Here is a 113,747-nt window from a genome sequence, read left to right as displayed (position 1 = left end):
CCGCGTGTCGCCGACGCTGCTGCGGTGCCCTTGTTCTGGAGAATCTCGCTGTTCAACTCGGTGGTGCTGATCGCCGCGACCGCGTTGCTGCTGGGACCGGTCACCGTGTCGACGCCCGTCCTGCTCACCGAGGCCGCCATCCTCACCGTGGGGCTGGTGGTGATCCTGGTCGCCAACGTCGTGCTGCTGCGCATCGGTCTCGGTCCGCTGCGGCAGCTCGCCCGCGCCATGACGACGACGGACCTGCTGCGCCCGCGGGTCCGGCCGAAGGTCGACGGCGACGGCGAGATCGCCGAGCTGATCACGACCTTCAACACGATGCTCGACCGGCTGGAGGCCGAACGCGCGCTGAGCGCCGCCCGCACCCTGAGCGCTCAGGAGTCGGAGCGCCACCGCGTGGCCCAGGAGCTGTACGACGAGGTGGGGCAGACCCTCGCCGCCGTGCTGCTGGACCTCAAGCGGGTCGCGGACCAGGCGCCCGACGAGGTGCGCGAGCAGCTCGCGCAGGTGCAGGAGACCACGCGGGCCAGCCTGGACGAGATCCGCCGCATCGCCCGCCGGCTGCTCCCGGGAGTGCTGGAGGAGCTGGGGCTGAGCAGCGCCCTGAGGTCGCTCTCGGACGAGTTCACCGGCCCTTCGCTGACCGTGCGCCACGACATCGCCTCCGGCCTGCCCGCCCTCGGCGACAACGCCGACCTCGTCCTGTACCGGGTCGCCCAGGAGGGCCTGACCAACGCGGCCCGCCACTCCGGGGCCCGCCTGGTGGTGCTCACCCTGCGACGGGCCGGGGACGCCGTCGAGCTCCGGGTGCGCGACGACGGCCGGGGCTTCGACGGCTCCGGCGACACGGCCGAGGGGGCCGGGATCCGCGGCATGCGCGAACGCGCCCTGCTGATCGGCGCGGACCTGGCCGTCGGCCCGGTGCGCGGGGGCGGTACGGAGGTGCGGCTGACCGTGCCCGTGACCGACCGGATCGACCGGGTGGCCGACCGGGTCGGCTGACCGGGTCGGCTGACCGCCGGGACGGGTGCGCCGTCCCCGCCCGCCGGACGGGAGCCCCGTGGGAGCCCTGTCCCCACCCGCCGGCCGTCGCTCGCCCCGGCCGGGCCCGGTCGCGCGTCGCGCCCCCGTCCCCCGGTTTTCACCCTTCCCCCGGCGATCCGTTTGCGGGCGCACCGGTTTCGGGTACGGCGCATACCCCGGCCGGCGATCGGCGGCCGGTCCCCGCAGCGAGGAGACGGATCACTCATGCCGAGCAGGACGGGCCGCACCGTCGCCGTGGTGACCGGTGGCCCCGCCGGAGTGGGCCGGGCCACGGCAGCGGCCTGACCGTGGACGGCGCCACCGCGCGGCCGGAGGGCGACCGGTGAGGCCGCGCCGTCGGGCCGAGGCCGTCGTGGGACGGGTCTCCCGGCTCCTGGGCGGGCCCGCCCGGTCCCGGGTGGTCCTCACCCTGGCCGCCGTCCTCGCCGTGGACGGTGCCGACAAGGGCACGGTGTCCGCGATGGCTCCCCAGCTCAAGACCGCGTTCGGGATCGACAACACCCAGATCGGGCTGCTGGTCACGGTGGTGGCGCTGACCGGTGCGGCCTTCACCGTGCCGGTGGGTCTGCTCACCGACCGGGTCCGGCGCACCCGGCTGCTCGCCGTCAGCATCGTCCTGTGGGCCGTGGCGACGGCCCTGGCCGGTGCCGCCGACTCGTACGGCTGGCTGCTGGTCTCCCGGGCGGCGCTGGGCGCCGTGAGCGCGACGGCCGGACCCACCGTCGCGTCCCTGGTGGGCGACTTCTTCCCCGTCGGGGACCGGGCCCGTCTGTACGGGCTCGTCCTCGCCGGGGAGCTGGTGGGGACCGGTCTCGGCTTCGCCCTGTCGGGCACGATCGGGTCCGCCCTGTCCTGGCGCTTCGCCTTCTGGTGGCTGGTCGTTCCGGCCGCGGTGGTCGTGTGGTTCGTGCGCCGCCTTCCCGAGCCGGAGCGGGGCGGGCAGTCCCGCCGGGAGGCGGTCCGGACCCGGGGCACCGGTGAACCGGCCGAGCGGGCCGTGCGCCACGCGCGGGTCGCCCCGCACGAGAACCTCGTCCTGGACCGCGACCCGCGCCGGAGGTCCACGCTGTGGTCCGTCCGCTACATCCTGCGGGTCCGCACCAATCTCGTGCTGATCCTGGCGTCCGCGCTGGGCTACTTCTACTTCGCCGGACTGCGCTCGTTCGCCACGCTCTACGCCACCCACCGTTTCCACGTGACGACCTCCGTGGCCACCTCCCTGGTCCTCGTCGCGGGCCTCGGCGCCCTGGCGGGGATCCTGGCCGGGGGACGGATCGCCGACCGGCTGCTGCGCGGCGGGCGGGTCAACGCCCGGACCCTGGTGCCGACCGTGTGCATGCTGACGGTGCCGGTCCTGCTCGCCCCCGCCCTGCACGCCACCTCCCTCGCCCTGGCCCTGCCCCTGCTGGTGGCCGGCACGGTGTTCCTCGGCGCGGCGAACCCGCCGCTGGACGCCGCCCGCCTCGACATCCTCCCGCCGTACCTGTGGGGCACGGGCGAAGGCGTACGGACGATGCTGCGGACCCTGTGCGAGGCCGCGGCACCCGTCCTGTTCGGCTACCTGTCGGCGAGCGTCTTCGGCGGCCCCGGCGGGCAGGAGGGCGCCGGCCTGGAGTACACCCTGCTCTTCTTCCTGCTCACCGTGATCGCCGCCGGCCTCCTCGGTCTGGTCGCGATGCGCACCTACCCCCGTGACCTGGCCACCGCCCAGGCGTCCACCGAGCGCATCGCGGCGTCCTCTCCCGGCCCGCCCCGGCGGCCCGCGTGAGGGTCTCGGGGCACCGGGGCGAGCACCGGCGGGGGCCGGGTGTCGCGTCCGGCCCGGCGATCACGCGGACCGTAGCCTGAGGACGACACCCCCGGGGAGAGGCCATGGACGCCGTACGCCGTCTCGACGACTTTCAGCGACGGCACCACTGGGCCGGCAGGCCGCTGGGCGTGGTGTACAAGTTCGCCGACGACCAGGGGCTGTACCTGGCCGCGCTGATCGCGTACTACGGCTTCTTCTCCCTCTTCCCCCTCCTGCTGCTGCTCGTCTCCGCGCTGACGACGCTGCTGCAGAACGACCCGGCCCTGCGGGAGCAGGTGCTCGACTCCGCGCTGCGGAACTTTCCCGTGCTGGGGCACCAGTTGCAGCAGAACATCCACTCCTTCCACAGCAACGGGATCGCCCTGGCCGTCGGTGTGGTCGGCAGCCTCTACGGCGGCCTGGGCGTGGCCCAGGCGATCCAGCACGCGCTGAACAAGGTCTGGGCCGTGCCCCGGCACGCCCGTCCCAACCCGTTGCACTCGCGGGTGCGGGGGTTCTTCTTCATCGGGCTGCTGGCCGTCGGTCTCCTCGCGACCACCGGGCTGTCGGTCCTCGCCTCCTCCACGGACGCGTTCGGCCTGTGGACGGGGCTCGGGCCGCGGTCGGGCGCGATCGCCGCCGTCGTCCTCCTCAACGCCGCGCTGCTGATCCTGGTCGTCCGCATCCTCACCCGCAAACGGGTCGGCACCCGCTGCCTGCTCGTTCCCGCCGTCGGGGCCGCCTGCGCCTGGCACGCGCTCCAGTGGGGCGGGGCGTACTACGTCTCGCACTTCCTGAAAGGGGCCAGTGCGACCTACGGGGTGTTCGGTGTCGTCCTGGGCCTGCTCACCTGGCTCTACCTCGCGGCCCTCATCTTCGTCCTCTCGGTCGAGGCCGCCGCGGTCGGCGCCCACCGGCTGTGGCCCCGGAGCCTGCTCACCCCGTTCACCGACAACGTGAGCCTCACCCACGCCGACCGGCTCGCCTACTGGTCGTACGCCACCGCCGAGAGCTTCAAGGGCTTCGAGAAGATCAGCGTCGCCTTCCACGGCACGCCGTTCACCGGGACCCACCCCAACGACTTCGGCAGCTGGGACGAGCACCGGGGAGACGGCCCCGGCACGGGCACCTGAGCGGTCACCGGCGGTGAGATTAGGGTGGGGAGGACGCGAGGAAGGGAACGAAGCCGTGCATGGCGAATACAAGGTGCCCGGCGGCAAGCTGGTCGTCGTGGACCTGGAGGTCGAGCAAGGGGTCCTGCGCGACGTGACGGTCGCCGGGGACTTCTTCCTGGAGCCCGACGAGGCGCTCGTCTCGATCAACGAGGCCCTGGAGGGCGCCCCCGCCTCCACCGACGCCGCGGGTCTCGCGGCCCGTGTCACGGCGGCGCTGCCGGAGTCGACGGTGATGCTCGGGCTGACCGCGGAGGGCATCGGCGTCGCCGTCCGCAGGGCGCTGGGCCACGCGACCGAATGGAGCGACCACCGGTGGCAGCTGGTCCACATGGAGCCCCAGGCGCCGGCCCTGCACATGGCGCTGGACGAGGTCCTCACCGCCGAGGTGGCCGCCGGGCGGCGGGCACCCACGCTGCGGGTCTGGGAGTGGGCCTCGCCCGCCGTGATCATCGGCAGTTTCCAGTCGCTGCGCAACGAGGTGGACCCCGAGGGCATCGCGAAGCACGGGGTGTCCGTGGTGCGCCGCATCTCCGGCGGCGGAGCCATGTTCGTGGAGCCCATGAGCACCATCACGTACTCCCTGTCCGTGCCGGAGTCCCTGGTCTCGGGCCTCTCCTTCGCCGACAGCTACGCCTACCTCGACGACTGGGTGCTGGGTGCCCTCGGCGACATGGGCATCAAGGCGTGGTACCAGCCCCTCAACGACATCGCCACCGACGCCGGCAAGATCGCCGGTGCCGCCCAGAAGCGGATGGTCGGACCCGACGGCGGTCCCGGGGCCGTCCTGCACCACGTGACCATGTCGTACGACATCGACGCCGACAAGATGCTCGAGGTCCTGCGCATCGGCAAGGAGAAGATGTCCGACAAGGGCACCAGGAGCGCCAAGAAGCGCGTCGATCCGCTCCGCCGCCAGACGGGCCTCGCCCGGGAGCAGGTGATCCAGAACATGATCGCCTCCTTCCGCAACCGCTACGGCCTCGCCGAGGGGCACATCACCCCGCAGGAGATGAGCCGCGCCGAGGAGCTGGCCGCCACGAAGTTCAGCAGCGAGGAGTGGACCGCCCGCGTGCCGTAGCGGGCGGTACGTCTGCGTCACCGCGCGGCCACGCACCGAGTTCGCCCTTCCGCCCCACGGGGACTCGTGTGACACTGGCGTCCCGTCCGCAGTGCGGGCCCCCTCCGCACCGTCCCCCACGAGAAGTGCGCCGTGCGTTCTCTTCCTCTGCCGCTCGCCCTGACCGCCCGTCTGGCGCCGGTCGCCGTCCTCGCCACGGCGGGCTGGGCACTGTCGTCCGGGCCGGACACGTCACCGGCCGCGAAGGAGGGGACGCCGCCGCCCGAGACCACCGGCAAGTCGGCGTCCGCGCCGGCCACCCGGGCGCCGGCGAAGACGTACGCCACCGCACCGGCACCGTGCGACGCCCTGGCCGGCAAGACGGTCACCTCGCTGGTGCCGGGCGCCGAGGCGGCCGGCAAGGAGATCCCGTCCACGGACACCAAGGTGCGCCGCACCTGTTCCTGGAACGCGCTCAAGGGGTACGAGTACCGCTGGCTCGACGTCTCCTTCGAGGTGATGGCGACGGACGAGGCCGCGCAGAAGTCGTACACGGAGCGGGTCGCCGACCGCGACGGCGGCGGTGACGTGCCGGGCCTCGGCGACCGCGCCTACTCCGTCGTGAACCTCACCACCGAGGACAAGCAGCAGACCCGCGAGGGCACCGTCCTGGTCCGCGCCGCCAACGCGCTGGTGGTGATCACGTACAACGGCAGTGACTTCGAGTCGAAAAAGGCCCCCGGCACGGACGAGATCAACAAGGGTGCCATCAAGGCGGCCAAGGAGGCGGTGGCCGCCTTGCAGGGCGGTTAGGGGCGCGCGGCCGGACGGGTCGCGGGCAGCAGCATCAGTGCCAGGTAGAGCACCAGGGACGTGCCCAGGCCCACCGCCCAGCCGTAGTCGGCCAGCGGTTCGAGGAAGGGCACGGGGCGGCCGTCGACCAGGGGGTGGAAGTCCGCGCCGCCGACGGCCAGGACGCCGCCGACGGCGAAGGCGAGCACGGCCCGCCAGTTCCAGCCCCCGCCGTACCAGTAGCGGCCGCCCCTGCGGTACAGGTCGACGAGGTGGAGACGGGCGCGGCGCAGGATCCAGTAGTCGGCGATGAGGATGCCGGCCACCGTGCCGAGCAGGCCGCCGACCAGGCCGAGCCAGGTGAAGATGTAGCCCTGCGGGTCGGAGTACAGCTTCCAGGGGAGGATCAGCACCGCCAGGACGCTGGTGATGAGCGCGCCCGCCCGGAAACTCACCCTGCGCGGAGCGACGTTGGAGAAGTCGAAGGCCGGGGAGACCAGGTTGGCCGCGATGTTCACGGACAGGGTCGCCACCAGGACGGTCACCAGGGCGAAGAGCAGACCCACCGCGTTGTCGGTCTTGGCGGCGAGTTGCACCGGGTCCCAGATCGGTTCGCCGTACACCGCCTGCGAGCCGGAGGTGACCATGACGGACAGGAAGGCGAACAGGGTCATGGTCGTCGGCAGTCCCAGGGCCTGGCCGCGGGTCTGGGCCTTCTGGCTCCTGCCGTAGCGGGTGAAGTCGGGGATGTTGAGGGAGAGGGTGGACCAGAAGCCGATCATGCCCATCAGCGAGGGCCAGAACAGCTTCCAGAAGTCGCCGCCCCAGCCCAGCTTCGAGGGCTGGTCGAAGAGCGGGCCGAGGCCGCCCGCCTTGTCGGCCATCCACCACAGCATCACGAACGCGCCGACGAGGACGAAGGGCGCCGCCCAGTTCTCGAAGCGGCGGATGGTCTCCATGCCCCGGTAGATGATGGCGACCTGGAGCACCCAGAAGAGCGCGAACGACAGCCACATGGTCCAGGCGTGGCCGCCGACGGTCGCGGCGCCGGTCCAGCCGTCGCCGATCAGCTTGCCGGCCAGGAAGTAGATCGCCTCGCCGCCGATCCAGGTCTGGATGCCGAACCAGCCGCACGCGACCAACGCCCGTACGACGGCGGGGAGGTTGGCGCCCCGGATGCCGAAGGAGGCGCGGGCGAACACCGGGAAGGGGATGCCGTACTTGGGACCGGCGTGCCCGGTGAGCAGCATGGGGGCGAGCACGATCAGGTTGGCCAGGGCGATGGTGAGCACCGCCTGCTTCCAGTCCATGCCGACCGCGATGAGACCGGACGCGAGGGTCCAGGAGGCCGTGTTGTGGGCCATGCCGACCCACAGGGCGGAAAAGTTGTACGTGGTCCAGGTGCGCCCCTCGACGGGGACGGGCAGCAGGTCCTCGTTGGCGTAGGGGCCGCTCGGCGGCGGGGAGCCCGGGGCGAGCTCCACGCGCCCGTCGGGGAGGGTGACTTGGGCGGACGGCGGTATGGCCGTGGGCGCGGTGTCGGTCATGGGCAGGCCAATCATGCGGTGGACGGGAGAGGCCGTGCGGGCGGTGCCGAGGGGGGTACGCGGGTGCGCCCTGGGACCCGCCCCGCAGTGCGGGGCGGGCGGAGGAGAGGGTCAGGCGTTGACGGCCGGGATGACCTTCGTGCCGTAGGTGTCGATCACGGCTTCCTGCGCGTCGTGCATGTCGTACAGCGCGAACTGGTCGACGCCGAGGGCGCGCAGGGCCTTGAGTTTCTCGATGTGCTTCTCGGCCGGTCCGATCAGGCAGAACCGGTCGACGATCTCGTCCGGCACGAACTGGGTGTCGGGGTTGCCGCTGCGCCCGTGGTGGGCGTAGTCGTAGCCCTGGCGAGCCTTGATGTAGTCGGTGAGTTCGTCGGGTACGGCGCCGGTGTGGGCGCCGTACTTGGCGACCAGGTCGGCGACGTGGTTGCCGACCATGCCGCCGAACCAGCGGCACTGCTCGCGGGCGTGGGCGAGGGCTTCTGGCGAGTCGTCGGCGGTGACGTAGGCGGGGGCGGCGACGCAGACCGTCACCTCGGACGGGTCGCGCCCGGCGGCCTCGGCGGCGTCCCGGACGGCCCGGACCATGTACTCGGTGAGGTACAGGTCGGCGAGCTGGAGGATGAAGCCGTCGGCCTCCTCGCCGGTCGTCTTCAGGGCCTTGGGACCGTACGCGGCCATCCACACGGGGACCGAGGCGCCGGGCTTGACCCAGGGGAACCGCACGACGGTGCCGCCGCCGAGGTCGGCCTCCTCCCCCCTGCCCAGCGCACGGATGACCTTGATGGCTTCGCTCGTCCGGGCGAGGGTGTTGGGCGTGCGGCCGGCGACGCGCATCGCGGAGTCGCCCCGGCCGATGCCGCAGACGGTGCGGTTGCCGAACATGTCGTTGAGGGTGGCGAAGGTGGAGGCGGTCACCTCCCAGGTGCGGGTGCCCGGGTTGGTGACCATCGGACCGATCTTCAGGGTGCTGGTCTGCGCCAGCACCTGGCTGTAGATCACGAACGGCTCCTGCCACAGCACGGCGGAGTCGAAGGTCCAGCCGTGGCTGAAGCCGTTGTGCTCGGCCCGTTTCATCAGCTCCACGACGCGGGAGGCGGGCGGGTCGGTCTGCAGGACGATTCCGAAGTCCATGGGCACCGCTCCTAGTTCAGGTACTGACAGGTGGCGCGCGGGGTGTAGACGCCGTGGCCCTTGCGTCCGGTGTACTCCCGCTCGGTGACGACGGGTTCGCCGCGCGAGAGCACGGTCTCCACGCGGCCGGTGACGCGCCTGCCCTCGTAGGCGGAGTAGTCGACGTTCATGTGGTGGGTCTCGGCGGACAGGACCTGCTCGGCGTGCGGGTCGTAGACGACGATGTCGGCGTCGGCGCCGGGTGCGATGGTGCCCTTCTTCGGGTACAGGCCGAACATCCGGGCCGGGCCGGCGCAGGCGATCTCGATCCAGCGGCGGCGGCTGATGTGCCCGTCGACGACGGCCTGGTGGAGCAGGTCCATGCGGTTCTCGACGCCCGGCATGCCGTTGGGGATCTTTGAGAAGTCGCCGCGGCCCAGTTCCTTCTGGCCGCTGAAGCAGAACGGGCAGTGGTCGGTGGAGACCACCTGGAGGTCGTTGGTCCTCAGCCCCCGCCACAGGGCCGCCTGGTGCTCCCTGGGCCTGAGCGGCGTGCTGCACACGTACTTGGCGCCTTCGAAGCCGGGCTCGGCGAGGTTGTCGGTGGACAGGAAGAGGTACTGGGGGCAGGTCTCGCCGAAGACGGGCAGGCCCTCGTCGCGGGCCCGGGTCAGCTCGGCGACCGCCTCCGTGGCCGAGACGTGCACGACGTACAGCGGCGCGCCGGCGACCTGGGCGAGCCGGACGGCGCGGTGGGTGGCCTCGGCCTCCAGGAGGGCCTTGCGGACCTCGCCGTGGAAGCGCGGGTCCGTCTCGCCGCGGGCGAGGGCCTGTTCGACGAGGACGTCGATGGCGATGCCGTTCTCGGCGTGCATCATGATCAGGCCGCCGTTCTCGGCGGCGCGCTGCATGGCGCGCAGGATCTGGCCGTCGTCGGAGTAGAAGACTCCGGGGTAGGCCATAAACTGTTTGAAGGAGGTCACCCCCTCCTCCACCAGCAGGTCCATCTCCTTGAGCGTCTCCTGGTTCACGTCGGAGACGATCATGTGGAAGCCGTAGTCGATCGCGCAGTTGCCCTCGGCCTTGGCGTGCCAGGCGTCCAGGCCCTCGCGCAGGGAGTGGCCGACGCTCTGGATGGCGAAGTCGACGATGGTGGTGGTGCCGCCCCAGGCGGCGGCGCGGGTGCCGGTCTCGAAGGTGTCGGCGGCGTAGGTGCCGCCGAAGGGCATCTCCATGTGGGTGTGCCCGTCGACGCCGCCCGGGATCACGTACTTGCCGCTCGCGTCGATCACCCGCTCGGCGCTGAACGCCTCGGCCGCCGGGGTGCCGGTCGCGGCGAGGGCGGCGACGCGGCCGTCCTCGATCAGGACGTCGGCGTGGATCTCGTCGGAGGCGGTGACGACGAGGCCGCCGCGGATGACGGTACGGCTGCTCATGCTGCTGTTCCCTCCTGTCGGGGGCGCCGGCGGATCAGGGCGCGGTCAGCGGGGAGTACGCGCCGGGTGCGCGGTCGCGGTAGAACTGCCAGCGGTCGCGGACCTCGCGCAGCTTGCCCATGTCGAGGTCCCGGACGACGAGTTCGGTCTCCTTGTCGCTCGCGACCTCGCCGACGAACTGGGCCTCGGGGTCGACGAAGTAGGTGGTGCCGTAGAAGTCGTTGTCGCCCAGCTCCTCGACGCCGACGCGGTTGATGGCACCGACGAAGTACTCGTTGGCGACGGCCGCGGCCGGCTGTTCCAGCTGCCACAGGTAGCCGGACAGTCCGCGCGAGGTGGCCGAGGGGTTGAAGACGATCTCGGCGCCTTCGAGGCCCAGCGCCCGCCAGCCCTCGGGGAAGTGCCGGTCGTAGCAGATGTACACGCCGACCCTGCCGACGGCGGTGTCGAAGACCGGCCAGCCGGAGTTGCCGGGACGGAAGTAGAACTTCTCCCAGAACCCGCGCACTTGGGGGATGTGCGTCTTGCGGTACTTGCCGAGGTAGGAGCCGTCGGCGTCGATGACGGCGGCGGTGTTGTAGAGGACGCCGGGCTGCTCCTCCTCGTACATGGGGAGCACCAGGACGATGCCGTGCTCGCGGGCGAGGCGCTGGAAGCGCTCGACGGTCGGGCCGTCCGGGACGCTCTCGGCGTAGGCGTAGAACGCGGGGTCCTGGACCTGGCAGAAGTACGGTCCGTAGAACAGCTCCTGGAAGCACATGACCTGTGCGCCCTGGGCGGCGGCGTCGCGCACCGCCTGCTCGTGGACCTGGATCATCGATTCCTTGTCGCCCGTCCAGGCGCTCTGGAAGAGCGCGGCACGGATCACTCGGCTCATCTTCGGCCTCCACTCGCTCGGTGTGGCGCTCGGTGTGCGGTGAGCCTAGGAACTGCGGACGGCCGCGATGAGTGGCACGGTGTCACGTCTGCGGGGGTCGGGCATTGCACGGTGTCACCCCTGTTGTGCGTCGTGGGCGAGGAGCGCGATGTGGACGGAGGCGGCCTGCTCGAAGTCGTCGAGGTCGACGCCGAGGCGGCTCTGTATGGCCTCCAGCCGGCGGTAGAGGGCGGGCCGGGAGACGTGGTGGAGCTGGGCGGTGCGGGACTTGTTGCGGCCGGTGGCGAGGTAGGTGCGCAGGACGGGCAGGAGGTCCTGGTCGGGGCCGCGCAGCAGTCCGTCCAGCTCGCGTTCGGCGAAGGACTGCACGTGCGGGTCGTCGCGCAGCAGCCGTACCAGCCCGCGCAGGTGGATGTCGCGCAGCCGCACCACGGGCGGCAGGTCGGGGGCGGCGGTCGCGGAGTCGGCGACGGCCTCGGCGACGTGCTGGGCCTCGCGCAGTCCCGCGGGGACGCCGGCCCAGTCGGCGCGGGCGTCGGCCGCCGCGACCACGGCGTGGGGGGAGCCCGGTTCCGCACGCAGCCGGGCCGCGAAGTGGCCGGTGAGCGCCCTGGCGTCCTGGTCGGGCGCGAGACTGAGCAGGACGGCGACGTGGTCGTCGGCGAGCCGGGCGGTGATGCCGGGCAGCCCCAGCCGCCGCAGCACCCGGGCGGGCCGGGCCGGCTCCCGCTCGCGGACGACGAGGGGGACGAAGAGGCGCCGGTTGACGGGCAGTCCCGCGGCGCGCGCCCGGGGCAGCAGGTGCCGCGCCGGTACGGCCCCGGTGACCAGGTCGGTGAGCAGGCTCCGGGCCGACTGCTCCTCCCAGGAGTCCGGGGAGTCCGCCGAGGCGCCCCCCGCGCCTCCGTCGCCGGCCAGCATGCGGTGCAGGACGAGGGCTTCGGCCGCGCGGTCGGCGAGCAGGCGTCCGGCGGCCCGTTCGCCCCGGTAGCCGCACAGCACCAGGCGTCCCCAGCGCTCGCCGCGGCAGCTCAGTTCGGCGCGGATCCAGCCGTCGGCGGAGGCGGCACCGGCCTGGCGGGCGATGCGCTCCCAGTCCCGCAGGACGTCGTCGACGGCCGCCCGCTCCCCCGCCGTGGCGAGGACGCGGTGGGCGAGGTTGGTGACGACGACCGGGCAGCCGGCGTGCCGGGCCACCTCGTCGAGCAGGCGCTGCACCGGGGCGCCCGCGGTGATCAGGCCGGTCAGTTCGGTGCGCACGGCCTCGGAGAGGCTGACGGCGGCGAACTTGCGGCGCAGCAGCCGGGACTGCACCTCCTCGGTGAGTGCGGCGAAGGGGAAGGGCCGGTGCAGCACGACCAGGGGCAGCCCGCAGCGCTCCGCCGCCCGGCGCATCACGGCGGGCGGCGCGGGGAAGGCGCGGCCGAGACCGAGCACGACGGCGGCGGCCTCGGCGCGGTCCAGGGAGCGGATGTACTCGCTCTGCCGGTCCTCGTCCCCGGCCAGCAGCACCCCGGTGGTGAGGACCATCTCGCCGCCGCTGAGCATCACGCCGACGTCGGCGGCCTCGGCGACGTGCACCCAGCGCACCGGCCGGTCGAGCCGGTGGGCGCCGGCCACCACCTCGGGCTGCCCGGCCCGCACCCGTTCGAGGCCGAGGACCTGACGGACCGTCAGTGCGGGCTCCCAGGGTTCCCCGGGTTGCCGGTCCGGGATCTGCGAGGTGGTGGTCATGGCGGCGCCTCCTGGGGCTCGGCCACGCGGCGGTCAGATGCTCCGCAGGGCGCGTTCGAGGATCGCGGCGCCCTCCTCGGCCTCCGCGACGGTGAGGGACATCGGCGGAGCGACGCGCAGCACGCTGGTGTCGTGGCCGCCGCCCTTGCCGACGAGCAGTCCGCCGGCGCGGGCCTCCTCCAGCACGGCGGACGCGGCGTCGGGGGCGGCCTCGTCGGTGCCGGGGCGGGTCAGCTCGACGCCGATCATCAGACCGCGTCCGCGCACCTCGCGTACGTGCGGCACCTGGGCGGCGACGGCGCGCAGCCGTTCGATGAGCAGGCCGCCGACGCGCCGGGCGTTGCCCTGGAGGTCGTGCTCCAGCAGGTAGGAGAGGTTGGCGAGGCCGGCGGCCATGGTGACCTGGGTGCCGCCGAAGGTGGAGATGCTGTTGGCGTCCAGGCAGTTCATGATCTCGGCGCGGGCGACGACGCCGCCGATCGACATGCCGTTGCCGATGCCCTTGGCGAAGGTCACGATGTCGGGCGGGCCGTTCCTCCCGTGCGCCTGCCAGCCCCAGAAGTGCTCGCCGGTGCGGCCCCAGCCGGTCTGCACCTCGTCGGAGATCCACAGGACGCCCCGCTCGTGCAGCACCTCGCGGAAGGCCGCGTACAGGCCGTCCGGCGGGGAGGTGAAGCCTCCGACGCCCTGGACGGGTTCGGCGATCAGGGCGGCGGGGGCGCGGGTGTGGCCGAGCAGGTCCTTCAGGTCGGCGACGCAGGCGTCGACGAACTCCCGGTCGTCCAGGTGGGCGTAGGGGCCGCGGGAGCGGACGCCGCCGTGGACGTAGAGGGTCTGCAGCGGGGACAGGGAGGTCGGGGACCAGCCGCGGTTGCCGGTGATGCCGACGGCGCCGAAGGAACGGCCGTGGTAGCTGTTGCGCATCGCGAGGATCGCGTTGCTGCGCCGGTACGCGGTGGCGAGGAGCAGGGCGGTGTCGTTGGCCTCGGTGCCGGAGGTGGTGAAGAAGACCCGCGCGTCGGGGATGCCGGACAGGTGGGCGACGCGTTCGGCGAGTTCCACCATCGGGCGGTTGAGGTAGAGGGTCGAGGAGTGGATGATGCGCCCGGCCTGTTCGGCGACGGCCTTGGTCACCTCGGGCAGGGCGTGCGCGGTCATCGTGGTGAGGATGCCGCCGAAGAAGTCGAGGTACTTGTTGCCGGCGGCGTCCCAGACGTGGCGGCCCTCGCCGTGGGTGATCTCCAGCGGGTCCTCGTAGTAGAGGGCGAGCCAGTCGGGCAGGACGGCGCGGTGGCGGGCGAAGAGGTCACGGGTCACGGCCGCACCAGCCCCTCGTAGGCGTCGGGGCGGCGGTCGCGGTAGAAGGCCCACTGCTGCCGCACCTCGTCGATGAGGCCGAAGTCCAGGTCGCGGACGACCAGTTCCTCCTCGGTGTCGCTGGCGAGGTCGCCGACGAACCGCCCCCGCGGGTCCACGAAGTAGGAGGTGCCGTAGAAGTCGTTGTCCCCGTACTCCTCGACGCCGACGCGGTTGATGGCGGCGACGAAGTACTCGTTGGCGACGGCCGCGGCGGGCTGTTCGAGCTGCCACAGGTGGGCGGAGAGGCCGCGGTGGGTGGCCGAGGGGTTGTAGACGAGCTGGGCGCCGCCGAGGCCGAGTTGGCGCCAGCCCTCGGGGAAGTGGCGGTCGTAGCAGATGTAGACGCCGACCTTGCCGACGGCGGTGTCGAAGACCGGCCAGCCGAGATTGCCGGGGCGGAAGTAGAACTTCTCCCAGAAGCCCTTGACCTGCGGGATGTGGTGCTTGCGGTAGGTGCCGAGGACGGTGCCGTCGGCGTCGATCACGGCCGCGGTGTTGTAGTAGAAGCCGGACTGCTCGACCTCGAAGACGGGGACGACGACCACCATGCCGGTCTCGCGGGCCAGGGCCTGCATGCGGCGGACGGTGGGCCCGTCGGGCACCGGTTCGGCCCAGCGGTAGTGCTCCGGGTCCTGGACCTGGCAGAAGTAGGGGGCGTTGAAGACCTCCTGGAACCCGATGACCTGCGCGCCCCGCCGGGCGGCCTCGCGGGCGTGCTCCTCGTGCTTCGCCACCATGGACTCGGTGTCGCCGGTCCAGGTGGCCTGGACGAGAGCGGCACGTACGACGTTGGCCATGAGCTGCTCCTTCGACACGACGTCAGAGCCTCTACGCCCGTAGAGCAGGCCGTAGAGGGACGAACGTAAGCCTGGCCGGACGGGCTTGCCAAGACCATCGTCGTCAAGGCGCGGTGTCGATCACGTTTCGCACTCCGGTGGGTGAGTGCGGGCGTCTCAGGCCGGCACGGGCGCGCACCTGCCCACCAGCTCGTCCATGGACAGCCCCAGCGCGCCGGCCAGCGCGGCCACCGTGAAGAACGCCGGAGTGGGGGCCCGGCCGGTCTCGATCTTGCGCAGGGTCTCGGCGGAGATGCCGGCCTCGGCGGCGACCGCCGTCATGCTCCGCTCACCGCGTGCGGCGCGGAGCAGGCGGCCGAGCTGCTCGCCGCGCTCGCGCTCTTCGGGGGTCAGGGGTGTGCGCACCATGCCGGCATTCTAATACCGGCTTCCCGTACCGGACCCGATCTCGCGCAGACCGGAGCGCGGAACGAACCCAATTCAAATACCGGTATAGTAATTGGCATGGTGGAACTGAAGACGGACTCATCGATCGACGCCATGCACGCGGCCGGACAGGTCGTGGCTCGGGCCCTGACCGCCGTACGGCAGGCCGCGGACGTGGGCGTGTCGCTGCTGGAGCTGGACGCGGTGGCGCACGAGGTGCTGCGGGAGGCGGGCGCGGGCTCGCCGTTCCTCGGGTACCGGCCCTCCTTCGCGCCGACCCCCTTCCCGGGCGTCATCTGCGCGTCGGTGAACGACGCGATCGTGCACGGCATCCCGGACGGCTACCGGCTGCGCGACGGGGACCTCGTCTCCGTCGACTGCGGCGCCCTCCTGGACGGCTGGGCCGGGGACTCGGCGCTCAGCTTCGTGGTGGGGACGCCGCGCCCGGCCGACCTGGCGCTGATCGAGACCGCGGAGCGGGCCCTGGAGGCGGGCATCGCGGCCGCCGTCGTCGGCAATCGCATCGGCGACATCGCCCACGCCATCGGCACGGTGTGCCGGTCCGGGGGCTACGGCATCATGGAGGACTTCGGCGGCCACGGCATCGGGCGGCACATGCACGAGGACCCGGGGGTGCCCAACGAGGGCCGCCCGGGACGCGGGCTGCCGCTGCGGCACGGCATGGTCCTCGCCATCGAGCCCATGCTGACCGCGGGCGGCCGGGACGACTACCACACCGCCGCCGACGGCTGGACCCTGCGCACCAACGACGGCTCCAGGGCGGCGCACGTGGAGCACACGGTGGCGATCACGCGGAACGGTCCGCGCGTCCTGACGTCGCGGGAAGGCATGCCGGCCGCCCCGTGAGGCCTCGCCGAGCCGTCCGGGTCCCGGGCTTCCCGGCATGCCCGCCGGAACAGAACGTGTCATGTTGGGCATGACCGCGCCCCGTCCGGGTTACCCGGCCCCGGCACGTCGATCAGCGATGCAGCGGAGGTCGTACACGATGACCAGCGGCTACATGGGCCCGGAGGGCGACCCGTTCGCGGAATTCCTGGCACGTTTCTTCGGCGGGCCCAGGCCGAGGCAGATCGACATCGGCCGGCTGCTCAGCCAGCCCGCCCGGGAGCTGGTGCGCGGGGCCGCCCAGTACGCCGCCGAGCACGGCAGCCGGGACCTGGACACCGAGCACCTGCTGCGGGCCGCGCTCTCCACCGAGCCGACCCGGGGGCTGCTCAGCCGGGCCGGGGCCGATCCCGACTCGCTGGCGTCGCAGATCGACGAGCGGACCGGCCCGGTGCAGCACCCGCCGGGCGAGGTCCCGCCGCCCACGTCCCTCTCGCTCACCCCGGCCGTCAAGCGCGCCCTGCTGGACGCGCACGAGCTGGCCCGCACCACCGGCACCGGTTACATCGGCCCGGAGCACGTGCTCAGCGCCCTGGCCGCCAACCCGGACTCGGCCGCCGGGCACATCCTGAACGCGGCCCGCTTCGCGCCCTCCCACGTGCCCACGGAGGCGCCGGAGGCCGCCAAGGCCCGCACCGAGAGCGCGCGGGCCACGAACACGCCGACCCTCGACAAGTACGGCCGCGACCTCACCGACCTGGCCCAGCAGGGCCGCATCGACCCGGTGATCGGGCGCGAGGAGGAGATCGAGCAGACCGTCGAGGTGCTCTCCCGGCGCGGCAAGAACAACCCCGTGCTCATCGGCGACGCCGGGGTGGGCAAGACCGCCGTGGTGGAGGGACTCGCCCAGCGCATCACCGACGGCGACGTGCCCGACGTGCTGGCCGGGCGCCGGGTGGTCGCCCTCGACCTGACCGGCGTGGTCGCCGGCACCCGCTACCGGGGTGACTTCGAGGAGCGGATGAACAACATCGTGGGCGAGATCCGGGCCCACTCCGACCAGCTCATCATCTTCATCGACGAGCTGCACACCGTCGTCGGCGCCGGCGGTGGCGGCGAGGGCGGGTCGATGGACGCCGGGAACATCCTCAAGCCGGCCCTGGCCCGTGGCGAGCTGCACATCGTGGGCGCGACCACGCTGGAGGAGTACCGCAGGATCGAGAAGGACGCGGCCCTGGCCCGCCGCTTCCAGCCGATCCTGGTGCCGGAGCCCACCGTCCCCGACGCGATCGAGATCCTGCGCGGCCTGCGCGACCGCTACGAGGCCCACCACCAGGTCCGCTACACCGACGAGGCGCTGGTCGCGGCCGTGGAGATGTCCGACCGCTACCTCACCGACCGGCGGCTGCCCGACAAGGCCATCGACCTGATCGACCAGGCGGGCGCCCGCGTCCGGCTCCAGTCGCGCACCAAGGGCACCGACGTACGGGCCCTGGAGCGCGAGGTCGACCAGCTCGTCCGGGACAAGGACCAGGCGGTCGCGGACGAGCAGTACGAGCAGGCGACGCAGCTCCGCGACCGGATCGTGGAGCTGAAGCAGCGGATCACCGAGGCCACGGGCGACGGCGAGGCCGACGAGGGGCTGAACCTGGTGGTCGGCACCGAGTCCGTCGCCGAGGTGGTCTCCCGGCAGACCGGCATCCCGGTCAGCAGCCTCACCCAGGAGGAGAAGGACCGCCTGCTGGGCCTGGAGACCCACCTGCACGAGCGGGTCGTCGGCCAGGACGAGGCGGTCCGGGTCGTCTCCGACGCCGTGCTGCGCTCGCGCGCCGGGCTGTCCAGTCCCGACCGGCCCATCGGCAGCTTCCTCTTCCTCGGACCGACCGGCGTCGGCAAGACCGAACTGGCCCGGGCCCTGGCCGAGGCGCTGTTCGGCAGCGAGGACCGGATGGTGCGCCTGGACATGAGCGAGTACCAGGAGCGGCACACCGTCAGCCGCCTGGTCGGCGCCCCGCCCGGCTACGTCGGGCACGAGGAGGCCGGCCAGCTCACCGAGGTGGTGCGCCGCCACCCCTACTCGCTGCTGCTGCTGGACGAGGTGGAGAAGGCGCACCCGGACGTCTTCAACATCCTGCTCCAGGTCCTGGACGACGGGCGGCTGACCGACTCGCAGGGCCGCACCGTGGACTTCTCCAACACGGTCGTCGTGATGACCAGCAACCTGGGCTCCGACGTGATCACCCGGCGCGGCGCCGGGATCGGCTTCGGCGCGGGCGGCACGGAGGCGGACGAGGAGGCGCGGCGCGAGCAGGTGCTGCGCCCCCTGCGCGAGCACTTCCGGCCCGAGTTCCTCAACCGCGTCGACGAGATCGTGGTCTTCCGCCAGCTCAGCGGGGAGCAGTTGCGGCAGATCACCAGCCTGCTCCTGGAGCAGACGCGGCGCATGGTGCACGCGCAGGGCATCACCGTCGACTTCACCGACGCGGCCGTGGACTGGCTCGCCGAGCGCGGCTACCAGCCCGAGTACGGCGCGCGTCCGCTGCGCCGCACCATCCAGCGCGAGGTGGACAACGAGCTGTCCCGGCTGCTGCTCGACGGCCGGGTCGCCGAGGGCGGCCGGGTGACGGTCGACGTCGAGGACGGGCGGCTGGCGTTCCGCACGCCCGAACGGCCCGTCCCCGAGCTGTGACTACCGCTGCCGCGCCGGCTCGACCACCATCGCCGAGCCACCGCCGCGCCGTACCTTCTCCGCGGCGGCCAGCCACTGGCCGTCGAGCTGTGACTACCGCTGCCGCGCCGGCTCGACCACCATCGCCGAGCCGCCGCCGCGCCGTACCTTCTCCGCGGCGGCCAGCCACTGGCCGTGCGGCAGCCGCTGCACGGCGGTCGCGGCCCCGATCTCCGGGTTGAGCTTGAAGGAGTGCCCGAGAGCCTCCAGCTTCGCCCGCACGGCGCTGTCGTAGAGGCCGGGTTCGAGTTCGGTCTGGGCGGCGTTGCGCTGGCTGGCGCGCGGCGCGGCGATCGCGTCGGCCAGCGGGAGCCCGCGGTCGACGAAGCCGGTGAGGGTCTGGAGCACGGTGGTGATGATGGTGGCGCCGCCGGGCGAGCCGAGGGCGACGACCGGCTGCCGGTGGCGGTCCAGGACGATCGTCGGCGCGATCGAGGAGCGGGGACGCTTGCCGGGACCGGGCAGGTTCGGGTCGTGGGCGGCCGGGTTGGCCGGGGCGAAGGAGAAATCGGTCAGCTCGTTGTTGAGCAGGAATCCCCGGCCGGGCACGGTGATGCCGCTGCCGCCGGTCTGCTCGATGGTGAGCGTGTAGGCGACGACGTTCCCCCACTTGTCGGCGACCGTGAGGTGCGTGGTGCTCTCGCCCTCGTACGTCGTCGGCGCCGCCGTGCCGCCGCCCGCGCAGGAGGCCGGGTGCCTCGGGTCGCCGGGGGCCAGCGGGCTGGTGAGCACCGCGTCGTCCTCGATCAGGCAGGCTCGGGAGTCGGCGTACCGCTGCGACAGCAGTTCCTTCGTCGGTACGTCCTCGAAGACGGGGTCACCGACCCAGCGCCCGCGGTCGGCGAACGCGATGCGGCTGGCCTCGATGTAACGGTGCAGGTACCCGGCCTTGTCCGCGGCGGAGAGGTCGGTGCGCTCCAGGATGTTGAGGGCCTCGCCGACCGTGGTGCCGCCGGACGAGGAGGGCGCCACGGAGTAGACGTCCAGGCCGCGGTACGACGTCTGCGTCGGTGACTGGATCTTGGCCTCGTAGGCGGCGAGGTCCTCGGCGGACAGGTCGCCGGGGCGGGCGTTCCAGCCGGAGTCCGGGTCGACGGGCGGCTTGTTGACGGTGTCGACGACGTCCCGGCCGAGTGCGCCGTGGTAGAGCGCGCCGACACCCTTGCGGCCCAGCTCCTGGTAGGTGCGGGCGAGGTCCGGGTTCTTGAACGTCGAGCCCACGGCCGGGAGTTCGCCGCCCGGCAGGAACAGCTCGGCGGTGTCCGGGAAGAAGCGGAACCGCTGCTCGTTGGAGGCGGTCTGGGAGCGGAAGGTCTCGTCGACGGTGAAGCCGTCGCGGGCGAGCCGTTCGGCGGGCTTCAGGACCGAGGACAGCGTGCGGCTGCCCCACCGGTCGAGGGCGGTCTGCCAGGTGGCCGGGGTGCCCGGGGTGCCGACGGCCAGACCGCTGGTGACGGCGTCGGCGAAGGCGAGCGGCTCGCCGTTCTCCGTGAAGAGGTTCTCGTCGGCGGTGAGCGGCGCGGTCTCGCGGCCGTCGATGGTGCGCACGGTACGGGACTTGGCGTCGTAGTAGACGAAGTACCCGCCGCCCCCGACCCCGGCGGAGTAGGGCTCGGTGACGCCGAGCGCGGCGGCGGTGGCAACGGCGGCGTCGACGGCGTTGCCGCCCTTGCGGAGCACCTCGATGCCGGCGGCGGAGGCGTCCCGGTCGACGCTGGAGACGGCACCGCCGTACCCGACGGCGACCGGGGTCTTCGGCGCGGCGGGTCTGCCGTGGGCCGTGGGCGGCGCGGCCGCTCCCACCGACACCACCACGGCGGCCGAGACCGCCAGGACCGTCAGATTCCGTGCGACAGGGCGACGCATCCGCACCTCCAGGGAAAGGCCGTTCGGGCAGCTTAGTTGATCGTCATGGCCGCGTGAGGTGCACACGCGGGCCGGGTGCGCGGGAGCCGCCGCGCCCCGTCGAACACGGGTACGCGGACGCCCGCTAGCATGCGCGCCCATGACTGACGACGTACGCAACATCGTCCTGGGTGTGCTCGCGGCGGGCATCAGCGCCGCGCTGGGCTGGCTCGCCCGCACCTACTTGTGGAGGCGCAGGCTCCGGCGCAAGCAGGCGTTCTTCGGGCTGCCCGAGGGTTCCGAGTCGCTGCTCGTCGTCAACCGCGATCCCGCCGCCACCGAACCGGCGGTCCACCGTTTCGACGTCTTCGCGCTGCTGGAACTCGCCGCGCTGGTCAAGGACTGCGGCGCGCACATGCAGGTGGTCACCCAGGACATGGTCGGCCAGGGCTTCGGCGAGCGTACGGAATTCTGCGTCGGCGGGCCCGGTTCGAACCGGCGCATGGTCGCCCACATGGCGGCGATGCTGCCCGGGGTGCGGGTGAACGTCGACCCGGAACCCGGTCCGGACCGGGGCGCCTTCCAGATCGGCGGCGAGCGCTACCGCCTGGATCCGGGCGTCACGGAGTACGTGCTGCTGGCCCGTCTCACCGCCGGTGACCGGCGTGAGGCCCGGCCCGCGTTCCTGTTCTGCGGCCAGCGCGCGATCAACAACCAGGCCGCCACCCGTTACCTCGCCCGGCACCACGAGAAGCTGGCCCGCAAGCACGGGACCGACTCCTTCGTCCTGCTGCTCAAGGTGGTCAACTCCCAGGCGTACGGGCCGGACATGGTGGAACTGGTCGGCGATGTCACCCGGGCGGCGACCACCCCCCTGCCGGCCGCGGCCCCGGCCGCTCGCAACTCCCACCGGGCCTGAACGGGCGGCGTGCCCGTGGCGCTCGGCCCGGCGGCCCGCCGGACCGCCGACCGCCGCGTTCCAGAGCTCGGCGCCCACGAAGGGCTCCCCGCTCCGGTGCGCACGCAGCAGTGCCGCGGCCCGGGCGGCGCCGCGCCGTGCCTCCACTCCCGAGCCACCGGGCACGTCCTGCCCACGCGCCAGTCACCCCTCTCCCGTCCCGGGAACTTCCTTGTCCCACAAGGGCGTTGAGGCCGTTGCGGGGCTGAAGAGGAGTGGACATGACACAGGAGCTCGCGCGGGACCCGTGGCGGCTGCTGCTCATCGAGGACGACCGGGAACTGGTCGTCATGCTGTCCGAGGCACTGCGGGACGAGGGCTACGCGGTCGATGTCGCGACCGACGGCCAACGGGGTCTGCACCTCGGACTCACCCGGCGGTACGACGTGTTCGTCGTCGACCGGCGGCTGCCGGTGCTGGACGGCCTCGACCTGCTGGGGCGGCTGCGGACCCGCGCGGTCCGCACGCCGGCACTGATGCTGACCGCGATGGGCACCGTGCACGACCGGGTCGACGGGCTCGACGCCGGTGCCGACGACTATCTGGTGAAACCGTTCGAGCTGGACGAACTCGGTGCCAGACTACGGGCCCTGTGCCGGCGTTCGCTGGAGGGCAACGACGTCCTGCGGATCGGTTCGGGGCGGCTGCACGTCGGTCCGCGCGAGGTCGAGTCGCCGGGCGGTGAGCGGATCGCGCTCGCCGCTCGGGAGTTCGCCCTGCTGTGGGTGCTCGCCTCGCGCCCCGACGCCGTACACACCCGGGCCGAGCTGCGCCGGCTGGTGTTCCAGGAGGCGCCGGCCTCCTCCATCGTCGACACCTACGTCTACTACCTGCGCCGCAAGCTCGGCCGGCAGGTGGTGCGCACGGTGCACGGACTGGGCTACCGCCTGGGGGCGTTGTGAGCGCGTCGGCGGCCGGGGAGCGGGCGGCCGTCCGCCGGGCCCGCCTGCGCATCGCCGTCCTGACCGGCGCGATCATCACCCTGCTGGTCACCGTGGTCGGCGGCGTGGCCGACACCGTCATGACGCGGGCGCAGAGCGACCAGGTGTGGCGGGAGCTGCGCTATGGGGCGGAGCGCGGCGATCTGGACAGTCCGCCGGTGTGCACCTGGCTGTTCGCGCCCGGCGCGATCCCGCTGGCCAACGCCCCGGCGGGCTTCCCCGTCGAGGCCGACCTGCACCGGGTCCGCCGGACCCGCGAGGCGGTGGAGCGCACGGTGCGGCGCGACTCCACGCAGTACCTGGTGCGCACCCAGGTCAGGCCGGACGGGAAGGTCGTGCAGGCCGTGTTCGACCTGCGGTTCCAGTTGGCCGACCGCCGGCACCTGTGGTTCGCGCTCGGCGTCGCCGAGGTGGTGGGTCTGCTGGCGGCGGCGGTCACCGGGGTGGTCCTCGGGCGGCTCGCCGTGTCCCCGCTGGCCGAGGCGCTCACCCGGCAGCGCCGGTTCGTCACGGACGCCAGCCACGAGCTGCGCACGCCGGTCACCCAGGCCTACACGCGGGCGCAGTTGCTGTCGCGGCAGGCGGCGGCGGAGGGCATGCCCGCCCGGCACCGCGAGGGGCTGACCCGGCTGGTCGGCTCGGTCGGCCGGCTCGGCGAGGTGCTGGACGACCTGCTGCTGTCCGCGAGTCTCGCGGCCGGTCCGGGGCGGCCGGCGGACCACCGGCCGGTCGACCTGGTGGCCCTGACCCGTGCGGTGGTCGCGGAGGAGGCGGACCGGGTGCGGGAGGGGCGGCTCACGGTCGTCGTGGAGGGTCCGCCGCACCCCTTGTCCGTCGACGGTGTCGAGTCGGCGCTGCGCCGGGCCGTGGGTGAGCTGCTGTCCAACGCCGTCGGCCACACGCCGCCGGGCGGGCGGATCGAGGTCGCCCTGGCGCGGGCCCGCGGCACGGTCACGCTGACCGTCGCGAACACCGGGAAGGGCTTCGACCCCGCGGAGGCGGAACGGCTCTTCGAGCGGTTCCACCGGGGCGGGGACGCCGGCCGGTACGGGCTGGGGCTCGCGCTGCTGCGGGAGGTCGTCACCCACCACGGCGGTACGGTCGCCGCGACCGGACGTCCCGGGCACGGCGCCCGGTTCACCATCCGGCTCCCCCTGGACCCGAACGGCGTCCCGGCCGCCCCCGTCCCGCCGCCCCGGTGCCGGGTGCCCCGCCTCGTACCGCGTCGGGTCAAGGCCGGCCGTACCTGAGCAGCAGGCGGGCGGCCGCGCGCACGTCCGAGTCCAGCGGGCGGTCCGGGTCCACCGGGGCGATCGCGTCGGCGAGGGCGTCCAGGAGTTCCCCGCACCGGGGTGCGGTGGGGCGGCGGGCCCCCACGTGGGCGGCCTGGCGCAGGCCGAGGGCGAGCGAGCCGCACAGCAGACCGAGCAGCTCGGCCGAGTCGTGGGCGCGCAGAGCCGCCTGCGTGCCGAACGGGACGACGTCCTGGTTGTGCAGGTTCGTCGGCAGGCTCTGCATGCCGGCCGGGGTCGCGGCGCGGCGGATCTCCGCCACGAACGCGGTGGTGGCGAGCTGCACGCCCTGCAGACCGTGCTGCGCTCCGGGGTCGGTGGCGAGCATCGGCGGCAGCCCGCCGTTGCGGGCCGGGTCCACCAGGAGGTCGAGCTGGCGTTCGGCGAGGTTGCCGAGCTGGGCGGTGACGGAGGCGAGCAGGTCGGCGGCGAAGGCGGCGGGCTGCCCGAAGAAGTTCCCGCCGTGCACGGCCTTCCCCTCCCCCACCTCGCCGGTGCCGGGGTCCGGGCCGGGAAAGAACAGCGGGTTGTCGCTGACCCCGCCGAGGTCGGCGGCGACGACACCGTCGACGTGGCGCAGCGCGTCCTCGGCGGCGCCGAGCAGCTGAGGGGCGCAGCGGATGCTGTACGGCTCCTGCAGCGGCCGGGTGCCCGAGGGCGTGCCGCCCACCAGGGTCCGCCGCATCCGGCCGCCGACGTCGACGGCGCCGGGATGACCGTAGGCCCGCAGCAGGTCGGCGTCGAGGAAGCCCGTGTCGCAGCCGAGGAGGTCGGTCAGCAGGCAGGTGAGCGCGGTGAGCGAACGGTGGGCGCCGCGCACGGCGTCGAGGGCCAGGGCGGTGGCCGCGGTGGTGACGGACGTGCCGTTGACCAGGGCGAGAGCGTCGCGTCCGTCCAGGGCGAGGGGGCGCAGCCCGGCGGCGGTCAGCGCCTCGCCGGCCGGCATCCGCTCGCCGTCCAGGTAGGCGTGGCCCCGGCCGCGCAGGGCCTGGGTGGCGTAGGCGAGCGGGATGAGGTCGCCGCTCGCGCCGACGGAGCCGTGGCGGGGGACGGCGGGCGCGAAGGTGGTGGCGAACATCGCGGCGAGCCGGTCGACCACCTCGGCCGACACGCCCGAAAGCCCCTGGGCGAGGGAACGGGCGCGCAGCAGCAGCGCGGCGCGGACGATCCCGGGCGGAAGGTCCGGGCCCTGGCCGGCGCCGAGGTGGGCCAGGGTGTTGTCGCACTGGTCGGCGTCGTCGGTGCGGCCGGCGTAGCCGACGAGGGCGCCGAATCCGGTGTCGGCGCCGTAGATCCGGCGGTCCGCGCCACCGGGTCCGTGCCGCAGCGCGTGGAAGAGACGGCGCCCCCGGGCGACGCGGGCGCGGACCTCCTCGTCCACCGTGACGGTGAGGGGGAGCGCCGCGCGGCGCAGGGCGGCGGCGTCCAGGGGGCCGGAGAGCGGGACGGTGTCCGTGGGTGTGAGCACACCGGGGAACGTAGGCCGCGGATCTCAGAGCGCTCTGAAATCCCGTGGCTACCTTCCGTGGCATGAGCCATGACTGCCATGACTACCTCATCATCGGAGCGGGCCCCGCCGGCCTGCAACTCGCCTCCTTCCTGGAGCGGGACGGCGCGGACTACGTCGTCCTGGAGCGCGGCAGCGTTCCGGGCGCGTTCTTCACGCGCTTCCCCCGGCACCGCTACCTGATCTCGAACAACAAGGTGCACACCGGGTACGACGACCCGGAGCTGCGACTGCGGATGGACTGGAACTCCCTGCTGAGCGACGACCCGGAGCTGCTGTTCACCCGCTACAGTCCCCGCTACTTCCCGCCCGCCGACGACCTGGTGCGCTACCTGGCGGACTTCGCCGACCGGACCGGGGTGCGGGTGCGCTACGACACCGCGGTCCGGCACGTCACCCGCGACGCCGAGGGATTCACCGTCACCGACCAGGACGGGACCCGGTGGCGGGCGAGGCGCCTGGTGGTCGCCACCGGCATGCCCGTGCCGAACCTGCCGTCGGTCCCGGGCGTCGAACTGGCCGAGCGCTACGACACCATCGACACCGACCCGGCGGCCTACACGGACCAGCGGGTGCTGATCATCGGGCGGGGCAACTCGGCGTTCGAGACCGCCGAGAACCTGATGGAGAACGCGGCGGTCATCCACGTGGCCGGCTCGGGTTCGCTGCGCATGGCCTGGCGGACGCACTACGTGGGGCACCTGCGGGCGGTCTACAACAACTTCCTGGACAGCTACCAGCTCAAGTCCCAGAACGCCCTCCTGGACGGCCGGGTGCTGGACATCCGGCGGGACGCGGACGGCTACCGGGTCCAGTTCGCCTTCGAGCGCAACGAGGACGTGGTCAAGGACCTGCGCTACGACCGGGTCATCGTGGCGACCGGGTTCCGCTGCGACGTCTCGCTCTTCGACGAGACCTGCACGCCGGACCTGATGGTCGACGGCCGCTTCCCGGAGCTGACCCCCCTGAGCGAGTCGGTCAACGTGCCCGGCCTGTACTTCGCCGGGACGCTGATGCAGGGCCGGGACTTCCGGAAGGCCACGACCGGCTTCATCCACGGCTTCCGCTACATGGTGCGGGCCCTGTACCGGGGGCTGCGGCAGCGCCACCACCACGAGCCGTGGCCCGCGACGGAGTTGGGGGAGACCACGGAGCGGGCCGTGGACGCCGTGATCGGCCGGGTCAACCGGTCCTCGGCCCTGTGGCAGCAGTTCGCCGTCCTCGGCGACCTGCTGACGCTCGCCCCGGACGGCACCATGCGCTACGCCGAGGAGGTCCCCGTCGCCCACGTGCCGGACGCCGTCGCCGCCGGGGACTTCGGGGACGTCGAGGCGCACGCCGTGGTCACCCTGGAGTACGGCAAGGACCACGACCTCGTCGACCCCTTCGACGTGACCGCGGGCCGCGGGTCCCAGTACGACGTCTCCGGCCTCGACGGCCGCTATCTGCACCCGGTCGTGCGCTGGTACCGGCAGGGCGCGTTCGTCGCCGAGCACCACCTCGCGTCGAACCTGGAGAACGAGTGGGACAGCGAGGAGTACCACCGCGCCCCGCTGCGGGCGTTCCTCGCCGCCCGACGCGACGCGGTGGCCCCGGTGGCGCCGTGACCCTCGGCGACCTGCACGACGCGGCGCGCGCGGCGCTCGACCCCGTCCACTACGACTACGTGGCGGGCGGCGCGGGCGAGGAGCGCGCGCTGGCCGCCAACGGCCGGGCGTTCGACCGGTACGCGCTCCTGCCCCGCGTGCTGCGCGGCGCCGCGCGCCGGGACACCGCCGTGGACCTGCCGGGCGCCCGGCGAACGGCGCCGGTGCTGGTCGCGCCGACCGCGTTCCACCGGCTGCTGCACCCGGACGGGGAGCGGGCCACGGCCCGGGCCGCCGCGGCCGAGGGCGCCGTCCTGGTGACGGGCGTCGCCGCGACGACGGCGGTGCCGGCCGTCGTCGCGGCGGCCCGCGAGGCGGCCCCGGACCCGGCGGTGTGGTTCCTGCTCTACCCGCACCCGCGCCGCGAGGTCACCGGGGCGCTGGTGCGGCGGGCCGAGGAGGCGGGGTGTTCGGCCCTGGTCGTCACCGCCGACTCGCCGCTCCTCGGCCGGCGCACCCGGGACGTGCGCAACGGGTTCGACGACCTGCCGCCCGGATACGCCGCGGAGAACATGCGCGACCTGCCGGGGGCCGCGCCGGGCGCGCTGACCGACATCCCCCTGCATCCGGCGGCGTCCTGGCGGGACTTCGCCGAGACGGTGGACATGACCCCGCTCCCCGTCTGGATCAAGGGGGTGCTCCATCCCGCGGACGCCCGGCTGGCCGTGGAGCACGGCGCGGCGGGCGTGATCGTCTCCAACCACGGGGGCCGCCAGTGCGACACCGCCGCGGCGTCCCTCGACTGCCTGCCGGCGGTCGTCGACGCGGTCGCCGGCGCGGTGCCGGTCCTCCTGGACGGCGGGATACGCCGGGGCGGTGACGTGGCCGTCGCCCTCGCGCTGGGCGCGGCGGCCGTCGGCGTGGGACGCCCCGTGCTGTGGGGGCTGGCGGCCGAGGGCGAGGCGGGCGTCCGCGAGGTGCTGCGGACGCTGCTCGCGGAGTACGACCACACGCTCGCCCTGTGCGGCGGGCGCCGCAACGCCGACCTGAGCGCCGACATGGTCGTCCGCCGGGACCCGACGTGGTGAGCGGCACGCGGCGGCCCGCCTCGTGGTGGCTGCCGCGCGCGGTGGTGGCGTTGCGCGTACGCGTCTTCGAGAAGGTCAACGGCGACCGGGTGGTGACCCTCCCCAACTCCACGCACGGCCCCGAGGTGTTCGAGCGGGTGTACGCCCATCCCGCCGCGAACGGCCGGAGCGCGGGCGCGGGCCTGTCCGACCTGTTCTGGTACTGGCTCGCGCCGGGTCCCGAGGTGCACCAGGAGCACCTGGAGCCCGGTGAACGCTACGACGAGGTCGCCGCGACGACGCGCCGTATCCTCGCCGGCTCCTCCGCCGGACTCGCCGAGGCGGCCGGGCGGGCCGTCGCGGACGTCCTGGCCACCCTGCCCGGCACCCGCGTCAGCCTGGTGCGGCTGCGCGACCTGCTGATGCCCGCGTGGGCCGCCTTCGCCTACGAACTGGTCTTCCGCCGGCCGTGCCCGCCGCACGCCCGGGATCTGATCACCGCGCACGCCGACGACGTGATCAGTGCCCTGAAGTGCACCGGGCTGCGCCATCCGCGGCGAAGGGCACGGCTGACGGCGTACCTCCGTGAGCGCATCGCCGCCGGAGAGGTGCCGCACCGGCTGCCGGCCTCCCTGACGCCCGTCGAGCAGGCGCTGTATCTGCAGGGGACGTTCTTCAACACGGCGGTCGTCCAGCTCTCCGAGGCGACCGCGCACGTCCTGCTCGCCCTGGCCCGCCACCCGGGCGTGCAGCGCCGCCTGTCGGAACACCCCGACGACGACCAGTACCTGGCGCGGGTGATCGACGAGACGCTGCGCCTGTACCCGCTGTTCGGGATCGCCCACCGCATCACGACCGACGAGGTGCCGCTCGACGACACGACGGTGCTGCCGGCCGGGTCCGTGGTGTGCTTCAGCTACCCCGACTACCAGGCCACGGGCCACGAGCGGCCGGAGGAGTTCGATCCGGACCGGTGGTCGGACCCCGCGGTCAGGAAGGCCCGGTACATCCCGTTCGGGGTGGCGGCGAACCGTCCCTGCCCCGCGTGGCGCGTGTCCCCGATCGTCCTGCGCGTCGCGGTGCGCGAGGTGCTGCACCGCTTCCGGCTCGACTCGACGGCCTCGCACACCCGCTCCAACCCGCACCGCGCCCCCTGTCTGCTGATCCCCCTCGGGCTGACCCCCGGCCGGCGCCGGCTGGAGGCCGTGCGCCGGTTCGTCCGGCTGCGCGACGGCGTCGAGGACGTCACCCGGGGCGTGCGGCAGCTCGTGCTCGGCACGGCCATGGTGCTGCACGCCCGGCGGCTGCGCCTGGCGGGCCGGTACTTCGACGAACAGCGCTCCGGACGCTGTCCGGTCGCCCACCACAAGGAGAGCAGGGAGAGCAACGGATGAGCACCACGGAACTGGGCCCCGCCTTCTTCCTCGCGGTCGTCGTGATCCTCGCCGTCTGCCGGATCGTCAGCCGGCTGCTGCAGACGATCGGGCAGCCCCCCGTCGTCGGCGAGATGCTCGCCGGCGTGGTGCTGGGCCCGTCGGTCCTGGGCGCCCTGCTGCCCGGCGTCGAGTCCGCGCTCTTCCCCACCGAACTGCGACCGGTGCTCTACGTGGTGGGGCAGATCGGGCTCGTCGCGTTCATGTTCCACGTCGGCTGGGACTTCCGCGTGGACCGGCTCCGGGGGGTCGCCCGGTCGGCCGGGCTGGTGTCGGCGGCCGGGCTGGTGGTGCCGATGGTGCTCGGGGTGGCGCTCATCGCCGTCGTCGGCGAACGCACCGGCGCGCTCGCCCCGGATGTGTCGCTGACGGTCTCCGGCCTGTTCGTCGGCGTCGCACTGGCGGTGACGGCGTTCCCCATGCTGGCCAGGATCATCAACGAACGGAACCTGGCCGGGACCCGGTTCGGGGCCCTGGCCCTCGGTGCCGGAGCGGTCGACGACGCCGCCGCCTGGGTCCTGCTCGCCGGGGTCTTCGGCATCGCGGGCGGCAGCGCCGGAAAGGTCTCCGTGGCCGTCGCCGGTGGCCTCGGCCTGATCGCGGTGCTGGCCGTGGGCGTGCGGCTGCGCGACCGTACGGCGGTGCTCGCCGAGCGCACGGGCGCCGACCAGCTCCTGCTCGCCCTGGTCGCCGTGCTCTTCCTGATCGCCTGGTACACCGACGTGATCGGGCTGTACGCGGTGTTCGGCGCGTTCAGTCTCGGCGTCGTCTTCCCCCGCTCGTCCCGGCTCGACGACACGGTCCGGACACTGCAGCCGGTGGGAGCCGTCTTCGTGCCGCTGTTCTTCACCTACTCGGGGCTGAACACCGACTTCGCCCTGCTGGGCTCGGGTCCGGTCCTGCTCTTCACCGGGGGGTGCGTGGTGGTCGCGGTCGTCGGCAAGTTCGGCGCCTGCTGGCTGGCGGCACGGGTGGCGGGCGAGCCCGGTCCGGTCGCCCTTCGGGTGGGGGCGCTGATGAACGCGCGCGGACTGATGCAGCTCGTCGCCCTCAACCTGGGTCTGGCGGCGGGCATCGTGACGCAGGCGATGTTCAGCGCCCTGGTGGTCGTCGCCATCACGACGACCGTCATGGCGACACCGCTGCTCGCCCTGCTGGACCGGCGCGACCGGGTGCGCGCCGGTCGTCCGCGGGAGGCCGTCGCGGCGGGCGACCGGTGAAGGGGCCCGTGAACGACGGCCGGTGAACGACGGCCGGCGAACGAGGGCCGGCCCCGCTTGCGGCGTGGGCCGGCCCGGCCGGCTCAGCTCCCCCGCGTCAGCCGCCGCTTGTCCGGCTTCCCGGCCGCGGTGAGCGGCACCTCGTCGACGAGGGTGAGACGCGTCGGCGCGCAGGCCGCACCCAGTCGCGCGGTCACCAGCGCGCGAAGCTCGTCGAGGGCGGGTACGCGACCGGCCGCCGGGACGACGAAGGCGTGCACGGTCTCCCCCGTGGCGTCGTCGGGCGCGGCGACGACGTACGCCTCGCTCACCGCCGGGTGCCGGGCGAGCAGCCGCTCGACGGGGCCGGTGTGGTACACGTTCGCGTCGACGATGACCACGTCCCGGGTCCGTCCCGAGAGCCACAGCCGGCCCTGGGCGTCGAGGCTCCCGAGATCCCGCGTGCGGACCCAGCCGTCCACGAACACCTCGCTGCTGAGCCCGGGTCGGCCCCAGTACCCGGCCCCCTGCGACGGCGTGCGGACGAAGATCTCCCCCTCGGTGCCGGCCGGGACGGGGCGGCCGGACGGACCCCGGACCTCCAAGTCGACCGGGGGCACGCCGAGCGACCCGGGCGGGTCGGCGGGCGTGGCCATGGAGATCATGCCGGTCTCGGTCTGCCCGTACCCGTGGAAGACCACCGGGCCGAGCACCTGGGCGGCCTCCTCTGCCCGGCCCGGTTCCAAGGGCGAGCCGGAGACCATGAGCGCGCGCAGGGCACCGAGGTCGGCGGGCGCGGCCCGCAGGCCCGTCACGAGCCGGTTCAGCCGCCCGACCGTGACGACGCTCGCGGTCGCCCGGTGCCGCACGAGGGCCCCGGGCAGATCCGGCGGGTCGGCAGAGACCAGGACGCCCCCGGCGGCGAGGGCGAGCAGGCCGTACTCGAGCATCACCTGGCTGGCCAGGGTGCCGAAGACCAGGAACCTGTCCAGCCGCCCGGCCAGCTCCCGGACAGCCGGCGGCCAGTCCTCGGGCCGCAGCGTCCAGGCCGCCGTCATCGCCGCGTACGTCTGGACGCACGCCTTGGGGACACCGGTGCTGCCGCTGGTGTGGATGAGCCGGGCGACGTCCTGCGGGCGGGCCGGGACGCGGGGCCGCAGACCGTCGTCCGGCTCCGCCAGCAGTTCGTCGAGCGCAAGGACGAGGCCCGCCGGCCGGACATCCGCTGCACCGGGCCGGTCCGTGACCGCGGCCGTGACCTCGGCGTCGCGCAGGAGGGCCGCACGCTGGTGGTCCGTCATGCCGGGCCGCACCCCTACGACGCGGGCTCCGACCGTGTAGGCCGCGACGACGGCGGCGAACGCCTCGGGACCGACGCCGAGCAGCAGGGCGACGCCATGTCCCGGCCCGAGGCCGCGCTGTCGCAGGCCGCTCGCCACCCGCCGGGTCATGCCGAGCAGTTGCCGTCCGCTCACCTCCCGGCCGTCCTGTTCGAAGACCGTGCGGTCACCCGCCGCGTCGAGGAGGTCGAGAACTGCACCGGGGAACTGCTCCGTCATGGCGCTCCTTCACGAGACCGGCCGACCGCACACCACCGGCCGGACCCTAACCGCGCGGTATCAGAAGGCTCTGAGATGCGGGCCGGTCCGGACCGGCCCACGACGGCGCGGGCCGGCGCACGCAGCTTCCGGTGCGTACGCCGGCCGGTCGTGCTCGCCCGGCCCTGCAAGGCCGGCCGGGAAGGGCGGTGCCGCGGTTCAGCAGGCGCCGAGGTCCTCCCAGACGCCCCATTCGCCGGTGGTGCCGGGCTCCTCGCCCGTCACCCACCACTTGGCACGCCAGTTGTGACCGGCGTGGGAGACGGTCTGACCTCCGGTGTAGACGCTCCCGGCGCTCCAGGCCCCGGCGACGCAGTCGCCCGGCTGCTCGCCGCCGTCACCACCGCCGTTGTCGCCCCCGCCGTTGTCACCTCCGCCGTTGTCGCCTCCACCGTTGTCGCCCCCACCGCCGATGTTGACGTCGATGCAGGCGTAGAAGGCGTTGGCGGTGTCCGCGATGTTCCACACCGCGAGCACCTTCTGCCGCCCGGAGAACCCGCTGAAGTCCAGCTGGTGGCTGACCGAGGCGGGCGGAAGGGCGCCGCGTCCCTCGAACTGGGCGATCTTCCGGTCGCCGATGAAGTACTGCCAGTTGCTCGTGGCGTGCCGCGCCTCGATGGTCCAGGTGAAGGTGTGGCTGGTGCCGATCGGCGTGACCCGCCAGCCCTTGGAGTCGTCGTCCAGGTCGGCCCACCGCGGGTCGCCGCCGCTGCAGTTGCGCAGCCCCTTCGGGCCCTCGACGCTGGCCGGTTCCCACTTGATCTGCCCGCACTGCACCACGCGGTTGGCGCACTGGTCCTGACGGCTCCCCGGCGAGACCACCCAGCCGTGGGCGCTCGCCGTGGGTGCCGGCAGGCTCAGGGCCACGACGGGGGCGACCAGCGCTCCCACGGCGGCGGCCACTCTTCTTTTCATGCGCATGACATTTCCCTTCGGTCCACGTCGAACCAGCCTGCCCCGGCGTATGTACGACGTTGCCGATGAGGCAACACCGCGCCGCAGGTCTAGACCTAGGACATGCAGGTCTAGACCTTAGCGAAGGTGGAGGGCCCGTCAAGGGGGCGCGGCACCCCCAACTGGTGCACGGAAAGGGCCCCTTGTGCCCCCGCCGCCCGGTGTAGTGGGGTGTGCCGCATGAAGAAGAGAAGCATGGCGGCCCTGACCGCGATCCTGGTCGTGGTCCCCCTCGTGGCGGCGGCACCCGGTCAGCGGGTCCGGGCCGCCGAACCCGGACCCGGCGACCCGGCGCGATCCGCCGAGTCGGCACTCGTCCGCGGCGTGGACCTCGACACGGTGACCATCCCCGAACTGCAGGCACGCATGGACCGCGGGTCCCTGTCCTCGCTCCGGCTGACCCTCGCCTACCTGCGGCGGATCAAAGCCGTCGACCCGAAGATCAACGCGGTGCTGCGCACCAGCCCGACGGCCCTGGGCCAGGCCGTCGCCAGCGACCTCAGGCATCGCCTCGGCAAGTCCCGCGGCCCGCTGGACGGCATCCCCGTCCTGCTCAAGGACAACGTGAACACCCGGGACATGCCGACGACCGCCGGGTCCCTGGCGCTGGCCGGACGCCCGCCGGCCGCCGACGCCGACCTGGTGAAGAAGCTGCGGGCGGCCGGGGCGGTGATCCTCGGCAAGGCCAACCTGTCCGAGTGGGCCAACTTCCGTGCGGCGAAGCCGACGTCGGGGTGGTCGGCGGTGGGCGGCCAGACGAACAACCCGTACGTCCTGGACCGCAACCCCTGCGGCTCGTCCTCCGGTTCGGCCGCGGCGCTCGCCGCGTCGCTGGCGCAGGTGGCGATCGGGACGGAGACGGACGGCTCCATCGTCTGCCCCGCCGGGATGAACGGCGTGGTCGGCCTCAAGCCCAGCCTCGGCGTGGTCAGCCAGTCGGGCGTCGTGCCGATCTCCGCCGAGCAGGACACGGCCGGCCCCATGGCGCGCAACGTGACCGACACCGCGCTCACCCTCGCGGTGCTCAGCGGACGTGACACCGTGCGGGAGGGCGACGCGCCGAGCCTCACCGACGCGGCCGGCGGTGCCGGCACGCTGCGCGGCAAGCGGATCGGCCTGTGGCGGCTGCCGTCACTGGGAGCCGAGGTGGACGCCCTGATGACCCGCACCGCCGAGCGGCTCGGGGCGGCGGGGGCCGAGGTCGTCGAGGTGAGCCTGCCGTACCAGGAGCGCCTGGCCGAGCTGGAGTTCCCGGCGCTGCTGAGCGAGTTCCACCGGGACATCGACGCCTACCTCGCCACCCGCGAGGGACCGCGGAACCTGGCCGGGCTGATCGAGTTCAACCGGACGCACCCGCAGGAGCAGAGCTGCTTCGCCGGCCAGGAGCTGTTCGAGCAGGCGCTGGCCGCGCCGCCCACGACCGACCCGGAGTACCGGGCGATGCGCGCGGAGTTGACCGACCTGTCCCGGCGGTCCATCGACGAGGTCATGACCGAGCACGGCCTGGACGCCATCGCCTCCCCGGCCAACCCGCCCGCGTGGACGACCGACTGCGCGCGGGGCGACAACGACGTGATCCCGTCCTCGACCCCCGCCGCCGTCGCCGGGTACCCCTCGCTGTCCGTGCCCGCCGGGTTCGTCGGCGAACTGCCGGTCGGGCTGCTCCTCATGGCCGGCGACCGGCAGGACGCCGAACTGCTCTCCCTGGGCGGGGCGGTGGAGCAGCGCCTGAACGCCTGGCGGGCGCCCGGGTACCTGCCCACGACACCGTCCGGCACCTCCCACTGAGCGGACCGGCGGGCGCCACGTCGTGAAGCGGTACCCCGACGAGGTCGCCCGCCGGTGTGCAACTGACCTTCTCCTCGCCCGCGAGCAGTGATCTGCGGCTGCACCCTGCGTAGGTCCCCCGTGCGTTCGTGTCCGCTCCGACTACCGCAACGTACCGAGACAAACCCGGCATGCGGCGCCGACACGCACCTGCGGGCATTACCCCTATTTAAGGCAGCCTGCCGCGCGGCAGACAGCCCGGGAGCGGGCGGCCACGGAGGCGGGAACGGTGCTCACGCCTCCGCGACTTCGCCGTAGAGCTGGGAGAGTTCGGGTACGCCGTCCTCCGCCCAGGCGTGCCCGTTCGCCACCACGTCGAACTCCCGGCCGCCGGCGAGGCGGACGACCGGCTGGCCGTCGGCCCGGATGGCCCACGCGGCGCCGGCCACGGTGCGCACGATGACGGTGCCGAGGTAGAGACCCGCGTCGTTGCCGAGCCAGGTCAGGTTCTCCTCGTCACCGCGCCAGCGCGGCAGCATCTGGTCCAACTGCTCCAGCGAGAGCGCGGAGTCGTCGAGCCGGACCCCCTCCCGCAGCGCCTGCGCGCGCAGCAGATCGCACTCGGCGAGCAGGTCGCCGATGCCCTCCGCGTCGTGCACCCGGGGGTCTTCGCGCCGCTTGCCCAGGAAGGGGAAGTTCATACCTCCAGACTGTCATTCGTACGGCCATGTGCACCACAGGGCACGCGGAGGTGACGTGCGTGCGGGGAGCAAGGGCCGGTGCGGGGGCGGGTGCGGCTACAGGTCCAGGTCCACCACGACCGGCGCGTGGTCCGAGGCGCCCTTGCCCTTGCGCTCCTCGCGGTCCACGTAGGAGTCGGTGACCGCCTTGGCGAAGGGCTCGTTGCCGTACACCAGGTCGATGCGCATGCCGCGGTTCTTGGGGAAGCAGAGCTGGCGGTAGTCCCAGTACGTGTAGGGGTGGTCGTACTTCAGCGGGCGCGGCACCACGTCGGACAGGCCGGTGCCGCGCAGCGAGGCGAGGGCGGCGCGCTCGGCCGGGGTGACGTGGGTGGCGCCCTCGAAGGCGGCGCGGTCGTAGACGTCGTCGTCGGTCGGCGCGACGTTGTAGTCCCCCATCACGGCGAAGGGGCGGTCGCCGGCCGCGTCGCTCTGGACGGCGGCGCGCAGGGCCTCGAACCACTGGAGCTTGTAGGCGTAGTGCGGGTGCTCCACCTCGCGGCCGTTGGGCACGTACACCGACCAGACCCGGGCGGGGCCGCACGTGGCGGAGATGGCGCGCGGCTCCTGGGCGCCCTCGTAGCCGGGGTCGCCGGGCAGGCCCTTGACCACGTCCTCGATGCCCACGCGGGAGAGGACCGCCACCCCGTTCCACCGGCCGGTGGCGTGGACCGCCGCCTCGTAACCCGCCTCGCGCAGCGCGTCGAAGGGGAACTGCGCCTCGGCGACCTTGGCCTCCTGGAGGCACAGCACGTCGGTGCCGCTGCTCTCCAGCCAGGCCAGCAGCCTCGGCAGGCGGGCGGTGATCGAGTTCACGTTCCAGGTCGCGATGCGCATGTTCCCCAACCTACCGGGCGGCACTGACAACGCGGTCCCGCCCCGGGCGCCGGGGTCTCACAGCCGCGCCGAGTCGCCGGGCGTCAGCCGCAGGTGCTCGGTGCCGCCCAGCTCGCCGATCTGGCGGTCGTAGATCGGGCGGGCCAGGTCGGTCAGGAGCGCGTCGTGGACGTCGTAGGCGCGCTGCGGCCGGACCTCGCGGACGTAGTCGATCACTTCGGAGATCTTGTTCCAGGGGGCCATGACCGGCAGCATCAGCGTCTCGACCGGATGGTCGGGGACGGTGAGGGCGTCGCCGGGGTGGAAGACCTTGCCGCCGTCCACGAGGAAGCCGACGTTGGTGACGCGCGGGATGTCCGGGTGGATCACCGCGTGCAGCTCCCCGTGGACCCGCACGTCGAACCCGGCGGCGGTGAAGGTGTCGCCGTGGCCGACGGTGTGGACGCGGCCCGGGAACGCCGCCGAGATCTTCTCCGCGACCGACCTGAGCGTCCAGATCTCCGCCGCCGGGTTGTCCTCCATCGCGGCCCGCAGCCGCAGCTCGTCGAAGTGGTCCGGGTGCTCGTGGGTGACGAGGATCGCGTCCGCGCCGAGGGCGGCGTCCTCCTCGGTGAACCCGCCGGGGTCCAGGACGAGCGTCCCTCCGTCCTTTTCGAGGCGGACACAGGCGTGCGACTTCTTGATGAGCTTCATGACTCCATCCTGCCGCCGCGCGCCCGCTTCCCGCCCGAGGGGCTCACTCCGGTGGTGTCGTCTCCTCGCGGATGACCTGCTGGGCCACCCGGAACGCCCCGCTCGCGGCCGGTACGCCGCAGTAGACGGCCGCCTGGAGCAGTACCTCCTTGATCTCGGCCGGGGTGAGGCCGTTGCGCAGGGCGGCCCTGAGGTGGGGCGCCAGCTCCTCCAGGTGCCCGCCGGCGACGAGGGCGGTGAGGGTGACGCAGCTCCGCGAACGCCGGTCCAGGCCCGGCCGGTCCCAGATCTCGCCCCACGCGTACCGGGTGAGCAGCTCCTGGAAGTCCCCGGAGAAGTCGTCCGCCCGTGCGAGCTCCTGGTCGACGTGCCCGTCACCGAGGACCTCGCGGCGCACCTTGAGCCCGGCGTCGTACGGGTCGGGCCTGCCCTGCGCCTGCGGCGGCACGACGGGGGCCGGGGCGATCTCGGCGATGGGCGCGGTCTGCGGCGGAGCCGGCACCGGCTGGAGGGGCGCGGCGGCCGGACCGGGGACCGGGGCCGCCGGGGCCGCCGGGACCGGATGGGCGGTGGGGTGGGCCGGTACCGGCACGGGGACCTGGCCGGTGGACGAGGCGTCGTGGGCGGCCTGCCAGGCGCTGGTGAAGTGCCGCACCAGCAGGTCGGTGACGGCCGAGGGCTGCTCGACCGGGACCAGGTGGGAGGCGCCCGGGACGACGGCGAGCCGGGCGTCCGGGATCCCGGCGACCAGGGTGCGGGCCTCGGCGGGGCCGGTGACCTGGTCGTCGGAGCCGACGAGGACCAGCGTCGGGACGCCGACCCGGCCGAGTTCCCCGCGCACGTCGAACGCGGCGAGGGCCTCGCAGGCGGAGATGTAGCAGCCCGGGTCGGTGGTCCGGACCATCTGCACCGCCCACTCGGTGATCGCCGGCTGTGCGGCGGCGTACCCGCCGGTGAACCAGCGCTCGGGGGAACTGCGGGCGATGGGGTCGAGCCCGTTGGTGCGCACGATCACACCGCGCTGGCGGAACTCGTCGGCCGTGCCGAACCGGGGCGAGGCGGCGATCAGCGCGAGGGAGGCGAGCCGCTCGGGGTGGCGCAGCGCCAGCTCGATCCCGACGGCACCGCCGAACGCGCAGCCGGCGTACCCGAAGCGCTGCACGCCGAGCCCGTCGAGGGTGGCCAGCAGCCGCGTGGTGAGTTCCGCGACGGACCCCGCCGGGTGGGCCGGGGCGCCGCCGTGCCCGGGCAGGTCGTAGCGGAAGACCCGCCAGTGCTGCGACAGTTCGGGCACCTGCCGGTCCCACATGTGCCATGTGGTGCCGAGAGACGGCCCCAGGATCAGGACTGGTAGGTGTTCCGGCCCGTCAAAGCGGTATTGCAGCGTCTCGGTCTTGCCTTCGGTCACGGGTTCACACCTTCATCTGTCACGATCTGTCACACGCCCCCTGCGAGACCTCCCCATGCCTCCGCCGCGGGAAGCAGGTCCGCCACGTCCGGCTTCACGTGCCACTTCTTCGTCGTCTTCACGTTCGTGTGCCCGGCCCACCTGGCGAGCAGGTGATCCGGCACCCCGTTGTCGGCGAAGTACGTGAGGCAAGACGCCCGAGCATCGTACAGACGGACCCTGCGGAGGCCGTTTGCGTCCATTGTTCTGCAGGCCCGCGGGGGAGGACGCTGTCCTGCTGGGCGCGGTCGAAGCGGTGGCTCTCGTCGACGCGCAGCCGGTGTCCCGGCCGGTCGGTGGCGAGCGCAGTGAGTTGTGTACAGGGCATGGGCCGGTGTCGGATCAGCCACTGGTGGGCGCGCTGGAGGTGCTCATCGGGGACTCGGGCGGTCGCGTCGTGGCATCCGTTCGACGACCAGGTCGTAGGAGTCCTCGACCACGTCGGTGACGAGGCGCTTGGTGACACCGGGTCCCGGCCCCAGCGTGATCCAGTGGCGTTTGTCGAGGTAGCGGCCGGGCGTGATCGAAGCGTGCGCGTGCACGTGGGCACGGGCGTGCTCGGGTTCGCACTTGACCGTGATGATCTGCTCGTCCGGGTCGTCGGTGACGATGAGGAACACCTTGCCCGCGACCTTGTACACGTCGAGCTGAGGGGTGAAGGGGGCGTGAGCGGCTGACGTCGGGCAGGGCGAGGGCCGCCTCGCGGGCGGTCTCCTGGAGCCGGTCGCCTGCCGCGCTCACCGGGACGCCCGCGTGCCGTCGGCGTAGGGGTGCGGGTCGACCGGCTGCTCGGCCTTGGGCAGGTGAGCGACGACAAGCCGGGAGGACTCGGTGACGAGCTCTCGGACGAGCGATTCGTCCACGCCGTCCCCGTCCTCCAGCGTGATCCAGTGCTTCTTGTCCATGTGGTGGCCCGGGGTGATGTGGCTGTTGTGTTCCCGCAGGGCCAGGGCCTCGCCGGGCTCCGACGTGAGGATCACGACAGGACGCCAGGGGGCCTCGGTCATCAGCATGGACACCTTGCCGCGCACCTTGAGAACCTCCCAGTCGTCCCCGAAGGGATGCCCCGGACGGGCTCCGGGAAGCTCCTGCGCGCAGTCGGTGGCGGTCTCGTGCAACGTCATGGGGAGTTGTCCTCCTTGAAGTGGTAGCGGGCTGCGGCGCCGAAGACCGTGGCGTGCGCGCCCCGCGGTCGCGGCGGCACAGTCCATCCTTGCCCGGAAACCGCCGAGAAGGGGCGAAAGGCTGCGGACGCATAAGGGGCGACAAGCGGCATTCGGGCTCGAATGGCCGACAGGACCGGCCAAGGTCCCTTTGTGTGGTTTGCAGCCCCCGATCGGCACGCCCGTCGGGCTGGAGGTGAGCACCGTGGAGGACTCTTCGCCCAGCACGACGACTGGCCGTGGTGCCGGACTCGTCCAGCGCCGCGTCGAGGCACTGCGGCACAGGAGGGGGCCGAGGTGCAGACCCTCGTCCCGCCAGCTCGATCCGGGCGCAGGGGCGCGGCCGGCCGGGCGGGTCCCGGGTCTCCACGCGTGAGCGCACAACCCGGATCGCACGGGGCCGGACCACGCCTCCCCGGTTGAGTGAACGGCACGAGAAGGGGCAGGTGAGGGAGGATTTTCCTGCCAAGGTCTCCGTATGGGAACCCCCACACTCGAACTCGCCGTCGGAGTAACCTCCGCGTCTCTGGACAGAGGGCTGGAGCAGTTGCACGCCCGTCACAGGGAGCTGCTGCGAGGTGACCACAGCGAGGTCATGTCCGGCGTCCGGTACTCCCTCAAGTGGGACCTTCGGAAACCGCCGAGGATCTCCCTGGGCGCTCCCGACGCCGCTCGCTGGCGGAAGACCTGGAAACAGGGGAGCGCCAGCACGCTGCCCTCCTCCGGAGTGGTCCAGTTGGTGATGCCGGAGTTGTGGCTCCAGTGGGCTGCGGAGGGCGGTTCGTCCCGTGAGCTGAGCTGCAGCGTGGCGGTGCCCGCCGGTCTGCTGGCCGTCGACGGCGGGGTCCGGGTCGATCCGCTCGGGGTGTGGATGGAGACTCCCCCGGCCGACAGCAACGACCGGACGGTCCTCAAGAGAGTCCTCGTCCCCCGACTCCTCGAACGGGGTGGGGACCTGCTGAAGGCGCTCAGACTCCCCGCCCAGCAGTTCCTGGGCCAGTCCGTGGACCTCACGCCCGTCCTGGTGGACGTCACCGACAGGTACCTGGTCGTCGCCACCGGGTCGCGGCCGGACCCCTCCTCGGGCTCCGCGGTCGACTGGCCCACCGGCAAGGAGGTCTTCTGCCTGGTCGCCCCCGCGCTGGTGAAAAGGCTCGTCAACGCGGCCGCGCAGCAGGAGGCGGACAAGCACGAACCCGTCGTCGACGTCGACGAGACGCTCACAGGGGTGCTCCAGGCCACGCTCAAGGCGTATTTCCGCGGGCTCAAGGATCTTCGGGTCGACGCCCGGGATCCCACCCGGCTCACCGCCGGTGTGGACGTCGCCTGGAAGGGCGGCGTCTCCCTCTTCCCCATCGCCCCCGGCGAGGGCTGCGCGCTCGTCGAGGCCACCCAGAACATGTGACGAGGAGCGTGCCCGCGTGACCCGAAGCGATCTCGTGGTGGCCCTGGGACAGGACACACTCAACGACCTCCTGCGCAGCTCGGCGTCCCGTCCCGGAGTGCGCGACGCCCTCATGGCCGGCACGCTCCAGGTGCCCGTCGGTGACCGGAGCGTCCCGCTCGAGTGGTCGCTGGGAGAGCCGCCGGTGCTGTCGCTGCACGACCCCACCGACGACGAGTGGCGGGCGGCGATCGGCCCGCGCGGCGCCTCGCCCCGCCGGGTGGGAGGCGCGTTCACCGTGCTGCTCCCCCGGCTGACCGTCAGCGGCCCGGGCATCAAGCGGGCCACTCGAAGGGTGAAGGTCCTGTGTCTGCTCGCCGCGGGCTCCGGGACGCTCGGCATCACCCCGCTGGGTGCCGAACTGGACCTGCGGCACGTCCCGGACCCCAGCGACCGGGCCGTCTACCGGCACATCGTGGTACCCCGGGCGCTCCAGGCCGCACTGGGTCCGCTGGGCCGTACCGCACTGCCCCGTGTCAGCGTGGCGGGACTCTCCTTCGGCGACTTCGCCCTCACCGCCGGAGCCGGCATGGTGGTCGGCGCCGCGAACACCGACGACCGGCCTCCGGCCCCGGCTCCCGATCCCGTCGCCCTGTTTCCCCGGGCCCCCGCGTTCGAGGTGCTGCTGTCGCGGCCCGCGCTCGAACGCGCGGCCCGCGCCGCCGTGTCCGGCCTGACCGGCCGCTCGCAGAGCGTCGGCGGAAGCTCCGGTTTCGGGATCGGGCGGGCCCAGTACGAGGGCCGGGTCCACGTGAACGCCGCCGACGTCCGCGTCGCCGGCAACCCGCTGGACCTGGACGTCGACATCTCCCTGGCCGTCCACGCCGAAGCCGGGATCGACCTCTTCCAGGACATCGGGGAGGCCCTCAACCACGCCGCGGAGGGCATCGGCCGCGCTCTGTCCAGCTACTGACGGCACACCTGCCCCTCCGCACCCGCCCCCATGGAGTCTCGTGTCCGACATCGGCATCTCCTACAACGCCTCCGTCCTTCCCGAACCGCTGCGCGTACGCGTCCGGCTGCACCTGACCGGCACCACGGTCCGGGCGACGCTGGAAGACGTCCCCGGCTTCGTCACCACCCTGCGCCCGGTCGGCAACGTCGGCGAGCAGATCCTCTCCGGTGTCGCCTGGCCCGTGGCCCAGACCCTCGGGATCCTGCTGCCCCAGGTCGGGAACCGGCTGCTCGCGGGCCAGTCCTTCGACCTGCTGCCGCTCCCCGCGCCACCGCCCCTGCGCCTGAACGGCCAGACCCTCACCCCCGTCCTGGACAACCCGTCCCTGAGCAGTCGCGACGGCATGCTCAGATTCACCGCCTCGCTCCGCCTGGCCTGACCCCCGCTCGCCGAAAGAACAGGACCCGTACATGGCACTCATGGACTTCAAGACCATCACCGTGCCCGACCCCCCGGAGGTCACCGTCCGGGCCGGCACCGCGCCCGACGGGAAGCTGACTCTCAAACTGGTGGACCTGAAACTCTCGGACGTCTCCTTCCTCCCGTTGAGCGTGGCCGCCGTCCCGGTCGGGATCCTGTCCATGCTGCTGTCGAAACCCACCGCCTCGGCCGTCAGGGAATTCTTCACCGACCAGACTCTCGACGTGCCGCTCCCCCAGCCCCTGGGAACGTCGTTCCCCGCCGGTGACACCGAGGTGAAGGTGCGGCTCGACCAGCCGGAGCTGGGCTCCCACAACGGGATGCTCATGATCAGCGGCACCGCGTCCGTCTCCTGACCCATCCCGCACCGCACCCTTCCCAGGAGCCCTCTCCGTATGAACGACCCTCACGTCTCCCCGGACGGCGAGCCCTCCGCCGCCGAGCCCCTCCGCCTTGCCGACACACCGGGCTACCCCCTGGCCCGCGGTGTGGACACGACCGACATCGACACCGTCCCCTACGACACCGGCGCCCTGAGCATCCGCTTCGGCGACCTCGCCCTGCAGCCCCTGGCGGCACCGGCGGCGGTGTCCAGCGAAGTCCTGGGGGAGGTCACCAAGGTCACGTACCGCATCCCGGCCCTGTCGCTGACCGGCCGTTACGCGCTCGACGCGCGGCCGGACGAGATCAGCGCGATCGACGCCGGCGGCAACCCCTTCCAGCCGCTGACCGCAGAGCAGCAGGAGCCGACGTTCCCGGCTGCCCCCGCACCCCATACGCCGCCCGACGAGCAGACCCAGGAACGATGGCACGGGCGGGCCCGCGCGCACCGCGACGCCCTGATGCGGACGGAGAACGGCAGGAAGCTGCTGGTCGAGTACGGGAAGCACAACGACACGTACTGCGAGGTCTTCGCCGGCACCGACAGTGTCAGCAAGGCTCTGAGGAAGACGTGGAGGACCGGCGGCGTCACCCGCCGCATGGCAGAGCACACCTACTCCGTCACCGATCCCGGCACTCCCTCTGGTCAGCAAGAACCGGTCAACGAGTGGACCGACGACGAAAGCGGTGTCTCTTACAACGGCCATGCCTGGAGTCAGCGGACCCTGCTGGTCACGACCCTCATGACGAAGGCCGGCAGCCGCAGGCGCAAGGGCGACGACCACAACGCCGAGCGCTACGAGGCGGCGGCCGAAGCCGCCGAGTCCTTCAGCCTCGAAGTGCAGCAGACCGGCAACGCCGGCGAGGACACGACTCCCCTGACCCAGCAGCAGGTGTACCAGACGGTCGAGGACCACTCGGGGACGGTGTCCCCGCCGTCCGCGGAGGCCATGGCGCGCTACCAGCCGCCCGCCGGTCCGGAGGAGCTCATGGCCCGGGAAGCGCCCGGCGCGACCGCCGGGGCGGAGCCCGACGGCTGGGTGGCACTGGGCGCACAGGACCACGCGGTCATCGAGAACATCCACCGGGCCTTCTACCACCAGGAGGCCGCCGAAGCCGGCCCCGCTGACAACACGCTGCACCTGGGGCGGGTCTCGGCACGGCTCGAGGACGTCCGGATCACCGTGAAGCTCCCGGCCGGGCCGGGCGGTCTTCCCACCGAGCCGGAAGACGTCGAGGTCGTCCTGCCGGAGTTCGATCTCAGCGTGCAGGACGAGCACTGGGAGGGAAACGCCGGGGCGGTGGCCAAGGAGCGCCTCGCCGGCATGTCCTTCCTCCTGGGGCTGCTGCGCGACTCCACGGCCGAGACGCTGCGCCACAGCGTCCTCGCCGGCACGCCCGGGTACACACCGCCCACCGAGGGGGCCTGACCGGTGCTCATCCTCGACAAGGGCACGGCCCCCGAGGACGTGGCCGGGTCCGTCTGGGCGGAGCTGCTGGCGGAAGACCTGGTCCGCTACGAAGCGACTCTGGAAGAGGCGCTGGAACCCCAGCGGGAGTACCTCAGCGAAGCCGAGTACACCGTCTACCGGCGGGGCAAGAGGCTGCGCCCGGCGGTGCTGCTGCTGGCCGCCCGCATGGTGCACGGGCCCACCCCGCTGCCGGCCAAGGTGCTTCAGGGCGCCGTCTCCCTGGAAATGCTCCACGTCGCCACCCTCATCCACGACGACGTGGTGGACGACTCCATGCTGCGCAGGGGAATGCCGTCGGTGAACGCCGCCCGCGGACCGGGCACCGCGGTGATCGTCGGCGATCTGCAGTTCGTCCAGGCGGTGCGGGGCTTCGTGGACGCCATCGACCACGACCGAGACATGGCACTGGTCAAGCTGGTGCTGGACAGCGCGTTCGACACCTGCCGCGGTGAGCTGGACGAGCTGCACACCGACCTCTCCCAGGAGCCGGCCGCCCTGGTGAACCGCTACTGGCAGACCGCGGACCGCAAAACGGCCGTCCTGTTCGGGCTGGCCGCCGAGGCCGGGGTCGTCCTGGCCGACGGGCGCAGCAGTGACGCACGCCGGGCCGGCTTCTACGGACGTGGGTTCGGCCGCGCCTTCCAGGTCATGGACGACTTGTTCGACCTCGCCCGGGCGGAGGCCGCGTCCGGCAAACCGTGCGGGGTGGACCTGCTGCGCGGCCGGGCTTCCCTGCCGTTGATCTACGCCATGGCCGAACTGGGTCCCGGCCACCTCGTGAGCCGGGTCATGCGCGGGGAGCTCGCCGGCCCGTCGGCGCTGGCGCGGGCCGTCGCGCAGGTCCGTGCGGGCGGCGGCTTCGCCCGTGCGTACGCGGATGCCCGCACCCAGGCGCTCGACGCCCTGGAGTTCCTGCGCCCCTTCCCGGACAACCTCTACCGCCGGGCCCTGCACGACCTGGCCCTGCACGTGGTGGACCGGTCCCCCTGAGCCCAGCACCGCCACGCCGCCCGCCCAGCTTCCAGACCTGGCCCGCCGTCTCCGGCAGGACCAGGCATCCCAAGCCCGCGACAGGGAGACACCATGGGAACCGCCCTGGTCAACTTCGTCTACACCACCATGAAGAAGCGGTTGAACAATCCGGGCAGCCGCTACTGGCTGCCGACCCTGCTCAAGGAGGTGAAGGCCCCCGACGGCGGCACCTTGACGCCGCTACGGGCAGCGGAGTGGAAGCTCGGCCCGATCGGGGGCGAGCAGGGCACACTGGTGGGCGACACCATCGCCAAGGCCTGGTGGACGGCCGTCGCAGATGCCTTCGACGACGCCCAGGAGCGCGAGGACGAGTCGAAGGACCTGCCCGAGGACCTGGACGCCTTCACCCCCCGCCGAAGTGAGGCCAACCCCCTTCCCACGCTGTCCTTCTCCTCGGTCGAGATCCACCACCTCCCCAACGCCGCCGTGGGAGAACTCACCGGACTCACCGAGGACTCCGACGGCTACCGGGGGTCCGTCCGCATCACTCTGGGGGCCCACCACTGCGGTGAGTGGAAGGACCGCGACCAGATCAGGATCAAGACCCGCTATCTGCTGTGCCAGGAAGTCGTCGCCGCGGACGACCCCGACGACGACTCGACCGGTCCCCTGCCCCCGACGACAACGGTGGCGCGGGGACTGAAGGGTGTGAGCTGGCCGAAACAGGTGGTGGAGGGCCGCGGAACGCTCGAACTCACCGCCCGGGACCTCGCCTTCGACGTCCAGGTCGCCCTCCACGTCTCGGGCCGGGGCCCCGGCCGGACCCTGGCGGCCCGCGTGGACTCCATCAGCCTCGCGGCCGGTGTCACCCCCACGTTCTGCCTGGACGGGAAGGACCTGACCATCGAGGACGAATGGACCGACCCCAAGTTGATCGAGAGCTGGAAGCGAGCAGCCCTGAAGGCGGTCAACAGTCCGGACGCCGGCAGGGAACTCCGGGCCGCCATGGAGGCCGCCCTGTCGGACCCGGGGCAGCGCGACGAGTTCTCCATGGTGGTGACCCAGCAGCTTGCAGCCGCACTCGACGGGGTGCTGGGCCCGGTGTCCACCGGCGCCCTTCCCGTCGAAGGATCGGACACCCGACCGGGACCGGTGGAGCAGTACCTGTTCGACAGGGTCCGGCACGCGGTGAACTCCCCCACCTCCTCCTTCTATCCGCCGGCCGTCATCCACTCCCTGGACGACCCGGTGCTCGTCCCCTACCGGATCCCGCTCCTCGACCTGGGCCCGCAGTCCGTCAAGGGCATCGAGCTGAGCGCCGTCCGCCTCCACGACGTCACCGTGCACGGCCTGCCCAACCTGCTGATTCCCCCGGAGGACGCGCGGCTGACAGCCGACGGCATCGACCTGACGCTGAGGCTCGGCCGTATCACGGACCGGCCCGACATCCCGGGCACGCAGGGAGCGGACGGCTCGCCGCTCCGCGTGCCCGAGCCCCCCTTGGTCCTCACCGGCCGGTTCGAGGCGGACTTCCCCCCGAGTGGCGAGGACGAGGACGACGTCCTGAGCGGGACGTTCAAGGCATCGCTCACGCGGCCCTCGCTGGCGGCGGGACTTGTTTTCAGCGGGCCCGACGCCGACGCGCTGGAGATCTCCCTGCGCTCGCTCGACCTGGAACTCACCGCCGAGGAAGTGACGGTGGACGTGACCACCGGTGACCTCTTCAGGGAAGTGATCCGCAGTCTGTTCAACTCCACCCAGGTCAAGACGGTCCTCCTCCACGGGATGCGCGAGCGCACGGCCGCGCGGAAGGACGAGATCGCCGCCGGGCTGTCCACCGCCGCACGCGGCATCATCGCCGCCCACCTCACCCAGTAGACCCCGCCCCGGCCGACGTGCGGCTGCGCGCCGCCCCCTTCCGCCCCGCCGCGTCCCGCGGCAGAACCTCCGGGATCCCCATGCACGTACAGGAACTGGACGCCCTCCTCACCCGACGCACCACCGACCGCACCATCAGCCTCAGCAGCGACGACTTCGGCTGCGCCGCCGCGCCCCTGGTGACCGAGTGGCTCGACGGCACCCTCACGGTCACGGGAGTGCGGCGCAGCACCCGGCCCGACGGGACCGTCGTCCTGGACGGAACCACCAGCCTGCTCGGCGTGAAGGACCGGCCGGTCACCGGTATCGAGATCGGCCTCGACCCCGCCGATCAGCGGCCCTCCCTCTACCTTCCCTTCGCGCTCCCCACCACCTGGAACTTCCCCGTCTCCTTCCCGGAGACCAAGGACAGCGGTCTGGCCCGGCTCGGCTTCGCCACGGAACCGGAGTTGCTCCTCAGCTCCACCGTCCGGCCGGCGGCCGACGGGCGCCCCTCTCTCCTCCCCGGCCTGACCTTCCACGGCTCCACGGTGAGGACGCCGGACGCCGCGGAGTGGCTCGGCGAGTTGCTCGCCCTCGCGTCGGGCGCCCTCTCACTCACCGGCCCCATCACCCGCACGCCCGGCCCCAAGGACAAACGCCGTGCGGACATCGCGCTGGCCTCGCCCCCGCGGGGCGCCGGCGTGCTGGGGGCGTCCTTCCGCGTGTGGGCCGGCTCCCGCACCACCACGGCCGCCGACGGCACCAGCACCGTGGCCTACCCGGTGCGCCTGCGCGCGGACCTCACCCTCGCCCCGGGCACGAAGGCGACCGTCGGCGCACCGCTGCCCTCGGGGACCGAGAAGGTGACCCTCACCGCGGAGGTGCTGCCGAGCGAGCCCCAGCCGACGGCGTCCCTGGCCTCCTGGGACGGCAGCGGGAGCGCGCTGCGGCAACTGACCGACCAGGGCTTCGGGCTGGGCGACAGCGTGTTGCTCACCGAGCTGGGCCTGGTCATCGACCCGGACAAGCTGAGGGAAGGACTGACCGAGGCGGTGACCGAGGTCACCGTCAAGGCCAGTGCCAGGCCCACGGTCGCCTGGACGGTCGCGAAGTCCGTCGAGGTGACCGAGGTGGGCGCCGAGCTGACCGTCACCCGCCCGCTGACCCGCAAACGCGGTGCCACCGTGACCGGGTACGGCACGTTCACCGTCACCCCGGCGCTCCATTTGACCGCCAGTGCGCGCATTCCGCCCGGCACTTTCCAACTGGCCCAGCACAAGGACACCACCGCGAAGCTCGCCGACGTGCTCGCGGGCTTCATGCCCTCCGTGCCGGTCGGCCCCGACCTGACGCTGAGCGAGTTCAGCGGCTCGGCCACCCCCAAGACCGGCGAGTACTCCCTCACCGCCAAGGTCGCCACCTCGTGGTCCCTGTCGCTGGGAGCGGCCGAGGTGGAGCTGACCGGGGGCACCCTGAAGCTCGACCGGAAGAAGAAAGAGAAGAAGAAGGAGGAGAAGGAAAGGAAAAAGGAAAAGGGAGAAGAGGGAGGGGAGAAGCAGGGTGAGAAGGAAGAGGAGGGGGCAACCGCAGACGACCCGACGGATCACCCGGACTCCTCCCACGAGGTCACGGGTACGGTGTCGGCCACGGCGAAGCTCGGCGCCGCAGGCGGCGACAGGACCGTCGACTTCACTGCCACCTGGACCCTCCCCCAGTCGTTCGCCCTGGAGGGGACCTTCCCCGAGATCGAACTGACCGAACTGCTCAAGCGCCTGTCCTGCCCGCTGGAACTGCCCGACGGGACTCCGGCGGTCGTCCTCAAGAAGTCCAAGGCCACGTTGCGCGCGGGCAAGGCCATGGCCGGGCAGCCCGCCGCGGACGTGCACTACGAACTCGGCCTGTCCACGAACGTCACGTTCGGAACCCGCACACAGCACCCCCTGACACTGACCGGGAAGGCCGGCCGGTCCGCCGAAGGCACCTTCTTCGCCGCCGCCCTCTGGCAGCGGGACTGGTCGTGGTCGCCCAAGGACGTCGAGGGCTGGGGCGACGTCCTCGGCGTCCTCGGCGACCTCACCTTCCGCAAGTCGGGCCTGGCCATCTGTACCGCGGACGGCGTCACCCTGGACGCCGACGCCAAGCTGCCCGACACGTTGCCCAGGACGCTGGGCCGCGGGCTGACCTTCTTCACCGAAGTCGGCTACGGGGAACCGCTCGCCTTCCTGCGGCAGATCTTCCCGGACACCGAGGGGATCCGGCTGCGGGCCCGGCTCACCCGCTCCATCGCCGACTCGGAGTTCACCGCCGTCATCGGCGAGGAGGACACCGGTAGCGGGTTCGGCGCCCTCAGCCTGACCATCGTGCCCAAGGACCGGAAGATCCAGCTCTCCACCAGCTTCCTCCTGGACCTCTCGGCCTTCGGGTCACCGTCCGGGACCAGCCTGCGATTCGTCGCCGCCGGTGACGTGGCGAAGACGGACATCGGCTGGACCTTCAGCCTCGGCCTCGTCCTCAGGGCAGAGGAGGCCGGTGGCCCGGCCCTGCCCGGGCAACCCACCCCCCAGCAGCTCTCCGTGGTCACTCTCGACAGGCCCGGACACATCCTGCTGCCGACCACGGACCCCACGCCCACCACAGCCGTCGTCCCGACCACCAGGGGGATGCCCGGGGACCTGCCACTGGCGCCGGTGTCGAAGCAACGGTCCGTCTGGCGCAACGCGTTCGGCATCGAGGGCTTCGACATCGCGTACTTCTACCTGGAGATGCGCTACGGCACCGACGGGTTCAAGCTGGGCGGCGGCGGCTCCGTCGACATCGGACCGGCCTCCCTCGAACTGGCCGTGCACGGCAGAGTCAGCCCTCCCTCGGTCAGTGCCTTCTACTTCTCCCTGACGGGGACATCCCCGGAGCGCGGGGTGACGGTCCTCGATCTGGTCAAGATCGTCGCCCCGGACCCGCCGCCCGCCCTGAGCCCGCTGGACTCGGTGGTCGTCCGGGAAGTCGCCCTGTGCGCCGTCGCCGACCCGGACGGCTGGACCAACAGGGCTACCGGGCAGAACTGGGCGCCGGGCTTCTACGCCAGGGGTGATGTCGCCTTCGGCACCAACACCTGGCAGTTCCAGGTACGCATCCAGCCCACCGGCCTGTACGTCAGCAGCCAGGTGCGGGAACCCATCGAACTGGGTGGCGTCTTCAAGTTCGCCGGCAGGGACGGCATCACAGGCCCGCAGTTCCTGCTCGACACCGGAGACCTCAAGGCGGGCCGGCTTCCGGAGAAGATCTTCTACCTCTCCGGAAGTCTCTCCCTCCTCGGCCACCAGGTCCTCGCCGTCGAGGCGCTGCTGGAGAGGGGCGGATTCGCCTTCGATCTCGCCGTGGACATCGTCGCCGTCCGGGTGGGGGTCCACTGCCGCCTCAACGAACAGGGGTTGAAGGCCCGGGCCCGTGTCGACCTCGGCTTCGACATCACCCTCCCCCGCGACGCCCAGATCGCCGGGATCCCCCTGGGCGCCGGCCTGTTGGTCGGGGTGCGCGTGGGCGGTGAGATCGAGGTCGATGTCGCCTCGGGGGCGATGGTCCGGCTCAGCGGCGCGTTCTCGCTCCGGGCCCTGGACACCACGCTCGTGTCCACCGAAGCGGAACTGAGCTTCGGCATCCGGTCCTGGAACGACGTGGTCAACGTCCTGAAGGAGGACCCGGCCAAGGTCCTGGAGAAGGTGGCCACCGACGTCTGGGAGACCGCCAAGAACTGCGCCGTCACCACGGCCGGCGCACTGATGTGAGCACCCCCGCCCGGGCGGTCAGCAGTTCGGTGGCCACGCCCTCCTCCCCGGCCGCCGCGGCCCGGTCGGCCGCGGCGGCCAGCAGGGCGGCGGCCCGGGCGAGCACCCGGCCCACGGCCTCCGCGCATCCGGCCTCCTCGGAGCCGTCCTGCTGCGCGTCTCCGAGGACGTACCCGGAAACGTCGTCGCGGCCGGGGCGGCGGGCCCGCTCGTCCCACCGGGCCCGCCCGGCGGCGGGCAGTTCCCACCACACCGCCGAGCGGATCCCCGCGACCGCGTCGCGCCGCAGGTCCGCCGCGTCGTCCACCAGCCGCCACGCCACGGCGAAGTCCTCCACCAGCGACGACCACCCGGCCTCCGTCCGGCCGCCGGTCTCCAGCAGCCGGGGCAGCAGGGTCCACAGCGCGGCCTGCTCACGGGCGAGGGAACAGTAGGAGTCCAGGTCGGCGGGCGTCCGTCGTGCATGCGTGGCGCACAGATACCGCTCGGTGTGCCGGGCCACCAGCCCGGGGTCGGCACCCCAGGCGGCACACAGCTCCGCCGCGTCCTGCTCCAGGCACCGCCACAGTTCGGTGCGCAACTGCAACGCCGCCAAGTCGGGGGTGAGTTGGCGGTCCGTCAGGTGGTCGTCCCACAGATGGAGCAGCAGCGCGGCGGCGTGCAGTCGCTCGGCGTCCGGATGCCCGGCGGCGGGCACCCAGTGCAGGAAGGACCACACCGGCGCGGGGAACAGCACGAACAGATCTCCCTGGTCGGCGGTCCGGGTCCGGCCGTGTCGGCCCAGCAGGGCGGCGACGTCCTCGGCCAGGGGACGCGGCATCCGGCTTACGACCTCCCGCACCCGGCCGTGCAGGCGGCGCCGGAGCGCCGACACCTCCGGTGTCTCCAGCACCGCACCGAAGCCCGGGGGCGGTGGGACTACGGAGGCCGGGGGAAGGAACCCGCTCACCGGCCGCTCCCCCGGCGGGGTCGCGCCCCCAGGATCCCCCGCGGGTCGAGTACCGAGGCGACCTGATCGAGCAGCAACCGGCTCCCTTCGTTTCCGGCGTCCCCCAGGTCGTCGCCGATGACCGGCCGGCAGGGGTGGACACCGATGCGCGCGCATCTGCGCACCAGTTCCCGGCGGCACTCCAGCGCCCGCGCGTCGGCTCCCGGTTCGTCACGGTCCCAGAAGAGCCCGGTGACACAGCGCAGGTCCCGTGCGCCGAGGCGGAGGGCGAGACAGGGTTCCATGCCCCGGTCCGTCATGATCCGTTCCACCAGCCGCAGAACGGTGTCGGTCCGGGCACCCGACATCGGGAGCTGGGGAGTGAACCAGAGGACTCCGCAACGGTCCCGGTCGGGGTCCCGTTCCCGACCGGCCGGAACGTACAGCGGTCCGCCGGGTTTGTGCCGGTAGGCACTCGCCAGGCCCGGGGCGCTGTCGTACCGTGCAGCGCCTTCCGGCGGCCCGGGAGCACCCGGGGCGGCGGCGTGCCCGGTCACGTCGTCGCTGTCCCAGTGGTCGGCGTACGGGGCGAAGGCACGCAGCACGGATTCATACCGCAGGTCCAGCGCCCTGGGGTCGTCGGCCCACAGCTCGGCGTACCCGGTCCACGGCCCGCCGAGGTGCTCGGGCAGCCGGCTCCGCGGCGCGGGCAGCACCTGTGCCGCCAGCCGGGCCCGGTTCCACAGGCTCACGGCCACACCGCCCGGTGTCCGTTGCAGGAGTCGCCGGGCGGCGTCGACGGCGCCGGGGAGGAGTCGCTCGTCGGGGAGCCGGAAGGTCACGGACCGGCCCGCCCGCGGCCTCGGATGCAGCCACAGCTCGGCGGACACGACGACGCCGGGACCGCCTTGCAGGAAGAGCCCGGTGAGCCCGGGCCCCGGTCCGGGACCGGTCGACAGCCGAGTGCCGTCGGGGCGAACCACCTCCAGCCGCCGCAGGTGGGAAGCCATGTCCTGGTAGGGACCCCGCCCCTGGCCGCGCTGGAGTGCGTTGGCCAGGACGGAGGTGCTCGGCCCGGCCCCGGTGGACGGAGGCAACCACTCCGGCGAGCGCTGCCCCAGGGCCTCGGCCAGCTGCCCGAAGGTGACACCCGGCTGTACGGTGACCAGACCGAGCTGCTCGTCATGGCCGAGGATCCGGTCCAGCCGGGCCAGCCGCAGCACCACGGTGTGCTCGACGGGCGGGCAACCGGAACCGTAGCCCCAGTTCCGGCCGGTGCTGACCGGGTGCACACGGACGCCGTGGCGATGGGCGATCCGCAAGCAGTCCCGAGTCTGTGCCGCGTCGGCCGGGCACAGCACCGCCTCCGGCTGCGGAGCCGGGAACGTACAGCGTCCGGCGGCCGCCCGGTCCTCCGGCGCGGTGAGCACGTGCGCCTCGCCGAGCACCCTGCGCCAGGCCGCCACCGCATCGGAGGGCAACTCCGTCGTGGGCCTACCGGCGGACACGCTGTCCGAACCCGGACGTCCCCGGACAGCGTCCGGATTCCCGCTCATCATCACCCCCGGCCGGCGAGGAGCCCGGTCGACCCCGCCACCCCGCTCCTGCCCACGAGGGCGGTCCTTGTGCTCCCGCAGGCCGGGGACCACTCGGACGAGGGAGCGCGCCCGACGGCCGCGCGCCTTCGAGGGAGAGCGCGACCGGGTGGGAATCGCATGCTCCGGGGTGAGAGAGCACGCTAGATGCGATGGGCGATCTTCTCGTCACGAAGGGCCCGAAGCATCGATCTCAGTTCTTCCTTCCGCGCGAGAGTCGTCGTCGGGTCTTCAATTTCCTCTTGCACCGTCGCCATGGCCCTCTTGATGCCCTGGGCTATCTCGCGCCGTTCGGCGGCGGCGCATCCCCAGTTGACCAAGACACTGACCACGATGGCGAGCACCGGGGCCGCGTACAGAAAGGCGTCGCGCCAGAAGCTCTGCGGGTCCAAGTGGTTGCCGATCGCGGCCGTGCTGATGCCGGCTCCCGCGCCTCCGACGGCCGCACTGAGCTGGTCGTAGTTGAATACTCTTCGCGGCTGTACCTGCACTGCGGCTGCCACAGGATCACCGCACCTTACGGTCCGGGTCGACGACCTTCTCCAAGAACCTCAGCGCCTCGCTCCTGTTGGAGAGATCGAAGCTCACCTCGTCCTCTCCGTCTTGGACCCTTACTCGTTTCGGGTGCCGCGATCTGGCCCAGAGTGCGATCGTCCGTGCCATGGCGGAGACGGCAGTAAGGCTGCCGAGCACCGCGATCAGCGATTCAATCTCCACTTCTCCCCCTTTGCGACCACCCGCGTCGCAGGTGGTCCGGACCGCGACGCGGAGCGCGTCAGCTCGTGCCGAGCATCTGCTCAGCCATACTCCCAACCCGGAGGCCGCCCTGCCCACCGTTCGGCACCAGATCGTCGAACCCGGAAGCCCGTGACCACCCAGCTCCTCGCGGTGGTCCGGCTCAGTGCTGTCGGTCGGCCGCCGATGTGGCCAGTTCGGCGAGCCGGGTGGAGTCCGGCAGGCCGGCGAGTTCGGTGTGTGCTTGTCCGGCGCAGGAGGACGCCATCCGGGCCGCCTTGGTGAGAGCGCCCGTGCGGGTCAGCACGGTGAGGACGTCCCGGTGCGCGGTGACGGGGTCGGTGCCGCCGCGGAACACGGCGGCCAGGCGGTTGCGGTCGGTTTCGTCCGCGGCCTCGTAGGCGAGCAGGACGGGCAGGGTGGGTTGGAGGTTGGCGACGTCGCTGGTGGCTGTTTTGCCGGTGACCCGGTCGTCCGTGGTGTAGGGGAGCAGATCGTCACGGATCTGGAAGGCCATGCCGAGCCGTTCTCCGTACCGGCGCAGGGCCTGGTGCTGCCGGGGGGCTGCTCCGGCCAGGATGGCGCCGGCCTGGCAGGCGGCGCCGGTCAGCGCGGCGGTCTTGGCCTGCATGACGTCCAGGACGGTCGGCACGCCGCAGGTCAGGTCGCCGCGGATCTCGGTTTCCCGCATGAAGCCCTGGCACATGTGCCGCAGGGCCTCGACGGTGACCCGTGCCGCGTGCAGCACACGTTCGGCGGGGCCGTCGCCGAGCAGGGCCGCGATGCCGGCCATCGACAGCCCGTCGCCCGCCACCAGGGCTTCGGCGAGGCCGTACTGCTCGGCGGTGGAGGCCCGTCCGCGGCGTACCGGGTCCTGGTCGATGATGTCGTCGTGGACAAGGCTGGCGACGTGCAGGCACTCGATGCCGGCCGCGAAGGCGAGCACCTGGTCGGCGGTGCCGCCGACGGCCTTGGCCGACTCCACGCACAGGACGGGACGCAGGAGCTTGCCCGACGGGAACAGCGCGTCCAGGCAGGCCAGTTCCAGCAGGCTGTCGCCGCTGCCCACCCGGCGCAGCAGTTCGGCCTCCAGGAGCGGAATGCAGGTGTCGTCGGCGGGGGTCGCGGCAACGGACATGACTCGTCCTTTCACAGGTCAGCAGGGGATCACGGTGCGCATGAGAGGGCGCCACACGTGGAGCAGGGTGCCCAGAGGGGGCTGCACCGGTCGGTGGAGGACGTCCTGGCCCGCGGCCAGCACCGCGTCGATGATCACGGCCATGTGTTCCCGGTGGGCGTGCCAGAGGCCGCTCAGGGGACCCAGGTCCACTTCCGCAGCCGCGTGCAGCCGTTCGGTGACGCGCTCGGTCTCGAACGCGATGAGGTCGGCCATGCCCGGGGTCCAGCGCTTGGCCTTGATGTCCTCGGCGCGCACGTCGAACCGGTCGAGGTCCTCCAGCGGCAGGTAGAGGCGTCCGTCGTCGAGGTCCTCCGACAGGTCGCGCAGCGCATCCGTCAACTGTGCGAAGACGGAGAGCTCGCGTACCGGCAGTTCCTGTGCGGGATCGGCCACGGCGCCCGTCACCCGGTAGACCATGGCCATCGGGCCGCCGGTCATCCGTACGCACCACCGGCGCAGTTCCTCGAAGGTGGCGAAGTCGCGGAAGTCGAGGTCCCGCCGCATCGCCGTGAACATGTCCTCGACCACCGACAGCGGAAGGCCGAACGTCCGGTAGGTGTGGACCGTGGCGTGCAGGACCGGATCGTGGGAGCCTCCGGCGGCGAACGCCGCCCAGGTGTCGTCGGCGAACGCGGCGAAGCGGCGCCGACGGTCGCCGACCGGGCCGGTGTCCACGCAGCGGTCGGCACGGCACCCGTGCGCGAGCAGTGCCGCGGCGTGCGGCCGAGCCTCTGCGCGGGCGCTGCGCAGGCCGTGCCAGCGAGCGGTCCCTCCGTCGGCGGTGGCCAACTCCCGTACGCACGTCGTGTAGCAGTGCCGAAGGACGGGATCGGTGATGTCCGCCGCGTCCAGCCATCGCCGTACCAGCATCGGTGAACCCTCTCTGCTCAACCGGCTCCCTTTCCGGGGCCGGGGCTTCGCTCTGTGACGCGGGTGCGACGCACCCCTGGGGGACCCGTGTGAGCCGTCGCACCGGGGCGTTGCTCAGCGGGGCGCCGACGGGGCCCGGGCCGCCGGGGGCGCTGGTGGCCGGTGTCCGGGTGGCCAGGGCAGGCGGAAGGGCCGCCGTGCGGTCAGGGCGTCCTTGGTACGGCGGTGGAAGGCGAGCAGGCCCAGGAGTGCGGCGCCGGCGAACCACAGGGCCTGGGCGGCCAGATCGCCGGGCAGGGGGTGGCCGGTGAAGCCCGCCGCGGTGGCGGCCTGCATCGTGCCGTAGGTGGGCAGGAGGTGCACGGCCGCGCTCTCGGTGCCGCCGCTGGCCAGGGGGCTCTGCAGTCCGACATCGACGAGGCTGGTCATGACCAGCGCGAACATGCCCTCCACCTCCCGGCGCAGCAGGGAGCCGAAGACGACACCGAGGGCCCCGTAGGTCATCGCCCCGCAGAAGAGGGCGGCGGCGAGCTGCACGGGCTGGCGCGGGCTCCAGGCGGTACAGATCACCGCGGTGGCATAGGCGGCGATGATGCCGGAGGCCAGGGCGAGGGAGGTGCTCTTGGCCAGGACGAGGTGGATGCGGGGGTAGCCGGACATGGCCAGCCGGCGGTCGAAGCGTCCGCCGCTGAACGTGACGGCGAACATCATGAACCCGGTGATCAGGGTGACGGCGTTGATGGCACCGGTGATCTGCGTGATCTGGTTGCCGGCCGGTGCCAGGAGGCGGCCGGTCGCGCGGAGCCGGAACGTCACGGTCCTGCTGGGAATGACGGCGTGGGCCAGGCTCGTCCAGGCCGGGATGAACAGGGCGACCAGGACCATGGCGAGCCTGTTGCGGGCGTGCTCGACCAGGTCGAAGCGGGCCGCCGTGAGGTACAGACGCACGTGCCGCCTCACGCCGGCACCGCCGTTGCGGGGTGCAGGACGCCGCCTCGAAGCCGCCACAACTCGTCCAGGCGCTCGGCGTCATAGGCCAGGTGCGAGACGACGAGGACGGAGCGGCCCGCGTCACGCAGCCGTGCGGCCAAGTCCCAGAAGCGCTGGTAGGTGTCCCAGTCGAAACCCTGGTAGGGCTCGTCCAGCAGCAGCACCTGCGGGTCGTGCATCAGCGCCAGGGTCAGGTTCAGCTTCTGGCGGGTCCCGCCGCTGAGCGCACCGGTCCGCTCGTCGGCGTACTCCGTCAACCGCAGTGCCTCCATGACCTCCGCGGTGTGCCGCAGGTCCGGCAGCCCTCGCGCGACGCGGAAGAACTCCAGGTGCTGGCGCACGGTCAGGGCGTCGTTGACCACCACGTCCTGCGGGCAGTAGCCGAAACGGCCGCCGTGACGGACGGTGCCACGCTGTGGGCGCAGTTCACCCGACAGGATCTTCAGCAACGTCGACTTGCCCGCACCGTTCTCCCCCACGATCCCGGCCAGCACACCGGGCCGCAGATCGAGGTCGAGGCCCCGCAGGACCTCACGACGACCGTACGCGTGACGCACATCCCGAACCTTCACCACACCCCCGCGCCCGAGGACCGTGGCACGCTCCTGCTGCTGACCACTCGCGGGCACCACAAAGCTAGGCACCACGCGCGGCCAGAACCGGGGCATGATCGTCGATTAGCCCGCACGAGTGAAGATCACGTTCTTCTCCGCAGGACCGACGAGGGAGGCGCCGTCGAGCGGCAGAGGGCGTGTGCGGGCCCTCTGCCGCGGCGGACGGACGCCGGTTACCGGTGGGCCGCCAGGAACGGCAGGACCACGGCGGCCATCTCGTCGGGGACTTCCTCCGCGAGGTCGTGGCCGGCGTCGAAGACGTGTCCGGTGACGTCGTGGGCCACGAGCCGCGCCTGGTCCTCGTTGCGTTCCCCGAGGAAGGCGGAGCCGCCGAGTGCCAGGACCGGGATGTCCAGCTTCTCCCGGGCGGCCCGCCGGTTCTGTTCGGCGTCGGTGAGCATCGCCCGGTAGACGGCGAGCATCGCGCGGATGCCGCCGGGCAGGGAATAGCAGCGCACGTACTCCTCGATCGCGTCGGGGGTGGCGGTGTCGGGATGACTGCGCTCGTTCTTGATCATGTAGGTGATCAGTTCGCGTTCGTGCCCGGCGATCAGCATCTCGGGGACGTCGGGCTGGAAGTAGAAGCCCAGGTGCCACAGGTGCATGCCGCCGGAGACGTTCTCCGGGGTGAGGGCGGTGTGCTCCTCGAAGCCGAAGCCGGGGAACAGCGCCTCGGCGAAGACGAGGGCGGTGGCGTGTTCGCGGTGGCGGGCGGCGAGCTGGTAGCCGATCACGGCGCCCCAGTCCTCGCCGACGACGGCGTAGGTCTCGTGGCCGAGGCGGGCCATCAGCTCGGCGACGTCATCGCTCATCGTCGCGGAGTCGTAGCCGCTCGCGGGGCGGGCCGAGTCGCCGAGACCGCGCAGGTCGGGCACGACGACGGTGTGGTGGGGCGTCAGCTTCGGGACCAGGTGGCGCCAGTGGTAGCCGGTCTTGGGCACGCCGTGCAGCAGCACCACGGCGGGGCCGGTCCCCGCCGTCCGGTAGTGCAGGCTCGTGCCGTTGACGGCGGCACGTCCGGTGCGCAGGGGCGTTGAGGTGTGGTCGTCCATCATGACGTGGTGCTTCCTGTCGTGGGTGCGTGCGGTGGGTCGGTCGGGCCTGCAGGCGGCCCGGGCGGTCGGCGCCGACGGCGGAGGCGCTGTCGGCACGGCCGGGGAGATCCCGTTATCTGTATCGACCGTTCCATTTTCGGGGCATGAGTTCGAGACGTGGGTTCGGGACGCGAGAACACCCGCAGGACGCGGGCGTCTCAGTCGAGGGCGGTCAGCGCGACCTCGACGAGCGGTTCCAGGCTGCGGGCGTCCGGCGTGATCTTCGAGGTGACCAGCAGCCCGTTGAGGAAGGTGATCAGAAACGCGGCGGCCGTGTGCGGGTCGTGGCGCGCCGCGATCTCGCCCCACTCCGCCGCCGCCCGCAGCACCTCGGCCAGCGCCTCCCGGCTCGCCTCCTGCATCTCGCGCACGGTGCGCCGGGTCGCCGCGTCCTGAGGCACTCGCTCGCAGACGGCGTTGACGGCCAGACAGCCCTTGCCGCCGCTCCCGACGGCGATGCGGATCCGCTCCGTCAGCAGCGCGCGGATCGCCGCGCGGGCACCCGCCCCCTCCTCCAGACTGCGCAGGGCGTCCGCCGCGAGGGTGGTGCGGTAGTGCTCCAGCGCGGCCCGGTAGAGGCCGTCCTTGTCGCCGAACGCCGCGTACAGCGACCCCTGTCCGATCCCGAGGTGCTGCGTGAGGTCCCGCACCGAGGTCGCCTCGTAACCACGCGTCCAGAACAGGTCCATGGCGCGGCTCACCGCCGCCTCGGTGTCGAATTCCCGGGTCCTTGCCATGACGTCACCGTACCTTATCTGGATCGGTCGCTCAAGAAAGAGGGCTGCGACACCGGGCCGCGGTCGCCGTGCTCAGTAGGCGAGTTGGCCGATGCCCCCGTCGACCCTCAGGACGGTCCCCGCGGTGTAGGCGGATTCGTCCGAGGCGAGATAGACGGCCGCCTTCGCCAGTTCGGTGGCGGTTCCCAAGCGGTGGAGGGGCACCGTCTGCCGGAGTTCCTCGTAGAGGGCGGCCCGGCGCTCGGGGCCGAGGGACGCGAACGCGTTGGTGACCGTCGGGCCCGGGCTCAGCCCGTTGACGCGGACGCCCCGGTCCTTGAGCTCATGGGTCAGCCCGCGCGTGTACGAGAGCAGGCCCGCCTTGGCCGCGCCGTAGACCGTCGCGTTCTCGTGCCCGATGTACGCGGAGACCGAGCCGACGAGAATGACCGAGGACGGTTGCGCGAAGAGTGGCAACAGGTCTCTGATCAGGAAGAACGGCGCCTTGAGATTGGTCGCGACGAGCCTGTCGAACGCCTCCTCGGTCCACGCCTCGATGGGGAGGTGGGTGACGTCGGCGGCGTTGCTCATCAGGACGTCGAGCTTCGGCCACTCCTCCCGGAGCCGGGCCGCGAGCGCCGCCTGGCCGGGTACGTCGCCGGCGTCGCTGACGATGGTCAGCAGCGGACCGTCCAGCTGCCGGGCCGCGGCGTCCAGCCTTTCCCGGGAGCGGCCGGTGATGGCGACCGTGGCCCCCTCGGCGAGGAACTCGCGGGCCGTTTCCAGGCCGATGCCGCTCGTCCCCCCGGTGATCAGGGCGTGCTTTCCCTCAAGTCGGTGCATGGTCCTCTCCCTTCTCAGATCGCGGTGCGGCCGCCGTCGGCGGCCACGATCGCACCGGTCATGTAGCTGGCCCGGTCGCCGGCGAGAAAGGCGACCACCTGGGCCACCTCGGCCGGGTCGGAGGTCCGCTGGAGTGCGGTGGTCAGGCCCATGCCGCCCATGTCCGGCCCCATGGCCGCGACCACCTTCGAGGTGCGCATGGGCCCCGGGACGACGGCGTTGACCCGCACGCCCGACGCGGCGAACTCCGCCGCCCAGGTGCGGGTCAGCGATTCGAGCGCCGCCTTCGTGGCGCCGTAGACGGCCATGCCCGGCATGCCGAGGCCCGCCGCGGTGGAGCTGACGTTGACGACGCTGCCCCCGCCGCCCGCGGCCATCTTCTCCGCCAGCAGCGCGGTGAGCAGGAACGGGGCCCGCACATTGACCGCGAAGGCGGTCTCGTAGCTCACGAGGTCCTGTCCGGTGGTCGGGGAGAACATCATGAGGCTCGCGTTGTTGACCAGGATGTCGACCGCTCCGGCCTCCTCGGCCAGCCCGTGCGCGCCCGCCGCGTCGGACAGGTCGGCGGCGACGAAACGCACCGAACCGGCGGTCGCGCCGAGGTCCGCCACGACCTGCGCGCCGCGCTGGGGATCGGTGCCGGTCAGGATCAGGTCGGCGCCGCCCGCGGCCAGCACCTTCGCTGTCGCGTGCCCGAGTCCGCCGATCGCCCCGGAGCCCGTGACGAGGGCCGTCTTGCCTGCGAATTCCATGGTCGTGCCTTTCACGCCGGCCAGTGCGACCGACTTCTGTGCGTCCGTTCAAAAAGTAATCGCGACCGGAAGCTACGACTTCTTGAACGGCAAGTCAAGAAGTCGTAGGATCGACACGTGGCACGAACCGGACGCCCCCGCGAGTTCGACAGGGAACAGACGCTGGAGCGCGCACTCACACTGTTCTGGTCCCGCGGGTACGGGGCGACGTCGATCCAGGACCTGGTCGACGCGCTGGCCGTCGAACGCGGCAGTCTCTACGGGACCTTCGGCGACAAGCGCCGCTTCTACCTCGAAGCCGTCAGGCTTTACTGGGAGGTCTACGAGCGGCACCTGACCGCCACGCTGGACACCAGCCCGCTGCTGCCCGCCCTGCGCGAGATCCTGACCCATCCCGCGCGGCTGGACGAGCTGATCTCCGACATGGGCGTGCCGCAGGGCTGCCTCGTCGGCAACACGACCGCCGAACTCGTCCCCCAGGACGGCGAAGCCACGGAGGTCGTCACCCGCTCCTACCACCGGTTCACCGACATCGTCACCGACGCGCTGCGCCGCGCCCAGGCCGCCGGTGAGGTCACGGACGAAGCCCGCCCCGAAGCCCAGGCCCACATGCTGCTCTACCTGGTCCAGGGGCTCTCGCTCGTATCGAGGGCGGGGCTCGACCGGGCCGCGGCCCTGGCGGCGATCGACACCGCGGTGGACGGACTACGGGCGCGACCGAAGCCCTCGGGGGCGACGCGCGGCGGCCCGGTCCACGAGCCGGCCGGGTGAACGGTGGCGAACGGTCCGGCTCCCGGCGTCGGCGGGGCGCGGTCCGTCCGTACGCGTCCGAGCCCGAGGACGGCCGGTGTGCACCTCGCGCCGGGCAGCGACACCTTCGGCGGCCGGGGCGTGTTCGGAGCCGAGCCGAACTCATGGGGGCGGCCGGGGCCGGACCTCAGCGGTCGGCGAACCCGGTGTGCGTCAGGGTCGCCACGACGCCCGCCACCTTCACGTCCACGACGACCTTGCCCCTGGTCCACCGGGTCGACGTGCCGTCCGGAGCGCCCAGCGTCTCCAGGACCGACACCGGCAGGCGTTCCCGGTCCCGGGGCTCCGGATAGAAGACGACCAGGCTCATCTCGCCGCGGTTGTTGAAGGCGTACTGCGTGTCCATCGTGATTCCGCAGAACGTCTCGGGGCCCCGCCCCGTGACCCACCACTCGCCGTTCTGCTGCGCCGCGTCCGGGAACCTCGCCCGGAAGTCGGCGACGCGCGCTCCCCAGGGCAGGCCGTTCCAGCCCTGCGCGACGGAGCGTTCGCCGAAGGGGGCCGGACCGGCGTCCTCCGGCGTTCCGGCGCCGTCCTTGCGGCGGGTGGGGAGGAACCGTGCCAGACCGCGGCGCCGGGGAGGGGAGGAGGGCGGCGCGCCGGGCGCGGTGTCGTCCATCCTCGTGTCGCCGTCCCGCGGCCCGTGGACCGCCGTCTCGTCGTCGGGGGCGTCGGGGGCGTCGGCGTCGTCGTCGGCGAGGGTGGTGACGCCGTCGTGCGCGGACGTGGTTCCGACGCCGTGTGCGGCTCCGAACTCGTTGATCATGCGGGTGATCGCGGGCGGCAGCCAGGCGTCGGCGGCGTCGGCGTGCGAGAGGGAGCCGAGGAGGTCGCCCGGGGTGGGACGGGCGTCGGGGTCCTTGGCGAGACACGCGGCGACCAGGCCGCGCAGTTCGTGGTCGACCGGGGTGAGGTCCGGTTCCTCCTGCACGATGCGGTACATCATCGCCGCGGGGTGCCCGTCCCCGAACGGGCCGCGGCCGGTGGCGGCGAACGTCAGCACCGAACCGAGGGCGAACACGTCGCTGGCGGGACCGACCTCGCGGTCCCCGCGCGCCTGTTCCGGCGACATGTAGGCCGGGGTGCCCGGGACGACGCCGCTGACCGTGTGCGACGTGGCCTCCAGCGCCCGCGCGATGCCGAAGTCGATGACGCGGGGTCCGTCGGCCGCCAGGACGACGTTGCCCGGCTTCAGGTCGCGGTGCACGAGGCCGCACCGGTGAATGGCGTCGAGCCCCTCCGCCAGCCCGGCGGCCAGGACCCGCAGCGCCCTGGTCGGCAGCCCGCCGTGGGCGCCCACCACCGTGTGCAGCGAGGGCCCGGGGACGAAGGCACTGACCAGCCAGGGGCGTTCCGCGTCCGGGTCGGCGTCGACGACCTGCGCGGTGAAGAACCCGCCGACCCTCCGCGCCGCCTCGACCTCCCGCGCGAAGCTCCGCCGGAACCCGGCGTCGGCCCCGTACTCGGGGCGCACCACCTTGACGGCGACGGGTCTTCCGCCCGCCGACCGTCCGAGGAACACCTGCCCCATGCCGCCGGCGCCGAGTCGGCCCACGAGGCGGTAGGCGCCTATGCGGTCCGGATCCCCTGCTCGCAACTCTTCCATGGGCCCCCCTGGTCACCCGACTTGGGGGAGATCTTCCCAGAAGCGGACCCGATACGCGGGCCGATGACGGCTTCGTCCTCCCACGCCCGGCGACTTCCGGCCGCCCACGGCCCGCTCCCGGCCCGGCCCGCCATCCGGGGCATGAGCACCAACAGGCCCCTGACCGCGTCGTCCACTCCTTTCCCGTCGCCCTCGTCGGCACCGTGCCCTCCGGGTGTTGACACGGCACACCCCTTCCCGTTTGCCCGACGCGGTCGGCGCCCTCTACGGCGAGGAGTCGGGCCGGCCGGGGTGGACCTGGCCGGCGTCCCGTCGCACCGCCGGGGCGTCGGCGGCGTCCGCGCCGAGACCGACGCGCCCCGCTCGTCACTCGCGGCATGCGCGAGGCCGCCCTTCACCTGCCCGAGGTCCCGGACGCCCCGGCCCGCCCGGTCGCCGCCGTCACCGACGCGATGGCCGGCGTCCTCGGCGAGGAGATCCGCGAGGAGGCCGTCGTGACGATCGCCGGCGTGCCGGACGGCCGCACCGGGATCGCCGGCACGGTGGCCTGAACCGGCGCACCGCGGTGAATGTCCTGCTGTTCCTCCCCCGGCCCACCCCGTAGGCTGACCACGCAGCCGGTTCGCCCCGTCCGCCAGGCGGGGTGTCGCAAGAGGGAACCCGGTGGGAATCCGGGACTGCCCCGCAGCGGTGAGTGGGAACGACCGCCGTCATACGCACTGGGCCCGACGTCAGGGCCCGGGAAGCGACGGCCAGTAGGTGTCCTCCGGTCCGGAGGACGTGCTCGCGAGTCCGAAGACCTGCCGACTGCCCGCGTGCGGAGCGTTCCGCGCGTGGACATCCCGGTGACCTCGAGGGCGGGTCGGCGTACACACCGGACGGAACGGCCGTGCTCGTACGGCGTGGAACCGTTGCCGTCCGGTTCGTCGGACCCTTCGCGCTCTCGTCCCGTCTCCGGGATCTCAGGGATTCATCTCGCGAAGGAGATCTCCGTGACAGCGAAGTCCGCAGCCGCGGCAGCACGGGCCACCGTGTACGGCTACCCCCGCCAGGGACCCGACCGGCAGCTCAAGAAGGCCGTCGAGGGGTACTGGAAGGGCCGCGTCGGCGCCGACGCCCTGCGCAGGACCGCGTCCGAGCTGCGCCGCGGCACCTGGCGCCGGCTCGCCGACGCCGGTGTCCACGAGGTGCCCACCGGCGACTTCTCGTACTACGACCACGTCCTCGACGCCACCGTCATGGTCGGCGCGATCCCCGAGCGGCACCGCGCCGCCGTCGACGCCGACGCGACCGACGGCTACTTCGCCATGGCGCGCGGCACCGAGGACGTGGCTCCGCTGGAGATGACGAAGTGGTTCGACACCAACTACCACTACCTCGTCCCGGAACTCGGCCCGGACACCGTCTTCACCGCGGACTCCACCAAGCAGGTCGCCGAACTGAGGGAAGCCCTCGCCGAGGGCCACTCCGCCCGGCCCGTGCTGGTCGGCCCCATCACCTACCTCCTGCTCGCCAAGCCGGCCCCCGGCGTACCGGCCGGCTTCGAACCGCTGACCCTGCTGGACCGGCTGCTGCCCGTGTACGCCGAGGTGCTCGCCGACCTGCGCGCGGCCGGTGCCGAGTGGGTGCAGCTCGACGAACCCGCGCTGGTGCAGGACCGCAGCCGGGCGGAGCTGCACGCCGCCGAGCGCGCCTACCGCGACCTGGGCGGCCGCACCGACCGGCCCAAGCTGCTCCTGGCCTCCTACTTCGACCGGCTCGGCGACGCTCTGCCGGTCCTGGCGCAGGCCCCCGTCGAAGGTCTCGCCGTGGACTTCACCGAGGCCGCCGCCGCCAACCTCGACGCGCTGGCCGCCGTCGGCGGGCTGCCCGGGAAACGGCTGGTCGCCGGTGTCGTCAACGGCCGCAACATCTGGATCAACGACTTGCAGAAGTCGCTGTCCACCCTCGGCACGCTCCTCGGACTCGCCGACCGGGTCGACGTCGCCGCCTCCTGCTCCCTGCTGCACGTGCCGCTCGACGCAACCGCCGAACGGGACATCGACCCGCAGATCCTGCGCTGGCTCGCCTTCGCCCGGCAGAAGACCGCCGAGATCGTGACGCTGGCCAAGGGCCTGGCCCGGGGCACGAGCACCATCGCCGGTGAACTCGCCGCCAACCGCGCCGGACTCGCCTCCCGGGCCGGCTCGCCGATCACCCGTGACCCGGTGGTGCGGGCCCGCGCCGGGGCCGTGACGGACGCCGACACCCGCCGCTGCCGGCCGTACGCCGAACGGGCCGCCGCCCAGCGCGCCCGCCTCCGGCTGCCGCTGCTGCCGACCACGACCATCGGCTCCTTCCCGCAGACCGGCGAACTCCGTGCCGCCCGCGCCGACCTGCGCGCCGGCCGCATCGGCACCGCCGGCTACGAAGAGCGCATCGAGGCGGAGATCCAGGAGGTCGTCTCCTTCCAGGAGAAGACCGGCCTGGACGTCCTCGTGCACGGCGAACCCGAACGCAACGACATGGTCCAGTACTTCGCCGAGCAGCTCACCGGCTACCTCGCCACCCGGCACGGCTGGGTCCAGTCCTACGGCACCCGCTACGTCCGCCCGCCGATCCTGGCCGGGGACGTCTCCCGCCCCCGGCCGATGACGGTGCGCTGGACGACGTACGCCCAGTCGCTCACCGGGCGGCCGGTCAAGGGCATGCTCACCGGGCCGGTCACCATGCTCGCCTGGTCCTTCGTCCGCGACGACCAGCCCCTCGCCGACACCGCCCGCCAGGTCGCCCTCGCCCTGCGCGAGGAGGTCGAGGACCTGGAGGCCGCCGGTACCCCGGTCATCCAGGTCGACGAGCCCGCGCTGCGCGAGACCCTGCCGCTGCGGGCGGCCGACCGGGACGCCTATCTGGCGTGGGCCACCGAGGCGTTCCGGCTCAGCACGAGCGGGGTGCGGCCGGACACGCAGATCCACACCCACATGTGCTACGCCGAGTTCGGCGACGTCGTCCAGGCCATCGACGACCTCGACGCCGACGTCATCAGCCTGGAGGCCGCCCGCTCCCACATGCAGGCGGCCCGCGAACTCGCCGCCCACGGCTACCCGCGCGAGGCCGGACCCGGCGTGTACGACATCCACTCCCCGCGCGTGCCGGGCGTCGAGGAGACCGCGGACCTGCTGCGCACCGGTCTGCGCGCCATCCCTGCCGAACGGCTGTGGGTCAACCCCGACTGCGGGCTGAAGACCCGTGCCTGGCCCGAGACCCGCGCCTGTCTGGAGAACCTGGTCGCCGCCGCCCGCACCGTCCGGAGCGAGCTGGCGTCCTCCTGACCGGGACCGGGGAACCCGGCGGGCCGGGACGCCGTGAGCGTCCCGGCCCGAGCGGGCGCCGGTCGCGGAGCGGCCCGGGCCGTGTCGCTCGGGTCAGGTCAGCTCGGCCGCGAGCAGGTCCATCAGCAGACCGTCCTGCCAGGTGCCCGTGCGGTGGTCGCGGGCGTAGGCCCGCATGATCCCCACGGGTTTGAAGCCGACCCCGGCGTAGCAGCGGATCGCCGCGGTGTTGGCCGCGGCGGGGTCGATGGTCAGCCGGTGGTGGCCGCGTTCCTCCACCAGCCAACGGGCCAGCGTGCGCACCGTGTCGGTGCCGAGTCCCTTCCCGTGCTGCCGTGCCGTCAGGAAGATGTCGATGCCGGCGTGGCGGAACTCGGGATCGGTCTCCTCGTGGAACTGGACCGCGCCGACGACCTCACCCTCGAAGACGACGGCCAGCATGCCCCCGTAGTCCTCGGGGGGCGACCACCACGCCGCGACCTCCGGTTCCCGCACGATCCTGTCGAGGGTCCCGATGTCGCTCCCGGTCACCGCACGCAGCACCACTTGATTCCCGTGCAGCCTCATGCCCTCGGCACGTCCTTCCGCGTCGGTGGGCCCGTCCCGGGCGGGCGAGCGCCCCAGGATGCCTCAGGGTGAGGTGGGGAACAAGGGACCGCCCTCCCGGCCGGCGGCCTGTCACACGGTGCGCCCGGGGATGGCCGGGAGGATGCTCTCGGTGATGCCGAGGAGGGTGTCGTCGTCCGGGAAGGCCCCGGAGGTGCCCCACACGGTGATCTCGCAGTAGCCGCCGCCGTCCTTCGCGTCGAGGGCCACGGCCAGCGTTCTGGCCGGGGGACCCTGCTCGACCGGTCCGCCGGACGCGTCGCCGCCGAGATCGATCTCGATCTTCATGGTGTGGTCCGAGGAGAGGACCGCGGGCCGGCCGAGGACCTTCAGCCTCCTGACGTCCGTCTCCTGCCCGTACTCCGTCAGTTTCCCGTACTGGCCGATCGACAGGTTGTTGTAGGTGACCGAGACGTTCACGGTGTAGGTGTCGAACTCGACCTGCGCCTCCGGCCGGGCGACCTTGCCGTCGGTCAGCGGAGCGGTGCCGTTGGAGGCGGACGCCGCGGTGGCGGTCTCGGCCGGCGTGCCGAGGAGCCGGGCCAGCTCGGGTGTGTTGAGCGCCTCGCACAGTTCGGCGCCGGTCACCGCCCGGGGTGTCTCCTTGTAGGCGCCCGGCAGTTCCGTCTCCTGGGCGTCCGGGCACGAGACGGCCCCCGGTGCGCCGTGGGCCTCGGAGGGCAGCAGCTTCGGGCCGAGCCACACCGCGGCCGCCAGCGCGGCGAACACGGCGACGGCCGCCAACGCCTGGCCCCACGCGTTGGGTTCCATCTCCCGGACGGGCGTCGCCCGGGCGGCCCGGGCGGGACGCGGCTGCCCGGGAGGCTCGGCGTGCGACGCCGTCGGGGCGGGAGCGCCGGCGCCCGTCCCGTCGTCCCCGGAGGCGGCCGTGCCGCGGTTCCGGCGTGCGCGCAGCGCCTGGACCACCGTGTGGACGCGCACCGCGGTGAACACCAGGAACAGCACGCCGAATCCGGCCGGGGCCCACTCGCCCTCGTCGAGCCCGAGATACAGCAGGCGTACGCCCAGAAGCGACCCGACCAGGACGAGGAGGGGCTCGCGGACCCAGAAGGGCAGGAGACGGACGAGGAAACCGAGCATCCGGCGATCTCACCAGGGCAAGATCGCCCCGGCCGTGATGGAAGCCACAATTCCGGCTCGGTGCTCAACCGTGATGAAACAGCTCCGCGGCCACCTCTGGGGCGGAACAGCGGTGCGTTGCGATCCTGACTGACACGCAAGTCAGGGCCGCACTACGGTTGACTACGGCTGACTACGGCTGGAAACCAGCATCTTCTTGCACACCTCGCACACCAGCGGTTGAGTTTTTCGCAACACGTGCCTAGGGTCGTGGCCCGTGGAAACCGACGACGCCCTCGACGGCGCACCGCCCGCCGACACCGCCGCCCGCGTCCGCGAGGTCATCGCGGCCGCGGGGGTGAGCCAGCGCGAGTTCGCGCGCCGGGTCGTCATGGACCCGTCCAAGCTCTCGCGTTCGCTGAGCGGCACCCGCCGCTTCACGGCCGCGGAGCTGGCGCGGATCGCCGACGAGGGCCGGGTCGACGCGGGCTGGCTGCTCGGCACCCGGCCGCGCGAGAAGGCCACGGCGCCGGCCGCCGGCGTCGAGGGCGGCCGGCCGCTGCAGATCGTCCGCGAGACGGTCCGGCTGATCGCGGAGCACGGCTTCCACGCGGTGCGGGTCGCCGACATCGCCCGCGCCTGCGCCACCAGCAGCGCCGCGATCCACTACCACTTCCCCGGCCGCGCCGAACTCCTGGAGGCGGCCGTGCGGTGGTGCATGGACGAGGACACCGCACACCGCGCCGCCCTCCTCGCCGAGGCCGACGACGCGGCGGCCGAGCTGCGCCAGCTCATCGCGCTGCAGACGCCGCGCACCGCGCAGCAGCGCCGCCAGTGGGCGGTGTGGCTCGACCTGTGGGCCGAGGCCGCGCGCTCCACGGCGGTGGGCCGGCTGCACTCCGAGTACTACCGGCAGTGGCGCGAGACCGTCGCCGACGTCGTACGCCGGGGGATCGCCCAGAGCGTGTTCCGCGCCGGGGCCGATCCCGAGGCGGCGGCGCTGACCCTGACGGCACTGATCGACGGCCTGGCGACGCACGTCCTCTCGGTGGAGGGGCCGTCGGCCGACCGCGCGGCGGACGCGATGCACGCGGCGCTGACCACCCACGTCACCCACACGATCCTGGCTCCGTAGCCCGGGAACGTCCCCAACAGCGGCAAGATTTCGGGAGGCCCCCGCATGCCCATGACCGAGAACGTCATCATCACCTGCGCGCTCACCGGCGCCGGCGACACCGTCCGCAAGAGCCCCCACGTCCCGGTCACCCCGGAGCAGATAGCGAGGAACGCCGTGGAGGCGGCCGCTGCCGGGGCGGCCGTCGTCCACATCCATGTGCGCGACCCGGAGACCGGTGCACCCTCGCGCGACCCGAAGCTGTACCGGGAGGTCGTCGAGCGCGTCAAGGAGACCGGCACCGACGTCGTCATCAACCTCACCGCCGGCATGGGCGGCGACCTGGTCATCGACCCGGACGAACCGCTCACCCACCTGCCCGGCACCGACCTCGTCGGGGGCCTGGAGCGGCTGCCGCACGTCGAGGACCTGCTGCCCGACATCTGCACGCTGGACTGCGGCTCGCTCAACTTCGGCGACGGCTCCAGCCTCTACGTCTCGACGCCCGACATGCTGCGCGCGGGCGCGCGGCGCATCCAGGAGCTGGGCGTGCGGCCGGAGCTGGAGATCTTCGACACGGGACAGCTCTGGTTCGCCAAGCAGCTGCTCGCCGAGGGCCTGCTCGACGACCCGACCGTGTTCCAGCTCTGCATGGGCATCCCGTGGGGCGCGCCCGCGGACCCCGGGGTGCTCCAGTCGATGGTCAACATGCTGCCGGAGGGCGCCCGTTGGGCGAGCTTCGCGCTCGGCCGGATGCAGATGCCGTGGGTCGCGCAGTCCATCCTGCTCGGCGGGCACGTCCGGGTGGGCCTGGAGGACAACCTGTACCTCGGCCGGGGCAACAAGGCGACCAACGCCCAGCTCGTCGAGCGGGCGGTCACCATCACCGAGTCGATCGGCGCCCGCGTCGCCACACCGGACGAGGCCCGCGCCGCCCTCGGTCTCAAGCCGCGCCAGTAGCCCGCCCCGACGACGAAGGAACCCCCTCATGAACACACCCGGGACGACCGCACCCGAGAACGTCCGCCGTGTCGCCTGCGTCGGCGCCGGAGTCATCGGCGGCGGCTGGGTCGCCCACTTCCTGGCCCGCGGCTACGACGTGACCGCCTGGGACCCCGCGCCCGACGCCGAACGCAGGCTGCGCCGCCTGGTCGACGCGGCGTGGCCGGCGCTCACCTCCCTCGGTCTCGCCGAGGGCGCGTCGGCGGACCGGCTGACCGTCGCGGACACCTTGGAACAGGCCGTGGCCGACGCCGAGTTCGTCCAGGAGAGCGCGCCCGAGAAGCTCGACCTCAAGCGTGACCTGCTGGCCCGCCTGGACGCGGCGGCGCCGCCCGGCGTCGTCATCGCCTCCTCCACCTCCGGCTATCCGATGACGGACATGCAGACGTCGGCCGCGGACCCCTCGCGCCTGGTCGTCGGACACCCGTTCAACCCGCCCTACCTCATCCCGCTCGTCGAGGTCGTCGGCGGCGAACGCACCGACGCGGCGGCGGTCGCCTGGGCCGCCCGCTTCTACGAGGTGGCGGGCAAGTCCGTCATCACGATGGACGGCGAGGTGCCGGGCTTCATCGCCAACCGCCTCCAGGAGGCCCTGTGGCGCGAGGCGCTGCACATGGTCGCGAACGGCGAGGCGACGGTCCGGGACATCGACCTGTCGATCACCGAGGGACCCGGGCTGCGCTGGGCGGTGATGGGGCCGATGCTGACGTTCGCGCTCGCGGGCGGCGAGGGCGGCATGGCGCACATGCTGGACCACTTCGGCCCGTCCCTGAAGTCGCCGTGGACACGGCTGGAAGCCCCCGAGCTGGACAAGGAGTTGTACGACGCCGTGGTGGCGGGCTGCGACGAGGCGGCGGACGGCCGTTCCCTCGCGGACCTGGTCGCCGAACGCGACCGGGGTGTCATCGACGTCCTGCGCGCCACCGGCCGCCTGGACCGCGGGGAGGGTGCCCGATGACGGGGCTCCCGCTGTTCCGCGGCACCGTGCGCCCGGAGTGGATCGACTACAACGGCCACATGAGCGAGGCCTTCTACGTCCTCGTCTTCGGCCACGCCACGGACGCGCTGATGATCGAGACGGGCCTGGACTCGGGCTACCGGGAGTCCACGGGCTGCTCCCTCTACACGGTCGAGTCCCACATCCGCTACCTGAGGGACGTGCCGGAGGCCGCCCATCTGGCCGTCCGGACACGCGTGCTGGGCGCGGCCGCCCGCAAGGCGCGTTTCGTGCACGAGATGTACGTGGTGCCCGGGCCGGAGTCGGAGCCGGCGCCCGACGCGGCCCCGGCGGCGACGACCGAACTGCTCGCGGTCCACGTCGACCAGCAGGCGGGCCGGGCCGTCGAGTTCCCGGAGCCGGTCCGGCGCCGCTTCGCGGAGCTGACCGAAGCGGCTCCCGACTGGGCGGGCCGCTCCATCGCCGCCGTGGCCTGACGCGCTCCGCGCCCGCGGCTGTGACGCGCCGGCCGGCGGCCCCGGTTCGCGCCCTCGCCGTCGGGGCCCGGACCTCCCCGGTGGAGCCGGGCCCCGGTCAGGACGGTCGTGTGCCGTGGACGCGGTAGGGCTCCGCGTCGGCCCACTTGACGTCGAGGCCGAGTCCCGGCCGGCCGGTGTCGGGGCGCAGCGTCCCGCCCTCGGGCGACAGGGTGCCGTCGAACAGCAGGTGCTCGACGCGCACGTGGTCGTGGAAGTACTCCAGGTGCCGCAGCCGGCGTACGGCGCAGAAGGCGTGGGCGGAGACCGCCGGGGCGCAGTGCGCGGACAGGTCGAGGTGCCGGACGGCCGACAGGCCGGCGATCTCCAGGAGGCCGGTGATGCCGCCGCAGCGGGTCACGTCGGCCTGGAGGCAGTCGACGGCCGGGCCGGCCGGGCCTTCGACGAGGTTGGCGAAGTCCTGGGCGGTGAAGGCGTACTCCCCCGCGGTGATCTCCAGCCGTGCCGGTCCCCGCTCGCGCAGCATCCGCAGGCCCTCCAGGTCCGCCGAGCCGACGGGCTCCTCGAACCAGCGCACGTCCCACTCGTCGTGGAAGCGGTGCGCCCAGTACAGGGCCTCCTTGCGGCCGAGGGCGCCGTTGGCGTCGGTGAACAGTTCCGGGCCGCTGCCGATCGCCTCGCGTACGGCGGTGAGGCGTCCGGCGTCGTGCTCGGGCCGGCGCGAGGTCTTGAGCTTCACGCGGGGGATGCCCTGTCCGACCCAGCCGCCGATCTGGTCGGCGAGCCGGTCCAGGGGGTAGTTGGTGAAGCCTCCGCTGCCGTAGACGGGCACCCGGTCGTGCTGGGCGGGCAGGAGGCGGACCAGGGGCAGGTCCAGCAGTCGCGCCTTGAGGTCCCACAGCGCCACGTCGACGGCGGACAGGGCCATCGCCCCCACGCCGGGACGGCCCGCGTTGCGCATCCGCGCGGCCATCCGCCGGCTCAGCGCCGCCGGTGAGCCGACGCTCGCGCCCTCGATCACGGGGACCAACTGCGAGCGCGCGAAGGTGGCGGCCGAGACGTCGCCGTAGGTGTAGCCGAGTCCGGTCCTGCCGCCGGCGTGCACCCGGACGAGGACGAGGGTGGTGGCGTCCCATTCCAGGGTGCCGTCCTGCTCCTTGCCGTCGGGGCCGTCGGTGGGCACCTCGAAGGCGTGCACGTCGACCGCGTCGACCGTGCACGCGTCGAGGGGATCGGCGTCCTGGGGCATGGCTCTCTCCTGGGCGGGCGGGGAAGGACACTCTCGGAGTGCCTTCCCCGGCCGGGGGCAAACCGGACGACGGTCACTCGTTCGGTCGTCCCGCCGGCCGGGCCGCCCGCCCCGGAGCGGCCGTCACACCACCGGTACGGGGTCGGCCGGGCCGTGCGGGTCGCCGGGGCCGGGCCCCGGGGCGGGGTGTTCGAGGGCCGGTTCGGCGGCCTCGCCGAGGAAGCCGCCCGACTGGTGCTGCCACAGCCGGGCGTAGGCGCCGTCCGTCGCGAGGAGCTTGTCGTGGCTGCCCTGCTCGACGACGCGTCCCCGGTCGAGGACGACGAGGCGGTCCATGCCGGCGACGGTGCTCAGGCGGTGGGCGACCACGAGGGCCGTGCGTCCGTCCATGAGCCGCCACAGGGCGTCCTGGACGAGGATCTCGCTCTCCGAGTCCAGGGCGCTGGTCGCCTCGTCGAGCAGCAGGATCGGGGCGTCGCGCAGGATGGCCCGGGCCAGGGCGACGCGCTGGCGCTGGCCGCCCGAGAGCTTCACGCCCCGCTCCCCCACCAGCGTGGCGAAGCCCTCGGGGAGCTGGTCGGCGAACTCCGTGACGTGGGCGGCCGCGGCGGCCGCGCGGATCTCGTCCTCGGTGGCGCCGGGCCGGGCGAAGGCGATGTTGTCCCGCAGGCTGCGGTGGAACATCGCGGGTTCCTGCGGGACGTAGGCGATCAGTGAGCGCAGGTCGCTCTGGCGCAGCCGGCTGATGTCCTGGCCGCCGATCAGGATGCGTCCCCGGTCGAGGTCCGACATCCGCAGCAGCAGCCGGGTGAGGGTGGTCTTGCCCCCGCCGGACCTGCCGACCAGGCCGAACCGGGCGCCCGCCGGGACGTCCAGGTCGAGCCCGCGGAAGATCGGCTCGGCGCCCGCGTGGGCGAAGGTCACCGCCTCGAAGCGGACGCCGGTGTCCCGGGGCGCGAGCGGTTCGGGGTCGACGGCGTCCAGCACGGTGGGCGGGTCGAGGAGCAGCTCGGTGAACTGCGCGGCCTCGGTCATGGAGCTTTCCAGCCGCCGGTAGATCTGGTTGAACTCGAACATGATCTGGGTGGCGTTGGAGTAGTAGGTGAAGGCGACGACGACCTCCTCCACCCCCTGGCCCGGGCCGCCGAGGGCGAGGACGACCACCAGGCCCAGCACGTTGGTCAGGACGGACAGGGGGGCGATCAGGGTGTCGACGCGCAGGTTGCCGTAGTCCCAGGACCTCAGCGTCAGGCGCCGGGACTCCGCGACCCGGCTGCGGTGTTCGGCGCCCTCGCGCCGTTCGGCCGCGAACGCCCGGATGGTCTCCATGTTCGCGAGACTGTCGGCGACGTGGCCGGAGACCCGGGCGATCGCCGCCTCCCGGTCGTTGACGAGCCGCTGCCTGCGCCGGATCAGCGGGGTCGCGGCCGTCGCGGTCAGCACGAGCATCACGAACAGGACGACTACCAGCATCGGTTCGTAGCTCCACAGCACCACGGCCCCGAAGAGCAGGGGGACGAGGCTGCCCACGATGCGGTACGTCAACGTGTCGGTGAAGTCCTCGAAGCGCTTGCCGTAGCTGAGCACCCGTTTGGTCAGGGAGCCGGCGAAGTTGTCGTGGAAGAAGGCGGCGTCCTTGGCGAGGAGTTCGTCCATGCCGCTCACGTAGAGGTGCTCCATGCCGAGGGCGCACACCCGGTTCAGGCAGTGCTGCCCGATCCGCCAGACGGCCTCGGCGAGCAGCAGCGTCGCACCGAAGCCCAGCACGTACGGCAGTGCCGGGCCGAGGGCGAGACCGTCGCCGGCCGCCTGTCCGGCCAACTTGGCGATCAGCAGCGGGGCGACGTAGCGGATGCCGATGTTGCCCACGGCCGGCAGCAGCAGCGCGGGCAGCGCCAGGCGGCGCAGTCGCAGCAGTTCCAGGCCGTAGTGGCGCAGCGCCAGGACGACCGCGCTCCTGCCGGGCGCCGGTCCTCGCGATTCTGTGGTCCCCATCACACTCCCGGTGGTTCGGAAGCCGGAAGTCTCCCGTCCAACGAGGCGCACAGTCCAGGCATTTAACCCGGACCGTCGAGAATCGGACACCCCACGCCGGGGCCGGACGGCCTGCGCAACGTGACATTGTAAAGTGGCATCCCCCTTGGCCGGCCGGACGCAGGAGCACGGATGCCGCATCTCAAGTCCCAGGCGATCCCCGTCCAGGCCCCTCTGCGCGACCAGGTCGCCGAAGCGCTCCGTGCCGCCCTCATCGCCGGTGACCTGCGGCCGGGCGTCGTCTACTCCGCCCCCACCCTGGCCGCCGAACTCGGCGTCTCCGCGACCCCGGTGCGCGAGGCCATGCTGGACCTGGCCCGGGAGGGCCTGGTCGAAGCGGTGCGCAACAAGGGCTTCAGGGTCACCGAGATGACCGAGCGGGACCTCGACGAGTTCACCGAGATCCGCACCCTGATCGAGGTGCCCACCGTGGGACGGGTCGCGACGACGGCGACCGCGGAGCAGCTGGAGGCCCTGCGGCCGTCGGCGCAGGAGATCGTCACCGCGGCCCGGGAGCACGACGTCCTCGCGTACGTCGAGGCGGATCACCGGTTCCACCTCGGGCTGCTGTCCCTGGCGGGCAACCACCATCTCGTGCAGGTGGTCGCCGACCTGCGCACACGCTCACGTCTGTTCGGGCTGGGCAGCCTGAACGAGACGGGCCGGCTGGTCGCTTCCGCCGAGGAACACGTCGAACTGCTGGATCTGATGGTGGCCGGGCGCGGCGCCGAGGCCGAGGAGTGCATGCGCCGCCATCTCGCGCACGTCCGCACCCTCTGGGCGGAGGGCACCGCCCGGCCCCTCAGAGGGTGAATCCGGCCGGGTAGGGGTCCGTGGGGTCGAGCAGGTACTGCGCGGTGCCGGTGATCCAGGCCCGGCCGGTGACGGACGGCAGGACCGCCGGACGGCCCCCGACCGTCGTCTCGCCGAGGATCCGGCCGACGAACCGGGAGCCGATGAACGACTCGTTGACGAAGTCCCGGCCGGTCGGCAGCAGGCCGCGGGCGTGCAACTGCGCCATCCGGGCGCTGGTGCCCGTGCCGCAGGGCGACCGGTCGAACCAGCCCGGGTGGATGGCCATGGCGTGCCGCGAGTGTGCGGCGGTCGAGCCGGGGGCTTCGAGATAGACGTGGTGGCACACGTCGATCTCGGGATTCTCCGGGTGGGACACCGGGTTCTGCTCGTTGACGGCGTCCATGACGGCCAGTCCGGCGTCGAGCAGCCGCTGCTTGTGCGCCCGTCCGAAGGGGATGCCGAGGTCGTCGGTGCGGACGAAGGCGTAGAAGTTGCCGCCGTAGGCGATGTCGTAGCGCACCTGCCCGTATCCGGGGACGTCGACCACCTGGTCGAGCGCGTGGCAGTACGACGCCACGTTCTCCAGGGTCACCGACTCGGCGTGGCCGTCGCGCACCCGTACCCGGGCGGTGACCAGTCCGGCCGGGGTGTCGAGCCGGACCCGGGTCTCCGGCTCGGTCACCTCGACCATCCCGGTCTCGACGAGGACCGTGGCGACACCGATGGTCCCGTGACCGCACATCGGCAGGCAGCCGGAGACCTCGATGAAGAGCACCCCGTAGTCGGCGTCCGGACGGGTCGGCGGCTGCAGGATCGCCCCGGACATCGAGGCGTGCCCGCGTGGTTCGCACATCAGGAGGGTGCGCAGGTCGTCGCGGTCCGCGACGAACCGCTGCCGCTTCTCGGACATCGTCGCGCCGGGGAGGACGCCCACGCCGCCCGTGATCACGCGGGTGGGCATGCCCTCGGTGTGCGAGTCGACGGCGTGGTAGCAGACCGTCGAGCGCATCGTCAGTTCACCCCGGCGTCGATCAGGGCCTGGGTGGCGGCGCGCACGACGGCCTCCGTCTCCGGGGCCAGCGGCTGCCGCGGCGGCCGGCACGGCCCGCCCCGGCGGCCGGTCAGCTCCTGGCCGAGCTTGATGGCCTGGACGAACTCCGTCTTGCTGTCCCACCGCAGGACCGGGTGCAGTTGGCGGTAGAGCGGCAGCGCCGTCTCCAGGTCGCCCCGGACGGATGCCTCGTACAGGGCGAGGCAGGCCCGGGGGAAGACCTGCGGGTATCCGGCGACCCAGCCCTTGGCGCCGGCCAGGGCGACCTCCAGCACGGTGTCGTCGGTGCCGATCATGAGGTCGAGGCCGGGGGCGAGCTCGGCGATCTCGTAGCAGCGCCGGACGTCGCCGGAGAACTCCTTGACCCCGACCACGAACCCTTCGGCGTACAGCTTGGCCAGCAGGTCGGGGCGCAGGTCCACCTTGGTGTCGACGGGGTTGTTGTACGCGGTGACGGGCAGGCCCGCCGAGGCCACCAGTTCGAAGTGTTCGAGCACCGCGCGGTCGTCGGCGCGGTAGGCGTTGGGCGGCAGGCACATGACCGCCTGGCAGCCCGCGTCCTTGGCGAACTGCGCGTGCCGCTTGGCCTCCCGGCCGCCGTAGGCGCCGACGCCCGGCATGACGGTGAACCCCTCGGGCGCGTGGGCGACGGCGGTCTCGACGACGCGGTCGCGCTCCTCGTACGTGAGGGTCTGGTACTCGCCCAGCGACCCGTTGGGCGCGACGCCGTGCATCCCCTGCTCGGCGAGGTGGGCGACGCTCTCGCCGTAGGCGCCGAAGTCGACCGAGAGGTCGTCGTGGAACGGCAGGCCGGTCGCGACGATGACGCCGTGCCAGGGCTTGCGGGTCTCGCTCATGAACACTCCTTGTCGGGTTCAGCGTTGTCCGTCGGTTCTTCGTCGAGGCCGGCGAGCGCACCGAGGGTGACGGGCGTCGCGACGAGCCGTTCGGCGGGCTCGTAGGCCCGTCCCCGTGCCGTGAGGCAGTGCACCGCGGGACCGCACATCCGCCCCTGGCACCAGCCCATGCCGGCCCGGGTCAGTTGCTTGACCTGCCGGTGGTCGTGGGCGCCGTCGGCGCGGGCGGTCCGCACCGCCCCGGCGGTCACCTCCTCGCAGCGGCACACGACGGTCTCGTCGGTGAGCCACGCCGGCCAGGCGCGCGGCACCGGGTGGGCCAGCGCCATCGCCCGGGCGAAGGCACGCTGCCGGGCCACCGCCGAACGCACCGCGGTCCGGGCCCTGTTCGCCGGTGCGGGGGCGGCGGCACCGGAGTCGGCGAGGACCGACCAGGCCGCCAGCCGGCCCTCGTGCACGGCGAGTGCCGCACCGCCCACCCCGCACGTCTCACCCGCGGTGTAGAGACCGGGGACGGTGGTGCGCTGCCCCGCGTCGACGGCAGCCACCGCGTTGCCGTCCGCCGACTCGGTGAGGGCGCAGCCGAGGGGGACGAGCAGGTCGAGCTGGGGGGCGAAGCCCCAGCCGACGCCCACGGCGTCGACCTCGACCCGGCGTTCCGTACCCGGGCGCGGGCTGCCGTCCGGCGCCAGCGGGGCGAGGCGCACCGCCGTCACGCGTGCGCCGCCCTCCGCGGCGACGATCGCCGTGCGCGGGCGGACCGGGACGCGGTGGCGGGCGAGCGTGGCGGCGTAGGAGGCCCCCTCGGCCCACTTGCCGGGGTTGCGCAGCAGCGGGCCGGGGTGGCGCAGCCAGGCCCGAGGGTGGGCCGCCTCGCACACCGCGACGACCTCGACGCCGCGCGCGGCGAGACCGGCGGCCACCGGCAGCAGGAACGGCCCGGTGCCGCCCAGCGCCACGCGGCTCCCGGCCGCCACGCCGCCGCCCTTGAGCAGCGCCTGCAGGCCGCCCGCGGTCAGGACTCCGGGCAGGTCCCAGCCCGGGAAGGGCAGTTGCCGGTCGTAGGCGCCGGTCGCCACGAGGAGCCTCGGCGCCCGCAGGACGGCCGCGGTCTCGCGCGGCGCGTCGCGGCGGTCGACCACGTGGACCGCGAATCCGTCGCCCTCGCGGACGGCCGACCACGCGTGGTGCGCCAGGCGCAGGTCGAGCCGGCCCGCCGAGCGGTGTGCCGCCAACGCCCGGCACAGGGCACGGTACCGGCCCAGGCCGTGGTGCAGGTCGTCGGTCGGTACGGCAGCTCGCGCGTGCTCCGGCGGGTGCCGCCAGTACTGGCCGCCGAGGGCCGTTCCGGAGTCCAGCAGGACGACGCGCAGGCCACCGGCGAGCGCCGTGGCCGCGGCGGTCATGCCCGCCGGGCCCGCTCCCACGACGACGAGGTCCACGGGCTCACTCATCGTCGTCCTCCCGCGTCGTGACGGTCATGCCCGGCCGGGCCGGGAGCAGGCAGGCGCGCTGCCCGCGGGCCCCGTCGACCGTGACGAGGCAGTCGAAGCAGACGCCGATGCCGCAGAAGACGCCCCGGGGGCGCCGTCCGACGCGGGTGGTGCGCCAGGCGACCCGGCCCGCGGCGACGAGGGCCGCGGCGACGGTCTGTCCCTCGACGAACGGCAGGGGGTCGCCGTCGACGACGATCTCGCTCACTGGGGCGCACCTCCGGGGGTGAGGAAGCGGTCGGGCAGGAGACCGGTGTGCGCGGCCGGGTCGGCGTCGCGCCAGGGCCGGCCGAGCAGGTGGGCCGTCACCAGGGCGCCGGTCCCGGGGGCGAGGCCGATGCCCGCCCCCTCGTGGCCGCAGGCGTGGACGACGCCGGGCACGCGCGGGTCGGGGCCGATCACCGGCAGGTGGTCGGGACAGTACGGCCTGAAGCCTCGGTAGGCGCGCATCAGGTGGACGCCGCGCAGGAAGGGGAAGAGCCGGCACGCCTGTGCGGCGAGCCGGGCGACCACGGCGGTGTTCAACGTCGTGTCGAAGCCGACGCGCTCCCGGCTGGCGCCGACGAGGATCGTGCCGCCGCGCGTTCCCTCCACGACGCAGGAGGTCTCCAGGCCGGCGTCGGAGGAGGCGACGTTGGCGACGTAGTCGGCGGAGTAGACCTTGTGCCGGACCATCGGCGGCAGCGGTTCGGTCACCAGGACGAAGCCGCGGCGCGGCAGCACCTCGACGGGCGCACCGAGCCGCCGGCCGACCTCGCCGCCCCAGGTCCCGGCCGCGTTGACGACGGCGTCGGCGGGCAGGACCTCACCGGCGGCCGTCCGGACGCCGGTGATCCGGCCGCCGGGGACCGGGCCTTCGGGGACCGGGCCTACGGGGGCCGGACCGTGTGAGGTCGGGCCGTGCGAGGTCGGGCCGTGCGAGGTCGGACCCAGCGGGGTCGGACCCAGCGGGGTGCGGTCGCCGTCGCGGGTGGTCAGGGCGCCGACGACCTCCCCCGTGTGGAAGCGCGCTCCGCGCCGTACGGCGGCGCGCAGCAGGGCGGCCGCCGCCAGCACCGGCTGGACCTGCGCGTCCTGCGGGTAGTGCACGCCACCGGGGATCCCGGGGGCGAGGTGCGGTTCGAGGTCCCGCACCCGGTCGACCGGCTCGGCACGGACACCGGCCGCCTCCTGCCGCGCGGCGAACTCACGCAGCGCGGCGAGGCTCTCGTCGGTGCTCGCGACGACCAGGCCGCCCTTGGGCTCCAGTTCGAGGGTGTCGGCTCCGAGTTCGCGGCCCGCCTCGTCCCACAGGGTGCGGCTCAACCGGGCCAGGGCGAGTTCGGGACCGGGTTCCTTGTCGGAGAGGAGGACGTTGCCCTCTCCCCGGCTCGTCGTCCCGGCGCCCACGGGTCCGCGGTCGACGACCGTGACGTCCAGGCCCGCCGAGGCGGCGTGGAAGGCGCAGGCGGCTCCGACGACTCCCGCCCCCACGACGACGACCTTGAGGGTCAACGGCTCCTCCATCCATGCGTCACACCGCGCTGTGCAATGTCACATGCCATGGGTGAGGCTATCCATCCGGTCGGCCGAAGACAACGCCTCCTTCGGACCCGGGCGTCAGAGGTCGACGCGGGTGCCCAGCCCGGTCAGGGCGCCGACCGGGTCCAGATCGGGGGTACCGCGCGGCCACCAGTCCTCGCGGCCGGGCTCCGACTCGTACGCGTACCAGAGACCGGTCCGGCCGAGTCTCAGCTGGACATGGCCCCGGGGGTGGGTGAGGCGGTTGCGCCAGGGGCGGAAGGCGGGGAGGTCGGCGGCGAGGAGCAGGGGGCGGGCGCGGTCGAAACGGCCGGCCGGCGGGTCCCAGGGCTCCTCCAGGACGTCGAGGCCCTCCGGCCCGCCCTGCCGCCAGGCGGCGACGGCGCGCGCCAGCTCCGCCGTGTCGCGTCCGGCGGCCGAGGCGAGGGACGCGTAGAGGGCGCGGGTGCCCGCGGTGAGCCCGGAGCCGGGGCGCGCCGCGGCGAGGCGGACGGCGTCCTGCCACAGCGTCAGCCCGCCGACCGGGTCGCGCCCGGTGGTGAGCAGGGCGTGGGCGCGGGCGGCGGCGTCGGTGGCGAGCTGGTCCAGCGCGAAGGAGTCGGGGCCGCCCGGCGCGGTCGGACAGGCCGGTGGCTGTTCCGGGTGCGGGGGCGCGGGCAACGGCGCGGGGAGGGGCGGCAGGACGCGCCGGGCCAGGACCTCCCCGGCCCGCACGCCGGGCAGGGGGGCCGGTCCGCCGTCCTGGGCGGTACGGGCGGCGCGGGCCGCGTTGCGCCGGGACAGGGCGTCGAGCAGCTCGCGCTCGCCCCGGCCGCGCAGCAGGAGCAGTACGAAGGGGTCGGCGTCGAGCAGACGTGCCGTCTGGTAGCAGAGGGCGGCGGCGTGCTTGCAGGGGTGGCCGGAGTCGGGGCAACTGCACTGCGGGGCGAGGTCGCCGGGGCCGGGGAGCAGCGGGACGCCGTGGTCCGCCAAGTCGGCCAGCGAGTGCGGGAGTTCCTTGTCGAGGAGGGCGGCGATGTGTCCGGGCCGTTCGACGGCGGCGTCCAGGAAGCGGTCCCAGTCGGCGTCGCCGAGCGTCCGCAGCCGCACCTGCACGCGGTACGGCCGGGCGCGGCTGCCCTGCACGTAGGCGAGGACCAGCCCGGGCGTCACGGTGATGGCGTCCACGCGCCCCCGCTCGGCGTACCCCCGCCCGCGCTCCAGCCTCGCGGGGTCCAGGGCGCCCTCCTCCAGGGCGGTCACCCACGCGTTCCCCCACCAGGTGCCGGCGAGGCCCTCGTCCGCCACCGCACGGGGCGGAAGCGCGGGAAAGGTCCGCCGCAGCTCGCCGTCGCGGTCCGGGGCCGCCATCGAGCGGGGGGCGCGGGGTCGTGCGGGCGGCGGTGCGGGTGGCGGTGCGGGGTGGGCGGCGGCCCGGTCGCGCACCGCCGACGCCTGCTCCGGGTGCCTCCGCCGTTCCGGCCGCCCGGGATCGGGTGCCGGGTCTTCGGAGCGGGGCGTGCGCCCGGCGGGAGGAGAGGCGGCGGGTGGGGTGCCGGTCCCGGAGTCGGGGCCCACGCCGGACGACGGGGCCGGTTCCGGGGACGCCGACGCCCGTACTCCACGGGGAGCCCGGCCGGCCCGCTCGTCGGCGGGCAGGATCTCCCCGCTCTCCCCGGTCTTGCCGGTCTCCCCGGCCGACGAGATCTGCCCGGCCGGGTCCGCCTCCGAGGGCAGCCGGAAGGCGCCCGCGACGAAGTCCCGTACGGCACGTGCGCGGGCGTCGGCGGTGCCCGCGCCGCCCGCCCGCTGCCGACCGCCTGCCGGACGGGGCGCCCGCCGTGGGTGCGCGGCACCCTTGGCCGAAGCGCCCTTGGCCGACGCGACCTCGGACGCCGCGTCCGCCTTCGCCTTCCGACGCGCCGCTCGCAACGCCTCCCGCGCCACGTCCGCCGGACGGCTGTCGCCCCCTTCCACGGCACCGGAGCGGGACGCTTCGTCGGGGGCGGTCGGGGTGGTCGGGGCGGTCGGGGTGGTCGCGTCGTCGGACCGGTCCCCTTCCTCTGCCCGCCGGGCCGAGTCCCCCGGGTCCGCCGAACCCGGCGGACGTGCCGGACTCGCCGGCTCCGCCCCACCTGCCGGCCCCTCCCGGTGTGACGGTGCGTCACGGGCGCCGGCGGGGTCGTGCGCCCCCGCGTGCCGTGTCCTGCGCAGGGCGGCCCGGGCGGTGTCCCCGGGGCGTGGCCCGGAGGGCTCGGCGGGCCTGCCGTCCGGGGCGCGCTCGTGGCTGTGCGCCGGCGCCGAGGGTGCGGACGGTGCCGCCTCCGCCGGCGCCTCCGACGAGGTCGCCGCCGGTGCCGCCGGCCCGTGCTCCCCGCCCGGTCCCCCCGCGCGCTCACGTGCCTCCCGCAGGGCGCGGCGGGCCTCGTCGGCGGGCCGGGGGCTCATGACGGCCTCCGCAGGGAGACGAGGTCGGACAGTTCACGGGCCGTCAGCTCGGTGAGGGCCGCCTCTCCGGAGCCGAGGACCGCGTCGGCCAGGGCCCGCTTGGACTGGAGCATCTCGGCGATGCGGTCCTCGACCGTGCCCTCGGTGACGAGCCGGTGGACCTGGACCGGCTGGGTCTGGCCGATGCGGTAGGCGCGGTCGGTGGCCTGCTCCTCCACCGCCGGGTTCCACCAGCGGTCGACGTGCACGACGTGTCCCGCGCGGGTGAGGTTCAGGCCGGTGCCCGCGGCCTTCAGGGACAGGACGAGGACCGGGGTCGCCCCGCTCTGGAAGCGGTCCACCATCCGCTCGCGCTCCGGGACCGGCGTACCGCCGTGCAGCAGGTCGACCGGGACCGCGCGGGCGGTGAGGTGGGCGGTGATGAGGCGAGCCATGCCGACGTACTGCGTGAAGACCAGCACCGAGCCGTCCTCCGCGAGCACCGTGTCCAACAGCTCGTCCAGCAGGGCGAGTTTGCCGGAGCGGGCGGTCATCCGGTCGGCCCCGCCCGGCGGGTGCTCCTCCTTCAAGAACAGGGCGGGGTGGTCGCAGATCTGCTTCAGCGAGGTCAGCAGCTTGAGGACGAGACCGCGGCGCCCCATGCCCTCGGCGGCCTCGATGGCGAGCATCGACTCGCGCACCACCGCCTCGTACAGCGCGGCCTGTTCGCGGGTGAGGGGGACGGGGTGGTCCGTCTCGGTCTTCGGCGGCAGCTCGGGGACGATGCCGGGGTCGGACTTCTTCCGGCGCAGCAGGAAGGGGCGGATCAGCCGGGCCAGGCGCTCCACGGCCTGGTCGTCCTCGCCGTTCTCCACCGCGCGCGCGTGCCGGGCGCGGAAGGACTTCAGGGGGCCGAGCAGCCCGGGGGTGGTCCAGTCGAGGAGGGCCCACAGCTCGGAGAGGTTGTTCTCCACGGGTGTGCCGGTCAGCGCCACCCGGGCCGGGGACGGGATCGTGCGCAGGGCCTTCGCCGTCGCCGAGTAGGGGTTCTTCACGTGCTGGGCCTCGTCCGCGACGACCATGCTCCAGGACCGGCCGGCCAGGGCCGCGGCGGCGGACCGCATCGTGCCGTAGGTGGTGAGGACGAAGCCGCCGGTCAGGTCGTCGAGGGTGCGGTCGGGGCCGTGGAAGCGACGGACCGGGACGCCGGGGGCGAACCGCTCGATCTCGCGCTGCCAGTTGCCCAGGAGGGAGGCCGGGCAGACGACCAGCGTCGGTTCGGTGCGGGCCCGCTTCAGGTGCAGGGCGATGACGGTGACGGTCTTGCCGAGGCCCATGTCGTCGGCGAGGCAGCCGCCGAGGCCGAGCGAGGTCATGAGGTCGAGCCAGGCCAGGCCGCGCAGTTGGTAGTCGCGCAGGGTGGCGTGCAGGCCGGGCGGCGCTTCGGCGGGGCGCACACCCGCGGTCAGCCGGTCGCGCAGCGCGGCCAGCGCGCCGACGGGCACCACGTCGACCGTCTCGCCGTCGGCCTCGGCACTGCCGGTGAGGGCGACGGCGAGGGCGTCGACCGGGTCGAGCAGACCGAGATCGCGCTTGCGGGCCCGGCGGACGAGCGCCGGGTCGACCAGCACCCACCGGTCGCGGAGCCGGACGACGGGGCGGTGGGCCTCCGCCAGGGTGTCCATCTCGGCCTCGGTGAGCGGGTCGCCGCCGATCGCGAGCTGCCAGCGGAACTGGAGCAGGTCCTCGCTCTCGAAGAAGCCCGTGCCGTCGGTCGCCGAACCCGGCGCGGTCCTGACCACCGCGGTCGCGGTGAGGTCCTGGGCCAGGTCGCGGGGCCAGTGCACGGCGACGCCCGCGGCGGCGAGCCGGCCGGCGGCCACGCCCAGCAGGTCGGTGACCTCCTCCTCGGACAGGCCGAGCACGTCGGGCACGTCCTGCTCGGTGAGCCGGTCCAGCGGCGGCCAGACCCGCGCCGCGCGCCGCACCGCGAGGGCGGCGTCCACGCGCGCGCGGGGGCCGAAGGAGGCGTCGGCCGTGCCGGACCAGAGGTCCGCGGCGTCGGCGACGAGGGTGGGGTCGGCGAGGCTGTGCACCTGGACGACCGCCGCGCCCGCGTTGCGCACGCCGGTGGGTCCGCCGCCCTCCGTGCCCGCGGCTCCGTCCGCGTCCCGGTCGAACAGGTCGTACGCCGACAGGTCCAGGCGGAGCGAGATCCGCACGCCCGCGTCCATGCCCGCGGCCACCTCCGCGGCCCAGTCGTGGGCGCCGGGCAGGCGCTGGGCCCCGCGGGCGGCGAACGGCCGTCCGCAGGCGTGCGGTGCGGCCGGAGTGCGGGGCAGGGTGTCGGCGACCGCGTCGAGGAAGGCCCGGACCAGTGCTTCCGGCTCCGGCAGCCGGATCGGTCCCGGCCCGTCGAGCGGGACGGCGTGGCCCTCGGGGGGCAGGGCGGCGGCCACGGCCCGCAGGTGCGCGACGTCGTCGGGGCCGAGCGGGCCGGCCCGCCAGGCGTCGTGTCCGGTCGCGGTCAGGCCGGGCAGCAGCCGGCCGCGCGCGGTGAGCCGCAGGGCGTGCAGGGCGGCGGCGCCCCAGCAGGCGGTGGCGGGGTGGGCGGCCGGGTCGTGCCGGGCGCGCACCAGGAGGGGCAGCGCCTCGTCGAGCGGCAGCGACACCGCGGGTGTGGTCCTGCGGCGTACCCCGGCGCCGTGCGGCCGTACGACGGTCAGCTCCTGGACTCCGGACGGCCGGGATCCGTCCCCGGGGCGCGCTGCGGCCGCCTCCTCCGCGCCGTCGTCCGCGGGATCCGCCCCCGCGACGAAGCTGCCCCCGGGGGCCGCCCCGGGCAACGGCGCGGCGTCGGTGTCGTCGGCGGGGACCAGGCCGGTGACGGGTCCGCCCTCGGGGTCCCAGAAGGCGACGCGTCCCTCGCGCGGCAGGGGCGCGGGCAGGAAGACGGCCGCGAGCCGGGCGGGGACGGACGCCACCGCTCCCTCGTGCCGGGACGCCACCCCCTCGTGGCGTGGCGCCACCACCGGCTCCACCCGCTCCCCCGCCCGTCCGGGGGCCGTCGTCTCCGTCACGGCCGTGTCGCCCATACGTCCTGTCACCTCCCGCCCGTCGGCCCGATCAGCTGTCTTCGACTCTACGGGCGGGGTCTGACAATCGGCTCCGGCGGCCTCCCGCCGGGCCCGCCCTCCGGGCGCTCCCGCCGGGTGGACGAGGGGAAGGCGACGACAGGGCCTAGGGAACGGTGTGCGAGACGACGTAGACCATCGGATAGTCGGGGTTGTCCATGTTCACGACGACGTCCTGGGTCGGCGCCGGGTTCTCCTGCTCCTTGACGACACCCCACCAGGAGCCGGAGCCGCCGAATTCCCAGCCGGTGACCCGCTGGGCGCGGTCACTGATCGCGATCTTGTCCTTCTTCAGCGCGTCGCGGTCGACGCCCAGCCCGGCCAGGAAGACGTCGAGGCCCGCGTTCGTGGTCTGGAACTGGACGTAGAGGCGGCTGGTCTTCCAGTTGTTCGTCTCGTAGTACGCGACCTCGTCCGAGGGGACCGGGACGGGCACCTCGTAGATGCGGCGCTGCAGCTTGGAGGGCCAGCCCTCGGTCATGCCGGTCGCCGCGTACTTCGCCTCCTTGTCCCTGCCGCTGTCGCGGCTCTGGCCGGCGGAGATCGCGAGGTAGCCGGCCGGGACGCCGATGAGCAGCACGATGATCAGCAGCGTGAGCGCACGGCGGCGGATCATGTGCCGTCGGTCCTCGCCCGGCGGCCCGGGATCCTCCGGGGACGCCGCCTGCTGGGGCAGGGTCTCCGTCACAGCGACTCCTGGGACGTACGGCGGGCCTCGGCGTACCGCTCGTAGCGCTCGTACCGCTCGACGCGGCGCCGCTTGGCCCGGCGGAACCGGCGGGCGACCAGCCGGGCCAGGTCGGCGGCGCCCACCATGCCGGCCTCGGGGCCGAGCTGGGCGCGGACGATGCGGGCCTCGGGGCGGTAGCCGCGGCCGGTGAGCTGACGCTTGAAGGCGTCGCGCGCGGGGCCGATCAGCAGGTCGTCGGCGGCGCTGACCCCGCCGCCGATCACGAAGCAGGACGGGTCGAGGGCCGCGGCGAGGTTGGCGATGCCGACCCCGAGCCACTGCCCGATGTCCTGGAGCAGCTCGACGCACATGGCGTCGCCGTCGCGGGCCAGCTCGGTGATCATCGGACCGGTGATGTCGCCGATGCTGCCCTTGACGTGCTCGATGATCCCGTAGGCCACCGGCGAGTCGGCGGCGGCCAGCTCGCGGGCCTCCCTGACCAGGGCGTTGCCCGAGCTGTACTGCTCCCAGCAGCCGCGGTTGCCGCAGGGGCAGCGGTGGCCGCCGGGGACGACCTGCATGTGTCCGAACTCGCCGGCGACGCCGTACTTGCCCCGCTTGACCTGGCCCTCCTCCAGGATCGCGCCGCCGATGCCGGTGCCGAGCGTGATCATGACGAGGTGGTCCTCGCCGCGGCCGGCGCCGAAGCGCCACTCGGCCCAGGCGGCGGAATTGGCGTCGTTGTCCACGAGGACGGGGACGGCCAGGCGGCCGGCGAGGCGGTCGCGCAGCGGCTCGTTGCGCCAGGACAGGTGGGGGGCGAACAGGACGCGGTTGCGGTCGGCGTCGACCCAGCCGGCCGCGCCGATGCCCACGGCGTGCACGTCGTGCCGGTCGGAGAGGTCCAGCACCAGCTCGACGATCGTGTCCTCGACGACCTTCGGGCTCTTGGACTTGTCCGGGGTCTCGGTGCGGAGCTTCTCCAGGATGTTGCCGTCGGCGTCGACGACGCCCGCCATGACTTTCGTGCCGCCGATGTCGATGCCGACCGTGGGCACGCGGGGTGCCGAGAGGTGCGAGCGGCGTTCCCTCGTGCCCACGGTGCGCAGGACCGGGGCGCGGCGGGAGCCGATGGGGGCGGTGAAGTCGCGGTAGGTGCTCATCGGGTGCGATTGTGCCGCACGGCTGTGCCGGGCGCCGAATGCGACAGGGGGGCGGGGGCCCGGTCCGCCGGCGGGTGCGGGCGCGTCGTGGTTACTCGCGCCCTTCCCCGCGCGCCTGGGCCCGTTCCAGCTCGTGGCGCAGATCGTCGAGCTCGTTTCCGCCTGCCATCTGCCGTGTCAGCTCGTCGAGGGTGATGTCCTCGCGCTCGTGGTTGCCGACCATCGTGCCCCGCTTCAGCAGCACGAAGCGGTCTCCCACCAGGTACGCGTGGTGCGGGTTGTGAGTGATGAGGACGACACCCAGACCCTGGTCGCGGGCCGCCGCCACGTACTTCAGGACCACTCCCGACTGCTTGACGCCGAGGGCCGCCGTCGGTTCGTCCAGGACGAGCACCTTCGCGCCGAAGTACACCGCGCGGGCGATCGCCACGCACTGGCGCTCGCCGCCGGAGAGGGTGCCGATGGGCTGGTCGACGTCGCGGAGGTCGATGCCCATGCGCAGCAGCTCGGCGTGGGTGGTGCGGCGCATGTGGTCGACGTCCATGCGCTTGAAGGGGCCGACGCCCTTGCGCGGCTCGGAGCCGAGGAAGAAGTTGCGCCAGACCGGCATGAGGGGGACGACGGCCAGGTCCTGGTAGACGGTGGCGATGCCGCGGTCCAGGGCCTCGCGCGGGGAGGACAGGCGGGTCTCCTCGCCGTCCAGCCGCAGCGTGCCGCCGTCGTGCCGGTGCAACCCGGCGACGATCTTGATGAGGGTGGACTTGCCCGCGCCGTTGTCGCCCAGTACGCAGGTGATCTCCCCGGCGTGGACCTCCAGGGACACGCCTTCGAGGGCGCGGACGTTGCCGTAGTTCTTGCTGACGCCGGACAGCTCGACGAGTGCCGTCCGGCTTGCGGTCTGCGTCACTTGGTGGCCTCCGCGCGCTTGCGGACCCAGGCGTTGAGCAGGGTCGCGAGGAGCAGCATCGCTCCGAGGAAGAACTTGAACCAGTCGGGGTTCCACTCGGCGAAGACGATGCCCTTGCTGGTCATGCCGAAGATGAGGGCGCCGACCGCCGAGCCGACGGCGCTGCCGTAGCCGCCGGTGATCAGGCAGCCGCCGATGACGGCCGCGATGATGTAGATCAGCTCGTTGCCCACGCCCTCGCCGGACTGGACGACGTCGTAGGAGAACAGCAGGTGCTGGCCGGAGATCCAGGCGCCGAGACCCACGCCCATGTAGAGGCCGATCCTGGTCCCGGTGACCGGAACGCCCACCGCGCGGGCGGCGTCCTTGTTGCCGCCGACCGCGAAGATCCAGTTGCCCGCGCGGGTGCGCAGCAGGATCCAGCTCGCGACGGCGACCAGCGCGAACCACCACAGGATGGTCACCTTGAAGCCGACGCCGCCGACGGTGACCGTGGAGGCGAAGACGTCGCGGGCGGAGGGGAAGCCCTCCATGTCGGCGATGGACTTGGTGGAGACGGTGCCGTCGATGAGCTTGGTGAAGCCCAGGTTCAGGCCGGTCAGCATGAGGAACGTGCCGAGCGTGATGATGAAGCTGGGGAGCTTGGTCCGGGTGAGCATGAAGCCGTTGAAGGCGCCGATCGCCAGGGTGACCAGCAGCGACACGCCGACGCCGACCCAGACGTTGGCGGTCATCTGGTAGCTGAACATCGACGACACCAGCGCCGAGGAGGTGACCATGACGCCCGCGGACAGGTCGAACTCGCCGCCGATCATCAGCAGGGCCACCGGGACGGCCATGATGCCGATCGTCGAGGCGGCGTAGAGCACGGTGCTCAGGCTGGAGGCGCGCAGGAAGCTGTCGGCGAAGAACGCGAAGAAGACGAAGACGGCGATCGCGCCGACGACGGAGCCCAGCTCGGGGCGGCCGAGGAGCTTGCGCAGCGGAGAGGTCCGCAGGAGCCGTTCGTCGGCCTCCTTCACCTGCGTGGCGTTCATCGCGTGCCCCGCTTCGTGTAGTCGGCCAGGGCCGCGGCATCGTCCTTGGTGATGATCTGCGGCCCGGTGAGCACGGGCCGGCCGCCGCCGAGGACGTCGGCGTTGTACTTGTACAGCCACAGCAGGTCGACGGCCTCGTAGCCCTGGAGGTAGGGCTGCTGGTCGACGGCGAAGCCGAGGGTGCCGTCCTCGAGTCCGGCGGCCACCTTGGCGTTGAGGTCGAAGGTGTCGATCTCGGCCTTGCTGCCGGCGCCCTGCTTGGCCTTGACGGCGGTGTCGGCGTAGGGGGCGCCGAGGGTGACGACGGCGTCGACGGACTTGTCGGTCTGGAGCTTGGCCTCGATGGCGGACTGCACGTCCGGCATGCTGGTGCCGTTGACGTAGAGCCGCTGGACCTTGCCGTCGAAGGTCTTCTCGACGCCGTCGCAGCGCTGCTCGTGGCCGACGTTGCCCTGCTCGTGGAGCACGCAGATCGCCTGCTTGCGGCCCCGCTGGTTCAGCTCGTCGCCCACGGCCTCGCCCGCGATGGTCTCGTCCTGGCCGACGTGGGTGAGGGCGCCGAACTCCTTGGACTCCGCGGAGCCGGAGTTCACCGTGATCACGGGGATGCCCGCCTTGTGCGCGCGGGCGAGGGCGGACTTCATCGCGTCGGGCTTGGCGAGCGTGACGACGATGCCGTCGACCTTCTTGTCGATGGCCGCGTCCACGAGCTGGGCCTGCTGCTGCGCCTCGTCGTCGTGGGAGTAGAGGAAGTTGATGTTGTCCTTGACGGCGGCCTGCTCGGCGCCGCTCTGGACGATGTCCCAGAAGGTGTCGCCGTCGCCCGAGTGGGTGATCATCGCGAAGGTCCAGCGGGGGGTGTCCACCGCCGCCCTGCCCTGGGCCGACGCGGCCTTGCGGGCGTCCTCGGCGCGCTTGCCGCCGGTGCTGCTGCAGCCGGCCAGGGACACCGACAGTGCCCCGGCCAGCGCGATGCCCACCCATGTCCGAAACCGTGCCACGAGGCCGTGCCCTTCTTGCCGTGCTGTGCTGGTCGTGCTGTGCGTGCGCGCCGGGCACGGGGGCCCGGCTGCCGGGTTCTGGAAACCCCAAACGCCCCATTGTCCGACACACAAGCGGAGCGCGTTCCTCCGGGGAGCGTCCGGCGGTCACATTGTCCGGACATGGCGACGAACCCGCACGCGGGCGCCCGCGCCGAGAACGCTGCCCAACGGCGCACGGGCAAGGCTGTTCGGGGGCGCGGGAGCGAGGCGGTTCAGGACGCAGGAGCGAGGCGGTTCAGGAGCGCACGAGCAGCTGGAACTCGAAGGAGTAGCGGGACGGCCGGTAGGTGTGGGTGCCGAACTCGACGGCGCGCCCGGTGTCGTCGAACGTCGTGCGCTCCATGGTGAGCAGCGGCGCGCCCGCGTCCTCGCCGAGCCGTTCCGCCTCGCCGTCGGTGGCGGCGCGGGCGCCGATGGTCTGCCGGGCGCTGTGCAGGGTGATCCCGGCGGCGCGCATCAGCCGGTACAGGCCGGTGGCCTCCAGCTGTCCGGTGTCCAGGTCGAGGAGGCCGGGCGGCAGGTAGTTGCACATGTACGCCATCGGCTCGCCGTGCGTCAGCCGCAGCCGCTCGACGCGGTGCACGTCGCCGCCCTCGGCCGCACCGAGCGCGGCGGCGACCTCGGCGGTCGCGGGAACGACGGTGTTGACCAGGACCTTCGTGGCCGGGCGCTGTCCGGCCGCCTCCAGGTCGTCGAAGAGGCTGCTGAGTTCCAGCGGGCGCCGGACCTTGCTGTGCACGACCTGGGTGCCGACACCCCGGCGCCGCACGAGCAGGCCCTTGTCGACGAGCGACTGGATGGCCTGGCGGACGGTGGGCCGGGACAGGCCGAGCCGCGCGGCCAGCTCGATCTCGTTGCCGAGCAGGCTGCCGGGGGTGAGGGCGCCGTGCTCGATCGACGCCTCGAGCTGCTGCGCCAACTGGAAGTACAGCGGCACGGGGCTGCTGCGATCCACGCTGAGGTCCAGCGACACGGTGGGATCCACTTCTGGTTTCGGCACGGGCCGAGCGTAGCCCCGCGGGCAGGGGACGGGAAGCTGTGCGGTCCGATTGTCCGGACATACGCATTGACAGGCCACGGGCTGTGAGCCCACTTTGATTCCATGCGCATCGGGGTCATCGGTACGGGCCGCATCGGCACCGTTCACGCCAACACGCTCAGCCGCCACCGCGACGTCGGGTCCCTGATCCTCACCGACGCCGACCTCGCGCGGGCCCAGGACCTGGCCCACCGGCTGGGCGAGACGGCGGCACCGGGAGTGGACGAGATCTTCCGGTGGGGCGTGGACGCGGTGGTGATCACCACGGCGACGCCGGCCCACGCCGAGCTGATCGGCCGGGCGGCCCGCTCGGGGCTGCCGGTGTTCTGCGAGAAGCCCATCGCGCTGGACCTGCCCGGCACGTTACAGGCGATCGCCGAGGTGGAGGCCGCCGGCACGGTCCTCCAGATGGGCTTCCAGCGCCGCTTCGACACCGGCTACACGGGCGCCCGTGAGGCGGTGCGGTCCGGGCGGCTCGGCCGCCTGCACACCGTCCGCGCGGTGACGAGCGACCAGGCCCCGCCGCCGGCCGCGTACCTGCCGCAGTCCGGCGGGCTCTACCGGGACACGCTCATCCACGACTTCGACGTGCTGCGCTGGGTGACCGGGCGGGAGGTCGTCGACGTGTACGCCGCCGGGTCCGACGCCGGTCCGCCGATGTTCCGCGCGGCAGACGACGTGGACACCGGCGCCGCGCTGCTCACCCTGGACGACGGCACCCTGGCCACGGTGACGGCGACGCGGCTGAACGGGGCGGGGTACGACGTCCGCATGGAGCTGGCCGGGGAGCTGGACCAGATCGTCGTGGGCCTGGACGACCGTACGCCGATCGCGTCCACCGAGCCGACCGGGCCGCCGGCCGCGGACAAGCCCTGGACCGGCTTCGTGGAGCGTTTCGGCCCCGCCTACGAGGCCGAGCTGAGCACGTTCGTGCAGGTCGTGCGCGGTGAGCGGGCCAACCCGTGCGACGGGCGCGAGGCACTGCAGGCCCTGCGGATCGCCGAGGCCTGCGACCTCTCCCGCCGCGAGCGGCGGCCGGTACGGCTGTCGGAGGTGCCCGGGGCCGCGGCCTCCGTGACGGGATGAGGGACAGGGGCGCGTGGCGGGCCTCCGGCCCCGTCGGCGACGTCACCGACGTCGCCGGCATGCCCCGGACGTCCTCGGTGCTCAGGCCAGCTTGAGCAGCAGTTCGCTCAGTTCGACCGGCATGGTGATCATGCAGTCGTGGCCGGTCGGCAGCTCCCAGACCTGCGCGGCATCGCCGTTCGGCTGCACCGGCGGGACGGGACGGCGGATGATGCCCGCGGGCCCGGCGCCCACGTTGTGGATGTGGGTGCGCGGGATCGCGTTCACCGCCGGATTGTCCAGGCGCACCGGCTGCTGCAGACAACGCACCGGCTGGTCCGAGAGCATCGAGCGCAGCCAGGCGACGTCAGCCGGGTCGGTGACGCCGAACAGGCCGACGGGCGCCGGTTGCTCCGGCAGCGGCGGCACGCGCCAGCCGCTCCCGGACTGCTCGGCGAGTTCGATCAGCCGCCGCGTCACGGGCTGGACGTCGACGGCGGACTCGCCGTCCTCCGGGACCATCGCGTCGAGATAGACGAGGTGTGCGACCCGTTCCGGGATCCGGTTGGCCGCCGAGGAGATCACCAGTCCCGCGTAGCTGTGGCCGACGAGCACGACGTCGTCGAGGTCCTCCTCGGTGATCAGCCCGACCACGTCGTCGACGTGCGTGTCGAGTCCCACCTCGGGCCCCGCGAGGTCCACCTTGTCGCCGTAGCCGGTCAGGGACGGAGCGAGCACCCGGTGGCCGGCTGCTTCCAGCAGCGGCACCACCCGCTCCCAGCTCTGCCCGCTGTGCCAGGCGCCGTGCACCAGAAAGAACGTGGTCATGACTGCATCAGCCTTCCTCTGCCGAGGCAGTGGGGCACGGTCGCGTGCACGCCGCCGGATCGATGCCGGACGGTTACCATCAGTGCCTCGGTACTCTTTTTCGACTGACCACATCCTGGATCATGCGAAAGAGAGGGTGCAATAAGGCACTTTTCGGTGCCTCGGTTCTCTGGAGGTAACCATGGACGCAGGGCTCGGCGGTCTCCCACCGGCAGCCTCTCCCGGCGACGCGTGCCGGACCCGGGTGGTGCTCGACATCGTCGGGGACAAGTGGTCGCTGCTGGTCGTGCGCAACCTCAGGCACGGACCGCGCCGTTTCACCGAACTCAAGCGAGCCGTCGAGGGGATCAGCCAGCGCATGCTCACCGTGACGCTGCGCAGCCTGGAGCGCAACGGAATCGTCACCCGCACCGTCCACGACGTCATGCCGCCGCACGTCAGCTACGAACTCACCGAGATGGGCGTCACCCTGCGCGAAGCCACCGCGCCCCTGCTCGAATGGAGCCTCGCGCACCTCGCCCGGATCGACGACGCCCGCGCCGCCTACGACGCCCGCACGGCCTCGTCACCGGTCTCGTCACCGGTCTCGTAGCGGGCGGCGCGGCGTCCCTGCCGACGGCCTCACCTCGCGGACGGATCGTCGTGCCCGTCGTCCTGGAACGCGTCGAGCAGGCCCGCGTCGTACGTCAGCAGCGCGATCTGCACCCGGTTGTTCAGGCCGAGCTTGGCCAGGACGCGCGAGACGTGGGCCTTGACGGTGGCGACGCTCATGAAGAGGTGGGCGGCGATCTCGGCGTTGGCCAGGCCGCGGCCGACCGCGACGGCGACCTCGCGTTCGCGGTCGTTGAGCGTGTCCACCCGGGCTCGCGCGCGCGTGCGCCGTGTGTCGGGGCCGGCACCGGCCGCCCGCTCCATCAGCCGACGGGTGACGGCGGGCGACAGGACGGGGTCGCCGGCCGCCACCCTGCGCACCGCATCCAGGATCTCCGCGGGCGGGGTGTCCTTCAGGACGAACCCGGCGGCACCGGCGCGCAGCGCCCGCAGTACCTGTTCGTCCGCGTGGAACGTGGTGAGCACGACGACCTGGGGCGCGTCCGCGCGGGCGCGCAGCCGTTCGGTCGCGGTGAGGCCGTCCACCACCGGCATCCGGATGTCCATGAGGACGACGTCCGGGCGGGTGCGGTCGACGAGCGGGCCGACCTCGTCCCCGTCGGCGGCCTCGCCGACGATCTCGACGTCGTCGGCCCCGCCCAGCATGAGGGCCAGCCCCGCCCGCACGAGGGGGTCGTCGTCGACGAGGAGGAGTTTGATCGCAGTCATGGACATAAGTAATCACGGCCGCCGGGCGGCGACTTCACTCCCGTGCCGCCGCCTTGTGGCCCCGCGGCGAGACCCCCGGGGCCACGGTCCGCCGGTCCGCCGCCCGCTTCCTCCGCCTCACTCCGTCCACGGCAGCCTCGCCCGCACCTCGAAGCCCCCTGCGGGGGTGGGCCCGTGCTCCAGGGTGCCGCCCGCGAGCGTGGCCCGCTCGGTCAGTCCGATCAGGCCCTGCCCGGAGCCGGGCACGTGCGGCACCTCGCCGCGCGGCGGGGCGTTGCGCACCGACAGGGCGAGGCCGTCGCCCGGCGCTCCGGCGACCGACACGGTGACCTCGGTGCCGGGGGCGTGCTTGCGCGCGTTGGTCAGTGCCTCCTGGGCGATGCGGTACGCGGTGCGGCCGACGGAGGCGGGGACCGCCGCGGGGTCGGGGACGCGGTCGGCGAGGGTGACCTTCATGCCGGCCGCGCGGGACTCCGCGACCAGTGCGTCGAGGGCCACGAGCGTCGGCTGGGGACGGCCCGCGTCGTCGGAGTCCGCCGCCCGCAGGACGCCGATGATCTGCCGCAGGTCCTGGAGGGCCTCGTGCGCGCTCTCACGGATGACACCGGCTGCCCGCGCGACCTCCTCCCGGGGCGCGTCGGGCCGGAACTCCAGGGCGCCCGCGTGCACGCTGAGCAGCGTCAGCCGATGGGCCAGGACGTCGTGCATCTCGCGGGCGATGGCCTCCCTGGCCAGCCGCTGCGCCTGCTCGCCCCGCAGCCGCGCCTCGGCCTCGGCGTGCCGGGCGCGGTCGCGCAGGCTGAGCAGCAGCTGACGCTTGGAACGGACCAGCAGGCCCCAGCCGACGACGGTGGCGGTGAGCAGCGTGCCGATGGCGATCGACGCCAGGTAGGGCAGGTCCGGTTCCGGGCGCATCCAGTAGTACAGGGGCTGTGTCAGGAGACCGGCCGTCCCCACCCAGGCCAGGTACCGGAGGGGACGGTGCACGGCGAGCGTGAACAGGGAGGCGAGGGCGGCGCCGCCCGCGGTGGCGGAGACGAGGGAGAGCGGCACCATCGCCACGGCCAGCCCGACCGGCCACCGCCGCCGGAGCCAGACGGCCGCACAGGACAGGGCCCCGACCAGTTGGTCGACGACGGCCATGGCCGGTGAGAGGCCCGGTTCCTGCTCCAGCGCGTCGACGGTCAGCAGCCCGACGGCCGCCGCGAGCAGGAAGAGGGCGAAGTCGACGACCCAGTCGCGTGCGGTGCGCCGGGGCCGCCCTCCGGGCCGCCCGGACTGCGGGTACAGGTCCTCGACGAGCGCCGCCGGCAGCACCCAGCGCCGTTTCGCGAGGGCCGGGGGCGCCGTGGCCTGCTGGTCAGTGTTCACGGTCGACAAATCTACGCAGGGCCGGCGGCGGGGACGGCCGGGCCGGGGGGATCGCCGACCAAAGTCGCGGGACCGGCGACTTTCGGCGCGCCGCGCCGCGCGCGACGGGGCCTTCCGTCGGGCGGTACTCGCCCCGCGGCCGATGTGTGTGGGGGGACCGCGGGGCGAGGGTCTTCACCATGAAGAAACTGCTGGAGATCGCGGGCTTCCTCGCCGTACTGCAGGGTGCGATGGGCCTGGTCCACGAGTTCACGGACTGGAATGTGGGCCTGGTGCGGCGGATCGGCTTCCTCGACGGCTACGAGGTGTACGCGAGCCTGGCCCTGCTCGCTCTCGGCGCCGCGCTCTTCGCCGCCGCCGAGAGCCGCCCGCCCGCGTGAACCCGCCCCTCAGCAGCCGTGGTCGACGAGGTCGAACGACGCGTAGTGGTCGGCCGTGTAGTAGTCCTCCTGGTTCGCCTCACCGGTGACGATCCGGCGGGCTCCGCGCGTGTCGGAGCCCGGCGTGATCACCGTGTACTCGTGGTAGTACCCGGAGGACTGGCTGGGCAGGATGCCCTCCCGGTTCTGGAAGACGGTCCCGTCCTGCTCGAAGGGGTAGGGACCGCCCTGCTCGATCAGGTCGAGCGTGTCGTGGGCCTGGGAGGGCAGGTCGCTGTAGCAGATGTCGCCGACCGCCGCGGGGGCGGCGCCGGACGGGGTCGCGGAGACGGTGCCGCCCACGAGGAGGGCGGACAGGACTGCGGCTGCTGCGCCGAGCCGGGCGGCGCGTGGGGGGAATCGCATGTCTCATGATGACGCGCGTAGACAGTGGCATGTCAATGACAAGAATGTGGAGTTTCCCGGGACGTCCCATGGGTTTTCGGCGCCGTCGCGCCGTCGCCGGCGCAGCCCCGGCCGCCGGTCAGGTCGATGTCCGTTGGCCGCCAGCACCGGTACGGCGGCCCGGCTGGGATGGACCCATGAACACGAACACGGATCCCCTCGCACCCTCCACCACCGCTCCCCTGAGCGGCCGCACCGCCCTGGTGACCGGCGGCAGCCGGGGCATCGGCGCGGCGACCGCCCTGCGCCTGGCGCGCGACGGCGCGGACGTCGCCCTCACCTACGTGAACGGCGAGGACGCGGCCGGGGACGTCGTACGCGCGGTGGAAGCGCTGGGGCGCCGGGCGGTCGCCCTGCGGGCCGACTCCGCCGACGCGGACGAGGCGGCGGGCGCGGTCGAGCGGGCCGCGACGGCGCTCGGCGGCGGTCTCGACGTGCTGGTCAACAACGTGGGCCTCGGCCTGCTCGGTCCCCTGGAGAGCCTCTCCCCCGCCGATGTCGACCGGCTGCTGGCCGTGAACGTCCGCGGTGTCTTCCTCGCCTCGCAGGCGGCCGCGGCCCGCATGACCGCGGGCGGGCGGATCATCACCGTCGGCACCTGCATGACGCAGCGGGTGCCGGGGCCCGGCGGGACGCTGTACGCGACGAGCAAGTCGGCGCTGATCGGCATGACCAAGGCGCTGGCCAGGGAGCTGGGCCCGCGCGGCATCACGGCGAACATCGTGCACCCGGGGCCGATCGACACCGACATGAACCCGGCGGACGGCCCCTTCGCGCAGGGGCAGGCGGCCTTGACGGCGCTGGGCCGTTTCGGCACGGCGGACGAGGTCGCCTCGACCGTGGCGTACCTGGCGACCGCCTCCTACGTCACCGGCGCGGAGTTCGCGGTCGACGGCGGCCACGCGGCGTAGCCGCCCCGGCGCCCCGCCCGCGGGCATGCGCGCGGGGCGCACCGGTGCTGTCCAGCCGGTGCGCCCCGCGGGTCCGTGCCGAGCGGCGGCCGGGTCAGCCGCCCAGTTCCTGGTGGCGGGCGGCGAGGCGGGCCGCGCCGTCCTCCGTCAGGGAGCCGAACAGGCGCAGGCGGGAGATGCCGCCGTCGGGGAAGATGTCCACGCGCGCGTGCGTGCCGACGGCCGCCTCGGGCAGGACGAAGCGGTGGTTGGTGTCGGGCTGCATCCGGGTGCGCGGGAGCACCTCGCGCCACTCGCCGTCCTCCCCGTCCTTGACGGAGACGGACGCCCAGCCGGCGCTGTTGCCCTTGAGGTACGCCGTGTCGATCTCGATCGCGCGGATCTGCGCGCGGTCCACCAGGCGGTACTGGATCCAGTCGTTGCCCCGGTCGCGGCGGCGGCGGGTCTCCCAGCCGTCGTCCATCTTGCGGGAGCGGCCCGGCTGGATGGTGTTGGTGGCCGGCGAGTAGAAGAGGTTGGAGGCGTCCTCGACCTGGCCGCCGTTCTCCAGGGCGACCACGTCGAAGGTGCCGAGGGCGGTGAGCCAGGCGGGGTCGGGGACGACCTCGCCGTACACGCGCAGGCGGGCGATGCCGCCGTCGGGGTGCTGCTTGAGGCGCAGGTGGGTGAAGCGCTGCTCGGCCGAGACGGCGAAGCCGTTGGCTGCGTGGCCGCCGACCGGGGTGCGCGGGACGAGGGTCGTCCACTTCACGTCGTCGGCGAGCAGCTCCTCGGGGGACGGGGAGCCCGCGACCGAGGCGCCCTCGACGGAGACGGCCTGCGGGTAGTTGCCGCGGAAGTGGGCGGTGTCGACGACGATGCCGCGGACGACACCGGGGGCGCCGAGGCGGATCAGGGCCCAGTCGTGGTCCTCCTCGGCGGGCCAGGGCTGCTCGGCCGAGACACCGCGCCGGCGGCGGGTCTCCCAGCCGTCCATGACCTTGCCCTTGTGCCCGAAGTGCTCGGGGTCGAACTCGGCGGCCTCGGGCACCAGCAGGTTCTCGCGCTGGGCGAAGAACTCGTCGTTGGCGGCGACGACACCCGCGCCGAGCTGCCGGTCGGCAAGGTTGGCGTACTGGGTGAAGGGAAGGTCGGCGGTGCGGTAGTCCGCGTACGGGTCGCCGCCTCCGTAGGGCTGGGCGTCGCCGGTGAAGCTGGCCAACGAGGTGTTCTGCTGGGCCGTCACGGTGATCAGGTGTTCCTTTCGGGGCTGTTCGGGAGGGACTTGGTTCAGGGGATGGCCGGGCACGTCAGGCCCGGTCGAGGAGCTGTCCCTTCGGGTCGGTGAACGCGCCGTCCGCCACGATGCGCCGTCCGCGCAGCCAGGTGGACTTCACGACGCCGTACAGGGTCCTGCCCGCGTACGCGGTGACGCGGTTGCGGTGCTGGAGGGCGGCCGGGTCGACGGTGAAGGTCTCGTCGGGGGCGAGGACGGCGAAGTCCGCGTCGTGGCCCGGCGCGATGGCTCCCTTGCGGGCGTCGAGCCCCACCAGCGCGGCCGTGCGCGCCGACATCCAGCGCACGATGTCCTCCAGGCCCAGGCCGCGCTCGCGGGCCGCGGTCCACATGGCCGGCAGGCTGAGCTGGAGACCGGCGATGCCGCCCCAGGCGGTGGCGAAGTCGTCGGTCTTCAGGTCGGCGGTGGACGGGGAGTGGTCGGTGACCACGCAGTCGATGGTGCCGTCCACGAGCGCCTGCCAGAGCAGGTCCTGGTTGGCGGCCTCGCGGATCGGCGGGCAGCACTTGAACTCGCTGGCGCCGTCCGGCACTTCCTCGGCGGTCAGGGTGAGGTAGTGCGGGCAGGTCTCGACCGTCACCTTCACGCCGTCGGCACGGGCCTCGGCGATCAGCGGCAGGGCGTCGCTGGAGGACAGGTGGAGCACGTGCACGCGTGCGTGGAACCGCTTGGCCTGCGCGAGGAGGGTCGCGATCGCGGTGTCCTCGGCGTCGCGCGGGCGGCTGGCGAGGAAGTGGCTGTACTCGGGCCCGCCCTGCTGCGGGGCGGCGGCCAGGTGGTGCGGGTCCTCGGCGTGCACGATGAGCAGGCCGTCGAAGGCGGCGATCTCCGCCAGCGACCGGGCGAGCTGCTCCTGGTCGAGGTGCGGGAACTCGTCCACGCCCGACGGCGACAGGAACGCCTTGAAGCCGAAGACCCCGGCCTCGTGCAGCGGGCGCAGGTCCTTGACGTTGTCCGGGAGGGCGCCGCCCCAGAAACCGACGTCGATGTGGGCCTTGTCGGCGGCGACCTCGCGCTTGGTGCGCAGGTGGTCGACCGTGGTGGTCGGCGGGATGGAGTTGAGCGGCATGTCGACGAGGGTGGTGATGCCGCCGGCCGCCGCGGCGCGGGTGGCGGTCCAGAAGCCCTCCCACTCGGTGCGGCCGGGGTCGTTCACGTGCACGTGGGTGTCGACCAGTCCGGGCAGGACGACGTGGTCGCCGACGTCCTCGAGGCGGGCGCCCGCCGGGACGGGGGCGTCGTACGGCAGGACCGCCGTGATCTTCTCCCCGGTGACCGCGACGGACGCGGCGCGGGTCCCCTCGGGAGTGATGACGCGCGTCGAACGCAGCACCAGTTCAGCTTCGGACACCCGGATCCCCTTCTCTGCCTGTGCTTCTCTGCCTCTGCCGTCGGATTTCAACGTTCTGTTGAAGGAGTCTTCACTCCGACTCCGAGGCCGTCAAGAGGCACCCTTTGTGCTGGCATGCCCAATGACCCCGCTCTGGACGTTTCCACAAAGCGGAATTAGAATTCCAGCAAGCAGAACGTAGCTACGTACAAGCCGGTAGTCAACCGGCCGCCGGGTACGCTTCTTTCCTCCCGCCAGCCCCGAAAGGAACGTGCCGTGCCGACGTCCAGCGCCAGCACCACCGACTCCGCCAGGTCCGCCACCGGTGGCGTCCAGTCCCTGGAGCGCGCCTTCGACCTGCTCGAACGGATGGCGGACGCGGGGGGCGAGGTCGGCCTGAGCGAGCTCTCGGCCAGCAGCGGGCTGCCGCTGCCGACCATCCACCGCCTGATGCGCACCCTCGTGGCCTGCGGATACGTTCGCCAGCAGCCCAACCGCCGCTACGCCCTCGGCCCACGCCTGATCCGCCTCGGCGAGTCCGCCTCCCGGCTGCTCGGCACCTGGGCCCGCCCGCACCTGGCCCGGCTGGTCGAGGAGACCGGCGAGACGGCGAACATGGCCCTGCTCGACGGCGACGAGATCGTGTACGTCGCGCAGGTGCCCTCCAAGCACTCGATGCGCATGTTCACCGAGGTGGGCCGACGGGTCCTGCCGCACTCCACGGGCGTCGGCAAGGCGCTGCTCGCGGACTTCCCGGCGGACGAGGTGCGGGCCCTGCTGGGCCGTACCGGCATGCCGGCCGCGACCGACAAGACGATCACCACCCCGGACGGCTTCATCGCCGCCCTGGAGGACGTGCGCCGCCAGGGTTACGCGATCGACGACAACGAGCAGGAGATCGGCGTGCGCTGCCTGGCCGTCTCCGTGCCGGACTCCCCCACCGCCGCGGCCATCTCGATCTCCGGTCCGGCGGGCCGGGTCACCGAGGCCGCGACCGAGCGGATGGTGCCCCTGCTCCAGCAGGTGGCGGCGGAGCTGTCGGAGGCCCTGCTGACCTCGAACGGCACGTCGAACGGCGCGAACGGCGGCCCGGCGGTCTGATCCGCGCCCGCGCGCCGGGGTCGCGCGCCGGGCCCGCACCCGGGTCGCACACCCCGGCCACCCGCTCCGGGCCCGCGCTCCCGCCACACGCCCCGGGGCCCGCGCTCCCGCCACACGCTCCGGGGCCCGCGCCCCGGCGCTCAGCGGCGCGGCGGCGCTCAGCGGCGCGGCGGCGCTCAGCGGCGCGGCGGATCGCCGAACAGTTCCACGGCGTGACGGACCTCCGTCAGCCCCGGCTTCAGGGCGCTGACGGAGCCGATCGCACCGGCTATCAGCAGCAGGGAGCGGCGCAGCCGGGGCGCCTCGGGGACGCCGTGACCCGCCATCGCGGCGAGGTCGGCCAGTTCCTCCTCGGCGATCTGGCGGTCGGGGAAGTCGGCGGGCAGCAGGGCGAGCTGCCGGCGCACCCGGGACACCGCGGTCCGCAGCGCCACCACCCTCACGTCCTCGTCGCCGACGGTCACGTACCGCTGCCCCACGCTCCGCACCACAGCCCTCCCCGGCCTCCCCCACGCACCCTGTTGTGCGCGGGCCAGTAAACGCCACCCCCCGCCGGACGCGCCACCACGGGGACCGAAATTCAGTCTCCGGAACTTCTCCGCAACCGCCCTGCGGACCCTGGCGTTTGGCGGGCCGTCGGGTATGCAGGACGCATGACCGACGACGAAGCGCAGACGCAGGAGCAGGTGGGCGGCCCGGTGGCGGGGCTGGTGCTGGCCGCCGGGGGCGGCCGGCGGCTCGGCGGCCGCCCCAAGGCACTGCTGCACCACCGCGGACGCCTGCTCGTCGAACACGCGGCCGATACCTTGCGCACCGCCGGCTGCGCCCGCGTCCACGTCGTCCTGGGGGCCCGCGCCGCGGACGTCCGCGCACGGGCGGCGCTCGATGCCTGCGTCCTGGTGGACAACCCCGGCTGGGACGAGGGCATGGGTTCGTCCCTGCGGGCCGGACTCCGCTCGCTGACCGGCACCGGAGCGCGGGCGGCCCTGGTCTGCCTGGTGGACCAGCCCGGCATCGGGGCCGAGGCGACGGCCCGGGTGCGCGCCGGGTACCGGGACGAGACGTCGCTGGTCTCGGCGGCGTACGCGGGCGTGCGCGGGCATCCGGTGCTGCTCGGCGCCGCGCACTGGGCCGGGATCGCGGCGACCGCCGCCGGCGACCGGGGTGCCCGCGCCTATCTCCGGGAACACGAGGCGGAGATCGTCCTCGTCGAGTGCGGGGACGTGGCCCGGCCGTACGACATCGACACCGAGGCGGACCTGGGCCACCTTGAGTGAGGGAGGTGGCACCCAGCGCCACCTTCCCTCGACCCGGAGAATCTCGACATCAACAAACCATTGAAGTTCCACGATGAGGAAACTACTATCCACTGACCAGAAGCACTCCGCTGCACGGCGAGTGCGTAATGCCCCATACGCACCCTCTGGCACCCGGTGCCACCGCTGAAGGAAGTGACAGCTCATGTCCGCACCAGCGCCGTCCACGCTGGCCATCGTCGACGCCGAGCCCCTGCCCCGGCAGGAGGAGGTCCTCACCGATGCGGCGCTCGCCTTCGTGGCCGAGCTGCACCGGCGGTTCACGCCCCGGCGTGACGAACTCCTCGCCCGCCGTGCGGAGCGCCGCGCCGAGATCGCCCGCACCTCCACGCTCGACTTCCTTCCGGAGACCGCCGCCGTCCGCGCGGACGACTCCTGGAAGGTGGCCCCCGCTCCGGCCGCGCTGCAGGACCGCCGCGTCGAGATCACCGGCCCCACCGACCGCAAGATGACCATCAACGCCCTCAACTCGGGCGCGAAGGTCTGGCTCGCGGACTTCGAGGACGCCTCCGCGCCGACCTGGGAGAACGTGGTCCTCGGCCAGCTCAACCTGACCTCGGCCTACACCCGCACCATCGACTTCACCGACGAGCGCACCGGCAAGTCGTACGCCCTGCGCCCGGACGAGGAGCTGGCGACCGTCGTCATGCGCCCGCGCGGCTGGCACCTCGACGAGCGCCACCTCCAGGTCGACGGCCGCCCCGTCCCCGGCGCCCTGGTCGACTTCGGCCTGTACTTCTTCCACAACGCGCAGCGCCTGCTGGACCTCGGCAAGGGCCCGTACTTCTACCTCCCGAAGACGGAGTCCCACCTGGAGGCCCGCCTGTGGAACGAGGTGTTCGTCTTCGCGCAGGACTACGTCGGCATCCCGCAGGGCACGGTCCGCGCCACCGTCCTGATCGAGACGATCACGGCCGCGTACGAGATGGAGGAGATCCTCTACGAGCTGCGCGACCACGCCTCCGGGCTGAACGCCGGCCGCTGGGACTACCTGTTCTCCATCGTCAAGAACTTCCGTGACGGCGGCGCCAAGTTCGTCCTGCCGGACCGCAACGCGGTGACGATGACCGCCCCCTTCATGCGGGCGTACACCGAACTCCTCGTGCGCACCTGCCACAAGCGGGGCGCGCACGCGATCGGCGGCATGGCGGCGTTCATCCCCTCCCGCCGGGACGCCGAGGTCAACAAGGTCGCCTTCGAGAAGGTCCGCGCCGACAAGGACCGCGAGGCCGGCGACGGCTTCGACGGCTCCTGGGTCGCCCACCCCGACCTGGTCCCGATCGCCATGGAGTCCTTCGACAAGGTGCTGGGCGACAGGCCCCACCAGAAGGACCGCCTGCGCGAGGACGTCGACGTCAAGGCCGCCGACCTCATCGCGATCGACTCCCTGGACGCCAAGCCGACGTACGCGGGCCTGGTCAACGCCGTGCAGGTCGGCATCCGCTACATCGAGGCGTGGCTGCGCGGCCTCGGTGCGGTCGCCATCTTCAACCTGATGGAGGACGCGGCCACCGCCGAGATCTCCCGCTCGCAGATCTGGCAGTGGATCAACGCGGAAGTCGTCCTCGACAACGGCGAGCAGGTCACCGCCGAGCTGGCCCGCAAGGTCGCCGCCGAGGAACTGGCGAACATCCGCGCCGAGATCGGCGACGAGGCCTTCGCGGCCGGCAATTGGCAGCAGGCGCACGACCTGCTGCTCACCGTGTCGCTCGACGAGGACTACGCCGACTTCCTGACGCTGCCGGCGTACGAGCAGCTCGAGGGCTGACGCCCGGGCACGCTCGACGGTCCGCGCTCCCGGCGCCGTACCGCGGCTCCGGGAGCGCGGACGTGTGTCAGCCCAGGTGCACGGACCAGTCCTGCTCGGCGGGCGGCTTGCCGTGCAGGTCGGGGACCCGCTTGAGCCAGTCGGGCCGCCCCCGCTGCGTGCGCGCCGCGCGGGCGGCGTTCTCGGCGGCGAGTTCCTCACGGCTCGGGAAGCCGGTGGGCAGCCACTGGCGGGAGGCCCGCACGCGCGCGTGCAGGTAGTCCACGTAGGCGGCGCGCACCGCGTCCGGCGTGTCGAACCCGGCCTCGCAGGTCAGCCAGGCCTCGGGCACCCTGCCCACCACCTCGTGCAGCAGCTCCCGGGTCACCTTGGGCGCCAGCTCGGCGTCGGCGGCCGGGAGGTCGGGCGCGTAGTGGCCGAGGGCGTGGTGCCGGAAGTCGTACGCCTTCTCGGGCGGGGAGACGCCCCAGCGGTGGTGGAAGACGAGGGCCGCGCCGTGGTCGATCAGCCACAGGCGCGGGGGCGCGGTGCCGAGGGTGGGCCAGACCATGAGGTTGGAGCTGTGCACGGTCCGGTCGACGTTCACCGTGAGCGCGTCCAGCCAGACGACGCGCCCGGCCTCCCGCGCGTCCACCGGGAACACCTCGGCGACCTCGGGCGTGAAGTCGGCGCCGCCCGACAAGTAGTCCATGCCGAGGTTGAGCCCCGCGCTGGCGTGCAGCAGGTCCCGCACCTCCTGGTGCGGCTCGGCCTCGGCGAGCGCCGGGTCGAAGTGCGCGAGCACCAGCTCCGGCACCCGCAGCCCCAGCTCCCGGGCCAGCTCGCCCACGACCACCTCGGCGACCAGCGCCTTGCGGCCCTGCGCGGAGCCGGTGAACTTCAGGACGTAGGTGCCGAGGTCGTCGGCCTCGACGACGGCGGGCACGGAGCCGCCGGAACGCAGGGGTTCGACGTAGCGGGTGGCGGTGACTTCGGTGAGCATGGGGCGAGCATATTGACCCACCGCGGGGTCGACCCGCCGTCGCCGCCCACCCCGCGTCCTACGCGCCCAGTGCCGCGTCCGGTCCGGACCCCACGAGTCCCTCGCGCAGGGCGACGGCCGCCGCCTGGGTGCGGTTGGGGCTGTCGAGCTTGGAGAGCACGATCGCCACGGTGCGCTTGGCCACGTGCTCGGACACGCCGAGGGCCTGGCCGATCTGCCGATTGCTGAGCCCTTCGACGAGCAGTTCGAGCACCCGTCTCTCCCGCTCCGTGAACTGTCTTCCGGGGGGCCTGGACCGCTCCCCCGCGGTGCGCCGCTGCCGGGGCGGCTGCGCGACCGGTGCCGGCTGCGTTCCCTCGACGGCCTTCCGCAGCGCTTCGTCGAGCCCGTGGACCGTCAGCGCCTCCTGGTCGAGGATCCCGTCGCAGGGCACCACCGCGCCCGACGCGGCCCGCCGCACCTCGGCACCGGGCAGCACCAGCAGGACCCGCACCCCGTTGCGGCGGACGACCTCGGCCAGCCGGACGGCCCACGCCTCCTCACCGGTGCCGGAGCCGTTGACACACCACATGACCACCACGTCGCAGGAGAGGATGAGCAGTTGGACCGCGTCCTCGGGCGACGCCGTCGTGAACTCCTCGGGCCGGAAGACGGTGGTCTGCTTCACCCGGGCCGCCTCCCGCAGCATGGCCGCGAGGCCACTGCGCGCGACCTCGCCCCGCGCCACCACCGCCACCCTGACCGAACCCTGGTTCATCCCAGCCCCCGTCCATCCGTCGACCGGCTCCCGCCATCGAGCCGCCGTGGCACAACGTCAGCGATTATGGCCCGGCGGGGTACGAATTCGCGCCACCTCGAGGGTTGCAGTAGATCGACGATACTGTCACCACCGAGCGACACGCAGCCGTCACGCTGCCCGGACGCGGCGCCGCCCGCACGATCTCGGCCAGAAGGTGTGCCACGCGGTCGGGGAGAGCCGGGCCGCCCACGACGCGGAAAGCGGCGGCACGGGAGGGGATCCGTACCGCCGCTTTCCTCGGGGAGAGGACTCGGGGGTGGGGCGGGGGCCGACGGGACGCCGCCCCGGCCGCGGGCTAACGCGCGGCGACGGCCTCCTCCACCGGCACCAGGTGCCCGGTACCGGTGAGCGACGACAGTTCGATGTCGGTGACACAGCGCACCTTCACCAGGTTCAGCGTCAGCGTGCCCTCGATGTGCACGCTGCCGATGCCCCGCGCGAAGTCGGCCCCGCTGAGGTCGCAGGCGTCCGCGTCGACGCGTACGCCGAGGTCCGTGCCGCCGGCCGTGTCGGTGAACTTGATGAACACGTACCCCTTCTCGGCGACGCGCCGCCGGAGGTCCTCCACGGAGGGGGAGGGTCCGCCGGCCGCCGTCTTCTGCCCCTCGGCCGAGAGGCGTCGGAGGAGTTCGTCCATGAGTGGCTCCTTGGTCGGTGTCGCGAACGTTTCGTCTCGGGCCGCGCCGTCAGCCGGCCGACTGCTCCATCTGCAGGCGCAGGCTCTTGGGGCGCATGTCGACCCAGACCTCCCTGACGTACTCGAGGCACTCCTCTTTCGAGCCGGCCGTTCCCGTCTCCCGCCATCCCTCGGGGACGGCGAGATAGGCCGGCCACAGGGAGTACTGCTCCTCGTCGTTGACGAGGACCTTCATCTGCTGTGCTTCCATTTCCGGGCTCCAGGCTCTGTGCTGTTCGGGTCGGGGTGTGCGGCCGGGTCAGGCGGACCGGGGGAAGAGCCAGGGCGCCTCCTGCCTGCGGCGCTCCTCGTAGGCATGGACCTGGTCCCGGTGGGAGAGCGTCCAGCCGATGTTGTCGAGCCCCTCCATCAGCGAGTTCTTCTTGAAGGGGTCGATCCTGAACCGGTAGGTCCGCCCGTCGGCGGTGGTCACCGTCTGGGCCGGCAGGTCGATGTGCAGGGTCGGCGACGCGCCGTCCGCCAGGCCCTCCGCGATCGCCTCGACCTCGGCCGTCTCCAGACTGACCGGGAGGATGCTGCTGTTGAAGCAGTTGTTGTGGAAGATGTCCGCGAAGCCGGGCGCGACCACGCACCGGAAGCCGAACTCCCGCAGGGACCAGGGCGCGTGCTCGCGGGAGGATCCGCAGCCGAAGTTCTCGCCGGCGACGAGGACGGAGGCGCCCTGGTACCGGGGCGCGTTCAGCGGGAAGTCCGGGTCGGGAGTGGTCCCGTCCTCCAGGTAGCGCCAGTTGCCGAACAGGTGCCGGCCGAAGCCTGAACGGCTGATCGACTTGAGGAACCGGGCGGGGACGATGTCGTCGGTGTTCACGTTGGAGCGCATCAGCGGCACCGCGATGCCGTCGTGCGTGATGAACTTCTCCATGGGGTCCTTCCTCTACAGGTCGCGGACGTCGGCGAACCGGCCGGCCACGGCCGTGGCGGCCGCGGTCGCCGGACTGACCAGGTGGGTGCGGCCGCCCTTGCCCTGACGTCCTTCGAAGTTGCGGTTGCTCGTCGAGGCGCAGCGCTCGCCGGCGGACAGGCGGTCCCCGTTCATCGCGATGCACATGCTGCAGCCGGGCTCGCGCCACTCGAAGCCCGCCGCGCGGAAGACGTCCGCCATCCCCTCGGCCTCGGCGGCGCGGCGGACGGCCATGGAGCCGGGCACGACGATGGCCCGCACGCCCGGCGCGACCTTCCGGCCGGCGACGAACTCGGCGGCCAGCCGCAGGTCCTCCAGCCGGGAGTTGGTGCACGACCCGATGAACACGGTGTCGACCGGGATCTCGTCGATCCGCCGGCCGGGCTCCAGGCCCATGTACTCCAGGGCCTTCTCCCGCTCGGCGCGCAGGACGGGATCGCTCTCGGCCGCCGGGTCCGGGACGGTGCCCGTGACGTCGGCGACCATCCCCGGGTTGGTGCCCCAGGTGACCTGCGGCACCAGGTCGTCCACGTCGAGGTGGTGCTCGGCGTCGTAGCGGGCACCGGGGTCGGCGGCCAGTTGCCGCCACTGCTCGGCGGCCCGCTCGAAGAGTTCTCCGGAGGGCGCGTGGCGCCGGCCGCGCACGTACTCGATCGTCACGTCGTCGGGGGCGACCATGCCCGCCCGGGCCCCCGCCTCGATGGCCATGTTGCACAGCGTCATGCGGCCCTCGATGGACAGCGCGTGCACGGCGGAGCCGGTGAACTCGATGACGTGGTGGGTGCCGGCGTCGGTGCCGAGCCTGCGGATCATCGCCAGCGCGACGTCCTTGGCGCTCACGCCCGGGGCCAGGGTGCCGTCGATGCGGATGTTCATCGTGCGGGGCTTCTGCTGGAGCAGGCACTGCGTGGCGAGCACGTGCTCCACCTCGCTGGTGCCGATGCCCATGGCGAAGATGCCGAGGGCGCCGTGGGTCGAGGTGTGGGAGTCGCCGCAGACGACCGTCATGCCGGGCAGCGACAGGCCCAGTTCGGGACCGATGACGTGCACGATGCCCTGGTCGTCGTCGTTCATGCCCAGGAGCCGGACGCCGAAGTCGCGGGCGTTGTCCTCCATCGTCTCGATGCAGACGACGCTCTGCTGGTCGATGACGTCGATCAGGCGGCGTCCCGGCGTCGTGGGGACGTTGTGGTCGATCACCGCGACCACGGTCTCGGGACGGTGCACCGGCAGGCCGCGTTCGGTCAGCCCGGCGAAGGCCTGCGGCGAGGTCGCCTCGTGCGTGAGGTGCCGGTCGATGTAGAGCATCGGTATCTCGCCGGGTTCGTCGCGCACCACGTGCGCGTCCCAGATCTTGTCGAACATCGTGCGGGGCATCGGTCGGTTGCTCCTTCGAGGGGTGTCGCGTGGCGGGAGGGGTCCGGTTCAGGCGGGGTGGGCGGCCGGCGCCTTGGTGAGTCCCTCCTCCAGCTCCTGGGGGGTCAGCTCGCGGCCCAGTTCGTTGGCGCGGGTCAGGAGCTGCTGGACGGTCTCCGGGGACAGGTCGCGGGGGTCGCGGCCGCTCAGCATGCAGGCCAGCCGCACGGAGCTCTGGCCGCTCCAGGGGCTGACGGCCACGGACGGGCTGCCGCCGATGGCGGCCGGGTCCACCGCGGAGTACACGGTGCGCGACATCTCCCGCAGGCGCGCCTCGAGTTCGGGCGCGTTCGCCTCCCGGGCCCGGTCGGCGAGGTGGTGGGCCTTGAGGATGGCGTCGGTGTGGATGCCGGACGAGGTGTGGCTGTAGCGCTTGCCGAGCACGCCGTGCTCCGGGGGCTCCACGCCCACCATCTCCTGGTAGCAGGTGATCAGTTCGAGCAGCCGTGACATGTCCCACGGGACGGGCAGGCCGGCCTCCGCCTGGATCGCCGCGAAGTTGAGGACGATCTCCTCCAGGGAGGCGTTGCCCGAGCGTTCGCCGACGCCCCGCGCGACCACGTGGATCCGGTTGGCGCCGGCCGCCACCGCGGCCATGGCGTTGCCGAGGGCGTTGCCGGTGTCGCGGTGGCCGTGCCAGTCCACCTGCATGTCCGGCACGCCCAGCGCGTCGAGTTCGTCGCGGACGAAGCGGATGATGCGGTAGGTGCCCAGCGGGCGGATGACCCCGATGGTGTCGGCGAGGGCGACGATGTAGGCGCCGCTCTCGACCTGGGTGCGGGTGATCGCCCGCAGGTCCTCGGGCGTGGTCTGGGTGGTGTGCTCGGTGCCCGCGATGACGGGGATCCCCATCTCCACGGTCTTCTTGATGAACGTCTCCATCCGGTCCAGGACGAAGTCCAGCCCCCAGCCCTGGACGAGGCGTCTCGACGGCGCGCTGCCCATGAAGACGACGGACTCCAGCGCGGGGTGGATCTCCTTGCACTCGACGGTCCACCGGAGGGACTCCTCGGTGCACATGGAGAGCACGGAGGGCACGATGCCGGGCAGTTCGTCCCGCATCCGTGCCAGCAGCTGCTTCATCCGCGCGTTGATCCGGTCTGCGTTGCCGGGGTAGATCCCGACCGTCGCGTGCCGGATGCCGAAGGCGTGGAGCAGGTGCAGGTACCGCATCATGTCGTCGACCCGCGGGTATCCCGATATGCCCTGGAGGCCGTCGCGCAGGCACTCCGACAGGACGTGGGCCCCGGCGACCTGGGAGGCGAGGGGCTCGCCGGGCATGCTCGTCGGCAGCGGCGTCAGCGGGCTCGGGTCCCGGTTCCAGTTGAAGTTGACGGGGACGTCGAGGGAGTCGATGTCGTCCGCGGTGCTGTCCGTGTGTCCGTGTGCGTCCTTCTGCATGGTCTCTCCGTTTCGGAAGATCTCTTGCCGTCGACGACGCGCCGAAAGGCGGTGAGCGGGGTCAGTCCATGACGACCGGGTGAATGCCGACCGAGAAGCGGATGTAGTCGTCGGAATAGCCGAAGGTGGATCCCGGGATACCGGCGATGCCGGTCTTCTCCAGGACCGAGAAACAGTCCTGGCCGGCCTTGAGGCGGCACCAGAGGTAAATGGTCGCGTCGTCGTCCGTGTGAATGGTCTCGAAAAGGTCGTGTTCCTCGTCCAGCAGGCGCAGTTGTGTGCGCAGACGGGAACGGCGCAGCCGGTAGAGGCCGCGGATCTTCTCCACCAGCTCGGGGTGCCGGGCGAACAGGGTGTGGTACGCCATGAAGCGCAGCTGCCATTCCCCGGGCAGGCAGCTCACGCTGTTCATCCAGCTCGGTCGCATGGCGGCCGACAGTTCCGCGTCCGCGAACACGGCCCAGCCGAACCGGTCTCCGGTCAGACTGAACGTCTTGGAGAAGCTGTTCACGTAGATCAGGCGCTCGGCCGCCCCGGGGACCGAGGCCAGCGCCCGCATACGGGCCTCGTCCTCGGCGGGGCGTCCGGTGCCGATGTAGGCGAGGTCGGCCAGGACGTGGACGGGGTGGCCCCGGTCTGCGGAATGCCGTACGGCCTCCATGAGGGCGGTCAGTTCGCCGGGCGTGTACGCGAGGGACGTGGGGTTGTTCGTCACGGTCAGGTAGAAGACCCTGACGTCCGGGTTGTCCCGCAGGTGCCGGGCCAGTCGCTCGCCGGTGAGTTTGAACCGCTCCTCGGCCCGGGTGTGCACCCGGTGCAGCCGGTATCCGTAGGTCTCGGCCTGCAGTTCGGGCATGTTGAAGCCGGGCGCCGCGAAGAGGAGCGCCCCGGGCGGCTCGTCCCGGCGCCGGGCGGCAGCGGCCAGTCCGCGGAAGATCTTGTCGATGCAGTCCCCCGCTCCCAGGCCGAGCGCCACCTGCTCGGCGGTGGCGCTCACGCCCCACCGCGCCATGTCGGCGGCGAGCCGGCCGCGCAGCAGCGGGTTGCCGACCCCCTGGATGTCGTAGATCCGCGGGTCGTACCCGGCGTCGAGGAGGTCGCGTTCCTCGTCCGCCATCCGGTCCCGGAGCCACTGGTAGCCCTTCCCGGTTGCCGGCCGGCCGTGCAGTTCCTCGCCGGGCAGGGCGATCCCGAGTTCGTCGGCGAGCAGGCGGTAGTCCCCGGGGCCGCCCTCCTCCCCGTCGCACTCGTCGATCAGCCGCACGTTCACGTCGCCGATGGTCCGGTTGACGATCTCCAGCCGGATGGCGGCCGGGGCGAACCCCCGGTGTGCGCACTCCCGTTCGAGGTCCGTGATGAGCCGGGCCATGACGCGGATGGGGGGTTCCGCCGAGTCGGCCCGGACGGAGCGGTGGTGCCGGACCAGGTCGCGACGGGCTTCCCGGACCGCCAGGCGTTGTGCGCCGAGGCCGGCCGGGACGGCCCGGGGGGCGCTGTGTGACGTGGTCATGCGTGGGGGACTCCAGTCGTCTGTTCGTCGTGTGCCGCACGCGTACGGCGGTGGCCGCGGGGGGGGCCGGGATGCGGCGGGGTCAGGCGGAGGCCGAGCGCACCCGGTCCGTGATGCGGCGCCCCATCTCCCGGGTGCCGACGACCGTGCTGCCGGGCTCCGCGAGGTCGGGCGTCCGCAGGCCCTCGCCGATCACCGCCTCGACGGCCCCCTCGACGG

102 protein-coding genes and 1 riboswitch (1 of these 103 running past the window's edge) are annotated in these 113,747 nt (G+C 73.0%); of the genes, 38 read left to right on the top strand and 64 right to left on the bottom strand.

Translation table 11 applies throughout. The annotated features are described in order from the left end of the window. Positions 1-24: 24 nt before the first annotated feature. From Sdi02f_RS00935 to Sdi02f_RS00915, 5 genes are all read left to right on the top strand, one after another. Complete coding sequence (locus Sdi02f_RS00935; protein ID WP_030404588.1) at positions 25-1,002, top strand: HAMP domain-containing sensor histidine kinase; 978 nt, start codon at positions 25-27, stop codon at positions 1,000-1,002. Between the two features lie 364 nt (positions 1,003-1,366). Next, entirely contained in the window at positions 1,367-2,812 is a 1,446-nt protein-coding gene (locus Sdi02f_RS00930) for an MFS transporter (protein WP_030404587.1), read from the top strand. A 104-nt stretch (positions 2,813-2,916) separates the two neighbouring features. Next, complete coding sequence (locus Sdi02f_RS00925) at positions 2,917-3,966, top strand: YihY/virulence factor BrkB family protein (protein WP_031084505.1); 1,050 nt, start codon at positions 2,917-2,919, stop codon at positions 3,964-3,966. A 55-nt stretch (positions 3,967-4,021) separates the two neighbouring features. Further along, positions 4,022-5,086 (top strand): lipoate-protein ligase LplAB, encoded by a 1,065-nt coding sequence (gene lplAB / locus Sdi02f_RS00920; RefSeq protein WP_030404585.1) that lies wholly within the window; start codon positions 4,022-4,024, stop codon positions 5,084-5,086. A gap of 132 nt (positions 5,087-5,218) precedes the next feature. Continuing rightward, on the top strand, positions 5,219-5,878 hold the full coding sequence (locus tag Sdi02f_RS00915) for a membrane protein (protein ID WP_030404584.1): 660 nt from the start codon (positions 5,219-5,221) through the stop codon (positions 5,876-5,878). Here Sdi02f_RS00915 and Sdi02f_RS00910 read toward each other — a convergent pair. From Sdi02f_RS00910 to Sdi02f_RS00875, 8 genes are all read right to left on the bottom strand, one after another. Then, on the bottom strand, positions 5,875-7,404 hold the full coding sequence (locus tag Sdi02f_RS00910; protein WP_031084501.1) for an NCS1 family nucleobase:cation symporter-1: 1,530 nt from the start codon (positions 7,402-7,404) through the stop codon (positions 5,875-5,877). The two genes, Sdi02f_RS00915 and Sdi02f_RS00910, sit on opposite strands and share 4 nt — an antisense overlap. A 111-nt stretch (positions 7,405-7,515) precedes the next feature. Next, entirely contained in the window at positions 7,516-8,538 is a 1,023-nt protein-coding gene (locus Sdi02f_RS00905) for a TIGR03842 family LLM class F420-dependent oxidoreductase (RefSeq protein WP_031084500.1), read from the bottom strand. A gap of 11 nt (positions 8,539-8,549) precedes the next feature. Continuing rightward, positions 8,550-9,953, bottom strand: coding sequence for a dihydropyrimidinase (gene hydA / locus Sdi02f_RS00900; RefSeq protein ID WP_030404581.1), 1,404 nt, complete (start codon positions 9,951-9,953; stop codon positions 8,550-8,552). Between the two features lie 34 nt (positions 9,954-9,987). Continuing rightward, positions 9,988-10,830 carry a nitrilase-related carbon-nitrogen hydrolase gene (locus Sdi02f_RS00895; RefSeq protein ID WP_108932513.1) on the bottom strand — a complete coding sequence of 281 codons (843 nt, stop codon included), beginning with the start codon at positions 10,828-10,830 and terminating at the stop codon, positions 9,988-9,990. 114 nt (positions 10,831-10,944) lie between these two features. Continuing rightward, a complete protein-coding gene (locus Sdi02f_RS00890) occupies positions 10,945-12,564 on the bottom strand; it encodes a PucR family transcriptional regulator (protein WP_108932512.1) in 1,620 nt (539 codons plus the stop codon). Positions 12,565-12,597: 33 nt separating this feature from the next. Further along, positions 12,598-13,881 carry an aspartate aminotransferase family protein gene (locus Sdi02f_RS00885; protein ID WP_030404578.1) on the bottom strand — a complete coding sequence of 428 codons (1,284 nt, stop codon included), beginning with the start codon at positions 13,879-13,881 and terminating at the stop codon, positions 12,598-12,600. Further along, positions 13,878-14,720: a nitrilase-related carbon-nitrogen hydrolase gene (locus Sdi02f_RS00880; protein ID WP_031084493.1), complete on the bottom strand. Its 843-nt coding sequence runs from the start codon at positions 14,718-14,720 to the stop codon at positions 13,878-13,880. Before Sdi02f_RS00880 ends, Sdi02f_RS00885 begins: the two co-directional genes overlap by 4 nt. Positions 14,721-14,876: 156 nt before the next feature. Continuing rightward, a complete protein-coding gene (locus Sdi02f_RS00875) occupies positions 14,877-15,128 on the bottom strand; it encodes a helix-turn-helix domain-containing protein (protein WP_030404576.1) in 252 nt (83 codons plus the stop codon). A gap of 96 nt (positions 15,129-15,224) precedes the next feature. Here Sdi02f_RS00875 and map point away from each other — a divergent pair, with 96 nt between their 5' ends. Both map and Sdi02f_RS00865 read left to right on the top strand, forming a co-directional pair. Beyond that, positions 15,225-16,013: a type I methionyl aminopeptidase gene (map, locus tag Sdi02f_RS00870; RefSeq protein WP_108932511.1), complete on the top strand. Its 789-nt coding sequence runs from the start codon at positions 15,225-15,227 to the stop codon at positions 16,011-16,013. Positions 16,014-16,152: 139 nt separating this feature from the next. Further along, entirely contained in the window at positions 16,153-18,681 is a 2,529-nt protein-coding gene (locus tag Sdi02f_RS00865; RefSeq protein WP_030404574.1) for an ATP-dependent Clp protease ATP-binding subunit, read from the top strand. Between the two features lie 93 nt (positions 18,682-18,774). On the opposite strand, the gene ggt is transcribed toward Sdi02f_RS00865, so the two are convergent. Beyond that, positions 18,775-20,586, bottom strand: coding sequence for a gamma-glutamyltransferase (gene ggt / locus Sdi02f_RS00860; protein WP_108932510.1), 1,812 nt, complete (start codon positions 20,584-20,586; stop codon positions 18,775-18,777). A gap of 139 nt (positions 20,587-20,725) precedes the next feature. On the opposite strand from ggt, the gene Sdi02f_RS00855 reads away from it, so the two are divergent. From Sdi02f_RS00855 to Sdi02f_RS00845, 3 genes are all read left to right on the top strand, one after another. Further along, a complete protein-coding gene (locus Sdi02f_RS00855; protein WP_108932509.1) occupies positions 20,726-21,484 on the top strand; it encodes a hypothetical protein in 759 nt (252 codons plus the stop codon). 260 nt (positions 21,485-21,744) lie between these two features. Beyond that, complete coding sequence (locus tag Sdi02f_RS00850; RefSeq protein WP_108932508.1) at positions 21,745-22,425, top strand: response regulator transcription factor; 681 nt, start codon at positions 21,745-21,747, stop codon at positions 22,423-22,425. Then, positions 22,422-23,714, top strand: a complete 1,293-nt coding sequence (locus tag Sdi02f_RS00845; RefSeq protein ID WP_078886536.1) for a sensor histidine kinase — start codon at positions 22,422-22,424, stop codon at positions 23,712-23,714. Before Sdi02f_RS00850 ends, Sdi02f_RS00845 begins: the two co-directional genes overlap by 4 nt. Here Sdi02f_RS00845 and Sdi02f_RS00840 read toward each other — a convergent pair. Then, positions 23,695-25,224, bottom strand: coding sequence for an aromatic amino acid ammonia-lyase (locus tag Sdi02f_RS00840; protein ID WP_108932507.1), 1,530 nt, complete (start codon positions 25,222-25,224; stop codon positions 23,695-23,697). The genes Sdi02f_RS00845 and Sdi02f_RS00840 overlap by 20 nt on opposite strands. A gap of 62 nt (positions 25,225-25,286) precedes the next feature. On the opposite strand from Sdi02f_RS00840, the gene Sdi02f_RS00835 reads away from it, so the two are divergent. Genes Sdi02f_RS00835 through Sdi02f_RS00820 form a run of 4 tightly spaced genes read left to right on the top strand, consistent with a single transcriptional unit; the run spans position 25,287 to position 30,569 of the window. Beyond that, positions 25,287-26,870 (top strand): NAD(P)-binding domain-containing protein, encoded by a 1,584-nt coding sequence (locus tag Sdi02f_RS00835; RefSeq protein WP_031084480.1) that lies wholly within the window; start codon positions 25,287-25,289, stop codon positions 26,868-26,870. Then, complete coding sequence (locus Sdi02f_RS00830; RefSeq protein ID WP_031084478.1) at positions 26,867-27,937, top strand: alpha-hydroxy acid oxidase; 1,071 nt, start codon at positions 26,867-26,869, stop codon at positions 27,935-27,937. The genes Sdi02f_RS00835 and Sdi02f_RS00830 overlap by 4 nt, the downstream gene beginning before the upstream one ends. After that, the gene (locus tag Sdi02f_RS00825) at positions 27,934-29,310 is read left to right on the top strand and encodes a cytochrome P450 (protein WP_108932904.1); all 1,377 of its coding nucleotides are present in this window, start codon (positions 27,934-27,936) and stop codon (positions 29,308-29,310) included. Before Sdi02f_RS00830 ends, Sdi02f_RS00825 begins: the two co-directional genes overlap by 4 nt. Further along, a complete protein-coding gene (locus tag Sdi02f_RS00820; RefSeq protein ID WP_055469174.1) occupies positions 29,307-30,569 on the top strand; it encodes a cation:proton antiporter in 1,263 nt (420 codons plus the stop codon). The genes Sdi02f_RS00825 and Sdi02f_RS00820 overlap by 4 nt, the downstream gene beginning before the upstream one ends. Positions 30,570-30,652: 83 nt before the next feature. Here Sdi02f_RS00820 and Sdi02f_RS00815 read toward each other — a convergent pair whose 3' ends face one another. Beyond that, positions 30,653-32,107: a class I adenylate-forming enzyme family protein gene (locus Sdi02f_RS00815; RefSeq protein ID WP_108932506.1), complete on the bottom strand. Its 1,455-nt coding sequence runs from the start codon at positions 32,105-32,107 to the stop codon at positions 30,653-30,655. A 198-nt stretch (positions 32,108-32,305) separates the two neighbouring features. Then, entirely contained in the window at positions 32,306-33,067 is a 762-nt protein-coding gene (locus Sdi02f_RS00810) for a lytic polysaccharide monooxygenase (protein WP_030404563.1), read from the bottom strand. 213 nt (positions 33,068-33,280) lie between these two features. Here Sdi02f_RS00810 and Sdi02f_RS00805 point away from each other — a divergent pair, with 213 nt between their 5' ends. After that, positions 33,281-34,888, top strand: a complete 1,608-nt coding sequence (locus tag Sdi02f_RS00805) for an amidase family protein (RefSeq protein ID WP_030404562.1) — start codon at positions 33,281-33,283, stop codon at positions 34,886-34,888. Positions 34,889-35,160: 272 nt separating this feature from the next. Here Sdi02f_RS00805 and Sdi02f_RS00800 read toward each other — a convergent pair whose 3' ends face one another. From Sdi02f_RS00800 to Sdi02f_RS00770, 6 genes are all read right to left on the bottom strand, one after another. Next, the gene (locus Sdi02f_RS00800) at positions 35,161-35,568 is read right to left on the bottom strand and encodes a DUF6278 family protein (protein WP_053662936.1); all 408 of its coding nucleotides are present in this window, start codon (positions 35,566-35,568) and stop codon (positions 35,161-35,163) included. 96 nt (positions 35,569-35,664) lie between these two features. Beyond that, positions 35,665-36,444 carry an exodeoxyribonuclease III gene (locus Sdi02f_RS00795; RefSeq protein WP_030404560.1) on the bottom strand — a complete coding sequence of 260 codons (780 nt, stop codon included), beginning with the start codon at positions 36,442-36,444 and terminating at the stop codon, positions 35,665-35,667. A 57-nt stretch (positions 36,445-36,501) separates the two neighbouring features. Further along, on the bottom strand, positions 36,502-37,137 hold the full coding sequence (locus Sdi02f_RS00790) for an MBL fold metallo-hydrolase (protein WP_030404559.1): 636 nt from the start codon (positions 37,135-37,137) through the stop codon (positions 36,502-36,504). 43 nt (positions 37,138-37,180) lie between these two features. Next, the gene (gene pcaDC / locus Sdi02f_RS00785; RefSeq protein ID WP_108932505.1) at positions 37,181-38,545 is read right to left on the bottom strand and encodes a bifunctional 3-oxoadipate enol-lactonase/4-carboxymuconolactone decarboxylase PcaDC; all 1,365 of its coding nucleotides are present in this window, start codon (positions 38,543-38,545) and stop codon (positions 37,181-37,183) included. Between the two features lie 410 nt (positions 38,546-38,955). Beyond that, complete coding sequence (locus tag Sdi02f_RS00775) at positions 38,956-39,225, bottom strand: MmcQ/YjbR family DNA-binding protein (protein ID WP_245962119.1); 270 nt, start codon at positions 39,223-39,225, stop codon at positions 38,956-38,958. Between the two features lie 96 nt (positions 39,226-39,321). After that, positions 39,322-39,708 carry an MmcQ/YjbR family DNA-binding protein gene (locus Sdi02f_RS00770; RefSeq protein WP_108932504.1) on the bottom strand — a complete coding sequence of 129 codons (387 nt, stop codon included), beginning with the start codon at positions 39,706-39,708 and terminating at the stop codon, positions 39,322-39,324. A gap of 517 nt (positions 39,709-40,225) precedes the next feature. On the opposite strand from Sdi02f_RS00770, the gene Sdi02f_RS00765 reads away from it, so the two are divergent. The 8 genes from Sdi02f_RS00765 (at position 40,226) to Sdi02f_RS00730 (ending at position 51,033) form a co-directional block, all read left to right on the top strand. Continuing rightward, positions 40,226-41,152, top strand: a complete 927-nt coding sequence (locus Sdi02f_RS00765; protein ID WP_159107623.1) for a hypothetical protein — start codon at positions 40,226-40,228, stop codon at positions 41,150-41,152. A gap of 16 nt (positions 41,153-41,168) precedes the next feature. Next, on the top strand, positions 41,169-42,104 hold the full coding sequence (locus Sdi02f_RS00760; RefSeq protein ID WP_159107622.1) for a hypothetical protein: 936 nt from the start codon (positions 41,169-41,171) through the stop codon (positions 42,102-42,104). A 40-nt stretch (positions 42,105-42,144) separates the two neighbouring features. Next, on the top strand, positions 42,145-42,525 hold the full coding sequence (locus tag Sdi02f_RS00755; protein ID WP_030403515.1) for a hypothetical protein: 381 nt from the start codon (positions 42,145-42,147) through the stop codon (positions 42,523-42,525). A gap of 31 nt (positions 42,526-42,556) precedes the next feature. Continuing rightward, positions 42,557-42,922, top strand: coding sequence for a hypothetical protein (locus Sdi02f_RS00750; protein ID WP_030403514.1), 366 nt, complete (start codon positions 42,557-42,559; stop codon positions 42,920-42,922). A gap of 39 nt (positions 42,923-42,961) precedes the next feature. Then, positions 42,962-44,377 carry a hypothetical protein gene (locus Sdi02f_RS00745; protein WP_108932501.1) on the top strand — a complete coding sequence of 472 codons (1,416 nt, stop codon included), beginning with the start codon at positions 42,962-42,964 and terminating at the stop codon, positions 44,375-44,377. Positions 44,378-44,380: 3 nt separating this feature from the next. Next, entirely contained in the window at positions 44,381-45,409 is a 1,029-nt protein-coding gene (locus tag Sdi02f_RS00740) for a polyprenyl synthetase family protein (protein WP_108932500.1), read from the top strand. Between the two features lie 93 nt (positions 45,410-45,502). Further along, positions 45,503-47,269: a hypothetical protein gene (locus Sdi02f_RS00735; protein ID WP_108932499.1), complete on the top strand. Its 1,767-nt coding sequence runs from the start codon at positions 45,503-45,505 to the stop codon at positions 47,267-47,269. An 80-nt stretch (positions 47,270-47,349) separates the two neighbouring features. Beyond that, complete coding sequence (locus Sdi02f_RS00730; RefSeq protein ID WP_108932498.1) at positions 47,350-51,033, top strand: hypothetical protein; 3,684 nt, start codon at positions 47,350-47,352, stop codon at positions 51,031-51,033. Here Sdi02f_RS00730 and Sdi02f_RS00725 read toward each other — a convergent pair. From Sdi02f_RS00725 to Sdi02f_RS00670, 12 genes are all read right to left on the bottom strand, one after another. Then, complete coding sequence (locus Sdi02f_RS00725) at positions 51,008-51,982, bottom strand: hypothetical protein (RefSeq protein WP_159107621.1); 975 nt, start codon at positions 51,980-51,982, stop codon at positions 51,008-51,010. The two genes, Sdi02f_RS00730 and Sdi02f_RS00725, sit on opposite strands and share 26 nt — an antisense overlap. Further along, positions 51,979-53,469 (bottom strand): FAD-binding oxidoreductase, encoded by a 1,491-nt coding sequence (locus Sdi02f_RS00720; protein ID WP_159107620.1) that lies wholly within the window; start codon positions 53,467-53,469, stop codon positions 51,979-51,981. The genes Sdi02f_RS00725 and Sdi02f_RS00720 overlap by 4 nt, the downstream gene beginning before the upstream one ends. A 230-nt stretch (positions 53,470-53,699) precedes the next feature. Beyond that, positions 53,700-54,059 (bottom strand): hypothetical protein, encoded by a 360-nt coding sequence (locus tag Sdi02f_RS00715; protein WP_158716741.1) that lies wholly within the window; start codon positions 54,057-54,059, stop codon positions 53,700-53,702. Between the two features lie 4 nt (positions 54,060-54,063). After that, positions 54,064-54,390, bottom strand: a complete 327-nt coding sequence (locus Sdi02f_RS36180) for an effector-associated constant component EACC1 (protein ID WP_234319929.1) — start codon at positions 54,388-54,390, stop codon at positions 54,064-54,066. Between the two features lie 64 nt (positions 54,391-54,454). Further along, a complete protein-coding gene (locus tag Sdi02f_RS00705) occupies positions 54,455-55,429 on the bottom strand; it encodes a polyprenyl synthetase family protein (RefSeq protein WP_108932495.1) in 975 nt (324 codons plus the stop codon). Between the two features lie 18 nt (positions 55,430-55,447). After that, complete coding sequence (locus Sdi02f_RS00700; RefSeq protein WP_108932494.1) at positions 55,448-56,341, bottom strand: phytoene/squalene synthase family protein; 894 nt, start codon at positions 56,339-56,341, stop codon at positions 55,448-55,450. 114 nt (positions 56,342-56,455) lie between these two features. Beyond that, positions 56,456-57,301: an ABC transporter permease gene (locus Sdi02f_RS00695; RefSeq protein ID WP_108932493.1), complete on the bottom strand. Its 846-nt coding sequence runs from the start codon at positions 57,299-57,301 to the stop codon at positions 56,456-56,458. Next, positions 57,298-57,903 carry an ABC transporter ATP-binding protein gene (locus tag Sdi02f_RS00690; protein WP_031084440.1) on the bottom strand — a complete coding sequence of 202 codons (606 nt, stop codon included), beginning with the start codon at positions 57,901-57,903 and terminating at the stop codon, positions 57,298-57,300. The genes Sdi02f_RS00695 and Sdi02f_RS00690 overlap by 4 nt, the downstream gene beginning before the upstream one ends. Before the next feature lie 215 nt (positions 57,904-58,118). Next, positions 58,119-59,000, bottom strand: a complete 882-nt coding sequence (locus Sdi02f_RS00685; RefSeq protein WP_167458098.1) for an alpha/beta fold hydrolase — start codon at positions 58,998-59,000, stop codon at positions 58,119-58,121. Positions 59,001-59,197: 197 nt separating this feature from the next. Next, positions 59,198-59,776, bottom strand: a complete 579-nt coding sequence (locus Sdi02f_RS00680) for a TetR/AcrR family transcriptional regulator (RefSeq protein WP_108932492.1) — start codon at positions 59,774-59,776, stop codon at positions 59,198-59,200. A gap of 72 nt (positions 59,777-59,848) precedes the next feature. Beyond that, positions 59,849-60,598 carry an SDR family oxidoreductase gene (locus tag Sdi02f_RS00675; protein ID WP_031084434.1) on the bottom strand — a complete coding sequence of 250 codons (750 nt, stop codon included), beginning with the start codon at positions 60,596-60,598 and terminating at the stop codon, positions 59,849-59,851. A 14-nt stretch (positions 60,599-60,612) separates the two neighbouring features. Then, a complete protein-coding gene (locus Sdi02f_RS00670) occupies positions 60,613-61,350 on the bottom strand; it encodes an SDR family NAD(P)-dependent oxidoreductase (RefSeq protein WP_108932491.1) in 738 nt (245 codons plus the stop codon). A gap of 117 nt (positions 61,351-61,467) precedes the next feature. Here Sdi02f_RS00670 and Sdi02f_RS00665 point away from each other — a divergent pair, with 117 nt between their 5' ends. Then, a complete protein-coding gene (locus Sdi02f_RS00665; protein WP_051909040.1) occupies positions 61,468-62,121 on the top strand; it encodes a TetR/AcrR family transcriptional regulator in 654 nt (217 codons plus the stop codon). Between the two features lie 166 nt (positions 62,122-62,287). Here Sdi02f_RS00665 and Sdi02f_RS36060 read toward each other — a convergent pair whose 3' ends face one another. Further along, positions 62,288-63,766: a serine/threonine-protein kinase gene (locus tag Sdi02f_RS36060; protein ID WP_078886533.1), complete on the bottom strand. Its 1,479-nt coding sequence runs from the start codon at positions 63,764-63,766 to the stop codon at positions 62,288-62,290. Between the two features lie 377 nt (positions 63,767-64,143). Here Sdi02f_RS36060 and Sdi02f_RS35535 point away from each other — a divergent pair, with 377 nt between their 5' ends. Continuing rightward, positions 64,144-64,317 carry a hypothetical protein gene (locus Sdi02f_RS35535; RefSeq protein ID WP_158716740.1) on the top strand — a complete coding sequence of 58 codons (174 nt, stop codon included), beginning with the start codon at positions 64,144-64,146 and terminating at the stop codon, positions 64,315-64,317. A 50-nt stretch (positions 64,318-64,367) separates the two neighbouring features. Continuing rightward, positions 64,368-64,588, top strand: a riboswitch (cobalamin riboswitch). 170 nt (positions 64,589-64,758) lie between these two features. Further along, positions 64,759-67,077, top strand: a complete 2,319-nt coding sequence (gene metE / locus Sdi02f_RS00655; protein ID WP_030403495.1) for a 5-methyltetrahydropteroyltriglutamate--homocysteine S-methyltransferase — start codon at positions 64,759-64,761, stop codon at positions 67,075-67,077. A 93-nt stretch (positions 67,078-67,170) separates the two neighbouring features. Here the strand turns inward: metE and aac(6') are convergent, their stop codons facing one another. Further along, positions 67,171-67,644 carry an aminoglycoside 6'-N-acetyltransferase gene (gene aac(6'), locus Sdi02f_RS00650; protein ID WP_030403494.1) on the bottom strand — a complete coding sequence of 158 codons (474 nt, stop codon included), beginning with the start codon at positions 67,642-67,644 and terminating at the stop codon, positions 67,171-67,173. A 111-nt stretch (positions 67,645-67,755) separates the two neighbouring features. Then, positions 67,756-68,784 carry a DUF6215 domain-containing protein gene (locus Sdi02f_RS00645; RefSeq protein WP_108932490.1) on the bottom strand — a complete coding sequence of 343 codons (1,029 nt, stop codon included), beginning with the start codon at positions 68,782-68,784 and terminating at the stop codon, positions 67,756-67,758. 256 nt (positions 68,785-69,040) lie between these two features. Between Sdi02f_RS00645 and Sdi02f_RS00640 the strand changes: the two genes are divergently transcribed. Genes Sdi02f_RS00640 through Sdi02f_RS00625 form a run of 4 tightly spaced genes read left to right on the top strand, consistent with a single transcriptional unit; the run spans position 69,041 to position 72,313 of the window. Beyond that, a complete protein-coding gene (locus tag Sdi02f_RS00640; protein WP_108932489.1) occupies positions 69,041-69,898 on the top strand; it encodes a TetR/AcrR family transcriptional regulator in 858 nt (285 codons plus the stop codon). A 45-nt stretch (positions 69,899-69,943) separates the two neighbouring features. After that, entirely contained in the window at positions 69,944-70,837 is an 894-nt protein-coding gene (locus Sdi02f_RS00635; protein WP_031035564.1) for a beta-keto acid cleavage family enzyme, read from the top strand. A 28-nt stretch (positions 70,838-70,865) separates the two neighbouring features. Further along, the gene (locus tag Sdi02f_RS00630; protein ID WP_030403490.1) at positions 70,866-71,837 is read left to right on the top strand and encodes a 3-hydroxyacyl-CoA dehydrogenase NAD-binding domain-containing protein; all 972 of its coding nucleotides are present in this window, start codon (positions 70,866-70,868) and stop codon (positions 71,835-71,837) included. Further along, positions 71,834-72,313, top strand: coding sequence for a thioesterase family protein (locus Sdi02f_RS00625; RefSeq protein WP_108932488.1), 480 nt, complete (start codon positions 71,834-71,836; stop codon positions 72,311-72,313). Before Sdi02f_RS00630 ends, Sdi02f_RS00625 begins: the two co-directional genes overlap by 4 nt. A gap of 97 nt (positions 72,314-72,410) precedes the next feature. Here the strand turns inward: Sdi02f_RS00625 and Sdi02f_RS00620 are convergent, their stop codons facing one another. Both Sdi02f_RS00620 and Sdi02f_RS00615 read right to left on the bottom strand, forming a co-directional pair. Beyond that, a complete protein-coding gene (locus Sdi02f_RS00620; RefSeq protein ID WP_030403488.1) occupies positions 72,411-73,562 on the bottom strand; it encodes an enolase C-terminal domain-like protein in 1,152 nt (383 codons plus the stop codon). A 123-nt stretch (positions 73,563-73,685) separates the two neighbouring features. Continuing rightward, complete coding sequence (locus Sdi02f_RS00615; protein ID WP_051783610.1) at positions 73,686-75,557, bottom strand: ABC transporter ATP-binding protein; 1,872 nt, start codon at positions 75,555-75,557, stop codon at positions 73,686-73,688. 171 nt (positions 75,558-75,728) lie between these two features. Between Sdi02f_RS00615 and Sdi02f_RS00610 the strand changes: the two genes are divergently transcribed. Then, positions 75,729-76,409, top strand: a complete 681-nt coding sequence (locus tag Sdi02f_RS00610; protein WP_031084418.1) for a GntR family transcriptional regulator — start codon at positions 75,729-75,731, stop codon at positions 76,407-76,409. On the opposite strand, the gene Sdi02f_RS00605 is transcribed toward Sdi02f_RS00610, so the two are convergent. The 13 genes from Sdi02f_RS00605 to Sdi02f_RS00545 form a co-directional block, all read right to left on the bottom strand. After that, positions 76,399-77,400 carry a proline racemase family protein gene (locus tag Sdi02f_RS00605; protein ID WP_108932487.1) on the bottom strand — a complete coding sequence of 334 codons (1,002 nt, stop codon included), beginning with the start codon at positions 77,398-77,400 and terminating at the stop codon, positions 76,399-76,401. The two genes, Sdi02f_RS00610 and Sdi02f_RS00605, sit on opposite strands and share 11 nt — an antisense overlap. Positions 77,401-77,402: 2 nt before the next feature. Continuing rightward, positions 77,403-78,299, bottom strand: coding sequence for a dihydrodipicolinate synthase family protein (locus tag Sdi02f_RS00600; protein ID WP_030403484.1), 897 nt, complete (start codon positions 78,297-78,299; stop codon positions 77,403-77,405). Further along, positions 78,296-79,753 (bottom strand): FAD/NAD(P)-dependent oxidoreductase, encoded by a 1,458-nt coding sequence (locus Sdi02f_RS00595; protein ID WP_108932486.1) that lies wholly within the window; start codon positions 79,751-79,753, stop codon positions 78,296-78,298. Before Sdi02f_RS00595 ends, Sdi02f_RS00600 begins: the two co-directional genes overlap by 4 nt. Continuing rightward, a complete protein-coding gene (locus Sdi02f_RS00590; RefSeq protein WP_030403482.1) occupies positions 79,746-80,000 on the bottom strand; it encodes a (2Fe-2S)-binding protein in 255 nt (84 codons plus the stop codon). Before Sdi02f_RS00590 ends, Sdi02f_RS00595 begins: the two co-directional genes overlap by 8 nt. Next, positions 79,997-81,298, bottom strand: a complete 1,302-nt coding sequence (locus tag Sdi02f_RS00585; protein ID WP_108932485.1) for an NAD(P)/FAD-dependent oxidoreductase — start codon at positions 81,296-81,298, stop codon at positions 79,997-79,999. Before Sdi02f_RS00585 ends, Sdi02f_RS00590 begins: the two co-directional genes overlap by 4 nt. Positions 81,299-81,391: 93 nt before the next feature. Next, a complete protein-coding gene (locus Sdi02f_RS36175; protein WP_108932484.1) occupies positions 81,392-83,740 on the bottom strand; it encodes an SWIM zinc finger family protein in 2,349 nt (782 codons plus the stop codon). Beyond that, the gene (locus Sdi02f_RS00575; RefSeq protein ID WP_108932483.1) at positions 83,737-86,814 is read right to left on the bottom strand and encodes an SCO1167/SCO6262 family helicase; all 3,078 of its coding nucleotides are present in this window, start codon (positions 86,812-86,814) and stop codon (positions 83,737-83,739) included. The genes Sdi02f_RS36175 and Sdi02f_RS00575 overlap by 4 nt, the downstream gene beginning before the upstream one ends. Before the next feature lie 145 nt (positions 86,815-86,959). Next, a complete protein-coding gene (locus Sdi02f_RS00570; RefSeq protein ID WP_030403479.1) occupies positions 86,960-87,541 on the bottom strand; it encodes a hypothetical protein in 582 nt (193 codons plus the stop codon). Then, positions 87,538-88,686 (bottom strand): ROK family glucokinase, encoded by a 1,149-nt coding sequence (locus Sdi02f_RS00565; protein ID WP_030403478.1) that lies wholly within the window; start codon positions 88,684-88,686, stop codon positions 87,538-87,540. Before Sdi02f_RS00565 ends, Sdi02f_RS00570 begins: the two co-directional genes overlap by 4 nt. Positions 88,687-88,777: 91 nt before the next feature. Next, positions 88,778-89,593, bottom strand: a complete 816-nt coding sequence (locus tag Sdi02f_RS00560; RefSeq protein WP_030403477.1) for an ATP-binding cassette domain-containing protein — start codon at positions 89,591-89,593, stop codon at positions 88,778-88,780. Further along, a complete protein-coding gene (locus Sdi02f_RS00555) occupies positions 89,590-90,630 on the bottom strand; it encodes an ABC transporter permease (protein WP_031084406.1) in 1,041 nt (346 codons plus the stop codon). Before Sdi02f_RS00555 ends, Sdi02f_RS00560 begins: the two co-directional genes overlap by 4 nt. Continuing rightward, complete coding sequence (locus Sdi02f_RS00550) at positions 90,627-91,631, bottom strand: sugar ABC transporter substrate-binding protein (protein ID WP_030403475.1); 1,005 nt, start codon at positions 91,629-91,631, stop codon at positions 90,627-90,629. The genes Sdi02f_RS00555 and Sdi02f_RS00550 overlap by 4 nt, the downstream gene beginning before the upstream one ends. Positions 91,632-91,908: 277 nt before the next feature. Continuing rightward, positions 91,909-92,646: a myo-inositol degradation transcriptional regulator gene (locus tag Sdi02f_RS00545; RefSeq protein ID WP_107049733.1), complete on the bottom strand. Its 738-nt coding sequence runs from the start codon at positions 92,644-92,646 to the stop codon at positions 91,909-91,911. A 129-nt stretch (positions 92,647-92,775) separates the two neighbouring features. On the opposite strand from Sdi02f_RS00545, the gene Sdi02f_RS00540 reads away from it, so the two are divergent. Then, entirely contained in the window at positions 92,776-93,798 is a 1,023-nt protein-coding gene (locus tag Sdi02f_RS00540; RefSeq protein ID WP_031084403.1) for a Gfo/Idh/MocA family protein, read from the top strand. 81 nt (positions 93,799-93,879) lie between these two features. Here Sdi02f_RS00540 and Sdi02f_RS00535 read toward each other — a convergent pair whose 3' ends face one another. Beyond that, on the bottom strand, positions 93,880-94,605 hold the full coding sequence (locus Sdi02f_RS00535; protein WP_030403472.1) for an alpha/beta fold hydrolase: 726 nt from the start codon (positions 94,603-94,605) through the stop codon (positions 93,880-93,882). Positions 94,606-94,786: 181 nt separating this feature from the next. Between Sdi02f_RS00535 and Sdi02f_RS00530 the strand changes: the two genes are divergently transcribed. Further along, complete coding sequence (locus Sdi02f_RS00530; RefSeq protein WP_031084402.1) at positions 94,787-95,197, top strand: winged helix-turn-helix transcriptional regulator; 411 nt, start codon at positions 94,787-94,789, stop codon at positions 95,195-95,197. A gap of 29 nt (positions 95,198-95,226) precedes the next feature. Here Sdi02f_RS00530 and Sdi02f_RS00525 read toward each other — a convergent pair whose 3' ends face one another. Both Sdi02f_RS00525 and Sdi02f_RS00520 read right to left on the bottom strand, forming a co-directional pair. Further along, positions 95,227-95,925 (bottom strand): response regulator transcription factor, encoded by a 699-nt coding sequence (locus Sdi02f_RS00525; protein ID WP_031185803.1) that lies wholly within the window; start codon positions 95,923-95,925, stop codon positions 95,227-95,229. Between the two features lie 117 nt (positions 95,926-96,042). Further along, positions 96,043-97,305: a sensor histidine kinase gene (locus Sdi02f_RS00520; protein WP_037800081.1), complete on the bottom strand. Its 1,263-nt coding sequence runs from the start codon at positions 97,303-97,305 to the stop codon at positions 96,043-96,045. A gap of 170 nt (positions 97,306-97,475) precedes the next feature. Here Sdi02f_RS00520 and Sdi02f_RS00515 point away from each other — a divergent pair, with 170 nt between their 5' ends. Then, a complete protein-coding gene (locus Sdi02f_RS00515; RefSeq protein WP_031084396.1) occupies positions 97,476-97,676 on the top strand; it encodes a hypothetical protein in 201 nt (66 codons plus the stop codon). 9 nt (positions 97,677-97,685) lie between these two features. Here the strand turns inward: Sdi02f_RS00515 and Sdi02f_RS00510 are convergent, their stop codons facing one another. Next, positions 97,686-98,081 (bottom strand): guanyl-specific ribonuclease, encoded by a 396-nt coding sequence (locus tag Sdi02f_RS00510; protein WP_030403467.1) that lies wholly within the window; start codon positions 98,079-98,081, stop codon positions 97,686-97,688. Between the two features lie 176 nt (positions 98,082-98,257). On the opposite strand from Sdi02f_RS00510, the gene Sdi02f_RS00505 reads away from it, so the two are divergent. After that, positions 98,258-99,031 (top strand): SDR family oxidoreductase, encoded by a 774-nt coding sequence (locus Sdi02f_RS00505; RefSeq protein ID WP_030403466.1) that lies wholly within the window; start codon positions 98,258-98,260, stop codon positions 99,029-99,031. Positions 99,032-99,125: 94 nt separating this feature from the next. Here Sdi02f_RS00505 and alc read toward each other — a convergent pair whose 3' ends face one another. Together alc and allB are read right to left on the bottom strand one after the other, a co-directional pair. After that, entirely contained in the window at positions 99,126-100,256 is a 1,131-nt protein-coding gene (gene alc, locus Sdi02f_RS00500) for an allantoicase (RefSeq protein ID WP_108932482.1), read from the bottom strand. 64 nt (positions 100,257-100,320) lie between these two features. Continuing rightward, a complete protein-coding gene (gene allB, locus Sdi02f_RS00495) occupies positions 100,321-101,658 on the bottom strand; it encodes an allantoinase AllB (RefSeq protein WP_030403464.1) in 1,338 nt (445 codons plus the stop codon). 255 nt (positions 101,659-101,913) lie between these two features. On the opposite strand from allB, the gene allR reads away from it, so the two are divergent. Next, the gene (gene allR, locus Sdi02f_RS00490; protein WP_031084392.1) at positions 101,914-102,738 is read left to right on the top strand and encodes an allantoin degradation transcriptional regulator AllR; all 825 of its coding nucleotides are present in this window, start codon (positions 101,914-101,916) and stop codon (positions 102,736-102,738) included. A gap of 176 nt (positions 102,739-102,914) precedes the next feature. On the opposite strand, the gene Sdi02f_RS00485 is transcribed toward allR, so the two are convergent. Next, positions 102,915-103,229, bottom strand: a complete 315-nt coding sequence (locus tag Sdi02f_RS00485) for a DUF5955 family protein (protein WP_030403462.1) — start codon at positions 103,227-103,229, stop codon at positions 102,915-102,917. A gap of 162 nt (positions 103,230-103,391) precedes the next feature. On the opposite strand from Sdi02f_RS00485, the gene Sdi02f_RS00480 reads away from it, so the two are divergent. Beyond that, on the top strand, positions 103,392-104,015 hold the full coding sequence (locus tag Sdi02f_RS00480; protein ID WP_053662897.1) for a nucleotidyltransferase family protein: 624 nt from the start codon (positions 103,392-103,394) through the stop codon (positions 104,013-104,015). Positions 104,016-104,199: 184 nt separating this feature from the next. Next, complete coding sequence (aceB, locus tag Sdi02f_RS00475; protein WP_108932481.1) at positions 104,200-105,822, top strand: malate synthase A; 1,623 nt, start codon at positions 104,200-104,202, stop codon at positions 105,820-105,822. 67 nt (positions 105,823-105,889) lie between these two features. On the opposite strand, the gene Sdi02f_RS00470 is transcribed toward aceB, so the two are convergent. The 9 genes from Sdi02f_RS00470 to leuB all read right to left on the bottom strand — a co-directional run. Next, positions 105,890-106,804 carry a HipA family kinase gene (locus Sdi02f_RS00470; RefSeq protein WP_030403459.1) on the bottom strand — a complete coding sequence of 305 codons (915 nt, stop codon included), beginning with the start codon at positions 106,802-106,804 and terminating at the stop codon, positions 105,890-105,892. A 58-nt stretch (positions 106,805-106,862) separates the two neighbouring features. Then, positions 106,863-107,561, bottom strand: coding sequence for a helix-turn-helix transcriptional regulator (locus tag Sdi02f_RS00465; RefSeq protein WP_030403458.1), 699 nt, complete (start codon positions 107,559-107,561; stop codon positions 106,863-106,865). Between the two features lie 337 nt (positions 107,562-107,898). After that, positions 107,899-108,240 (bottom strand): hypothetical protein, encoded by a 342-nt coding sequence (locus tag Sdi02f_RS00460; RefSeq protein WP_030403457.1) that lies wholly within the window; start codon positions 108,238-108,240, stop codon positions 107,899-107,901. Positions 108,241-108,289: 49 nt separating this feature from the next. Continuing rightward, entirely contained in the window at positions 108,290-108,490 is a 201-nt protein-coding gene (locus Sdi02f_RS00455) for an MbtH family protein (protein WP_030403456.1), read from the bottom strand. A gap of 48 nt (positions 108,491-108,538) precedes the next feature. Continuing rightward, a complete protein-coding gene (leuD, locus tag Sdi02f_RS00450) occupies positions 108,539-109,162 on the bottom strand; it encodes a 3-isopropylmalate dehydratase small subunit (RefSeq protein ID WP_030403455.1) in 624 nt (207 codons plus the stop codon). A gap of 12 nt (positions 109,163-109,174) precedes the next feature. Next, complete coding sequence (gene leuC, locus Sdi02f_RS00445) at positions 109,175-110,578, bottom strand: 3-isopropylmalate dehydratase large subunit (RefSeq protein WP_053662893.1); 1,404 nt, start codon at positions 110,576-110,578, stop codon at positions 109,175-109,177. A gap of 48 nt (positions 110,579-110,626) precedes the next feature. After that, the gene (locus Sdi02f_RS00440; RefSeq protein ID WP_031185798.1) at positions 110,627-112,018 is read right to left on the bottom strand and encodes a hydroxymethylglutaryl-CoA lyase-like TIM-barrel protein; all 1,392 of its coding nucleotides are present in this window, start codon (positions 112,016-112,018) and stop codon (positions 110,627-110,629) included. A gap of 61 nt (positions 112,019-112,079) precedes the next feature. Continuing rightward, positions 112,080-113,528, bottom strand: coding sequence for a pyridoxal phosphate-dependent aminotransferase (locus Sdi02f_RS00435; RefSeq protein WP_030403452.1), 1,449 nt, complete (start codon positions 113,526-113,528; stop codon positions 112,080-112,082). Between the two features lie 82 nt (positions 113,529-113,610). Further along, a protein-coding gene (gene leuB / locus Sdi02f_RS00430; protein ID WP_108932480.1) for a 3-isopropylmalate dehydrogenase crosses the window boundary here: on the bottom strand, positions 113,611-113,747 show its end. Its footprint extends 991 nt past the window's final position; 137 of the gene's 1,128 nt are visible here — the last part of the coding sequence; its start codon lies beyond the right edge, outside the window — the gene reads right to left on this strand; it ends in the stop codon at positions 113,611-113,613.

Source organism: Streptomyces ardesiacus (assembly GCF_003112575.1).
Taxonomy (GTDB): domain Bacteria; phylum Actinomycetota; class Actinomycetes; order Streptomycetales; family Streptomycetaceae; genus Streptomyces; species Streptomyces ardesiacus.
This window is presented reverse-complemented; position numbering and strand designations above follow the sequence as displayed.

Bases quoted from the DNA above. Each gene is read 5' to 3' on its own strand.
- Sdi02f_RS00925 (WP_031084505.1), top strand. From the start codon at position 2,917: ATGGACGCCGTACGCCGTCTCGACGACTTTCAGCGACGGCACCACTGG.
- Sdi02f_RS00910 (WP_031084501.1), bottom strand. From the start codon at position 7,404: ATGACCGACACCGCGCCCACGGCCATACCGCCGTCCGCCCAAGTCACC.
- Sdi02f_RS00905 (WP_031084500.1), bottom strand. From the start codon at position 8,538: ATGGACTTCGGAATCGTCCTGCAGACCGACCCGCCCGCCTCCCGCGTC.
- hydA (WP_030404581.1), bottom strand. From the start codon at position 9,953: ATGAGCAGCCGTACCGTCATCCGCGGCGGCCTCGTCGTCACCGCCTCC.
- Sdi02f_RS00895 (WP_108932513.1), bottom strand. From the start codon at position 10,830: ATGAGCCGAGTGATCCGTGCCGCGCTCTTCCAGAGCGCCTGGACGGGC.
- Sdi02f_RS00890 (WP_108932512.1), bottom strand. From the start codon at position 12,564: ATGACCACCACCTCGCAGATCCCGGACCGGCAACCCGGGGAACCCTGG.
- Sdi02f_RS00880 (WP_031084493.1), bottom strand. From the start codon at position 14,720: ATGGCCAACGTCGTACGTGCCGCTCTCGTCCAGGCCACCTGGACCGGC.
- Sdi02f_RS00875 (WP_030404576.1), bottom strand. From the start codon at position 15,128: ATGGTGCGCACACCCCTGACCCCCGAAGAGCGCGAGCGCGGCGAGCAG.
- map (WP_108932511.1), top strand. From the start codon at position 15,225: ATGGTGGAACTGAAGACGGACTCATCGATCGACGCCATGCACGCGGCC.
- Sdi02f_RS00865 (WP_030404574.1), top strand. From the start codon at position 16,153: ATGACCAGCGGCTACATGGGCCCGGAGGGCGACCCGTTCGCGGAATTC.
- ggt (WP_108932510.1), bottom strand. From the start codon at position 20,586: ATGCGTCGCCCTGTCGCACGGAATCTGACGGTCCTGGCGGTCTCGGCC.
- Sdi02f_RS00855 (WP_108932509.1), top strand. From the start codon at position 20,726: ATGACTGACGACGTACGCAACATCGTCCTGGGTGTGCTCGCGGCGGGC.
- Sdi02f_RS00850 (WP_108932508.1), top strand. From the start codon at position 21,745: ATGACACAGGAGCTCGCGCGGGACCCGTGGCGGCTGCTGCTCATCGAG.
- Sdi02f_RS00835 (WP_031084480.1), top strand. From the start codon at position 25,287: ATGAGCCATGACTGCCATGACTACCTCATCATCGGAGCGGGCCCCGCC.
- Sdi02f_RS00820 (WP_055469174.1), top strand. From the start codon at position 29,307: ATGAGCACCACGGAACTGGGCCCCGCCTTCTTCCTCGCGGTCGTCGTG.
- Sdi02f_RS00815 (WP_108932506.1), bottom strand. From the start codon at position 32,107: ATGACGGAGCAGTTCCCCGGTGCAGTTCTCGACCTCCTCGACGCGGCG.
- Sdi02f_RS00810 (WP_030404563.1), bottom strand. From the start codon at position 33,067: ATGCGCATGAAAAGAAGAGTGGCCGCCGCCGTGGGAGCGCTGGTCGCC.
- Sdi02f_RS00805 (WP_030404562.1), top strand. From the start codon at position 33,281: ATGAAGAAGAGAAGCATGGCGGCCCTGACCGCGATCCTGGTCGTGGTC.
- Sdi02f_RS00800 (WP_053662936.1), bottom strand. From the start codon at position 35,568: ATGAACTTCCCCTTCCTGGGCAAGCGGCGCGAAGACCCCCGGGTGCAC.
- Sdi02f_RS00795 (WP_030404560.1), bottom strand. From the start codon at position 36,444: ATGCGCATCGCGACCTGGAACGTGAACTCGATCACCGCCCGCCTGCCG.
- Sdi02f_RS00790 (WP_030404559.1), bottom strand. From the start codon at position 37,137: ATGAAGCTCATCAAGAAGTCGCACGCCTGTGTCCGCCTCGAAAAGGAC.
- Sdi02f_RS00770 (WP_108932504.1), bottom strand. From the start codon at position 39,708: ATGACGTTGCACGAGACCGCCACCGACTGCGCGCAGGAGCTTCCCGGA.
- Sdi02f_RS00765 (WP_159107623.1), top strand. From the start codon at position 40,226: ATGGGAACCCCCACACTCGAACTCGCCGTCGGAGTAACCTCCGCGTCT.
- Sdi02f_RS00750 (WP_030403514.1), top strand. From the start codon at position 42,557: ATGGCACTCATGGACTTCAAGACCATCACCGTGCCCGACCCCCCGGAG.
- Sdi02f_RS00745 (WP_108932501.1), top strand. From the start codon at position 42,962: ATGAACGACCCTCACGTCTCCCCGGACGGCGAGCCCTCCGCCGCCGAG.
- Sdi02f_RS00735 (WP_108932499.1), top strand. From the start codon at position 45,503: ATGGGAACCGCCCTGGTCAACTTCGTCTACACCACCATGAAGAAGCGG.
- Sdi02f_RS00730 (WP_108932498.1), top strand. From the start codon at position 47,350: ATGCACGTACAGGAACTGGACGCCCTCCTCACCCGACGCACCACCGAC.
- Sdi02f_RS00705 (WP_108932495.1), bottom strand. From the start codon at position 55,429: ATGTCCGTTGCCGCGACCCCCGCCGACGACACCTGCATTCCGCTCCTG.
- Sdi02f_RS00700 (WP_108932494.1), bottom strand. From the start codon at position 56,341: ATGCTGGTACGGCGATGGCTGGACGCGGCGGACATCACCGATCCCGTC.
- Sdi02f_RS00685 (WP_167458098.1), bottom strand. From the start codon at position 59,000: ATGATGGACGACCACACCTCAACGCCCCTGCGCACCGGACGTGCCGCC.
- Sdi02f_RS00680 (WP_108932492.1), bottom strand. From the start codon at position 59,776: ATGGCAAGGACCCGGGAATTCGACACCGAGGCGGCGGTGAGCCGCGCC.
- Sdi02f_RS00675 (WP_031084434.1), bottom strand. From the start codon at position 60,598: ATGCACCGACTTGAGGGAAAGCACGCCCTGATCACCGGGGGGACGAGC.
- Sdi02f_RS00670 (WP_108932491.1), bottom strand. From the start codon at position 61,350: ATGGAATTCGCAGGCAAGACGGCCCTCGTCACGGGCTCCGGGGCGATC.
- Sdi02f_RS36060 (WP_078886533.1), bottom strand. From the start codon at position 63,766: ATGGAAGAGTTGCGAGCAGGGGATCCGGACCGCATAGGCGCCTACCGC.
- Sdi02f_RS35535 (WP_158716740.1), top strand. From the start codon at position 64,144: ATGCGCGAGGCCGCCCTTCACCTGCCCGAGGTCCCGGACGCCCCGGCC.
- Sdi02f_RS00645 (WP_108932490.1), bottom strand. From the start codon at position 68,784: ATGCTCGGTTTCCTCGTCCGTCTCCTGCCCTTCTGGGTCCGCGAGCCC.
- Sdi02f_RS00635 (WP_031035564.1), top strand. From the start codon at position 69,944: ATGCCCATGACCGAGAACGTCATCATCACCTGCGCGCTCACCGGCGCC.
- Sdi02f_RS00630 (WP_030403490.1), top strand. From the start codon at position 70,866: ATGAACACACCCGGGACGACCGCACCCGAGAACGTCCGCCGTGTCGCC.
- Sdi02f_RS00625 (WP_108932488.1), top strand. From the start codon at position 71,834: ATGACGGGGCTCCCGCTGTTCCGCGGCACCGTGCGCCCGGAGTGGATC.
- Sdi02f_RS00620 (WP_030403488.1), bottom strand. From the start codon at position 73,562: ATGCCCCAGGACGCCGATCCCCTCGACGCGTGCACGGTCGACGCGGTC.
- Sdi02f_RS00615 (WP_051783610.1), bottom strand. From the start codon at position 75,557: ATGGGGACCACAGAATCGCGAGGACCGGCGCCCGGCAGGAGCGCGGTC.
- Sdi02f_RS00610 (WP_031084418.1), top strand. From the start codon at position 75,729: ATGCCGCATCTCAAGTCCCAGGCGATCCCCGTCCAGGCCCCTCTGCGC.
- Sdi02f_RS00605 (WP_108932487.1), bottom strand. From the start codon at position 77,400: ATGCGCTCGACGGTCTGCTACCACGCCGTCGACTCGCACACCGAGGGC.
- Sdi02f_RS00600 (WP_030403484.1), bottom strand. From the start codon at position 78,299: ATGAGCGAGACCCGCAAGCCCTGGCACGGCGTCATCGTCGCGACCGGC.
- Sdi02f_RS00595 (WP_108932486.1), bottom strand. From the start codon at position 79,753: ATGAGTGAGCCCGTGGACCTCGTCGTCGTGGGAGCGGGCCCGGCGGGC.
- Sdi02f_RS00585 (WP_108932485.1), bottom strand. From the start codon at position 81,298: ATGGAGGAGCCGTTGACCCTCAAGGTCGTCGTCGTGGGGGCGGGAGTC.
- Sdi02f_RS36175 (WP_108932484.1), bottom strand. From the start codon at position 83,740: ATGAGCCCCCGGCCCGCCGACGAGGCCCGCCGCGCCCTGCGGGAGGCA.
- Sdi02f_RS00575 (WP_108932483.1), bottom strand. From the start codon at position 86,814: ATGGGCGACACGGCCGTGACGGAGACGACGGCCCCCGGACGGGCGGGG.
- Sdi02f_RS00565 (WP_030403478.1), bottom strand. From the start codon at position 88,686: ATGAGCACCTACCGCGACTTCACCGCCCCCATCGGCTCCCGCCGCGCC.
- Sdi02f_RS00555 (WP_031084406.1), bottom strand. From the start codon at position 90,630: ATGAACGCCACGCAGGTGAAGGAGGCCGACGAACGGCTCCTGCGGACC.
- Sdi02f_RS00540 (WP_031084403.1), top strand. From the start codon at position 92,776: ATGCGCATCGGGGTCATCGGTACGGGCCGCATCGGCACCGTTCACGCC.
- Sdi02f_RS00535 (WP_030403472.1), bottom strand. From the start codon at position 94,605: ATGACCACGTTCTTTCTGGTGCACGGCGCCTGGCACAGCGGGCAGAGC.
- Sdi02f_RS00530 (WP_031084402.1), top strand. From the start codon at position 94,787: ATGGACGCAGGGCTCGGCGGTCTCCCACCGGCAGCCTCTCCCGGCGAC.
- Sdi02f_RS00525 (WP_031185803.1), bottom strand. From the start codon at position 95,925: ATGACTGCGATCAAACTCCTCCTCGTCGACGACGACCCCCTCGTGCGG.
- Sdi02f_RS00515 (WP_031084396.1), top strand. From the start codon at position 97,476: ATGAAGAAACTGCTGGAGATCGCGGGCTTCCTCGCCGTACTGCAGGGT.
- Sdi02f_RS00510 (WP_030403467.1), bottom strand. From the start codon at position 98,081: ATGCGATTCCCCCCACGCGCCGCCCGGCTCGGCGCAGCAGCCGCAGTC.
- Sdi02f_RS00505 (WP_030403466.1), top strand. From the start codon at position 98,258: ATGAACACGAACACGGATCCCCTCGCACCCTCCACCACCGCTCCCCTG.
- Sdi02f_RS00480 (WP_053662897.1), top strand. From the start codon at position 103,392: ATGACCGACGACGAAGCGCAGACGCAGGAGCAGGTGGGCGGCCCGGTG.
- aceB (WP_108932481.1), top strand. From the start codon at position 104,200: ATGTCCGCACCAGCGCCGTCCACGCTGGCCATCGTCGACGCCGAGCCC.
- Sdi02f_RS00470 (WP_030403459.1), bottom strand. From the start codon at position 106,804: ATGCTCACCGAAGTCACCGCCACCCGCTACGTCGAACCCCTGCGTTCC.
- Sdi02f_RS00465 (WP_030403458.1), bottom strand. From the start codon at position 107,561: ATGAACCAGGGTTCGGTCAGGGTGGCGGTGGTGGCGCGGGGCGAGGTC.
- Sdi02f_RS00460 (WP_030403457.1), bottom strand. From the start codon at position 108,240: ATGGACGAACTCCTCCGACGCCTCTCGGCCGAGGGGCAGAAGACGGCG.
- Sdi02f_RS00455 (WP_030403456.1), bottom strand. From the start codon at position 108,490: ATGGAAGCACAGCAGATGAAGGTCCTCGTCAACGACGAGGAGCAGTAC.
- leuD (WP_030403455.1), bottom strand. From the start codon at position 109,162: ATGGAGAAGTTCATCACGCACGACGGCATCGCGGTGCCGCTGATGCGC.
- leuC (WP_053662893.1), bottom strand. From the start codon at position 110,578: ATGCCCCGCACGATGTTCGACAAGATCTGGGACGCGCACGTGGTGCGC.
- Sdi02f_RS00440 (WP_031185798.1), bottom strand. From the start codon at position 112,018: ATGCAGAAGGACGCACACGGACACACGGACAGCACCGCGGACGACATC.
- Sdi02f_RS00435 (WP_030403452.1), bottom strand. From the start codon at position 113,528: ATGACCACGTCACACAGCGCCCCCCGGGCCGTCCCGGCCGGCCTCGGC.